Annotated in this window: 104 protein-coding genes and 4 pseudogenes; 51 read left to right on the plus strand and 57 right to left on the minus strand. The window is 60.9% G+C overall.

The genetic code is table 11. The annotated features are described in order from the left end of the window. The first annotated feature begins 368 nt into the window (after positions 1 to 368). Together NKI29_RS25645 and NKI29_RS25650 are read left to right on the plus strand one after the other, a co-directional pair. Positions 369 to 551, plus strand: coding sequence for a hypothetical protein (locus tag NKI29_RS25645; protein WP_352797593.1), 183 nt, complete (start codon positions 369 to 371; stop codon positions 549 to 551). Positions 552 to 681: 130 nt separating this feature from the next. Further along, positions 682 to 1,185 (plus strand): DUF1419 domain-containing protein, encoded by a 504-nt coding sequence (locus tag NKI29_RS25650; protein ID WP_352797595.1) that lies wholly within the window; start codon positions 682 to 684, stop codon positions 1,183 to 1,185. 547 nt (positions 1,186 to 1,732) lie between these two features. On the opposite strand, the gene NKI29_RS25655 is transcribed toward NKI29_RS25650, so the two are convergent. After that, positions 1,733 to 2,128, minus strand: coding sequence for a hypothetical protein (locus NKI29_RS25655; RefSeq protein WP_352797598.1), 396 nt, complete (start codon positions 2,126 to 2,128; stop codon positions 1,733 to 1,735). A 467-nt stretch (positions 2,129 to 2,595) separates the two neighbouring features. On the opposite strand from NKI29_RS25655, the gene NKI29_RS25660 reads away from it, so the two are divergent. Next, complete coding sequence (locus tag NKI29_RS25660) at positions 2,596 to 3,279, plus strand: transposase (RefSeq protein WP_352797599.1); 684 nt, start codon at positions 2,596 to 2,598, stop codon at positions 3,277 to 3,279. Between the two features lie 35 nt (positions 3,280 to 3,314). Here NKI29_RS25660 and NKI29_RS25665 read toward each other — a convergent pair whose 3' ends face one another. Further along, entirely contained in the window at positions 3,315 to 4,508 is a 1,194-nt protein-coding gene (locus NKI29_RS25665) for a DUF1173 domain-containing protein (RefSeq protein ID WP_352797760.1), read from the minus strand. 183 nt (positions 4,509 to 4,691) lie between these two features. Here NKI29_RS25665 and NKI29_RS25670 point away from each other — a divergent pair, with 183 nt between their 5' ends. The 8 genes from NKI29_RS25670 to NKI29_RS25705 all read left to right on the plus strand — a co-directional run bounded on the left by NKI29_RS25670 (position 4,692) and on the right by NKI29_RS25705 (position 14,647). Next, positions 4,692 to 9,230 (plus strand): strawberry notch-like NTP hydrolase domain-containing protein, encoded by a 4,539-nt coding sequence (locus NKI29_RS25670; RefSeq protein ID WP_352797601.1) that lies wholly within the window; start codon positions 4,692 to 4,694, stop codon positions 9,228 to 9,230. A 12-nt stretch (positions 9,231 to 9,242) separates the two neighbouring features. Further along, positions 9,243 to 10,292: a DUF7146 domain-containing protein gene (locus tag NKI29_RS25675; RefSeq protein ID WP_352797603.1), complete on the plus strand. Its 1,050-nt coding sequence runs from the start codon at positions 9,243 to 9,245 to the stop codon at positions 10,290 to 10,292. A 247-nt stretch (positions 10,293 to 10,539) separates the two neighbouring features. Then, a complete protein-coding gene (locus tag NKI29_RS25680; protein ID WP_352797606.1) occupies positions 10,540 to 11,481 on the plus strand; it encodes a DUF2493 domain-containing protein in 942 nt (313 codons plus the stop codon). A 182-nt stretch (positions 11,482 to 11,663) separates the two neighbouring features. Beyond that, positions 11,664 to 11,948 carry a type II toxin-antitoxin system TacA family antitoxin gene (locus NKI29_RS25685; protein ID WP_352797607.1) on the plus strand — a complete coding sequence of 95 codons (285 nt, stop codon included), beginning with the start codon at positions 11,664 to 11,666 and terminating at the stop codon, positions 11,946 to 11,948. Further along, positions 11,949 to 12,458 (plus strand): GNAT family N-acetyltransferase, encoded by a 510-nt coding sequence (locus NKI29_RS25690; RefSeq protein ID WP_502894642.1) that lies wholly within the window; start codon positions 11,949 to 11,951, stop codon positions 12,456 to 12,458. Positions 12,459 to 12,681: 223 nt separating this feature from the next. Beyond that, positions 12,682 to 13,215, plus strand: coding sequence for a hypothetical protein (locus tag NKI29_RS25695; RefSeq protein WP_352797609.1), 534 nt, complete (start codon positions 12,682 to 12,684; stop codon positions 13,213 to 13,215). A gap of 709 nt (positions 13,216 to 13,924) precedes the next feature. Next, entirely contained in the window at positions 13,925 to 14,248 is a 324-nt protein-coding gene (locus NKI29_RS25700) for a DUF736 domain-containing protein (protein ID WP_352778180.1), read from the plus strand. Between the two features lie 57 nt (positions 14,249 to 14,305). Further along, entirely contained in the window at positions 14,306 to 14,647 is a 342-nt protein-coding gene (locus NKI29_RS25705) for a hypothetical protein (RefSeq protein ID WP_352797612.1), read from the plus strand. 117 nt (positions 14,648 to 14,764) lie between these two features. On the opposite strand, the gene NKI29_RS25710 is transcribed toward NKI29_RS25705, so the two are convergent. Together NKI29_RS25710 and NKI29_RS25715 are read right to left on the minus strand one after the other, a co-directional pair. After that, positions 14,765 to 15,172 (minus strand): hypothetical protein, encoded by a 408-nt coding sequence (locus NKI29_RS25710; protein ID WP_352797614.1) that lies wholly within the window; start codon positions 15,170 to 15,172, stop codon positions 14,765 to 14,767. Beyond that, positions 15,169 to 15,849 carry a nucleotide-binding protein gene (locus NKI29_RS25715; RefSeq protein ID WP_352797616.1) on the minus strand — a complete coding sequence of 227 codons (681 nt, stop codon included), beginning with the start codon at positions 15,847 to 15,849 and terminating at the stop codon, positions 15,169 to 15,171. The genes NKI29_RS25710 and NKI29_RS25715 overlap by 4 nt, the downstream gene beginning before the upstream one ends. Before the next feature lie 497 nt (positions 15,850 to 16,346). Between NKI29_RS25715 and NKI29_RS25720 the strand changes: the two genes are divergently transcribed. From NKI29_RS25720 to NKI29_RS25765, 10 genes are all read left to right on the plus strand, one after another. Further along, the gene (locus tag NKI29_RS25720) at positions 16,347 to 16,754 is read left to right on the plus strand and encodes a plasmid mobilization protein (RefSeq protein ID WP_352778189.1); all 408 of its coding nucleotides are present in this window, start codon (positions 16,347 to 16,349) and stop codon (positions 16,752 to 16,754) included. Between the two features lie 641 nt (positions 16,755 to 17,395). After that, positions 17,396 to 18,994, plus strand: a complete 1,599-nt coding sequence (locus NKI29_RS25725) for a relaxase/mobilization nuclease domain-containing protein (protein WP_352797618.1) — start codon at positions 17,396 to 17,398, stop codon at positions 18,992 to 18,994. Between the two features lie 233 nt (positions 18,995 to 19,227). Further along, positions 19,228 to 20,235, plus strand: a complete 1,008-nt coding sequence (locus NKI29_RS25730; protein ID WP_352797764.1) for a LacI family DNA-binding transcriptional regulator — start codon at positions 19,228 to 19,230, stop codon at positions 20,233 to 20,235. Between the two features lie 260 nt (positions 20,236 to 20,495). Then, a complete protein-coding gene (locus NKI29_RS25735) occupies positions 20,496 to 21,287 on the plus strand; it encodes a 3-methyl-2-oxobutanoate hydroxymethyltransferase (RefSeq protein ID WP_352797620.1) in 792 nt (263 codons plus the stop codon). A gap of 7 nt (positions 21,288 to 21,294) precedes the next feature. Further along, positions 21,295 to 22,299: a sterol desaturase family protein gene (locus NKI29_RS25740; RefSeq protein WP_352797623.1), complete on the plus strand. Its 1,005-nt coding sequence runs from the start codon at positions 21,295 to 21,297 to the stop codon at positions 22,297 to 22,299. 105 nt (positions 22,300 to 22,404) lie between these two features. After that, a complete protein-coding gene (locus NKI29_RS25745) occupies positions 22,405 to 23,346 on the plus strand; it encodes a substrate-binding domain-containing protein (protein WP_352797626.1) in 942 nt (313 codons plus the stop codon). A 68-nt stretch (positions 23,347 to 23,414) separates the two neighbouring features. Then, complete coding sequence (locus NKI29_RS25750) at positions 23,415 to 23,741, plus strand: MocE family 2Fe-2S type ferredoxin (RefSeq protein ID WP_352797628.1); 327 nt, start codon at positions 23,415 to 23,417, stop codon at positions 23,739 to 23,741. Positions 23,742 to 24,042: 301 nt separating this feature from the next. After that, entirely contained in the window at positions 24,043 to 24,441 is a 399-nt protein-coding gene (locus NKI29_RS25755) for a cyclic nucleotide-binding domain-containing protein (protein ID WP_352797630.1), read from the plus strand. A 48-nt stretch (positions 24,442 to 24,489) separates the two neighbouring features. Further along, entirely contained in the window at positions 24,490 to 24,744 is a 255-nt protein-coding gene (locus tag NKI29_RS25760; RefSeq protein WP_352797632.1) for a helix-turn-helix domain-containing protein, read from the plus strand. Between the two features lie 83 nt (positions 24,745 to 24,827). Continuing rightward, positions 24,828 to 25,073 carry a hypothetical protein gene (locus NKI29_RS25765; protein ID WP_352797634.1) on the plus strand — a complete coding sequence of 82 codons (246 nt, stop codon included), beginning with the start codon at positions 24,828 to 24,830 and terminating at the stop codon, positions 25,071 to 25,073. Between the two features lie 321 nt (positions 25,074 to 25,394). Here NKI29_RS25765 and NKI29_RS25770 read toward each other — a convergent pair whose 3' ends face one another. From NKI29_RS25770 to NKI29_RS25825, 12 genes are all read right to left on the minus strand, one after another. Next, positions 25,395 to 27,542: a type IV secretory system conjugative DNA transfer family protein gene (locus tag NKI29_RS25770; RefSeq protein WP_352797635.1), complete on the minus strand. Its 2,148-nt coding sequence runs from the start codon at positions 27,540 to 27,542 to the stop codon at positions 25,395 to 25,397. 10 nt (positions 27,543 to 27,552) lie between these two features. Further along, a complete protein-coding gene (virB11, locus tag NKI29_RS25775; RefSeq protein WP_352797637.1) occupies positions 27,553 to 28,578 on the minus strand; it encodes a P-type DNA transfer ATPase VirB11 in 1,026 nt (341 codons plus the stop codon). Further along, the gene (virB10, locus tag NKI29_RS25780; RefSeq protein ID WP_352797639.1) at positions 28,575 to 30,038 is read right to left on the minus strand and encodes a type IV secretion system protein VirB10; all 1,464 of its coding nucleotides are present in this window, start codon (positions 30,036 to 30,038) and stop codon (positions 28,575 to 28,577) included. The genes virB11 and virB10 overlap by 4 nt, the downstream gene beginning before the upstream one ends. Next, the gene (locus NKI29_RS25785) at positions 30,038 to 30,835 is read right to left on the minus strand and encodes a TrbG/VirB9 family P-type conjugative transfer protein (RefSeq protein ID WP_352797641.1); all 798 of its coding nucleotides are present in this window, start codon (positions 30,833 to 30,835) and stop codon (positions 30,038 to 30,040) included. Before NKI29_RS25785 ends, virB10 begins: the two co-directional genes overlap by 1 nt. Continuing rightward, positions 30,832 to 31,539, minus strand: a complete 708-nt coding sequence (locus NKI29_RS25790) for a VirB8 family type IV secretion system protein (RefSeq protein ID WP_352797643.1) — start codon at positions 31,537 to 31,539, stop codon at positions 30,832 to 30,834. Before NKI29_RS25790 ends, NKI29_RS25785 begins: the two co-directional genes overlap by 4 nt. Positions 31,540 to 31,620: 81 nt before the next feature. Then, positions 31,621 to 32,664, minus strand: coding sequence for a TrbL/VirB6 family protein (locus NKI29_RS25795; RefSeq protein ID WP_352797645.1), 1,044 nt, complete (start codon positions 32,662 to 32,664; stop codon positions 31,621 to 31,623). Between the two features lie 183 nt (positions 32,665 to 32,847). Next, positions 32,848 to 33,582 (minus strand): type IV secretion system protein, encoded by a 735-nt coding sequence (locus tag NKI29_RS25800; RefSeq protein ID WP_352797647.1) that lies wholly within the window; start codon positions 33,580 to 33,582, stop codon positions 32,848 to 32,850. A gap of 65 nt (positions 33,583 to 33,647) precedes the next feature. Beyond that, on the minus strand, positions 33,648 to 34,748 hold the full coding sequence (locus tag NKI29_RS25805) for a transglycosylase SLT domain-containing protein (RefSeq protein ID WP_352797649.1): 1,101 nt from the start codon (positions 34,746 to 34,748) through the stop codon (positions 33,648 to 33,650). Further along, complete coding sequence (locus NKI29_RS25810) at positions 34,732 to 37,134, minus strand: VirB4 family type IV secretion/conjugal transfer ATPase (protein WP_352797652.1); 2,403 nt, start codon at positions 37,132 to 37,134, stop codon at positions 34,732 to 34,734. Before NKI29_RS25810 ends, NKI29_RS25805 begins: the two co-directional genes overlap by 17 nt. Beyond that, positions 37,131 to 37,424 carry a VirB3 family type IV secretion system protein gene (locus tag NKI29_RS25815; RefSeq protein WP_137935424.1) on the minus strand — a complete coding sequence of 98 codons (294 nt, stop codon included), beginning with the start codon at positions 37,422 to 37,424 and terminating at the stop codon, positions 37,131 to 37,133. Before NKI29_RS25815 ends, NKI29_RS25810 begins: the two co-directional genes overlap by 4 nt. A gap of 3 nt (positions 37,425 to 37,427) precedes the next feature. Further along, the gene (locus NKI29_RS25820) at positions 37,428 to 37,742 is read right to left on the minus strand and encodes a TrbC/VirB2 family type IV secretion system protein (protein ID WP_352797655.1); all 315 of its coding nucleotides are present in this window, start codon (positions 37,740 to 37,742) and stop codon (positions 37,428 to 37,430) included. Positions 37,743 to 37,754: 12 nt separating this feature from the next. Continuing rightward, the gene (locus NKI29_RS25825) at positions 37,755 to 38,429 is read right to left on the minus strand and encodes a lytic transglycosylase domain-containing protein (protein ID WP_352797658.1); all 675 of its coding nucleotides are present in this window, start codon (positions 38,427 to 38,429) and stop codon (positions 37,755 to 37,757) included. Positions 38,430 to 38,495: 66 nt separating this feature from the next. Here NKI29_RS25825 and NKI29_RS25830 point away from each other — a divergent pair, with 66 nt between their 5' ends. Genes NKI29_RS25830 through NKI29_RS25840 form a run of 3 tightly spaced genes read left to right on the plus strand, consistent with a single transcriptional unit; the run spans position 38,496 to position 39,804 of the window. Continuing rightward, positions 38,496 to 39,098, plus strand: coding sequence for a hypothetical protein (locus NKI29_RS25830; RefSeq protein WP_352797660.1), 603 nt, complete (start codon positions 38,496 to 38,498; stop codon positions 39,096 to 39,098). After that, a complete protein-coding gene (locus NKI29_RS25835; protein WP_352797662.1) occupies positions 39,095 to 39,643 on the plus strand; it encodes a thermonuclease family protein in 549 nt (182 codons plus the stop codon). The genes NKI29_RS25830 and NKI29_RS25835 overlap by 4 nt, the downstream gene beginning before the upstream one ends. Next, positions 39,640 to 39,804 carry a hypothetical protein gene (locus tag NKI29_RS25840; RefSeq protein ID WP_352797665.1) on the plus strand — a complete coding sequence of 55 codons (165 nt, stop codon included), beginning with the start codon at positions 39,640 to 39,642 and terminating at the stop codon, positions 39,802 to 39,804. The genes NKI29_RS25835 and NKI29_RS25840 overlap by 4 nt, the downstream gene beginning before the upstream one ends. Here the strand turns inward: NKI29_RS25840 and NKI29_RS25845 are convergent. Beyond that, positions 39,801 to 40,151 carry a hypothetical protein gene (locus NKI29_RS25845; RefSeq protein ID WP_352797668.1) on the minus strand — a complete coding sequence of 117 codons (351 nt, stop codon included), beginning with the start codon at positions 40,149 to 40,151 and terminating at the stop codon, positions 39,801 to 39,803. The genes NKI29_RS25840 and NKI29_RS25845 overlap by 4 nt on opposite strands. A gap of 136 nt (positions 40,152 to 40,287) precedes the next feature. Between NKI29_RS25845 and NKI29_RS25850 the strand changes: the two genes are divergently transcribed. Genes NKI29_RS25850 through NKI29_RS25865 form a run of 4 tightly spaced genes read left to right on the plus strand, consistent with a single transcriptional unit; the run spans position 40,288 to position 43,475 of the window. Further along, positions 40,288 to 40,917 (plus strand): response regulator, encoded by a 630-nt coding sequence (locus NKI29_RS25850; RefSeq protein ID WP_352797670.1) that lies wholly within the window; start codon positions 40,288 to 40,290, stop codon positions 40,915 to 40,917. 5 nt (positions 40,918 to 40,922) lie between these two features. Beyond that, positions 40,923 to 41,624 (plus strand): FkbM family methyltransferase, encoded by a 702-nt coding sequence (locus tag NKI29_RS25855; protein WP_352797767.1) that lies wholly within the window; start codon positions 40,923 to 40,925, stop codon positions 41,622 to 41,624. After that, a complete protein-coding gene (locus NKI29_RS25860) occupies positions 41,605 to 42,159 on the plus strand; it encodes a putative pterin-binding protein (protein ID WP_352797673.1) in 555 nt (184 codons plus the stop codon). The genes NKI29_RS25855 and NKI29_RS25860 overlap by 20 nt, the downstream gene beginning before the upstream one ends. After that, positions 42,156 to 43,475: a sensor histidine kinase gene (locus tag NKI29_RS25865; protein WP_352797675.1), complete on the plus strand. Its 1,320-nt coding sequence runs from the start codon at positions 42,156 to 42,158 to the stop codon at positions 43,473 to 43,475. Before NKI29_RS25860 ends, NKI29_RS25865 begins: the two co-directional genes overlap by 4 nt. A 123-nt stretch (positions 43,476 to 43,598) precedes the next feature. Here NKI29_RS25865 and NKI29_RS25870 read toward each other — a convergent pair whose 3' ends face one another. Then, positions 43,599 to 44,126, minus strand: coding sequence for a helix-turn-helix domain-containing protein (locus tag NKI29_RS25870; RefSeq protein WP_352797678.1), 528 nt, complete (start codon positions 44,124 to 44,126; stop codon positions 43,599 to 43,601). Positions 44,127 to 44,243: 117 nt separating this feature from the next. On the opposite strand from NKI29_RS25870, the gene NKI29_RS25875 reads away from it, so the two are divergent. Beyond that, complete coding sequence (locus tag NKI29_RS25875) at positions 44,244 to 44,843, plus strand: hypothetical protein (protein ID WP_352797681.1); 600 nt, start codon at positions 44,244 to 44,246, stop codon at positions 44,841 to 44,843. A 56-nt stretch (positions 44,844 to 44,899) separates the two neighbouring features. Further along, a complete protein-coding gene (locus tag NKI29_RS25880) occupies positions 44,900 to 45,358 on the plus strand; it encodes a hypothetical protein (protein WP_352442704.1) in 459 nt (152 codons plus the stop codon). Positions 45,359 to 46,132: 774 nt separating this feature from the next. Here the strand turns inward: NKI29_RS25880 and NKI29_RS25885 are convergent. Together NKI29_RS25885 and NKI29_RS25890 are read right to left on the minus strand one after the other, a co-directional pair. After that, the gene (locus NKI29_RS25885; protein ID WP_352797684.1) at positions 46,133 to 47,011 is read right to left on the minus strand and encodes an MBL fold metallo-hydrolase; all 879 of its coding nucleotides are present in this window, start codon (positions 47,009 to 47,011) and stop codon (positions 46,133 to 46,135) included. Further along, on the minus strand, positions 46,998 to 48,494 hold the full coding sequence (locus tag NKI29_RS25890) for an aminotransferase class V-fold PLP-dependent enzyme (RefSeq protein WP_502896726.1): 1,497 nt from the start codon (positions 48,492 to 48,494) through the stop codon (positions 46,998 to 47,000). The genes NKI29_RS25885 and NKI29_RS25890 overlap by 14 nt, the downstream gene beginning before the upstream one ends. Positions 48,495 to 48,592: 98 nt before the next feature. On the opposite strand from NKI29_RS25890, the gene NKI29_RS25895 reads away from it, so the two are divergent. Beyond that, a complete protein-coding gene (locus NKI29_RS25895) occupies positions 48,593 to 49,075 on the plus strand; it encodes an Lrp/AsnC family transcriptional regulator (protein WP_352797690.1) in 483 nt (160 codons plus the stop codon). Between the two features lie 191 nt (positions 49,076 to 49,266). On the opposite strand, the gene NKI29_RS25900 is transcribed toward NKI29_RS25895, so the two are convergent. Genes NKI29_RS25900 through NKI29_RS25935 form a run of 8 tightly spaced genes read right to left on the minus strand, consistent with a single transcriptional unit; the run spans position 49,267 to position 55,879 of the window. Then, positions 49,267 to 49,959, minus strand: a complete 693-nt coding sequence (locus NKI29_RS25900) for an amino acid ABC transporter permease (protein WP_352797692.1) — start codon at positions 49,957 to 49,959, stop codon at positions 49,267 to 49,269. A gap of 18 nt (positions 49,960 to 49,977) precedes the next feature. Further along, the gene (locus NKI29_RS25905; protein ID WP_031194726.1) at positions 49,978 to 50,694 is read right to left on the minus strand and encodes an amino acid ABC transporter permease; all 717 of its coding nucleotides are present in this window, start codon (positions 50,692 to 50,694) and stop codon (positions 49,978 to 49,980) included. Positions 50,695 to 50,753: 59 nt separating this feature from the next. Then, complete coding sequence (locus NKI29_RS25910; protein WP_352797694.1) at positions 50,754 to 51,581, minus strand: transporter substrate-binding domain-containing protein; 828 nt, start codon at positions 51,579 to 51,581, stop codon at positions 50,754 to 50,756. A gap of 24 nt (positions 51,582 to 51,605) precedes the next feature. Next, on the minus strand, positions 51,606 to 52,346 hold the full coding sequence (locus tag NKI29_RS25915) for an amino acid ABC transporter ATP-binding protein (protein WP_352508388.1): 741 nt from the start codon (positions 52,344 to 52,346) through the stop codon (positions 51,606 to 51,608). 56 nt (positions 52,347 to 52,402) lie between these two features. After that, entirely contained in the window at positions 52,403 to 52,966 is a 564-nt protein-coding gene (locus NKI29_RS25920) for a peroxidase-related enzyme (RefSeq protein WP_352797698.1), read from the minus strand. Beyond that, positions 52,963 to 53,445, minus strand: coding sequence for a CMD domain-containing protein (locus tag NKI29_RS25925; protein ID WP_352797701.1), 483 nt, complete (start codon positions 53,443 to 53,445; stop codon positions 52,963 to 52,965). The genes NKI29_RS25920 and NKI29_RS25925 overlap by 4 nt, the downstream gene beginning before the upstream one ends. Beyond that, positions 53,442 to 54,911, minus strand: coding sequence for an NAD(P)-binding domain-containing protein (locus tag NKI29_RS25930; protein WP_352797703.1), 1,470 nt, complete (start codon positions 54,909 to 54,911; stop codon positions 53,442 to 53,444). Before NKI29_RS25930 ends, NKI29_RS25925 begins: the two co-directional genes overlap by 4 nt. Beyond that, positions 54,908 to 55,879, minus strand: a complete 972-nt coding sequence (locus tag NKI29_RS25935) for a LysR family transcriptional regulator (protein WP_352797705.1) — start codon at positions 55,877 to 55,879, stop codon at positions 54,908 to 54,910. Before NKI29_RS25935 ends, NKI29_RS25930 begins: the two co-directional genes overlap by 4 nt. A gap of 213 nt (positions 55,880 to 56,092) precedes the next feature. Between NKI29_RS25935 and NKI29_RS25940 the strand changes: the two genes are divergently transcribed. Together NKI29_RS25940 and NKI29_RS25945 are read left to right on the plus strand one after the other, a co-directional pair. Further along, entirely contained in the window at positions 56,093 to 57,163 is a 1,071-nt protein-coding gene (locus NKI29_RS25940; protein WP_352797707.1) for an NAD/NADP octopine/nopaline dehydrogenase family protein, read from the plus strand. Between the two features lie 359 nt (positions 57,164 to 57,522). Next, positions 57,523 to 58,065, plus strand: a complete 543-nt coding sequence (locus NKI29_RS25945) for a hypothetical protein (protein ID WP_352452044.1) — start codon at positions 57,523 to 57,525, stop codon at positions 58,063 to 58,065. 21 nt (positions 58,066 to 58,086) lie between these two features. Here the strand turns inward: NKI29_RS25945 and NKI29_RS25950 are convergent. The 3 genes and pseudogenes from NKI29_RS25950 to NKI29_RS25960 form a co-directional block, all read right to left on the minus strand. Next, a pseudogene (locus NKI29_RS25950) lies at positions 58,087 to 59,293 on the minus strand (MFS transporter); the annotation flags it as partial. Between the two features lie 102 nt (positions 59,294 to 59,395). Further along, positions 59,396 to 60,805, minus strand: coding sequence for a chromate efflux transporter (chrA, locus tag NKI29_RS25955; RefSeq protein ID WP_352797709.1), 1,410 nt, complete (start codon positions 60,803 to 60,805; stop codon positions 59,396 to 59,398). A gap of 9 nt (positions 60,806 to 60,814) precedes the next feature. Continuing rightward, positions 60,815 to 61,795, minus strand: coding sequence for a chromate resistance protein ChrB domain-containing protein (locus tag NKI29_RS25960; protein ID WP_352797712.1), 981 nt, complete (start codon positions 61,793 to 61,795; stop codon positions 60,815 to 60,817). 439 nt (positions 61,796 to 62,234) lie between these two features. On the opposite strand from NKI29_RS25960, the gene NKI29_RS25965 reads away from it, so the two are divergent. The 8 genes from NKI29_RS25965 to NKI29_RS26000 all read left to right on the plus strand — a co-directional run bounded on the left by NKI29_RS25965 (position 62,235) and on the right by NKI29_RS26000 (position 69,364). Further along, positions 62,235 to 63,053, plus strand: a complete 819-nt coding sequence (locus NKI29_RS25965) for a DUF1259 domain-containing protein (protein WP_352797715.1) — start codon at positions 62,235 to 62,237, stop codon at positions 63,051 to 63,053. A gap of 593 nt (positions 63,054 to 63,646) precedes the next feature. Beyond that, positions 63,647 to 64,120, plus strand: a complete 474-nt coding sequence (locus tag NKI29_RS25970) for a chromate resistance protein ChrB domain-containing protein (RefSeq protein ID WP_352517436.1) — start codon at positions 63,647 to 63,649, stop codon at positions 64,118 to 64,120. Positions 64,121 to 64,177: 57 nt separating this feature from the next. Then, positions 64,178 to 64,531: a hypothetical protein gene (locus NKI29_RS25975; protein ID WP_023802351.1), complete on the plus strand. Its 354-nt coding sequence runs from the start codon at positions 64,178 to 64,180 to the stop codon at positions 64,529 to 64,531. 54 nt (positions 64,532 to 64,585) lie between these two features. Next, entirely contained in the window at positions 64,586 to 65,479 is an 894-nt protein-coding gene (locus NKI29_RS25980) for a DUF1259 domain-containing protein (protein ID WP_352797717.1), read from the plus strand. 45 nt (positions 65,480 to 65,524) lie between these two features. Next, positions 65,525 to 66,319 carry an ABC transporter ATP-binding protein gene (locus tag NKI29_RS25985; protein WP_352517438.1) on the plus strand — a complete coding sequence of 265 codons (795 nt, stop codon included), beginning with the start codon at positions 65,525 to 65,527 and terminating at the stop codon, positions 66,317 to 66,319. Continuing rightward, complete coding sequence (locus NKI29_RS25990; protein ID WP_352797718.1) at positions 66,306 to 67,703, plus strand: ABC transporter permease subunit; 1,398 nt, start codon at positions 66,306 to 66,308, stop codon at positions 67,701 to 67,703. Before NKI29_RS25985 ends, NKI29_RS25990 begins: the two co-directional genes overlap by 14 nt. Before the next feature lie 34 nt (positions 67,704 to 67,737). Then, positions 67,738 to 68,412: a LamG domain-containing protein gene (locus NKI29_RS25995; protein ID WP_352577924.1), complete on the plus strand. Its 675-nt coding sequence runs from the start codon at positions 67,738 to 67,740 to the stop codon at positions 68,410 to 68,412. Between the two features lie 178 nt (positions 68,413 to 68,590). Continuing rightward, positions 68,591 to 69,364, plus strand: coding sequence for a sulfite exporter TauE/SafE family protein (locus NKI29_RS26000; protein ID WP_352797770.1), 774 nt, complete (start codon positions 68,591 to 68,593; stop codon positions 69,362 to 69,364). A gap of 220 nt (positions 69,365 to 69,584) precedes the next feature. Here NKI29_RS26000 and NKI29_RS26005 read toward each other — a convergent pair. The 10 genes and pseudogenes from NKI29_RS26005 to NKI29_RS26050 form a co-directional block, all read right to left on the minus strand. Further along, a pseudogene (locus NKI29_RS26005) lies at positions 69,585 to 69,689 on the minus strand (YqaA family protein); the annotation flags it as partial. A gap of 36 nt (positions 69,690 to 69,725) precedes the next feature. Next, positions 69,726 to 70,709 (minus strand): oligopeptide/dipeptide ABC transporter ATP-binding protein, encoded by a 984-nt coding sequence (locus NKI29_RS26010; protein WP_352577925.1) that lies wholly within the window; start codon positions 70,707 to 70,709, stop codon positions 69,726 to 69,728. Next, positions 70,702 to 71,715: an ABC transporter ATP-binding protein gene (locus tag NKI29_RS26015; RefSeq protein ID WP_352663507.1), complete on the minus strand. Its 1,014-nt coding sequence runs from the start codon at positions 71,713 to 71,715 to the stop codon at positions 70,702 to 70,704. Before NKI29_RS26015 ends, NKI29_RS26010 begins: the two co-directional genes overlap by 8 nt. Then, positions 71,712 to 72,623: an ABC transporter permease gene (locus tag NKI29_RS26020; RefSeq protein ID WP_352797722.1), complete on the minus strand. Its 912-nt coding sequence runs from the start codon at positions 72,621 to 72,623 to the stop codon at positions 71,712 to 71,714. Before NKI29_RS26020 ends, NKI29_RS26015 begins: the two co-directional genes overlap by 4 nt. A 4-nt stretch (positions 72,624 to 72,627) precedes the next feature. After that, positions 72,628 to 73,569: an ABC transporter permease gene (locus NKI29_RS26025; RefSeq protein WP_352454977.1), complete on the minus strand. Its 942-nt coding sequence runs from the start codon at positions 73,567 to 73,569 to the stop codon at positions 72,628 to 72,630. A 28-nt stretch (positions 73,570 to 73,597) separates the two neighbouring features. After that, complete coding sequence (locus NKI29_RS26030; RefSeq protein ID WP_352797725.1) at positions 73,598 to 75,160, minus strand: ABC transporter substrate-binding protein; 1,563 nt, start codon at positions 75,158 to 75,160, stop codon at positions 73,598 to 73,600. A gap of 163 nt (positions 75,161 to 75,323) precedes the next feature. Next, the gene (locus NKI29_RS26035; protein ID WP_352623815.1) at positions 75,324 to 75,764 is read right to left on the minus strand and encodes a YqaA family protein; all 441 of its coding nucleotides are present in this window, start codon (positions 75,762 to 75,764) and stop codon (positions 75,324 to 75,326) included. Positions 75,765 to 75,773: 9 nt separating this feature from the next. Next, entirely contained in the window at positions 75,774 to 77,096 is a 1,323-nt protein-coding gene (locus NKI29_RS26040) for an MFS transporter (protein ID WP_352797727.1), read from the minus strand. Positions 77,097 to 77,156: 60 nt separating this feature from the next. Then, the gene (locus tag NKI29_RS26045; protein WP_352797773.1) at positions 77,157 to 78,500 is read right to left on the minus strand and encodes a cation diffusion facilitator family transporter; all 1,344 of its coding nucleotides are present in this window, start codon (positions 78,498 to 78,500) and stop codon (positions 77,157 to 77,159) included. A gap of 9 nt (positions 78,501 to 78,509) precedes the next feature. Next, a complete protein-coding gene (locus tag NKI29_RS26050; RefSeq protein WP_352693716.1) occupies positions 78,510 to 78,791 on the minus strand; it encodes a metal-sensing transcriptional repressor in 282 nt (93 codons plus the stop codon). 106 nt (positions 78,792 to 78,897) lie between these two features. On the opposite strand from NKI29_RS26050, the gene NKI29_RS26055 reads away from it, so the two are divergent. The 3 genes from NKI29_RS26055 to NKI29_RS26065 are packed head-to-tail and all read left to right on the plus strand — an operon-like array spanning position 78,898 to position 80,846. Then, complete coding sequence (locus NKI29_RS26055; RefSeq protein ID WP_352797729.1) at positions 78,898 to 79,281, plus strand: hypothetical protein; 384 nt, start codon at positions 78,898 to 78,900, stop codon at positions 79,279 to 79,281. A gap of 48 nt (positions 79,282 to 79,329) precedes the next feature. Continuing rightward, a complete protein-coding gene (locus NKI29_RS26060; protein WP_352797731.1) occupies positions 79,330 to 80,046 on the plus strand; it encodes a HupE/UreJ family protein in 717 nt (238 codons plus the stop codon). 11 nt (positions 80,047 to 80,057) lie between these two features. Continuing rightward, entirely contained in the window at positions 80,058 to 80,846 is a 789-nt protein-coding gene (locus tag NKI29_RS26065; RefSeq protein ID WP_352577931.1) for a hypothetical protein, read from the plus strand. Positions 80,847 to 81,010: 164 nt separating this feature from the next. Here NKI29_RS26065 and NKI29_RS26070 read toward each other — a convergent pair whose 3' ends face one another. Further along, positions 81,011 to 81,724, minus strand: coding sequence for a HoxN/HupN/NixA family nickel/cobalt transporter (locus tag NKI29_RS26070; protein ID WP_352452073.1), 714 nt, complete (start codon positions 81,722 to 81,724; stop codon positions 81,011 to 81,013). 21 nt (positions 81,725 to 81,745) lie between these two features. After that, positions 81,746 to 82,390 (minus strand): DUF1007 family protein, encoded by a 645-nt coding sequence (locus NKI29_RS26075; protein WP_502894645.1) that lies wholly within the window; start codon positions 82,388 to 82,390, stop codon positions 81,746 to 81,748. 395 nt (positions 82,391 to 82,785) lie between these two features. On the opposite strand from NKI29_RS26075, the gene NKI29_RS26080 reads away from it, so the two are divergent. Next, positions 82,786 to 82,926 (plus strand): hypothetical protein, encoded by a 141-nt coding sequence (locus tag NKI29_RS26080; RefSeq protein ID WP_352797733.1) that lies wholly within the window; start codon positions 82,786 to 82,788, stop codon positions 82,924 to 82,926. Between the two features lie 726 nt (positions 82,927 to 83,652). Here the strand turns inward: NKI29_RS26080 and copD are convergent. The 11 genes from copD to NKI29_RS26135 all read right to left on the minus strand — a co-directional run bounded on the left by copD (position 83,653) and on the right by NKI29_RS26135 (position 95,005). Then, positions 83,653 to 84,510, minus strand: coding sequence for a copper homeostasis membrane protein CopD (gene copD / locus NKI29_RS26085; RefSeq protein ID WP_352797736.1), 858 nt, complete (start codon positions 84,508 to 84,510; stop codon positions 83,653 to 83,655). A gap of 2 nt (positions 84,511 to 84,512) precedes the next feature. After that, positions 84,513 to 84,854: a copper homeostasis periplasmic binding protein CopC gene (gene copC, locus NKI29_RS26090; RefSeq protein ID WP_352797738.1), complete on the minus strand. Its 342-nt coding sequence runs from the start codon at positions 84,852 to 84,854 to the stop codon at positions 84,513 to 84,515. Positions 84,855 to 85,130: 276 nt separating this feature from the next. Next, the gene (locus NKI29_RS26095) at positions 85,131 to 85,673 is read right to left on the minus strand and encodes a hypothetical protein (RefSeq protein WP_352452020.1); all 543 of its coding nucleotides are present in this window, start codon (positions 85,671 to 85,673) and stop codon (positions 85,131 to 85,133) included. A gap of 288 nt (positions 85,674 to 85,961) precedes the next feature. Next, positions 85,962 to 86,969, minus strand: coding sequence for an AI-2E family transporter (locus NKI29_RS26100; RefSeq protein ID WP_352693726.1), 1,008 nt, complete (start codon positions 86,967 to 86,969; stop codon positions 85,962 to 85,964). A gap of 334 nt (positions 86,970 to 87,303) precedes the next feature. Next, a complete protein-coding gene (locus NKI29_RS26105) occupies positions 87,304 to 88,368 on the minus strand; it encodes an ABC transporter ATP-binding protein (protein ID WP_352508357.1) in 1,065 nt (354 codons plus the stop codon). Then, complete coding sequence (locus NKI29_RS26110) at positions 88,361 to 90,031, minus strand: ABC transporter permease (RefSeq protein ID WP_352508356.1); 1,671 nt, start codon at positions 90,029 to 90,031, stop codon at positions 88,361 to 88,363. Before NKI29_RS26110 ends, NKI29_RS26105 begins: the two co-directional genes overlap by 8 nt. Before the next feature lie 120 nt (positions 90,032 to 90,151). After that, positions 90,152 to 91,255 (minus strand): ABC transporter substrate-binding protein, encoded by a 1,104-nt coding sequence (locus tag NKI29_RS26115; RefSeq protein ID WP_352797741.1) that lies wholly within the window; start codon positions 91,253 to 91,255, stop codon positions 90,152 to 90,154. Between the two features lie 210 nt (positions 91,256 to 91,465). Next, positions 91,466 to 92,569, minus strand: a complete 1,104-nt coding sequence (locus tag NKI29_RS26120) for an ABC transporter substrate-binding protein (protein WP_352797743.1) — start codon at positions 92,567 to 92,569, stop codon at positions 91,466 to 91,468. Beyond that, positions 92,566 to 93,972, minus strand: coding sequence for a sensor histidine kinase (locus tag NKI29_RS26125; protein ID WP_352797746.1), 1,407 nt, complete (start codon positions 93,970 to 93,972; stop codon positions 92,566 to 92,568). Before NKI29_RS26125 ends, NKI29_RS26120 begins: the two co-directional genes overlap by 4 nt. Then, positions 93,959 to 94,633 (minus strand): response regulator transcription factor, encoded by a 675-nt coding sequence (locus tag NKI29_RS26130; protein ID WP_023722098.1) that lies wholly within the window; start codon positions 94,631 to 94,633, stop codon positions 93,959 to 93,961. The genes NKI29_RS26125 and NKI29_RS26130 overlap by 14 nt, the downstream gene beginning before the upstream one ends. A gap of 168 nt (positions 94,634 to 94,801) precedes the next feature. After that, a complete protein-coding gene (locus NKI29_RS26135) occupies positions 94,802 to 95,005 on the minus strand; it encodes a hypothetical protein (RefSeq protein WP_352797749.1) in 204 nt (67 codons plus the stop codon). A gap of 44 nt (positions 95,006 to 95,049) precedes the next feature. Between NKI29_RS26135 and NKI29_RS26140 the strand changes: the two genes are divergently transcribed. Beyond that, a complete protein-coding gene (locus NKI29_RS26140; protein WP_352797751.1) occupies positions 95,050 to 96,414 on the plus strand; it encodes a hemolysin family protein in 1,365 nt (454 codons plus the stop codon). A gap of 91 nt (positions 96,415 to 96,505) precedes the next feature. On the opposite strand, the pseudogene NKI29_RS33525 reads toward NKI29_RS26140, so the two are convergent. Next, positions 96,506 to 96,709: pseudogene (locus NKI29_RS33525) on the minus strand (IS110 family RNA-guided transposase); the annotation flags it as partial. A gap of 192 nt (positions 96,710 to 96,901) precedes the next feature. Here NKI29_RS33525 and NKI29_RS26145 point away from each other — a divergent pair. The 4 genes from NKI29_RS26145 to NKI29_RS33530 all read left to right on the plus strand — a co-directional run bounded on the left by NKI29_RS26145 (position 96,902) and on the right by NKI29_RS33530 (position 100,066). Next, positions 96,902 to 97,249, plus strand: coding sequence for a transposase (locus NKI29_RS26145; RefSeq protein WP_502894647.1), 348 nt, complete (start codon positions 96,902 to 96,904; stop codon positions 97,247 to 97,249). A 123-nt stretch (positions 97,250 to 97,372) separates the two neighbouring features. Then, a complete protein-coding gene (locus NKI29_RS26150; protein WP_352797753.1) occupies positions 97,373 to 99,199 on the plus strand; it encodes a heavy metal translocating P-type ATPase in 1,827 nt (608 codons plus the stop codon). A gap of 331 nt (positions 99,200 to 99,530) precedes the next feature. After that, positions 99,531 to 99,968, plus strand: coding sequence for a recombinase family protein (locus NKI29_RS26155; protein WP_502894646.1), 438 nt, complete (start codon positions 99,531 to 99,533; stop codon positions 99,966 to 99,968). Then, positions 99,962 to 100,066, plus strand: a complete 105-nt coding sequence (locus NKI29_RS33530) for a hypothetical protein (protein WP_352693738.1) — start codon at positions 99,962 to 99,964, stop codon at positions 100,064 to 100,066. Before NKI29_RS26155 ends, NKI29_RS33530 begins: the two co-directional genes overlap by 7 nt. A gap of 287 nt (positions 100,067 to 100,353) precedes the next feature. Here NKI29_RS33530 and NKI29_RS26160 read toward each other — a convergent pair whose 3' ends face one another. Beyond that, a complete protein-coding gene (locus tag NKI29_RS26160) occupies positions 100,354 to 100,947 on the minus strand; it encodes a sulfotransferase family protein (RefSeq protein WP_352797756.1) in 594 nt (197 codons plus the stop codon). A 360-nt stretch (positions 100,948 to 101,307) separates the two neighbouring features. Between NKI29_RS26160 and NKI29_RS26165 the strand changes: the two are divergent. Next, positions 101,308 to 101,560 (plus strand): annotated as a pseudogene (locus NKI29_RS26165) (GNAT family N-acetyltransferase); the annotation flags it as partial. An 11-nt stretch (positions 101,561 to 101,571) separates the two neighbouring features. Here the strand turns inward: NKI29_RS26165 and NKI29_RS26170 are convergent. Further along, positions 101,572 to 102,377, minus strand: an 806-nt coding sequence (locus NKI29_RS26170; protein ID WP_352797758.1) for a sulfate/molybdate ABC transporter ATP-binding protein, incomplete at its 5' end; no start/stop codon positions are given.

The raw sequence follows: 102,377 nt of genomic DNA on the forward strand, positions 1-102,377 counted from the left end.
AGTTCGCGTTCCATATCGGCAAATGCTCGCTGGCGTGACCAATTATTTGCTCGGACGAGGTAATCTCAAGAACGGGCTAGGTACCAGCGCCTAAGCCGCCCCCCCCCCCCGGGCCCCCCCCCCCCCCCCCCCGGGCTCCATTCCATGGAGATCGACATGTTCGACCGGAACAGAAGCTGCTCCTATGACGAGCAGCACAAGAGACGTTTCCACGCGACAGCCCGTTCACGGCTGAAGAAACTCGCCGCCGAACTTGCCCTGCCGCACGGAAGCTTTGACCCGCGCTCAAACAAGGCGGGCATAGCCGTTTCCGGTGAAATTATACTCTGCACCATGACTGCGCCTACATCCAGGTCAGCCAGTTCGGTTTGTCCTCAGGTCACGGCATCCTGATCCGCACCTGCAAGGGCCGCAAGGATTATGTCGGCGGGGCCAACCACTTCGTCGCGCTCGGCATGCTCGACGACATCCCGGCGCTCGCCGCCGCCGTGCGCGCCATCACTGGGGTTGGTCGAGACGATTCGCGTTCCTCCGAGCGACGTGCCGCCTGAACCCTGCAAACCCCATCATCGCCGGTGCACGCGCCGGCCGCGGGCTCGGCCAGTCGACAGCCACAACACCAAACAGTTGCGACGACGCGGTTCATGCCGCGCGTGGCCGACCCGCGTTCAGGAGAACCCCATGACCGCACATCCACCCTTCAGGAAGGTGCTCGACGGCGTCGCCACCCGCGAGCAGATGTTCCAACTGTTCAGCCGACACAAAGATACTCCCGGCATCGATCCGCTTTCCGGCACTCCCTATTCAGGCGAGTGGTTTCAGATCACCGCGTCAGAATATCACTTCATGCTCGATTTGCTGCCGCCGCTCTTCATGCGCACCGGCATGTTCGGCATCTCGGAGTTCAAGACCGGCAACGTGACCAGCGTATTCTTCGCGATCCGGATCCGGGGCCGCGAACGCTGTATTCATGGCTTTTGCGACCTCACGGATCGGCAATCCCCGGACAAGATGCGCGCCGCCATCATCGCCCACGAGACCGGCGCGAGCGACAGCATGACCCGCGCGGAGAAGCTCGAGGCGATCTGGAATATGACCCCCCGTCGAACTCAGGGGCATCGCCCGCAATGCAAATCCCGGGACCGGGTGGGCCGAACATCGCGGCAAATGCACGATTCTCATTAACGCCGGAAAGCATGATGCTGTCTTCAAGCTGCTTGATGATCTGTCGGATCTCGAGATTGACGAACTCCTGTCCTCCGCCCGATCAAGCCGGAACTCAAAGAAGGGAGGCGACGATAAAGGTTATCCCTGAGAGCTGCCGCTCGGAAGCGAAACGTCCCTATTAGCATGGTCCGCCTACTCCGCTGAAATGGGCGCGTCGGATAGGCTATGCGGCGCGATGTCTATCGAGGAGGCGTTCTATCGGACGCCGACGGGCGAGACGCTCTCGCACATTACGATCGCTTGCACGCAGCCCTATCGCTTTCCAAGATACCGTGACGGCGACCGACATTGCTCGATCAGTGCGTCGCCGCCGGCCGGCGCATTTTCACGGTATTTGAGGCCAGCACTGACCAGGTGCTCGTAGTCCAGCGAGCCACGTATCAGGGTCAGACTTCAACTCGGATGATCCTGGTCACCTGATCACCGTGGGTAATCGCCCACAGCGAGGCCGTGTGGCCGACTGGTTCGACGATATGATCGACCAGTCGCCGAACAAAACTTCGGATCAGGACCTGCCGCGCGGGATGTATCCGGCATTGCGTAGGGCGCCGATGAAGAGGCTGGCCGGGCCGGCGATACTCGTCCTGGCCTGCATAGGTAGCGGCAGAGTGTTCCAGTCTTCCAAGGGAGTGATAAAGCAGGAGAAAGTGCCATTGACCATCCAATGGCTGATCGCCGAGCCCTGCTTGTCCAGCGCCAGAATGCCTGTCTGGTTGCTTGGATATCGGACGGCGGCGATCCGCTGCATTTCCAAGTCGCCATCGATGCGCAAATCAAAAAGCAGTACGCCGTGGCTTCTGATGGCAATTTCTGCGACTTTTTCCGTGAATCCAAGAGGAAGCGCACGGACGCTTTCGACCGCCATCCCGAAAACAATCGCGTCCAGCTCATCCGCAGCCATGAGAAGATTTGCTCCCAAGAAAATCAGGATTGCAATCGATGCAGTCGGTTGTGCACAGTCATCGGATGCGGACGGCTGTGAGTCCCTTGTATGTTTGCCCGGCGGCAACGAATGACGGCGTAGGCGGCGCTCGATGCAGGGAGGGGTTCTTTACCGAACCTGGAGCATGCGAGCCTCGTCAGCATGTCGAAATTTGTCAGCTGCCGGTGGATCGAGCGAAGTGGCGCCTGTGGATGGCGGGCATGGATAGGCTCTGAAGATCTCGTTAAATTAGACCTCGGCTCGCAATAGACTGTTTGCATCCCGTTGATCGAGCCAGTCCCCGAGATCAGGGAAACCTCGCTTGCTCGTCGCTGGCCTTCTCCGATAAAGCTCGGCAAGAGCGATAAGATGCCTAGGCGCAGAATACTCGCTGACGCGAAACAGCGACTTGGCTTGCAAGTCGTCCTCACATCAAGGAAGGGACTATGAAGCGCCAGATCCGGCCATTTATCGTGGAAGTCAAACAGAAGCGCGGCAAGCAAAAGCCAAGCCATTCGATCTGGGGTGGTCTCGACCTGTCCAAAATTGTCACCGAGATGACGCAGCTGTCTGATGGTGCTCAGTTGCCAGGTTCTGAGCTCATTGACTCCAGTATAAGACCCATCGATGCTGAAATACGGGACAAACCACAAGCGGAGCATATCATGGCCGATTCTCAGGAAGCTCAAACTGTGCAGACAACAGTGGCACCAGCCAAAGTGGAAGCCTCTGAAGCGAAGAAGAAAGCTCCGCGAGCAAAGAAAGCGAAGGCAGAGCTCGCCAAGCCGACCCGCAAGAACGGGGCGAGACCAGGGGCCCAGGCGGCTGAACCTGCGATGGCAGTGCGGACCGCCCGGAAGACTTACTCTGAGAAGGAACGCGCCCAGAAGCTTGCCCAGATCGAAAAGTCGATCGCTGGAGGGGCGACCAGCAAGAGTGCGGTCGGCCAAGCCGGCATTTCGGAGCAGACCTACTATCAGTGGAAGAGGGCTGTGGCGCCTTCTTCAGATAGCGGCGATCTCCGTGATCTTGTCGCGCTCGAAGAAGAAAACAAGCGCCTTAAGAACCTGCTTGCTGACCGTCTGCGCAAGGAAAATGCCGAGCTCAAGAAGAAGCTGGGCCTTGCGTAAGACATACTGAGCCTCGTTGGAAATTCCGCCGACGCTCAGAGCGGTAACGGCGGCATATCGCCTTCGCCGGCCCGCCACACCCAGGAGCCGATCTCCGGACGCGCGGCGATCATTTCGTCGAGCGAAGCCTCGAACGCTTCGTCCGCACGGGGCGGGACGACAAAGAGCGCGACCGGCTCATCCCTGTTCTGAAGCAAAGCGTTGGCGATCGGCTGGGCGGTTTGCAGGTCGTAGCGCAATCCCTTTACGCTTTTCTCGCCAAGACGCGCAAGCGCGTCAACGAGCCTCTTCTCCTGGATCGTCTCGTAAGGAATCCAGTTCTCGGATACCACCATCAACGCGACCTCCTCGACAATGGCGAGGCCGGCCGGGTTCAGTCCGAAGATCGCGATGGCCATGAGATGTGAGCTGGAATCCGCTTCCCACAGCGACAATTCTTTCTCGAAACGTGCCTGCAAACGCCGATGCAATGCATCGTCGATGATAAAGGGAAAACCGGGCAGGTGCCTGATGACGAGTTTCTGACCCGATCGGGTGGGCATGATTTCCTTCACCTCGCCGACCAGGACCAGCAACTTTCGGGGGCCGGATTTTGGCGGGAGCGCAGGCGCGAGAACCGCGTTGCGACGCTGTTCGATCGCTTGCCTGTTCTCCGCGCGAAACGGCTCGGGCACAAACAGGATATCCGAGAGCGGTCCGCTCCTCACCGTCATTTGCGCGGCAGCTTCGAGCAGATGCCAGCGGACATTCCACCAATGTCGCTTGCCAGCCCATATGGAAGTCCAGACCGTCAGTTCCGCCTCGTGCCAGAGATAATGAAGGAGGCCACGCAGCGACATCCTCCTGGGGCCTCCGGTTACACTGGCGGAGCTCTCGCCAGCGGGCACCGACGCTGCCCGGCTCCCCGTCTTCGACAGGCTGAAATCGAGTTTCAAAGCCGCCATGCCGCTTTGCGGATCAAGCTGGATGGCGCTGCCCATCAAGGCGCCCAGACCGGAGAGTTCGTATGGGGACTCGTAGGAATCGCAGGACGGGTCATGCCCGCCGCCGCTCAGCGGCATGCGCTTGATCAGATGAAGGTCGCCGATGCGGGCGATGTACATCGGGCAGCCCGGCTCGCGGCACAGGCATAGCGGACGCTCGGTGCGAGCATAGGCGTTCGCCAGCGCTGTCTGCAGGTCAGGCGCCCCTTCCTCGTAAACCGCACTGCCAATTCTGAACCGTCGCATCACCTCGCAGCTCCAGGTCGCCGCCGCATCCCTGTCAGCGCATTGAGTCACGACTTTGCGCAGAGCGCAACCCGTTTGGTGCATCGGCGCCAGAGCCAGAGGGGAGCCGGGAGGAGTGCGGCCCGGCTGGTGCGGAGAGAGTGCCGGCGCGGGCGCCACTCCTCTCTCGCAAAGGACATTTCCATGAACATTGTTTCGACCACATCGGCCGTTGCCCGGACGGCCGCTCCCCTCGGCGCGCCGACGCCCGCTCCCATCAACAACGCCCAGGCGATCTATCAGGCGGCAATGCGGCTTCTGCCTTTCCTCGAGCAGGGCAAGCCTGTCAGCACCGCCGCACTGCGCACCGCCATGACGACAAGTTTTGGCGGCAGCGATGCGCAAGGGTTCTGGGTCTGGAAGGACGCCTATGAGGCGCTCGAAGTCGCCCAGGTGCTGTTTCTGCGCCAGTTCGGCCCTGCGATCCTGTCCCGGTCCACCACGCCGCAGGCAACGCTGGCGATGATGAAGCGCATCGCCGAACTTCTTCCCACCCATACGCGACGCTCCGACGAGAGCCAGGCCATGCAGCAGCTCTCCACGCCCTTGCCGCTGGCCTTCGTCACGGCGTACGCCGCGGCGATCGCATCTTGCGACCTCGTTCTCGAACCCTCGGCCGGCACCGGTCTGCTCGCCGTCCATGCCGAGATGGCGCGCGCCTCGATCGCCCTCAACGAGCTTGCCGCGACGCGGGCCGATCTCGTCGGCCTGCTGTTTCCAAGGTGCCCGGTCTCGCGGCACGACGGCGCCCATATCGACGATCATCTCGACGCGGCCATGGAGCCATCCGTCGTGCTGATGAACCCGCCTTTCACGGTCGGCGCCTATGTCGATGGACATGTCGCCGATGCGGCATGGCGACACCTCTCCTCCGCATTCGCGCGCCTGCGTTCGGGCGGTCGTCTTGTCGCCATCACCGGCGCCGGGCTGTCTCCGGAAAAACCCAAATGGCGGCCGGCCTTCGAACGCCTGCAGCAGCAGGGCACCGTCATCTTCACCGCAGCGATCGACGGCCGTGTCTACGCGCGCCATGGGACGACGGCCGAGATCCGCTTGACCATCATCGACAAAGTTGCTGCTAACGACCCAACCAGCTTCTCCGGCTCGCCGCGCAAGGCCATGGATGTCGGGACTCTGCTCTCCTGGATCTCCGCCCTGCCACCCCGGACACCGGGCGGCTTTCCGGACTCGATCGGTGCATTGTCCAGCGGCATGCTGCGCAATGCCGCCATGCATATGGGTGCCCGATCGAAGGCGAGAGCCGCACCCCTCGCTGTCTCAACGGCTGCTCCAAAGGCCATCCAATCGGTCCGTCCGATTGCGCGGGCGAAGCCCGCCCGCCAGGTCATGGCAAACAGCACGCCGGCTGTCCCTCTCGCCTATGAGCTGCGCGACTGGATGCCGGAGGAGAGCGGCCGGCTGACCGACACCATCTACGAACCCTACGCGCTCCAGTCGATCGACATTACCCGCGCCAAACCGCATCCGACGCCGCTCGTACAGTCGGCCGCAATGGCCGCCGTCGCGCCGCCCAAACCTTCCTATCGACCGCTTCTTCCTGATGCCATCATCGACGAGGGCCTGCTATCGGACGCCCAGCTCGAAAGCGTCATCTATGCCGGCGAAGCCCATTGCGGCCATCTCACCGGCGCCTGGACGGTTGACGAGACCTGCGATGTTGTGTCCGCCGCGCATGAAGGCGCCGAAAACGCGGTTCGCTTCCGCCGTGGATGGTTTCTGGGTGACGGGACCGGTTGCGGCAAGGGGCGGCAGGTCGCCGGTGTCATCCTGGATAACTGGCTGCAGGGTCGCCGACGCGCGATCTGGATTTCCAAGTCGGACAAATTGCTGGAAGACGCCCAGCGCGATTGGGCTGCACTTGGCCAGGAAAAACTTCTCGTCCAACCTTTGTCCCGCTATCGGCAGGGCACACCGATCCGCCTTGCCGAGGGCATCCTGTTCACGACCTACGCCACCCTGCGCTCGCAGGAACGGGAGGGCAAGAAATCCCGGATCGCCCAGATCCTCGACTGGGTTGGACAAGACGCGGGAAGGGCCGAAGGCCCGACGGGGATTAAAGAAAGCCAGACAGGGATTGGAGGAAACCCGTCGGGGGCGAAAAAATCTTTCGATGGCGTCATCGTCTTCGACGAGGCCCATGCCATGGCCAATGCCGCTGGCGGCAAAAGCGAGCGCGGCGACGTCGCGCCCTCGCAACAAGGCAAGGCAGGCCTGCGGCTCCAGCATGCACTGCCTGACGCCCGCGTCGTCTATGTCTCGGCCACCGGCGCGACCGCCGTCGAGAACCTCGCCTATGCGCAGCGCCTCGGCATCTGGGGCAGCGAGGATTTTCCATTCGCCAACCGCGCCGAGTTCGTCGCCGCGATCGAGGACGGCGGTGTCGCGGCGATGGAAGTGCTCGCCCGCGATCTCAAGTCGCTCGGTCTCTATGTGGCCCGTTCGCTCTCCTATGAAGGGGTCGAATACGACTTGCTCGAGCATGAGCTGAGCGACGAACAGACCCGCATCTACAATGCCTATGCGGATGCGTTCCAGGTCATCCACAACAACCTGACTGCCGCCCTTGAGGCAGCCAACATTACTAGCGAAACCAGTACGCTGAACCGCAACGCCAAGTCGGCGGCGCGCTCGGCCTTCGAGAGCACCAAGCAGCGCTTCTTTAGTCATCTCATCACCTCGATGATGACGCCGACGCTGATCGGCGCGATCGAGCAGGACCTCGCCGACGGTCATTCGGCGGTCGTGCAGATCGTCTCGACCGGCGAAGCGCTGATGGAACGGCGGCTTGCCGAGATCCCGACCGAGGAATGGTCGGACCTGCATGTCGATGTGACGCCGCGCGAGTATGTAGGCGGATACTTGATGCATTCCTTCCCCACCCAGTTGTTCGAGGAATATTCGGACGCGGAGGGCAACGTCCTTTCGCGGCCTGTCCACGACGAAGATGGCAACCCGGTTCAATGCCGCGAGGCCGTTCGCATGCGCGACGAGATGATCGAGAGGCTCGCGTCGCTTCCGCCGGTCGGCAGCGCGCTCGACCAGATCATCCATCACTTTGGGACCGACACCGTCGCCGAGGTGACCGGCCGCTCGCGGCGCATCGTGAAGAAGACCGGCCGCGACGGCATCGACCGGCTGGCCGTGGAAAACCGCCCTGGCTCGGCCAATCTCGCCGAGACCCAGAGCTTCATGGACGACGACAAGAGCGTGCTGATCTTTTCCGACGCGGGCGGCACCGGCCGGTCCTATCACGCCGATCTTGGGGTCAGGAACCAGAGGCTGCGCAAGCACTATCTGCTCGAGGCCGGCTGGCGCGCCGACAACGCCATCCAGGGTCTCGGACGGACCCATCGCACAAATCAGGCGCAACCGCCGCTGTTCCGGCCCATGGCCGCCAACGTGAAAGCCGGCAAGCGCTTCCTGTCGACGATCGCGCGACGGCTCGACACGCTGGGCGCGATCACGCGCGGTCAGCGCCAGACCGGCGGGGCAGGGTTGTTCCGTGCCGAAGACAATCTCGAAAGCGCCTATGCCCGCGTGGCGCTGCGGCAGTTCTATCATCTGCTGCACCAGGGCAAGATCGAGGGCTGCTCGCTCACGACCTTCGAGACGGTGACTGGGCTGTCGCTGACGACGGATGAAGGTGGTTTGCGGGACGAGCTGCCGCCAATCACGACCTGGCTCAATCGCCTGCTGGCGTTGCGCATCGAAACCCAGAACCTGCTGTTCGAGGTGTTCGAGCAGCTGATGGCGGGAAGAATAGAAGGCGCCATCGCCGCGGGAAACTATGACAAGGGACTGGAGACGATCACGGCGGAGAGCATCGTAGTCACCGATCGCCGCACCGTCTACGCGCACCCGGTCTCGGGCGTGCAGTCGCATGTGCTGACAGTCGCGCGCAAGGACCGTATCCGGCCGCTCGGCCTGGTCGATGCGCTGGCCATTGCCCGTGCGGAGCCGCAATCGGCTCTGCTGGTCAACGCCCGTTCGAGCCGCGCGGCGATCCGGCTGCCGACGGCGAGCCTGATGCTCGACGACGGCGCGATAGAGCACCGCGTGCGCTTGCTGCGGCCGACCGACGAGCTGCGCTTCGGTCTCGACGCCCTTGCCGAAACACACTGGCAGCCGGCCGACCGGAAATTGTTCTGCGAGCTGTGGGAGTCGGAAGTCGCCGCCGTCCCGGAGTTCATCACCAGCACCTTTCACATCGTGACGGGGCTGCTGTTGCCGATCTGGCGTCGGCTGCCGGACGACGACTGTCGAGTCTATCGAATCCAGACCGATGCCGGCGAACGCATCATCGGCCGCCACATCGCGCCCACCCTTGTCGCGACCATGTTGCGCAATCTGGGGCTCGATCATCCGCCGACGCTCGCGCCGGAAGATGCCTGGACCGGGCTCGTGGAAGGCAGGCTCGGACTGCAACTTGCCGACGGCCTGATTCTGCGCCGCAGCCGCGTCATGAACGACTACCGTGTCGAATTGATTGGCTTCACCGACGCGATGGTCCCCCGGCTGAAGGCGCTGCGGCTGATCTCCGAGATCATTTCCTGGAAGCTCCGGCTGTTCATCCCGACGGCCGCGCAAGGGTCTGCCATCCTCGCCGCGCTCCTCGACCGCCATACGCTCGTTGGCGTCACCGACCGTACGGCAGTGGTTTGAGGGGAGGCGATCATGACCGGCTCGGCCTCCGAGCTGGCACGCCGCCTTGGCGATCATGCCGAGGCGGTGTGCCGCGAATATCTCCCCAACGGCCATCGCTCCGGCAATCACTGGATCGTCGGTGATGTCCGCAACGCGCGCGGCCGCTCCATGCATGTGCGGCTGAAAGCCAATGCCAAAGGCCCTGCCGGCAAGTGGGTCGACGAGGCGACGGCCGAATATGGCGACCTGGTCGACGTCATCGAGGCGAGCTGCGGCCTGGTCGGATTCCGCGAGGTCGCCGATGAAGCGCGTCGCTTCCTCGCCATGCCACGGCCAGAACCCCAGTTCCGCCCATCCGATATCCAGCGCCAGCCTGCCGCGGCACGCGGCTCCCCTGACGCGGCCCGCCGCCTGTTCGCCATGTCGCAGCCGATCGCCGGCACGCTGGCCGAACGCTACCTCACCGGCCGCGGCATTCTGCTTGCCGCCCGCGAACGCGCCCTGCGCTTCCACCCCGGCTGCTACTATCGCGATCTCGTGACCGGCGAGACGCAGACCCTGCCCGCGCTGATCGCTTCGGTCACCGGCATCGACGGGCGCATTACCGGCCTCCAGCGCACCTGGCTCGCTCCGGACGGCAACGGCAAGGCGCAGATCGCCGATCCTCGACGCTCGCTCGGTCATCTCCTGGGAAATGGCATCTGGCTCGGCCTCGATCCCGACACGCCCGTTCCGGTCATGGCCGCCGGCGAGGGTTTCGAGACGATGGCCTCGCTCCGCACGGTGATGCCGGCGCTGCCGGTGGCTGCGGCGACCTCGGCCAATCACCTCGCCGGCCTGATCTTGCCCCCCGGCTGCCGCCGCCTCTACATCGCAGCCGATGCCGACGCCGCCGGCCGGCACGGCATCGAGCGTCTCAGCCAGCGCGCAGGCGAGGCCGGGATCCTCGCCCTGGTGTTTCGGCCGCAGCTCGGCGACTTCAACGACGATCTGCGCCATCTCGGCCCCGCCCATCTCGCGGCATGGCTCAGCGATCAGCTCGTCCCGGAAGATGCCCGTCGCTTCCTGCCGCCCGGATGAACGGCCCGAGCTGGCGGGCGGGCAGGGGTGGCGTCAGCGGAAGCCTTGCAGGCATGGCGGCGGTCCGCCGGAGAGGCCGCGCCCGCGGCCTGCCCGAGAGGCCACCCCTGCCACCCCCCGTACACGGCCGCAACGGCTGCGCCGTCCTCCGCTCGCGCTCCGGCCTTCGGTGCGGCCGCGTCCGGGGCGCGGCCGGGATGCGCTGTCAGGCCGCGATAGGCGCGGCCATAACCGACGGAGACACGCCATGACCTACGAGCCTGCTTTCGACGACGCCTACGAGCCCTACCACGCCTCCTCGCCGACCGACCGCGTCATCCTCGAACTGCAGATGTACGGCCATCGCCCGCATCAGGACGAACCTGATCCTCGGCCGCTTCCCGACGACGAAGTGATCCGGGCAGGACTCGCCGGCATCGTCGATACCTTTGCCGGTATGCTTGGCGACACCAGGCTCGAACCCGATCTCGACGACCTGCTCTGGTCGTTCGCAAACGTCTTCCACCGTGCCGCCGAGCGTGTCGCCCGCAGCCTCGACCGCAACGAGGAGGCGCAGCGCTCGAGTCAGCAGGAGCAGGACGGCTCGGAGGTGAAGTCGGTCGAGCTGGAGCGGCTGACCGCGGAAGGCATCACCTATATCGAGCGCCGCAACGTGCTCGAAATCATGCGCGATGAGGCCGCCGACCTCTACGAGGCGCAGACCGGATCGGCATGGCGGCCGCGCACTGGCTCCAAGGTCAGCCACCAGGCGATGACCGCGGCGGTGATCGACAGCCGCGACTTCCTCGCCGCCCGCCGCCACGCCGAAACCGAGGTGCTCATCCCGGCCGGCACCAAGATTGCCTTCGCCGGCGGCCTCGACTGCAACGATCACGACCGGATCTGGGACGCGCTCGACAAGGCCCGCGAGAAGCATCCCGACATGGTTCTGATCCATGGTGGCAGCCCGCGCGGCGCCGAGCGCATCGCCGCCTGCTGGGCCGAGAACCGGAAGGTCACCCAGATCGCCTTCAAGCCGGACTGGAACCGGCACGCCAAGGCGGCTCCGTTCCGCCGCAACGACCAGCTTCTCTCCGTGGTGCCCTACGGCCTGATCGTCTTTCCCGGCTCCGGCATCACCGACAACCTTGCCGACAAGGCCCGTCGGCTCGGCATCCCCGTGTGGCGGTTCGCGGAGGGCGGCGCGTGAGCGTCGGTTTCCTCGCATCCGCACCATCGAACCCGACCGCGCGAAGCGCACCGAAGCCAGCGCGCGAAGCACTGCACCCCCTCCACAGATCTTATCGTCGCCGTGGGGCGTGCCGCCACGCAACGTGGTATTGCGGTCCGCGTTACACTAACGTATATACGTCCGCAGCACAGGAGCGCGCCATGGCCACCACAGCCACGAGGAAGGAAACACCCGTCTCAATGCGGTTTCGCGACGATGATCTCACCATCATCGACCGCGGCGCGCAGTTGCTCGGCCTGTCGCGCACGGAGTTCATGCGGCGCGCAGCACTCCACGAGGCGCAGGCGGCCATCCTCAACGAAACCGTCATCCGCGTGTCCCCGCAAGCCTATGACGCCTTCATGCAGGCGATCTCAGCCCCGGCCGCCGCGCCCCCGCCGAAGGCGGCCGAGCGGCTGCGTCGGTCCCCCCCCTGGGACCGCTAGGTGGCGCTTTCAGGCATCGAACTCCTCGACGACATGCACCGCCTCGACAGCTTCGATTGCGGCAAGCCCGCGCTCAACGCCTGGCTGGCCGGCTTCGCGCGAACGAACCAGGCCCGCGGGTTTACCCGCGTCCTGGTCGTTCACGACGAGGGAACAGTCGTGGGCTATTACGGCCTCGCGCCGGGCGTGATCCAGCCAAACAGCGCACCGCGCGCCATACGCACCGGACGGCCGCCCGATCCGATCCCCTGTCTGCTGATTGGACAACTCGCCGTCGACCATCGCTACGCCGGACAAGGCATCGGCAGCGGCCTGGTCAAGGACGCGCTGCATCGCTGTGTCGCCGGCGCCGACATCGTCGGCGGCCGCGCGGTGGTGGTGCGGGCGATCGACGCCGAGGCCGAGCGCTACTGGCAGAGCTGGGGCTTCATTCCCGCGCGGGACAATCCGTCGGTGCTCATGCGCTCGATCCAGGACGTGAGCCTCTGGCTGGCCGACAAAGGCCACTAGCTCCAAGCGCGTAGCGCCAGTAGCCAGATCCGCGTAGCGCCTCCGGAAGCGGCAGGGTCCGGGCGCGCGGGCCTGCGGCCCGCCGGGCTCTCGTCGCGGCGTCCCGCCTCTCCCCGCTCCGGCTTCGCCGTCTCGGCCTTCGGGTGACGATCCCTCGCGCAGGGCCGGAGGGAGAGGGCGGCCGGCGCGGGGCGGGGGACGCTGGAGAGAAGGGAAAGTCACGATGTCGATGATATTCATAGGTGGATCACGCGAGATATTCGAGCTGCCGGAACCTGCCATCACTCGCATCGGCGCAATCGTTGCTGCCGAGCACGGCGTGCTGGTTGGCGACGCGCCCGGAGTCGATGCCGAGGCGCAGGGCCTGCTCGCGGGCTACGGCTACGACCATGTCGGGGTCTTCCATGCGGGCAAGGAACCCCGCAACAATTTGGGCGACTGGGCCGCCTACCATGTTCCTTCTCCTGAGGGCGCCGAAGGATACTGGTTCCACGCCGCCAAGGACCGGGAGATGGCGCGGCGCGCCGACTTTGGCATGATGGTCTGGGATGGCGCATCACCCGGCACGACCGTCAACGTGCTTCGGCTCGCCATCGCGAACAAGCCGTGCGTCATTTACGATCTGGCAAGGGGCAGCATGGCGACGACCTACAATGTGGAAGACTGGTGCGCCATGCTCCGCCATGCCGGTCCGGACATTCGCCGCCAAGCCGAAGCCCGCATGATGCCGGACGAGCGTCTGGCGTTGCCGGGATGATGTACGCGCGGTTCCGCGGATAGCCCGGTGGGTCCGATCTCCGATATGCTTGATCCGGCTCCGCGCCGCCTACTCACTTTTATGAACGGCCGGAGCCGGCCCTTTCGAAACCGGTCCACGCGCAGAGCCGCGGGGCGTGTGCGGATGATCATCTTGACCCGTCTCGCCTCTGAAGCGGGTGCAAGCGTGCCGAACACTGGCTTGCCGGGTCATCCAACCTGGCTGCGCGGTATCGTCCCCAGAGGGGCGTGAAGGCCGCTGCCAGCCGGCCCCGATCTCGAAACCGCTGTGCCGCCACACCGAACGCGGTAGGCGGTTCACGCGCCATTGCTGCTGTTCGATGTGTTGGCGATGCCGACGACACGACCCGAGAGGCTGCAGCCTGTTCCTGCGATCCGGCAGCGTTGCGTCGGCGGTCAAGCGATGGCGGCCTGAGTTCTTGTCCATCTGCCGCATCCGGGACCATTCCCGTTTCATGTCGCCTTTGTAGACGACCGCCTGCTTTGTGCGGTCAACCCCCGTTGGGGGTACACTCGGCGAATATTCAGGAAAATTCGATTTCTGTTTTTGTCTGCGGACAGGCGAAGGGCCTGCCCGCTTTTTCGGCAAATAGAATTTTCCAGAATTTTCGCCGAGATGACCGCAGCAGGACGGCCCTCTCCTTTGGCGCCATCGGGAATGGTCCCGATGCAACCGAAGGAGAACTAACATGGCCACCACGATCGCAAACCTCACCACCAAGGCCGACGGCTCGATGGAAGGGGTCTTCGCCACGCTCCGGGTCAATGCCCCGATCACCCTCATCCCGAACCCCAACAAATCGCGCGAGGACGCCCCCGACTACCGGATCGTCAACAAGCGCACGGGCTTCGAGATCGGAGCCGGCTGGCACCGCATCTCCCAGCGTTCGGGCGAGGAGTACCTCTCGGTCAAGTTGGAAGCCCCCGAGATCGGCGTCATCTTCGGCAATCTCGCTCCCGCCCCGGGTGGCGAGGAAAACAAGAAGGTCATCCTCTGGAACAACCCCCAGTGAGGCATCAGTGGCCGGCCCCGCAAGGGGCCGGCTCCCCACCGGCAATAGGAGGTTGCAATGAGCCGCTACACTATCACTGTCACTGGCACCGTCACCGGACAGGGCCGCTCGGACCCAGACGCTGTCATCGGCTACGATCCACCACTTCGAACCTACTTCCTGCAGGCGTTCCCACACGAAGAAACCGACGAGCCGGGTCTTTGGCTCGGCACCCACGATCGCGCGTTCGAAGCGCTTGAGGATCTTCACCGCGCAGCCATCTCACACGGCTACGACTTCATCCCGCTGTCGCCCAAACTGGCCGCAAAGCTGGTCGACGACAAAGCGGCAGCCAGCGGGCGTCCGGTGCGAGACACAATCCTCGGCCAGGTGCTGAAACACCTCAACCAACCCAAGTAGGCAAACACATCTCAGGGCCCGCGACGGAGTGTTCCGTCGCGGGCCCTTTTTTTGCGCGTCGCAAAGAGTCACAAACATCACCCGTCACAGCATGCGACAGCGACTCCATACCGCCGATTATTCCTTTGGCAGTTTGTGCTTATGAACGCGGATATAATCCTGCACGGCCTTTCGCAGCAGTTCGGTCATGCTGTGCCCGTTGCTGATCGCCAGCAACTTGAACTGGCGCTGCTCCACTGCCGTCAAATAGTACCCGCAGCGGATCATCTCCTCCTCGCGAATCTTCTTTCCGGCAATGGGGTCCTTTTTCTGACCCTGCCGCAGCAGCTTGCGGAAATCGGGCCTGACTGCCGGGGACGGCTTTGTCGGTTCCTTCATCTGTGGCGCAGCTTGCTCCTTGATCCCCGACGGCTCGGCCTTCGGTGGGATGAACATGCTCGGCAGTGCCGGCGGCTGCGTGAAAATCGCCTTCATCATGCGAGCTTTCTTGTCGTCACCCAGTTTCGGTGCGGTTTCGTCACTCATGCCGCGTTCCTTGTGGCTTCGATGAAGGTTTGCAGAAGGTCGTCGAAGACCCCTTCGCTCTCGGCAACCGCCTTCGCATCAGGCACCGCGGGGCTGTAAAGGGTCTGCCCGGTCTGAAGATCGCGGTACGCAACACGATTGTGCAGGACGTGTTCTGCAATGGGCGTGCCGTTGGCCTGGATGATGGCGCGCAGTTCGTTCAGGGCTCGCGCCCTGCCATCGATGATGGTCTGCTTGGTGAGCACGAATATCGCAGGCAGCGGTTTACCCCGGCTCTCGACCGCCAGCGGGATGTAGTGGTCGGTGACCTGGATGGCGGCGGTCACATCGTCGAGGGCAAAATAGACCGGCACGACGACAATATCGGCCGCGAAGATCCCGGCCATGAGGTTGTCATTTGTGGTGCCTTCCGTATCGATCAAGACGACAGAGCGCTCACCGTTGTGAATGGCTGCGGCGTCAAGGATTTCCTGCGGCGTCATCGCGCTCACAAGCTGGAGCCTGTCGGGACGATTGCCAGCCTCACCCAGCATCTGGAACCAGCGATTCATGTTCTGCCGCCGGTCCCCGTCGATAAGAGTGACCGAATAGCCCCGATGCAGCGCGACGGATGCGAGGGTGCGCAGCATCGTCGATTTGCCAGTGCCGCCCTTGGGGATCGCAGCGGAGATGATCATGGGGGCCTCCTTCCGGCGTGGGCTTCTTGTATCCATGTTAACATGGATACATGTCATCATGGACACATGGAATAATATCGCGGTCGAAACATGGTGACATTGTCGACGGGGAAGGCTGGTTTGGCAACCCAGGCGCGCATCCATAAGGGCTCGCTAAAGGTGCAGTTTTTGCGCAGCTGCTGTCTTCAGGAAAGAAGCGGTGGCCCATCGAGTGCGCATTTCCGACTAAGCTTTCCCGGCTGCGCATCAGAGGGGCCGATGTTCCTTGATAACATGGATACAAGTCGCCAATGCATCATAGACACATCGCATCAAATCACGATGGGAACATTTCGCCCGCGCTGCTGCCGCTGACAACTGCGCTGGAGAGAGAACCCCGCCCGTACCTACAATTCCACCTCTTTCCTATTGGATGGCTGGATAGCCTATTTTGTGATACACACAAAATAGGCGGCGCGGCCCTGACGGGCCTTAGCGCCCGCAAGCGGGCTTGAGAGATGGATGCAGACGTCCAGAAAGCAGCGGTAAAGAACGCGTCACGGCGCTACGGCGAGGTGACCCACATCCGGTTTTCGGCTGACGAGATGGCCAGCCTCAAAGCCATTGCGGAGCGCGATGGCGTAACGGTCAGCGAGGGGGTCCGACGTCTCGTGCGGGCAGAGACCGGGCATCTGCCGATCGCGTCAGAGGCGTTGCGGCCAACGATCGTGGAGATGACCGATCAGCTGCGGCGCGTCGGCATCAATTTCAATCAGGCGGTGCGCGCCATGAATGACGGCCGTGTTGCCCATGATGAGGATCTTGAGCAGGCGCTGATCGCCGTGGGTGACCTCGTGCGGCAGTTCCGCGAGGAACTAAAGGCGATGACCGTCGGACCCCGCAAGGCGAGGGAGGCCAGGCCATGAGCGATCGTCTTGCTGGCTACGCGGCCGAAATCGAACGCTATCTTCGAGGCGAGTCCGGCGTGAAGCGTGAGGAGCTGGACGACGACAAGTCCGTGACGGGCGCCCGACGCGCGGCCGGTGAATTCCAGGCGATGAAGAGTTATGAGGGGACCGGTGGCGGCGGACGCCTCGGGCAAGGACAAGCCGGCTCGACGGTAGGTGGAGGCAGGAATGCCCCTCGTTCGTCGGTGGGAGGGACAGGACTGGCGGGGAGCTCCATGTCCAACAGGGCACCGAAGTCCACTGCTGCTGTGAGCTCGCCCAAGGCCGCTAGCGCGCCGATCATGGTCTACGGCGCCACGCTCGCCGGTTTCCGGCCGGAAGAGGAGGAGGAAGACTGGAAGCGGCGCGGCGGCGGCGGCCGTGGCCGTGGAGCTGTTCGTCCGAGCGGTACAGGACGAGCGGTGCGGGCGGGCTATCAGGCGCGGGCCGTGGCGGCACGGGCAGGCTATGCGGCGGGCGCGCAACCTGGCGTGTTCAAGGTCATGCCCAATCCGCCGTCGACCAGGGAAGCCGCCGCTCGGCTGCTCAATTACATCGGAAAGCGCGAGGACGAAAAAGGCGAGAAACACGACATCGAGATTTTCGACGAGGACGGGCAGGTGCTTGCGACAGGCGGCGCACGAAAGGCGTTCCTGGAGACGTTTTGCGAGACGTTCGAACCGCCCTTGGAAAACACCAATTTTCTGGAGGTTCGTTTCGAGCTCGCCGGCGAGGTCACCGATGCCGCCTTGAGCGAGGCGCTGAACGAGGCCTTCGGTGCAAAACCGTTCGTCTATACGCAGGATGAAAAGACGGTGCAGGTTTACGCGCATACCGATGAGCGGGCAGGACCTATTGCGAGGGTCCTTGCCGGTGGTCGAGAAAATTCGCGCAGCAAGGCGCTCGACAAGATCGAGGCGCGTTTGTCTGAAGCTATGGGCGCGGCGGGGGTGGTCGCCAAGGCAGAGGTAACGGCGGCCGTGAGCCGTGAACCCAAAGCAAAATATTTCCTGCAGAAGTTCATCCGCACCCACAGCCAAGTCCGCCACGCAAATGGCGAGGTTGTGCCCGGGGTGAAGAATTCCACCAAGGCTGCGGCTTCGGTCTATGAGCAATGGAGCCCGCAGTTTTCGGGGCGTGAGCGGCGCAATGCCTATCACCTACTTTTCTCGGCAAGGGCCGGCACCGATGCCAACGCCGTCATGGCCGCGGCGCTCGCCGTGCTCGAGGAGCGCGCGCCAGGATACAAGTTCGTCCTGGCGCATCACAACGACACCAAGCACGTCCATATTCATGCAATGGTGCAGGCACGGTCAGCCGATGGCGAGCGTCTGAAATTCTACAAGCCAGATCTGGTCGCCTGGCGCGAGGCCTTTGCGGAAAAAGCACGCGAGAACGGCATTGCGATGGTGGCGACGCGGCGCATGGATCATGCGATGACGCGGCCATTCACCAAGGAGCATGCCGGAGCCTATAGCCGCGCCCAGAGCGATCCGCGCTACCAGGTCAGCGCCAGGACGATCGAGCGAGTGGAGGCCAAGCGGCAACGCCGTCTGGATGGGCAATCCCTTGTCGTGAACGGTGATGCAATCGCTGCCGCATGGCAAAAGACTGTGACGACGATGCGGACCGCGGGCATAGTCGGTCAGGCTCTCACGGCAGCGGAGTCGATCGGCAGCAATTTTCTGCGGTTCCGTCGCGATCGGACAGGTGAGGGGCAACCAGGTCCTGCCGCGGGTCGCGGAGCTGATCAATCGGGGCAGAAGTCTTTTCTGTCCCATCCCGGTATGAGAGAATTGAATGCACTGATAGGAGATTTGAACATGGCGCAAACCCCCTTGGAAATGCGGCGTCAGATGGCCCGCGTCAATCAGGCTCTGGACAACATGCGCGAGACGCTGCCGGCGGCGCATCAAGGACAGTTCGAACAGTATCGTGAAGAGGTCAACGACAAGATGCACGACCGTCTGGCGCGGCTGCAATTCGAGCGGCAGCAGCGTCGCCGTGGTGGCAGCGGCGACCCGATCCCCGAGCGCGAGGCGCGAGGGCGAGACCTTCCAACTCGGGACGATCCCCGCCAGCCGGAAGAGCCGCGCACCGGCACCGAGCAGGAGAAGGTGAGAGCCAAGCAGAAGGACGCGAACAAGCAGAAGGCGCGACAGTCGGAAGAGCAGGACCGGAAGACCCAGCGCTCAAACGATAACGACCACGAGCGTTGAGCAAGGGCCGACAGCGTCCTTGCGCGGTGGTTATCAAAACGAAGCATTCGTCGCGGGATGATCAGACCAGATGGCAGAAATGCGCCCTATCTCGGCGAGCGGCCTTGGACTGACGGTGTCCTCGTTCACCTCAATGTTCTCCTTCGACGATTGTCGCGCCCCGCAGAGTGGCCGGGCTTCAAAAGCGGACTCGGCTGACTAGGCCCTCGGCTTCGTGACTGGGAGGTGACCAGATTCCAAAGCCCACCTTTCTTGACATTGCCCGCCGCGCCGGGGTTGGCACGGCGACGGTTGAGCGCGTGCTGAACGGCAGGGGTGGCGTCACGCCTGCCACTGTCGAGAAGGTCGTCGCGGCCGCTCGCTCGCTCGACTATCCTCGGCGCTTGCCGGAAGCTCATCACGGGGTGATCAGGATCGAGGTCATCCTGGTGCGTCCGGACGCCACCTTCTTTGCCCGACTGTCTCGCGCTTTCGAGCGCATCGCCGCGACGCTCGATCGCTCCATCGCCGTCCACCGCACCTTTCTCGACGAGGCGGACCCGGCGGCGATCGCCAGGCGCATTCTTGATCCGGACATGCGCCGCGCCGGCCTCATCCTCGCAGTTCCCGACCACCCGCTGGTTGGCGCCGCCTTGAGGAAACTCGAGGCCGAAAACATCCCGACCGTGCAGATCGTCACTGAGATTTCCGGCACCAGCGGGGCCTATGTCGGTATCGACAATTATGCCGCCGGACGCATGGCAGGGCTGTTGTTGTCGCGCATGCAAAGGCGGCCAGGCAAGGTGGTGGCGGTCTGCCACAGCCAGATCTACCGCGTGCACCGCGACCGCGTGCGCGGCTTCTTCGACTACCTGATGCAGACGGCGACCGAACATTTCGAACCGATCGGGGCGCTGTTCGGTCATGACGATGGAGACCGCAACGCTGAGCAGCTTCTTGAAGCCTTGAAGCGCTGGCCCGACCTTGCCGGTCTCTATAATGCAGGCGGCGCCAATTCGGCGCTCAACGATGTCTTGCGCCGAGATCCGCTCGGACGCCAGGTCTTCTTCGTCGGCCACGAACTCACCGAGCGCAGCGCCGCTGCACTACGCGAGGGTACGATGGATGTCGTGCTCGACCAGGCCCCCGAGGCGCAGGCGAGGCGAGCCATGGACCTCGTGCTGGCGACATTGAACCTGCACGACCTGCAAGTCGAAAACCCGCCGATCCGCTTCGTCACCTTCACTGCCGAGAACCTTTGATCTGATTTGATCAAGGTAGAGCGAGCTTCGCCTCCGTCACGGTGCTACCTTCCTAACGGACGGCGATCGCAAATGAAGTTCGCCTCCTCATCCAGCCGCTTTGCGTCCGCCTTCCCCGTTGGGAGAAGAGGCTGGCGCCAAGCGCAGACGATCTCCCTTTCCCCTCGAGGAAAGGTCGGATTGCCAGAAATCGGTTGGCAACCCGGGTGAGAGGGCATTCTTCCACATGCAATGGCGCTCCGCGAAGGGGAGGACGACTAGTGACGAGACGGCTGACGGCCTACGATCTGAGGAGCGCCAAGGGCAGCCGCAAATGGCTGCAGCTTCACGTCGACACGCCGGCTGAGGCCGCCGCGGCTGTCGCCTGCGATATCGTAATCCTCTCGAGCGAGCCCGACCACAAGCTGGAATTGATCCGTGAGGCGGCGCCTTTCGCCTTCTTGTCGGTCGGCATGCCGCATGGCGCGGTCGCCTCGCCCGACGAGGCGGTACGGCTCGGCTTTGACATGATCAATCGCGGCGCCGACGCCGTCTATTGCTCGCATTCGCCGCGCTTCATCGAGGCGATGGCGGCGGAGGGCATTCCGGTTACCGGCCATGTCGGCCTGGTGCCGAACCGCGCCACCTGGACGAATTTTCGCGCCGTTGGAAAGACCGCAGAAGAAGCCTTCAAGGTGCTGCGCGCGGCCAAGGACCTTGAGAATGCCGGTGCCGCCTGCATCGAGGTCGAGGTCGTGCCGGTGCGGCTTGCCGATCACATCACGCGCTCGATCTCACTCATCACCATGGGCATGGGCTGCGGCAGCGCCTGCGACACGCAGTACCTATTTTCCAGGGACGTGCTCGGCACCCACACCGGTCACTATCCGCGCCACGCCAAACGCTATGCCGATTTCGTCACACTGGAGGCCGAACTGCAGGAGAAGCGCATCGCCGCCTTCCGCGCCTTCAGCCGCGATGTGACAGCTGGCGCCTATCCCGAAGCGAAGCACCAGGTCGACATGGACGATGCCGCCTATGACCGCTTCCTCACCCTTTCCCAATCCCTGTGAGAATGACATGGACGACCTGAAGTACGGCACGCGCAACAAAAGAGGCGACTGGGCTCCGAGCGAGCCGGCAGGCACCGCGCCGCTGTTCGCCTTTCCGCCGCGTCCGCTGGCGCTGCTGAAATGGCTGCCGCACTATTTCCTGCCCTACAATCTGCTGTTCGCGCTCTCGGCGGTCGCGTGGTGGCACTACGTGCTGCCCGACGTCGAGGTCATGAAAACGCTGAGCCTCGGATGGATCCTCAGGCTCTTCCTCGTCAACTGCGCGGCGCTGCTTGTCTTCTTCGGCGTCTTCGAGCTCCGGCTCTACATTTTGAGAGCCCAGGGCAATCGCTTCAAATACAACGGCAAATGGCCCTCCGAGCAGAAGAGCAAGGCTTTCTTCTTCGAGGACCAGAACCTTGACAACATGCTGCGTACCTTCGGCACCGGCATGCCGATCTGGACGGCGATCGAGGTCGCGATCCTCTACGCCTATGCCAACGGCTACGTGCCGTGGCTGACAGTCGCCGAGCATCCCGTCTACCTGGTTTGCCTGGCGCTGGTGGTGCCCATCATCCACGAGACGCATTTCTTCTTGCTGCACCGGGCAATCCACTGGCCGCCGCTCTACAAATGGGTGCATTCGGTGCACCACAACTCCGTCAACCCGTCGCCCTGGTCGTCGCTGTCGATGCACCCCGTCGAGCAGTTCGGCTATCTCGGCGTTGCACTCTGGCACCTGGTCATCCCGTCGAACCCGCTGCTTGCGCTCTACCAGCTCCACTATGCCGGCTTCGGCGCCATTCCCGGTCATGTCGGCTTCGACAAGGTCGAACTCGGCGAGGCCACCAGCATCGATAGCCACGCCTACATCCATTACCTCCATCACAAATATTTCGAGGTGAATTACGGCGACGGCCTCATCCCGTTCGACCGATGGTTGGGCACTTTCCACGACGGCAGCAAGGAAGGCGAGGCCCGCATGCAGGCCCGCTACGAGAAGAAGAAGGCGCGCGCCAACGCCGCCCATTGACAGCCCGACCAGACAGCCACGCGAGGCGTCCGCGCAAGCCATCCCGCAAGGGCCGGAAGTCAAAGGAGGGGTGAACCGGCACTCCATCCATAAGGGAGGAAAACCGTGAAGAAGCTTTTCATTTCGACCGCGTTGGCGGCCTTGATGTCGACCAATGCGATGGCTGCAAAAATTGGCGTCAGCATCGTCAACTTCGACAACAATTTTCAGACGTTGCTGAGGGACGGCATGCAGGCCCGCGCCAAGGAGAAGGGCGCCGGCATCCAGGTCGAGGACGCGCAGAATGACGTCGCCAAGCAACTCGACCAGGTGAAGAACTTCATCGCCACCGGCGTAGACGCCATCATCGTCACGCTGGTCGACACCAATGCGTCAAGGACGCTCAGCGAGGAAGCTGCCAAGGCCGGCATCCCACTGGTCTTCGTCAACCTCGAACCATCAGACATGGCGAGCCTGCCGGAGAAACAGGTCTATGTCGGCTCCAACGAGGTAGAGTCCGGCACGCTGGAAGCCTTCGAGGTGTGCAAGATGCTGCGCGCCAAGGGCAAGTCGGCAGGTGCCAAAGCCTACATCGTCATGGGCAGCCTCGTCCACCAGGCGGCCCTGCAGCGGACCAAGGATGTCGAGCAGATCTTCGGCACCGACATGTGCAACTTCATCAAGATCGTCGACAAGCAGTCGTCCGAATGGTCGCGCGACAATGCCCAGAACCTGATGACCAACTGGCTGACCGCCGGCGGCGCGCCGGATGCCGTCATCGCCAACAATGACGAATCCGCCATCGGTGCCATCCTGGCGCTCAAGGCCAACGGCGTCGACATGAAGAACGTCGTCGTCGGCGGCATCGACGCCACGCAGGACGGCTTGCAGGCGATGAAGGCCGGCGATCTCGCGGTCACCGTGTTCCAGAACGCCAAGGGCCAGGGTGGCGGCGGCGTCGACGCCGCACTCGCGCTGGCCAAGGGCGAGAAGGTCGACGGCGTCGTCTACGTGCCGTTCGAACTGGTGACCCTGGCCAACGCCGCCGACTACCTCAACAAGAACTGATCCCAGGACCGGGGCCTCCGGCCCGGCAACGCCGCCCGGCGGCCCGACCGCAACTCATAGAGGAAAAAATGTCCAGCTGGATCACCGTCTGCGGCCTCGACGATATCGAACAGGAAGGTGCCCGCCGTTTTGACCATGAAGGCCGTACCTACGCCATCTTCCGCTCGCCCGATGATGAAGTGTTCTGCACCGACGGCCTATGCACGCACGAAGCGGTACACATCGCCGACGGACTGGTCATGGATTACGAGGTCGAATGCCCCAAGCACGCGGGCGCCTTTGACTATCGCACCGGCGCGGCAAAGCGGCTGCCGCCTTGTGTCAATCTCAGGACCTATCCTGCAAGGGTCGAAGAGGGCTCCGTCCTGGTTGCGATGCCGGAGACAGGAGCCTGAGGCTTGGTGGGGCAGTCGACCTGCTCCCGTACCGCTTCGGTCAGTTAACTACTACGAAAGCGGCGTGCCTAAATGTCCGCTTCCGGCCCCGTTTCAGACATTCGTGACCGGCGTCATGATAAGAAGCGCCCATCACTGACCGGGGTCCACTGAGGGAAGCCGACCTTCCCCAGCCTTTCGCCAGGCACGGAGTCTTTGCCAACCACGCATTTGAAGCCTATGCTTCCCACATCGGCCGCCAGATCCTTCGGACGCAGCCGACAGTAAGAGGTACGTGCTCTTGCCCGTCAGGGAGAGAGCCATGCCGCAATCCCTTCTTCGCAATCGTGTATTGAAAACCCTCTCCCCAGGGGATTTCGCGCTACTGCAGCCGTCAATGCATCACGTCGAACTGGGCATCAAAGACCAGCTTGAGGTCTCGTATCAGCCGATAGAGCGCGTGTATTTTCCAGAGATGGGCATCGCTTCAGTGGTCGCCACGATGACCGGCGGGCGGCAAAGCGAAGTCGGCATCGTCGGCCACGACGGCATGACAGGAGTTGCCGTTATTCTCGGCCAGGACAGGTCTCCCAATGAAACTTATATCCAGGTCGCAGGCAATGGCTGGATCCTCCCGGTTGAAGCTCTTCGTTCTGCAATTGCGGCAAGCCAGTCCCTTCGCGAGTCACTGCTTCGCTATGCCCACGCGTTCCTCGTCTAGTCGTCCCGGACGGCACTGGTCAACGGCCATTCGAAAATCGAGGAGCGGTTGGCCCGCTGGTTGCTGATGGTCCAAGACCGCGCCGAAGGAAACAAGATTTACCTGACGCATGAATTTCTGGCGACCATGCTTGGCGCCCGGCGCCCTGGCGTTACCACCGCTCTCCAAATGCTTGAATATCGGGGGTTGGTTCACGCCAAGCGCGGCGAGATCACGATTGTCGACCGCGTTGGAATGATCCAGCTCACACATGGTGCTTACGGAGAGGAGGAGCAAAGTCACTTCGGCCTAACCTCCGCCTGATTGTCCTGAATCGGACAGAGCCTCACAGGCTGTCGAATTGGTGCCATAAATCGAGTTGGTCAGGGTTCAGGGAGGAATTTTCGATGACCAACACTTTTCACGCCGTCACGGTTGAAAGGGCTGCCGAAGCCTATGTTCTCTCCAGAGGCAAGGCCCACTTCCTCTCCATCGCCCAGGCGATCCGCGCCATCCGGACGCTCATGCCGACATGCAGGGCCACCGACCGTGAGTTGGAGGAGCTGTTGGCGGCGGCTTCTATCGTTCACGGCGTGCCCGTCGCTTTCGATGCAAAAACGGCCGATGGTGTAAAACCACGGCTCCATTCGTAGGCCACATATGTCTGCGCTCGCGCAGATGCCCACCCTGTCGGACGTTCGCCAAGCGATTGTCCGGCACCTGATCGACAATGTCGACAACCCATGCGTTTCGATATCCGAGGTTAGGCAGATCTTGAGGACAATGTTTCCGGTGTGCGAACTCACGGATTGGGAACTTGGCGATCTTGTTGCGCGAAGCGCAATCGAGGCGGGATTTGCGATTGAATTCGGCGCCGCGGATTTTTGAAACACCTGTTGAGGCATGTGTCGTCGAGGATTGCGGCGACTAGGTCACGATAGACAAGGACCTCTCCGCCGCATCGGAATGGTAGCCTACCCATCGACTACATCAGGCAAAGTATCTTCGACGACGCTCAAATTTCGATCGAAAGCCTCGGTGTCGGATGCGTGGGCTCGGAGAGATCGCACCTTGTTCAGCATCGCCGCAACCGCCGCTTCTTTTTGGGGGGCTATGCGTGTTGTTACCGCTTTGGCCGCCAACGCGGAAAAATCTATGGCGGCATAGACTGGTGCGACTGCAGCGTCGGTTGCTTTCGGCCGTTCTTTTGCGATTGCGCGCCGGCCCGGTGGCGGAGCTAAACGGCCAGCTTTTGCGGCAAATGTCGCGCCGCGTAGCAGGCGAGTCTGCAAAAGGCCTGATCGGTACGCGGGTGCTGTCGGCACAATCGTCGGGGGTGCCGGAGATCGAACCGCAGAAGAGTCCAACGCGGGGCTTTTCGTGCGCGAAGCGTCGATAGAGGCGGGCAGGGGCATGAACGCGCGTTTGGCCAGCTGGCCGTCGGCGAAATAGAAATTGCGCGTGCCGAGGATTGGCAGTTCGCCGCGCGGCAATATGATGACCTTGTTCTTGTCGAGCGTACGGATTTCATCCGGCCGCATCAAGGGCCGTCGCACTTCCTTGCGGTGGACCGAGCGCGTGTAATAGGTGTCGAACAACGTTGCCTTGGTGCGCGTCACGTCCTTTTGCACATCCGACGTTTCGCCGAGCTGCTCGGAAACGTAGCGCAGATCGTCGGCGTCCTGCGCACCGAAAAAGATCTGCACACGAGCGGCGTTGATGAGCGTCTTGCGCCCTTCCTGGCGATAAATCTCGTCGACAGCCTTCAGCGACTGCACGAAAAACCACATGGAAACGCCGTTGCCGCCGAGCACGCTCGCCATTTCGGTGACGTTTTCAAGCTTGCCGAGGTTCTGGAACTCGTCGAGCAGCACAAGTACCGGATGCTCGCCGGGCTGCGGCAGACTTTCCGACATGAAGTTCATCATCTGCGTGATCAGGACGTTGAACAAAGGTCCAAGCGACGTAATCTGCTCACGCCGCACGTCGAGATAGAGAGACATCCGATCACGCTTGAGCTTGCGAATATCGAACGTGCTGCGCGACGTAGCTCGCATCAGGCGCTCGTTGAGAAAAGGGGCCATGCCGGTGCGAACGCCAGCGTAGATTCCGGAAAATTGCCGCTCTGACATCTCAAAATACGGCAACAAGGTTTGCAGCGTGAAATGCGAGCATTCGCGGCGGCGTTCCTCGCGCAGCGAGCCGATGAACTCCAGGAGCGGCTGCTCCGCACCGTTCATGATCTCAAGGGTTGTGGCGAAGGTCTTCTTCTCGTTCGGGATTGCAGGCGATTCCATGACGAAGGACGCGATGCCGGTGAAAAGGAGGCGGGCATCGTTGACCCAATAGGGATCCGCGTTCGAAGGGGGGCGCGGAAACAGCGCCGCAGCGATATTGCGAAGGTCGATGTCGCGCTGCGCCGAATCCAGCGAGATGAAGTCCATCGGATTGTAGCATGCGGTATTGCCGTCCGGATCAGCCGGCGCAAAACGTACCACGCGGCTCATGGTTGAACGATAACCGGCAGTCGCCGCATAAGTCTCGCCCCGCAGATCAAGAACCACGAGCGAATGCGGCCAGGTCAGGGCGTTCGGTATGATGAGAGACGTGCCTTTACCAGAGCGCGGCGGCCCTATGACGAAGCCGCCGACATCATCGCCATCAATCCACAATTTCTTGCCGCCGATCAGCTTGCGCTGCGTCAAGCGAATCTTGCCGGAGCGCTGATCGCGGCCCGGCGACAGAATTTCGGCAAGCCTGCCGCCCACTCGACCGACGAAGACGCCGCCCATTTTTGTCAGCCCGGTTTTTGAAACGTCGCTCATCGTCATGAAGCGAGAGTCATTGCGCTTTCTCGGGCGCATCAGAAACAGGCCGACCAGTGGCAAGAGAAACCCAAAAACTCCCGCCGCAATGGCGTATTGCACCCGGTCAAAATTTCTCGCGGTCACGTCAGCCCAGGCTAGCCGAACAACCAGCAAGGGATTGGCGTTCAGCTGATCGAACAGGACGTGGGAGCCAGTCCGGTACCAATCCGTCGCGGCATAGGCGACCGTGAAGAGCAGGACGCCCAGGGCCAGCGCCATAAGCATCATGAAAATTGCTGTTGCGACTTTCTGCATGGGTGGCTCGCTAGATCGTCTCGGCTTTGGTGAACTTGATCTCGCTGATGCCGCGTCGTCCGCCTTCAGTGCGGACCATCTGGACGACCACCGGAATGACCTCGCGCAAGTAGTCGAGGATTTCGCTTCGTGAGAGGCCCGTACTGCCCTGCATGACCATGAGCGCCAGCCGCTCGTAGGCGGACCGGGCGGAATTGGCATGGACGGTGGTGAGCGAACCCGGGTGGCCGGTGTTGATCGCCTGGAGGAAGGCGAAGGTTTCAGCGCCGCGCAACTCGCCCAACAGCAGACGGTCGGGCCGCATGCGAAGCGAGGCTTCGAGCAGCTGCTGCGCGGAGACCTTGGCAAGGCCCTGGTCGCCCTTCGAGGCTATCAGGGTGACGTTGTTGGGAGCCGGCAGCCGCAGTTCGCGGGTGTCTTCGATCGTGATGATCCGTTCGTGGGCCGGGATCTCCTTCAGAAGTGCATTCAAAAACGTCGTCTTGCCGGTCGACGTACCGCCTGAAACGACGATCGAGACGCGGTTGCGCACCGCATATTGCAGGAACTCCATCGGCGACGTGTCGTGCAACGTCTCGACAAGTCGCTTTTCTTCGGTTGAAAGCGACAGGCCGCTGCCCATCGCCGTGTTCTCGAATGCGCCGAGATCGTTGTAGGCAGCAAGGCTCATATCCATGATGACCTGCTTGCGGATCGAAATCGCCCCGCCTTCCGGAGCCGCCGGCGGCAAGATGCATTGGATCCGCTCGCCCGAGGGCAAAGCAGCCGACAGCACCGGCTTTTCTTCGTTGATGACCTGATTTGTCGCCGAGGCAACGCCGGTCGAGATATGCCTAATCCAGCCGGGCGTGACCTCGCGCTTGACGACGCGCTCCATTTCCTTCGCGCCGAGGCGTTCGATGAACAATTCACCCGGCCTGTTGATCGCAATCTCGGAGACCGCATCTTCGTTCAAATAGAACCATATCGGCTCCAGATGAGCGCGCAGGACCGGGGCTCTCGCCCAAGGGTCGGGGAGGGGATGCACGGCGTTCATTTCACCGGGTTCCCATAGCCGGGATAGAAATGATCCTTCGGCGTGCCGTAGAGAGGCGTCGGATCGATCGCCGTCTTCGGCTGCCCGCCTGCCTTCAGGCGTGCAACTTCTTCCTGAACGGGATCGGCGTACAAATCTGAGAAATCGAGATCTCGCCGCACCAGCACGACGATCGATGTGCCCTGGTCGACGTAAACCGTCGGGCCAATGTTCTGCGTATCACGAAACGCCTCTTGCGCGAGTTGCTGCAGGGCGGTCGATGATTTGTCGAAGGCGATGCTACGCGCGTCGCGTTGCGAGCCATTGCCACCATAAGTTACGGTGGTGGTCTCGCCGGTTACGGGATCGATCGTCGACACCTGGCGCTGTTGTCCATCCTGGCTGCGATCTCCAAGCGAGGACAGATATTCAGAGACGCCGACGACGACGGAAAGCATGATGGCGTTGCCATAGCGTTCAAGCCAGTGCGTATCGACACGGCCGCCCATTCCACCGCGGCCAAGCGCATCTGCGCCAGGCGACTTGATATCGACGGAAATGCCGTCCGAGCGGATAACCCTGCTCCAGACGATGAAAACACGCTTCTGGCCGCGCGCGAGCCCTGAGCGGTATTCCCCGGTCAGCCGCGAGCCCTTCGGAATGAGGATCCGCCTGCCGTCGAGCGAGAAGACATTCTCACGCACGACTGCGCGCACGGCGCCGGGAAGGTCGGTGTTGATCGCGGTTTCCAAATAGCCGCGAATGATCGTTCCGTCGGGGATCAACGCATCGGTACGCCGGAAGACCCTGGCTTTGACGATGCCGGAAGAACTTGCCTCAGACTGCGCCAGGAATGCCTTGTTGGGATCACTGTCGGCACCGGGGACCGGGATGATCTGACCATCGGGCGCGATTTCGACCTGTGCCGCCTGGGCGCCGACATCCGTCGAGCCGGTTTGATCATTCGTCACCATCTGGTTCGACCGCAGGCGTTCCCACACCGCTTTTTCATGCTCAGCGGCCTCTGCCTTACGGCGAGCCTCGTCCTCAGCCGCGGCCTTGCGGCGAGCTTCGTCCGCCTCGGCCTTGCGGCGAGCCTCCTCGGCAGCCATTTGTGTCTCCAGCGCGCGCCGCTGCGCGTCAAGGTCCGAGCCCTCCTGCACCGTCTGATCGACATTGTCAGCCTGTTGCGTGCCACCCTGGTCGGCGGCCGGTGGCGGCACCACGATCTGGTCGATCGTGCTGTCGGCAGGTTGCGGCGGTTCGTTCAACGCCGGCGGGCGGAACTCGGGCGGGTTGAAGTTTTCCTCGCCATTGCTGCGAACATCGCGCGATACCGGCTCTCGAGGCCAGTTCAGCCATATCAGCGCGCCAACCAGCACCACGCCGAGGCCGACCAGGGCGATCCTGGTACCCACGCCCGCACCGCGGCGCGCGACCGTCGGGCTGCCGTCCAGCTGGTTATAGTCGATCTGGGTCATTACCGTCCTCCGCTGGATCCGAACAGGGTGGAACCGCCCGTCAGTTTCGTTGGACCGTAGACCTGCTCGACTGGATCGATAGCGTTGGGTTGCGCCCGGTTGTAGAGGCAGAGCGTCTTGCCATCGGCCCGCAAGGTGAATTGCCGTGCGACCTTGTCGATGACTGTGTATTTGCCCTGAGTACGAACGTTGACCAGCGACTCATGGCGCTTGTCGTCGACAACGAAAATCGCCGGAATGTCGCCCTTGAACTCCAGAAACAGCTTGGTGCCGTCGTCGAATACGGTGCGCGGCTTCAAGCTGTCGTCGCCCTTGTAGGCGTAGTCGTAATTGAGATCGGCATAGTTCAGGTCCTTCAAATCCGGATCGGCGGCGCTCTCCTTGGCCTGTGAGAGCAGGCGCGCGTTGACATCCTCATCCGGGTATTTGAACCGGACCTGGAAGGATGCCCGGTCCCGGTCATTGTCAGTCGCCTGCAGCAGTAGGGAATAGACGCGCCGGTTGGTGACCACGTTGACGTTGGTCCAAGCATCGCGCTCCAGCGGCTTGACGAACAGAAACCGCGATCCGCGTTTGGGGATGATCGACCAGCCTTTCGTGTCGCCAGCCGACACGGTTTCGATGACTTCGGTCGGACTGAGCTCGACCATCGTGGAAATCCCAAGAGCGGCGCGCACCGACGTCACGTCGTCGTTGTTGAAGGTGACATATCGGATGCGGCCGTCGCGTGCGGCCGCGCCGTGCATTGTGCCGAGCAGAATGGCGGCCGACAGGGCGAGGCTTACGCGCCATCTCATTGCAGGCTCCCAGCGGCCGGTGCCGATTCCTGGTCGCGGCGATAATCCGTGACCTGAAATCCCAGCGGGTTGTCGAAACGCCATTCGTTCTTGAGCGGCGTTGAGGTGTAGCGGAACTTTATCACCGCCACCCAATTGTCGGCGGTCGACGAATTGTCCCGCCGCGTCGTCGTGGCAAAGCGCACCGAGGCTGTGTTGCGATTGAGCAGGGAAACCGATTTGATCTCGACCGAGACAGTGACATTGCGGCCAAAAATCTTGTCCAGCGATTGCGGGTTTGCAGGCGTATAAAGCCACGTCAAATCCTTGGACGCGGCATCGGTGGAATAGAGCTGTGCCAGGTCGTAATTCTGTTTCAGTTCACGGGAGTCGTAGGTTTCGCGGGCCCTGATGTAGCGCACCAGATTGGCGGCCGTGACGGCCTCGTTCTGCGACAAATCTCCAGGCTTCAGCGCGCGCATGATCTCGAGGTAGCCCGTCGATTTGTCGACCTCGACAACATATGGTTCGAACTGCCGGAGCGGCAGTATCAGCACGAGCGCCAGCAGCGACAGCACCGCAACCAGTCCGGAAACGCCGCTGACGATCCAGGCCAATGTGCGCGATCGACGCATTGACCTGTGCGTGTCGTCTTCCCAAGTCGCGGCAGCTCTGTAATAGCGCTTGTCTACGACTTCACTGCTGTTGCTAGCAGCTGTTTCCATTGGAGTTGACACTTTACTATTGCCTCGTTTCCGCGACGCATCCTGATCCAGAGCCGCGATCGGTGATCGTTGTGCTCTCGTTTAGGCCAGAGGCCTGGAGTTATCGCGCGCACCTTGTTGGATGGCGGACCGGGTTGCGGCATCCGCCCTGGCTGCTCGCGAAGTTCGAAAACTGTTTGTCGCGAGCTGCCGGGCGCCCCGAGCGGCGCGGCCTACGGCCCATCGCGCGCCGGAGTAGCGCACGGCATTCCTGCCGAACGTCCCATATGAGTAGCGAGCGCCCACGGTGCTGAGATACCCGCCGCCATTCAGGATCGAAGCAATCGAGGGTATCTGCATGAGAACGTAGATGCCGATGATCGTCACCAGCACCAACGGCAGCACCAGCGACATTTTGCTGTCCATGGTCGCTCCGCCGGATGTGGCGGTGTTCAGCGCCGCGTTGACGAGCGAGAAATAGAAACCGAGAAAGCCGTAGATCAGGATTTGCTGGATCATCAGGAAGGTGGTCAGCGAAAGAAAGCCTTCGCTCATGCGCGAGGACCATCGGTAAAGCCAAAGGATGATCCATATCGGCGCCAAGGCCAGCGTGATGAACAACATCACCTTGGCGGCGATGATCGCGGCAATGGCAAGCGCTGCGAAGATGATGGCTGATAGCAGAACGAGCAGCGACAAGAGCGCGCCAAAAATGTCATAGAAGGATCCGCTGTAGACCTGATTGGCGACGTCCTGCGCCCCTTGGTAGAGATTGTCGATCAGCGCTGGAATTGCCGTCTGGTCGCTGAGCTGATTGCCGGTGGCCCGCGACACGGCGCCGACGATCACCTTACCGACCTCGTCTGGAATGCTTTGCACGAGCTGATAGATCGTCGCCGAAAATGTGCCCCATCCGGTCAGCAGCAGATAGATGATGACGGCGCGGCCGAGGCGATAAGCCGCTTCGATTGGCGAAATCGACTCTCGCCCGCTCAAGATCGAATAGCCCCACCACGCGATATAGACGGTCAGCATCAGGGTGAAGACGTTGCCCATCGCATTGCCCAACTGCATATAGACGGTGCGGACGAAGTCCTCGCCGATGTTGTCAATGCCACCGAGGATGCTTGCGGCGAGACCGTTCATGGATCCTCATCAATGATGCTGGCGAACGGCGTTGAATTGACCGGCTTCAGCGCGCCGCATTCGTCGGCGTGGGCATATGTCAAAGGCCCGCACGGCGCTTTCAGTTCGCGATTTGCGCAACCGAAAAGCCCCGCGCTGAGCCCAATCACAAGGCATGTGCGCAACACCCGCCTCAACAAATGGCTAACCCCCGCTCTTGCCAAAGTCCGCGAACGGATTGACGGTGCGCGGTGTCATCATCTTCTGCACCTGGCTCTGGCGAAGAAGATCTCCCTTCAGCTTCTCATTCAGGGCCGCGACCGCACCGTTCTGGACGCCGATCAATTCGTTGACCGCGCGCGCGTTTTCCAGCTGCATTCGTGTGTTCTGGTCCACCGAACCCTTGACGTCCTGCGACTGCCCGATCTGCCCACTTGCGGACTGCAAAGACTGTTGGCGCTGGGTAACGCCCTGCGAAGCCTGCGAGGTCAATGCGCTTAGCAGCGAAGCCACGTTGACGCTGCCGCCATAGGCGGTGTTGACGGCGCTGGTCTCCTTGCCGGCAATCTGCTGGAGCTGCTTCACCAGCTGCAGCCCGTTGATGACGTCGCCGGCGATTTTCTGAATTTCGGGCGACAGGCCACCAAACGAAAGCGCACCGCCGTTCAGGATCGATCCGAACGACGGAGCCTGGGCAATTGACATGTTGCCGCCCAGACCCATTTGTCCGATGCCGAGCGAACCGTCACGACTGCCACTGAGAGCCTGCAGGATCTCTTCGCTCTTTTTCAGGATATCCTTGTTCGAATCCATAATGGAGTTGGTGTTGTCCGCATTCTTGCGGGCGACATCGAGATTGGCGCCATCAATGACGGCAATCTGTGCGTGGGCCGTGCTTGCCCAAAGCGCCAGACTGGCAGCAATCGCGAATTTGTTCATGTCAGCCTCCTATCGCTGTAGAGAATTAATGACGCTGGCAGGGCCGGCAGGATCACTGGTGATGATCATCGAGCGACTGTCGCCGAGCTTGCCCTCGCGTTCTCAAGTGCGCATGGTAGCCACCGGCCGCGATCGATCCTCAACCGCTCCAATTCCGCGGGATCACAAGAGAACGGGTTTGGAGAGCCGCTCTTCGGCTGTTGCACCAGCTTGGACGACTGCGATGCCTGAACATTCTGCAACGATAGAAGTTGGGCCAGCAATGCCGTGAAGTCCCCCGCCTGGGCGAGGTACTGGTTGGTGACATCAGCGTTGATCCCACGAGCCGACGAGTTCAGCTCCCATGCGTCCTTGTATTCGGTCACCTGGCCAACGTTGCCCGCCAGCGCGTCGATCGCCGCATTGTTGGCGCCGACCTGCGATGAGCTTGCATCAAGGCCGCCAGCCGCCTTCCTCACTGTGCCGATGGCCGCGTCCTGAGCCGCGCCGCCTGCGCCGTCGGCCGTTACGATTGAGAACGGTGGCGGCGCGGCGGCCGGAGCCTTGCCGCTCGACACATAGTCGTTGAAGTAGCTGTTCCAGCGGCCGACACCGCCGGCCCATTGGTTTTGCTCGCCTGCGTTCGATCCGTTGTAGAAGGAGGCGAGACAGCTGTAATTCGTCGCCCCGCATTGCTTCACGCCAATTCCGAGGTATTTGACACCGCCTTCGACATTCTGCTCGTTCACGTCGCGGTCCAGTCCCATGGACTTGCCGGTGCCCTTGGTCAGCTGCATGACGCCTTTGACGCCGGTGTGGCTCCCGGCGCATGTGTCGAAGCGCGATTCCTGATAGGCAACGGAAAGCGCCAGGCCTTCGGGAACGCCGTACTTTTGCGCATAGTAGCGGATCATCTTCACGTTGCCCGCGTCGCGCTGCAACGCTTCGGCCGGCGATCTGCGAAACATCTGTGAGCGGTATTTGTTCGAATAGGTGCAGACGACGCTTTTCTTCTTGTCGGTTTCGTCCTTCTTCGCTTCTTCCGACTTCGTGCTGTGCTGCTCGTCCTCTTGCCGCTTGTCGAGGTTCGGCCCGTCGATTACCGCGATTTGAGCGATAGCCACGCTCATGCTTTCCGCCGTCGCGAGAGCCACGGCCAGACAAGCGCTGCTAAGCCGCTTCGTCATGCTCGTTCTCCCATCCGCAGAAGTATGGCAGCCACATTTCCGGCTCGTCGCCGAAGGTCTCCCGGAGCCGTGCGCATTCCTTGCTGTTGGCTTCGTTCGAGGACAAGACCTTGATAAGGTCGGGCATCGCCGACAAATCAAGCTTGGCTACGATCGAGTCGCTGTCGTGCTTGACGAGGAAGGTGCGTGTTTCCTTGGCAGTGCGGCGCACGAACTCGAATTCCTTCGCTGTCAGCGAGAAGCGCTCCATGTAGGACTCCTTGCCCGCCTTCGGGTTGGGGAAGAAAATGTTGGTCTTCGTTTGCTCGATCAGCGACGACGAGATGGAGGAATTGACGACGTCTTCCGCCGTCTGCGTGCCAAAGCCGACGACGCCGTTGCGGCGACGAATGGTCTTCAGCGTCTCATTGATGAAAGCGGCGAAAACCTCGTCGTCCAACAGCTTCCAGCCTTCATCGAGGAAGAGCATGATCGGCGAGCCGTCGATGACGTCCTCAAGCCGATGGAAAATGTAGAGCAACGCCGCCGAACGCAGCTTTCGATCGCCCAGGATCTTGGTCATATCGAACCCGACAACCGGCTTCGAAAAATCGACCAGATCGACGGGATTGTTGAAAAGCCAGCCCTTGTCCTTCGGGTCGAGCCAAGGCTGTATCCGCGCGGCCAGATCGTTCATGCCAGGCATGAACGACCCCCGCAGCACTTCCGGCAGCAGGTCGAAGGTACGCTGTTCGCGCGGGATCTTGTAGATCATGTCGACGGCGGCGTTGATGACGCGCATCTCCGCTACATCCAGCGCGCCGCCTTCCGGCGTCAGAATGTAGATGAGCAAATCTTCCAGGAAGGACCGGTTTTCTGCCGTGTCCTCAAGCTGCAATGGCGCGAACCCGGTCGGCTGGGAAGGCTCCATCACCTCATAGCGACCGCCGAGCGCCCGAACGAAAATTTCAGCGCCGCGCATATAATCGAAATAAACACATCGTGGCCGCGGCATGATGCGCATGGCCTGCGCCATCAGGAATGACAGCACCACGGTCTTGCCCGAGCCAGTCGGACCGAACACCGTGAAGTGCCCGACATCATGAACGTGGAAATTGAAATAGTATGCCGTCTGGCTGGTCGTTTCGAGCAAAGCGATGGGCCGTTTCCAGTGCAGCCGCTCACGTTGGCCGGAGGGGAAATTGTGTCCGGAGAAAAGGCCGGCGAAGTTAAGCGACGAGATCAACGCACGTCGCGCGATGTAGCTGAAATTTCCCGGCAACTGCGCCCAAAAGGCCAGTTCCGTGTTCAGTGTCTCGCGAACCGGCACGATCGACATACGCGAAAGCTCCGCCGTGATGTCGGATAGCGCACGGTTGAGACCCCCCATATCCGGTGCCAAGGCCATGACGCTCATGTGATGTTGTCCGAAGACCACTTCGCCGCCGGCCAGCTTGTCGGCGCCGTCGTGGACGGACTCCTCAACCGTCGTGCCCGCCTCGTCGGAGCCCTCAACCTGGTTCGCGATGGTGTTGATCCTGCGCATCGCCGTGACACGATCTTCGATCGCAAAACTCTGCGTCAGGACAAACTCATGCGGCAGGCGCAAGAGACCGTCCAATGAGCCCGGCGCGGTGAACGGTGGGTATTCCTTGATCGACACCATGGCGCCGAGCTTGCCAGCGTCCGATCCGCGAAGTTCCAGCGCGGATTTGCCGAAAAACAATTGTCGTGTCGCCAGCACATCGCCAAGGCTCATGCGCGGCAAAGGCATTTCCACGTCGCCGCCGCCGGCGAGGATCTTCGCCAAAAATTCCGCGGGCTCGGAAAAGAAGCTGTCGCGGCGCTTCACGACACCGAGAAGACGCGCCCCGTAAGCGGTAAAATCCTTGATGACGCCGTCGAGAACGTCATGCACTTCGGCCATCGCCTCTTCGCGGGTTTCTTCGCCTGCGGTGCTGATGCGGAACGCATTGAGCGCCTTGTCCACCCAGCCGACGCGGCCGACCATCGGGCGGCGTATGACCGTCAGATATGCCTCGTTGACGAAAAGGTTTTTTGCGCCAAGCTCATCCATGTAGCGGGCGTCGAGCTCCGCCACGAAAGGATTGTCAAAGTCGCCTTCGATCTCCGGCGTCACGTGGCGGCGGATGATCGTTGTGTAGACCGCAAAGCGAGAGGTTGAGAGATTGCGGAACGTCGTGTTGCGGTTGAACATTCGGCTGTTCAGCTCGGCCTGGTCCATCGTCTGGAACGGCAGGCCACTAAGCTGGATGACGCCCACCAGAAAGCCGCTCTTCGTCACGATCAGATTGTCATCGGCATGGCGAAGGTAAGGGATGTGCATCGCCGCGGGCTTTTCACGCCGCCGCTCACGGCCAAATTTCAGGTCGGCATCGAGGCTCATGGCGAATAGCTCCTTGCGCCCCAAAAAGTAAGGTTTGCCACCGCTCCGCGTTTGGAGATGCGCCGCTCGAAAATATGAAACATGTAGGGGTCGCGCTGGCACAGATATGCGCTGACCAGATGCACTACGCCGAACACGCCAAGGCCGAGCATGAAGCTGCTCGTGGCGATAAAGCCGATCACCGCCAGGATGCCGTTCAGGGCAAAAACCTCATAGCGCACACCCCATTTCATCGGGGGGCGCGTCAGTGGCAGGCTGACCGGCTCGACATAGACTTCCTCGTCATCCATGCCTCAGCTGCCTCCCGCGGTCGCGCGAACCGCATCCACCAGCTGGGCAGCGCCGAAGATCAGAGCGATGCCAATGATGATGGAAAAGGCCATCATCCACGCCAGTCGGCCCGTCATGGCGAGGAAGCCAAGAAAACAGACCGCGATGATGGCGAATGAGCGCGCTATGTTGCCCTGCAGAACTCCGACGAACCACTCCAGCACATTTTCGACTGGCGCCGCCGACTGGGCATACGCAGCGGCTGGCGCGAGAGCTATTCCGACCGCTGAGGCCAAGGCCAGTTTCAGGGCAAATTTGCCCGCTTTCCTGTATTCCACCCTTGGCTCCTTTCAGTTGCCGAAATCCATGACATGACCATCCTGCCAAGCGTCCTCGCTTGCTGGCGGAGCGGCCGCGAACATTTCGGATTTGGTCAGGGCGGACTTCTTCACGACACCGCCGAACTTCCAGCGGTTCAGTATTTTCGCGATGTATTCCGCCGTCTCCGGATTCACCGGAATGCCCTGCGCCTTGTAGACGCTGTTGGGCCCGGCGTTGTAAGCCGCCAGCATCAGCAGCGGATCTTGGAACTCGTCATAGAGTGACTTCAGATAGCGGAGGCCAGCCCGGACATTTGCCTCTGTATCGCAACGGTCGCTTACGCCGAGATCGGCCGCCGTGCCCGGCATCAGCTGCATGATCCCCAGGGCTCCGGCCTTCGAGGGACCCTGGCTGGCGCCGAGATCGCTTTCGGCCCATGCAATTGCCTCGGCCAGATCGGCGTCGAACCCTTCCTGTTGCGCGATTGAACGCACAAGTTGGGAGACCTCAGCACGATTTGCGGTCTTACACGCTCCCGGCCTTTGCGCCCCGACCGCGGCAAGGGCTTCCGCCGGCGTTGCAAAGGCGATTGCCACGCGGTCTGATGCCGGGTCCCGGCCATGCGCTTGCAACGGCCACGTGGCGCCAAAGAGGGTGAGCAGAAGAGCGAATCGAGTGTTCATAGTATCGCCAAAATTTAACACTTTACTATGGCTACACGCAGCCCTAGTAAAGTGTCAACACGATATCGATCGCCAGGACGGATTTCGATGAAACAGACTGCCCTTTGTACGGTCTTGCTACTCCAGGGCACCGTCGCTTATGCTGCCGGCGCCGACGCCCCGAGCGCCTTCGCGCAACCCTCGGAGCACTACCTGCTCCAGTTTGCCAAGCCGGGCGAGAAGGTGTTCGTCTATGAACGCTACGATGCAAAAGGCGCGCTCTTTAAGCGGGATGCGGCGACCCTCATCTCGCCGGTCAAGGTGCCGTCGGCGACCGAGCGCGTCATCAACGGCGTGACGTACCGGCTGCGCGGCCTTGCAGCCTGCCCCAAACCGAAGATTGCGTACAAGACGCAGCAATGGGACTGCACGAAGGCCGCGCAGGACTATGAAGAGGTAATCTACAACGATCGTGCGTCTGTCGTGCTTTGCAAAACACTTGTGCTGCAAAGCAGGAAGGGTGAACCCGACGCTGTGTCGTGCTTCTCGCTCGTGGGTGCGGGCAACGCAAACGACCCGTACAACGTCGCCTACGACGATGACGAAATGGTTTTTTTTGACATGGCGGCGATCGGACGTAACAAGGACGGCAAGTCGCTGCGCCCCGATCTCGAGCATTCCGCCGACCTCGGTGGACAGTTCCAGGAATGAAACAGGCGAGCTTTGCAGTACTGGCCGCATTTGGTTTGTGCGCATCGGCACAGGCCCAGGATGCATCCGAGTCTGCCGTGCCAACGCCCTTCGCGGTGTCGAAATCGGCTCAACTGCTGACCGGAGATACCTGGCGTGACGGAGATCACCTTTTCCGCCTCTATGGCGTCCAGTCATGCCTTCGAGGTACGTCAGCCGAAGAGCCAAATGGGAACAAAATCGATTGCGGGAACACCTCGCTGGCGCACCTTGCTGCGCTGTTCGATAGCGCGGCGGTTACATGCCAGCCAATCAGCTACGCCTTCGACAAGGCGGTTTTTGTCGTATGCGGTGCGCAGCTGAATGGCGAAACAATCGACGTCGGCACCGCGCTGATAGCGACCGGATATGCGTTTGCCGCAACGACAGCAAAGGGCAAAGCCGTCACTGAGAACTACCTCGTCGCGGAAATCAACGCTAAGATGAAACGTGCAGGATTGTGGGGCACGACGTTTCAGCATCCTGTGCAGTTGCTGCTAAATAAGCGCTCGGAGACACAACAATGAAGCACGACGATGAGGCGCACAAATATTACTATCCCGTGGAAGGACGCACTGAAGGCGCCATCGGCGATGCTGTCGCAATCATCGCGATCATCTTGGTGCCGGCGGGATTCTATGCGGCCTGGAATACCGTGGCCTCATGGATTTCAGCCCTCTTCTCCTAGGACTGCAGTTTCGCGAAAGAACCGAGCAACGCGCGAAAATCGTCGACATCAAGCTCGCACCAGTCATGACCCGTCAGCCGTTGAAAGTAAGCAGCCTTCATTTTGATCTCCGCGATAGTGGCTACTGGAGCAGTGGCAGCACGCCTTCGCACCGCGGCCTCCTCCGCCATCACCGCGTCCAGTCTCTCACCCAGCACGATCGCGTCCGGCCCTTCGGCCCCCATCCATCGCTTGCCGATACGTTCAAGCGTGGCGACGCTCTGACGATGTTCCGCAATCAGTTTGGCGACGCCTTCAGCCGCTTCCATCTTTCCATCGCTACAGACCTGTTGAAGAGGCATCGTCATCGCCCTGGCGTTCTTCGGTCACATACTGGTACCTCTCGATATGAGGAAAAAAAGGGGTGATAGCATCCCTTTTTTGAAGCGACCAATTCTGCGAGATAGGGGGCGGGGGGCGCCTGCGTAGAGGAACTGGCTTCCGATGTTTCGTGCCCTGGTGGTCGAAGACCAGACACTAATGCGTCTGGCACTGATGAACGAAGTGCAAGCGAGCTTCGAAAAATGCGTCGTCCTGGGTGCTGAGACGCTGACGATCGCCACTGCCGAGCTTCAAAACAATCATTTTGATCTGGTCGTCATCGATCCTGGCTTGCCCGGCTTTGATCCCACCTCACAGGAGGATCGCGTCGCAGTCGTCGACAAGATCATCGAGGCTTCACCCAGTGCAATTCATATTGTCATCACCGGTTCCGACAACCGTTCCGAGGCAGATGGCTTTCGGCAAATTGGCGCTGCCGCCTATCTCGGCAAGACCGGTCTTGCGCCCGGCGTTTTCAGCGACGTGCTGGACGATATTTCCACCAAGGGGTTCTCCTTGCGCCTTTCGCGGGTTGTCATGACCAAACCCGATTACCGATTTTCAGTTCTTACACCGCGCGAGCAGAAGGCCATCGACATGATGGCGCACCGCGCACCCGGCGTGAAACGCAAGGAGATATTTTCGCTCATGGCCGATCGGCTCGCCATTGATGCCAACTCGGCCGAGAAATACTACAAGCAGGCTCGCGCCAAGCTCATGAGGCAAGGTCACCCGCTACCACATGGGCTATGATCGCGATGGCCTCTCTAACTGTCCATGGAATCAAGGTTCCCGTCGAACCGCAGGATGTTTCGCCGGTAATCTGGCGAGCGCTTCAGAGCCAGAGCTATGAGGCGAAGGAAGCGAAGTGGATCTTCAGAGCGGTCAAGGCGCGCGATCGCGTACTGGAGCTCGGCTCTGGCTTAGGCATCATCACCGCACTGATCGCAAAAATCCCCGGCGTTCAGGTGTGGGCTTTTGAAGCAAATCCCGCAACAGCGGAACTAGCCAAGCGCGTGATAGCGGCCAACGATCTCGACAATGTCACATATTCCCAGGGTATACTCACAGCTGGCCCGCCGCGGTCCTTCACCTTCTACGTTCGCCGCGACCTTTGGATGTCTTCCACGGACAAAGACCAAGGACCCTACGAGCGTGAATTTTCGATCGTCTCGGCCGACGTCGATCGTTTTATCACCGATCATCGAATAAACGCCCTCGTCATGGACATTGAAGGGGCTGAGAAAGAACTATTGCGAGATGCCGAACTGCCCGGCATCGAGCGCATCTTTCTTGAGCTGCACGACCATCTCTATGGCCTTGACGGCATCCGCAACATCACGCTTGCCTTGGCGGAAAAGGGATTTGCCTACGATCCGCGTGGCTCCCGAGGACCTTGCGTGCTCTTCGCCAAGAACGATGGACCCCGCCAATACGAGGATGTGGAAGATGTTGCGTAGTGCTCTCGCCGTCATATTTGCCATGGCTCTTCCGCTCGCTAGTACGGCCGAGGAAATCCCGCTCGATCCCAACGAAGTGTCGGTTCAAGACGCCGGCGGCAAGACCATCGCCGTTTTTTCGGTGAAGCAGCTGCGGGCAGAGTTTCCGCAACAGACCTATGACACGCGTACACCCTGGACGAGCGACAGCGAGAAAATCGAATATCGTGGGCCGCTGCTTGCAAACGTGCTTGCCAAGGCTGGAATCACCGCCGCGCAGGAGGTGAAAGTTGTCGCCTACGACAACTTCGTTTCCGATATTCGTATGGACGAAATCCGGTCTTATAATCCGATCCTGGCGGTCGAGCGTCGTTGCAACGAGAACGACAAGGCCCGCTCGCTTTGCCCGCTGGGCCAGGATTTCCGCCCGATCAGCATGGTAGAGAAAGGCCCCATCTTCATTGTTTGGCCCTTCGACCAGTTGCCCACTTCATATGTTCCCGCAAGAAACTCGATCTGGGTGTTTTTCCCGGTCATCCTGCGCGCCACGCAATGAAGTTCTTCAACGGCCGTTTGCTCACTGTTCTGCCATATCTCGGTATGGCGGCAGCGCTTGGCCTGAGTGCGTGGACATTCATCCAATCGGATCGCTACCGTCAGGAGACGGATGCCATCCTCAATCAGACCTTCGAAATTCAGTGGCGCGCGGCACAGATTCGCGAGCGCCTTATACGGGTTTATGGCTATCTTCGCATTGCCGATGAGACGGGTAAGCTTGATGCCGACATCGACCGACAAATGGCTCTGGTGAGCGTCAACGTCGCGCAGTTGGAAAACCTGCCCTATCTGAACCGCTTTTTTCCGGATCATGACGCCGCACTCCTGGGCGGGATTCGCCAGACCCTCGAAGAGAAAATCGCCCCGCTTGTGTCGGCCCGCAAAAACTACACTCAAGCCATTGCCGACATGGCCAAGCTGGAACAGTCAATTTACGAAGTCTCAAGCTCCACCGTTGATCACAGCGCCACTTTACAGCAGACCGCCGGCATCGACATTGCTGCTTCGCGCAACTGGTTCATCTTCGCCATCGCGCTTGGCCTCGGTGCCACCTTCTATCTCGTTATCCATCAGCGCTATTCCTCGGCCAACCGCCGTGACCAGCACATGCGCTCGTTCGCGTCGCTCTTTGCGCATACGACTCGATCGCGTGTTACAGCCCTCAGACTGTTCCTTGAGCATTCACAGCCAGATACGCAGCCAAGCAGCGAGATGCTTGAGGCTGCGCGCAATGCCGCGAGCGAACTGGAATCGATCACCAACAGTGTGCTCCAGATCGCCTATGCGCCACAAGATTCCAGCACTGTGCCGCTCGGCCAACTGCTAGAAGATATAACGGCAGAGCGTAGCGGTTTGGTGCAAGTCCGTATCGACTCCAAAGCGCGCTTGCACCCCGTACCCTCGGCGCCATTCCGGTTGGTCGTGAACGAGCTGATCGAAAACGCTCTTGCCGCTTCGTCGGACGTCAATAACGCCCAAGTTCTTGTCTCCGCGACAGTCAAGCGACAGCCATTCCTCCCCCGCACCTATCTAGTGCTTGAGGTGGCCGACAAGGGTTCAGGCATGCCGCCTACGATCGCTGCAAAAGCGACTACCCCTTTCTTTTCAACGCGAGCCGGGAATCATACCGGGCTTGGCCTGACCGCATGTTCTCAGATGGTCTCGACGCTGAACGGAAAGCTCATCATCAAAAGCGCTCAAGGTATCGGCACAACCGTGCAGATCAGAATTCCGCCGCTGGCCTCCGCCGCAGCTAGTTTTTGGCAATCGTTTCGCAAATACGGGCGAACGAAGGAACACTCGCAGGGCGGCTAGGTGTCAGTTCTGCTCTATCTTGGCCTGAATTACACGGTCTGCGCGACCTCCGTCGGAGCTTGCCAGCTCATTCCGCTCTCCGCTGGCAGGATAATGATGCTGGATCGGCTCTCGAATGGAAGCCTACCTTTCCAGCCGATCGGAAACAGGTGGATCAGCTGTTGGCGGGATCTTTTCGGAAAAGAGGAAGGTCGCTGGATCAAGTTTCAACGCCTTGGCGATCGCCGCAATCGTGTCCACGCTGATGTTGCCGCTCGCGCGTTCCAGTTTCGTGAATGTCGCCTCCGCCACACCGATGAGTTCAGCCATCTCATAGCGGTGCAAAGTACGTCGTTGTCGCTCAAAATCGATGATGTGCGCCAGCCGCTTGCGGATCGCATTGTCGTCCAACCGATGCGCCCATTCCGGAACTTTCTTACCGCCGGCGAGCAGTCCTGCAAAAGACACTTGCAAGCCCTTTGCCATGATCTGCAGCGTCGTCAATGTGACATTATTTTTCTGACGCACAGTCTGAATGTAGGTTCGATAGGCCAGTTTTTCGCCCTCGGCGGTCCGAAACAGTTCGGCCATGTGCATATGGGATAGGCCGCGTCTGGCTCTCTCCCGCTCAAGCGTCAGGGCAATGTTGGCGCGCAACGGGTTGTTGACCACGCCTCCGTCGTCTCGTTTCATAAATCGATGTAGTCGCACAAACCTGCCTTTTCGACCTGTCCTTTTTCGCGCGGATCATCCATAGTAAACTGTCAAATCTGCAGCGAGGAAAAGGCTATGACCATACTCAAATTTCTACTGGGGGGTGCCGTCGCCATCGCGGGCGCCGCAGCTCTTCCATCCCAATCAAAAGCGTCGGAATGGGGCTGTCAGGTCCTCCTATGTCTTTCCGGCGACTGGCAAGGCACCCCCTCGTGCCACCCGCCAACTTACAAGTTGATTGCGGCGATGGAAGCCCCGGGTTTCAATTGGCCGACCTGTCCGCAAGCCAACTCGAGCGCGGCGAGATTTGAGAAGTATGAGGATTGTCCGTCTGGCTGGCAAGCAGTTGGCAGCTCCGAATCCGATCGGGCGGGCTTAGGTCAAGAACGGAACATCTGCCGCCTCGCGGCTGATAGGCTCTCCTTGCCCGTCGTTTTCAAAAACGCCCTCGGCGGGCATCATGGAGACGGATCACGTCAGGTCCAAATCGAAATCGACGGCAAGGCGGTTGCGGCAACAATCCAGACCGCGGGGAACGATCGAGGGCATTCCATTGGTAATGGCCCGACCTACTACACCATCCCTCGACCGATGCGCGGAAAGCCCTGGTTCATCGAGTATGATGACGCGAACGGCGTGCGCCAGAAAAGCTGGTTCAATCTCAACATGCCATAAGCCAGGCCATCACGTAGGACGAGGACTATGAGGGCCACAATTCAGGGAGGTTTGTAGTGTTCAAGGCGCTTCTGCTATCCACAATGATTATGAACACAGGCGCAGTGTTGACGGCGGCTGGTCAGAGCGACAAGCCGCGATCAAGTGTGGACAATCCTATGTGGCCCGCTTCACTGAAATGGGACTGCAGGACCGCTGCCAAAATCGTGTGTGAGCGTGGTGGCAGTTGCTCGGTGGCTGAGGACCACACGGGATTTGTGCTGAACTACGGCAGCAACGAGGCTGAGTTCCCGGCCAGCAATGTCAGGATCAAACGTCACTATCAACAGACCGTGCAGGCAAGCCCTTTGCAGCAGGAAGTCAAAGTCGAACTGGCCGACAACCGCGTTCTATGGCTGACGGCCGTGGATGCCAGCCGCACGTATTCGGAAGCGTGGGTCGGCGCACTAAGCGAGCTGAAGGGTGGCGCGGTACTGATGGAATCCGAGGGAGTCTATTGCATGCCGCACAAGTGAGTGCGCCGAGAGGACAGGCGAGCAAGGGCGATGTGGTCTGACCGGGGCGCCGACCCCGGCGCCGACCCCGGCGTTTAAGAAGTGTTCAGAGTCTTCCGTCCGATTTTATCGAGCGGTGAGGTGATGGTAAGTAATATCGATCTGTCGTATCGAGATGTAGAGCAGGAGTAACTGCAACGACACTTCATCTTGCTCCTCTATGTGACTGACAAAGATTTGAGGCGCGCACAATGCGTACTTTGCATAACTGGGAAATATTAATTATAACTGGTGAAAGTCGCATAATCTATCTTATGGAACTTCGATTTCGTTAAACTGAAGCACTACACAAATCTGAACGACGTGCCGTGAAGTGGTGCGTGATGGCCCGCGGCCGGGCGCAATCCCGAAGCTGTACGCGAAAATCTCGTGGTGCCAACGATGCTGTCTATGGAATCGCGTCAAATCACCAGTACATACATCGGCTATTTGAGGTCCGCCTCAAGCTTTTCATCCCCAAAAGAATTGCCTCCCAGGTGCGGCTCGATAACCGAAGCTTGGCGATCTTATTCCACATCCGAGATACCTCCTCAGAACATGATCGATAATAGTGTTGCAGGCGCGCCACCGCAATTGCTTACCGCGATCACCTCCGAGAGCGCTCCGAGGATTGCTCATCCCGACGACGTACGTGGCGAGGATCGACCCGCCTGCGCCAATTCGGACGAGCGTGTATCCGGCGCAATCCTGAACCGATCGTGAGCTGAAGCTGCTGGAGGGAGCCCTTCCAACTCGTCACTGACCCCAGACCGATCCTGGCAGCGCGTTGAGCGGGATTTTCAGATAACGCAGGCCATTTTCCTCGACCTGAGGCAGCTCTCCTCCGCGAATATTAACCTGGAGGGCATGCAACATGAGCCTTGGCATCGGCAATGCCCTGTCTCGCGCCTCTCGAAGCCTGATGAACGCACTCCGAGATTGACCGGCGGCGTGCTGGTTTTTCTCTTTCTGCTCCGCCACCGAACTCTCCCACAGAGCCTGGCGCCCTCCCGGCTTGTAGTCGTGACCGGTAAAGAGACGGGTCTCGCCGGGTAAGCTCAAAATGTCCTGGATGGACTGCCACAGATCAGCTGCGCTGCCACCTGGAAAATCGGCGCGGGCGGAGCCGCTATCGGGCATGAAAAGCGTGTCGTGAATGAACGCCGCGTCGCCGATGACATACGTGATCGACGCCAAGGTGTGCCCTGGCGAGTGCATGACGCGGGCTTCCAGCTCGCCAATCTTGAAGATCTCGCCGTCGCCAAACAGCCGATCCCATTGTGAGCCGTCGCATGCGAGATCCGGCCAATCATAGATCTCGTGCCAGATCTGCTGCACTTGCTTCACGCGCTCGCCGATCGCTATCGGCACGCCGGTTTTTGCCTTGAGATAACCCGCGGCCGAAAAGTGATCCGCATGCGGATGGGTGTCCAGGATCCACTCGAGCTTCAAATTGTGGCTGTTGATGTAGTCGAGGATCGCGTCCGCATTTGTCGTTGCCGTCGAGCCAGACTTTTCGTCGAAATCGAGTACGGGGTCGATGATGGCGCATCTTCGCGAATTCGGGCATGCAACGACATATTGGATGCTGCCCGTCCGTGCATCGTAGAAGCCGACGACTTCAGGCTGCTGCATGGGCGATGCCCTCGACTGCGGCTCGCGGGAAAAAGATCGCCCGGCCAGGATCGAGGTCGTAGTCACGCTCGAAGTCCGTTGCGTCGGACGCAATCTGCGCCACGGCATCGAGTATGAACTGCACCTTCACGTCCGGCAGCAGAACGCTGAAATTCAGGCGGGTGAACCCAGGCTTTTTCGTTTCGTCGCCGGAGAGAATGGCTTGCCTGATTTCCTCGGACTGTTCGTCGTCGATCGACAGCAGTCTGTGAACATACGGGCCGGCGCAGGCGCAGCCACCGCGCGCCTGGATCCCGAACCGGTCGCTTAGCATGCGCGTGATCAGCTGCTGGTGGACGTAGCCACCCTTTCCGTTTTTGATCCGGAAGGAAAAGATCGGAAGCCGCTCAGGATCCGATAGACCGAGGAGCTCCAGCCGCGGCAGGGCTTTCCATGCGCGAAAAGCACGACGCGCCAGCTCGCGATTGCGCGCTGTCATCGCGTCGAGTCCGATCGCATCTTTGACGGTGAAGGCCAGCGCGGCTCGTATGTCGCCGATCACGTTCGGCGTGCCGGCTTCCTCGCGGGATTCCAGGCTGTCGCTGTAATCGTGTGTCTTCGGGGAGACAAACTTCACCGTCCCGCCACCTGGCCACGACGGCGTTTTCGTCGAAGATACGTCGCGTCGAACGATCAAGATGCCGGAAGCGCCGGGGCCTCCGAGGAACTTGTGAGGCGAAACAACTATTGCGTCGATCTCGGCATCTGGGGCGGGCGACATGGAAATCGGCAGGTAAGGACCTGCGCCCGCATAGTCCCAGATCATCTTTGCGCCGGCGGCCTTCACGATCACGGTGATGGCCGCGACATCGCTGGTGATGCCCGTGACGTTCGAGGCCGCGGACATCGAGCATATCGTTAGATCTGACGACCCCCCGCCAACCGCGTCCTTGAGCTGAGACAGGTCCGGCCCGCCAGACGGATGCTCAGCGATTTCCACGATTTCTGCCCCGCTCTCGCGCCAGGGCAGAATGTTGGAGTGATGCTCATAGGGACCGATAATGATCCGAGCGCGCTTGCCCGCTGCCACGGCTTCAGCGACGCCGAATAGCTTGACGAGGCGGTTGATCCCCGACGTAGCGCCGGAGCCGGTGAAGATCACAGCATGCCGTTCGGTGACCCCGCAGAATTGACCGATCAGGGCGCGCGCTTCCCGACGCATGCGGGTCATGAAGCCTCCGCAATACGAGGCTTCCGTGTGGCTGTTGGCGTAGTACGGCAGGACCTCGTCAAGCACAAAGCGCTCGATCTGACGGAGTGCGCGGCCTGACGCGACATAGTCGGCGTACACCAGGTCCTTTGGCCCGTAGGGACCCTCGATTTTCGCCGTCGATCCCACAAGCCCATCCCGGAGGTCGGCGGTCACGTCAGCCTTTTTCAACCCCTGGCGGAACTTTGACAGAGGGGTCTCGGTCTGCCTCGTCGTTGGGCGAACTGCTTGCACGGTCAGTCTCCCGGCTCGGATATTGACTCGGATTGTAGCCTGCTCCAGGCTCGAAAAATTCACCTATTTTCTGCAATTTCTTGCAAAGAGCGTGTCATATGATCGAAAATCTGGCGAAAATCGATGCATTTGATATGAAGATTTTGACGGCCATGCAGATCGATGCAAGCCTTTCGCAGCGAGATTTGGCGGAGAGGGTCGGCCTGTCTCAGAACGCGTGCTGGCGGCGGATCCAGCGCCTGCAGTCGCTAGGTCTTATCCGCGGGTCGCACAGCAATATCGATCTGCGAGCGCTGGGGCTCGACCTGACGGTTTTCGTAATGGTCCGCACTCGCCACCATTCCAAGGAGTGGAGTGAGGCGTTCCGTGCCCATGTTGAACGGTTGCCGGAGGTGATCGATTTCTATCGGATCGGAGGGGACTGGGACTATCTGATCAAGGTCGTGACACAAGGCATGTCCGGCTACGATGCGTTCTACCAGAAACTGATCACGAACTTCGATCTGGCTACGGTGACAGGCTTCTTTTCCATGGAAGCGATCATCAACAATCGTCCAGTGGATCTGACCAATCTGCGATGAGGCGGCGCCCGCTGTAGGGCGCTTCGCCTTCATCGTCGCCAAGCCTTCGGCCGTGGCTCACCAGGGTGAGGTGTCGGTTTTTTACAAGAGCCCGCAGGTCTGGCAGAGCGTTCGCCCATCAGCTGTTTGCAGGCCTCAACTGAGCCTTGAGCTCCTCCGGCCTTGATGCGCGGGTCCTGGCGACGCTTCGCTCAGGTCCGCACCCTAAGGGCTTGCTCCAGCCTGTCGGCAATCTGGGTGACGATATAGGCAATCACCATGTAGATCACGACGGCAATCACGAAGGCTTCGAGGTAGTAGTAGTTCAGCGCGGCGGTCAGCTGGGACTGGGCGAAGATATCGACAACCTCGATGGCGAATCCGAGAGAAAGCGCCTTCATGATGACCATCATCGAGGTTGTCAGGTCGGGAATTGCCGTGAGGGCCACCTGGGGGAACAGAATCCGTCGGAACAATTGGCCGTTCGTATAGCCAAGCGAATGGGCGGCGTCTGACTGACCGGTGTCGAAGGCGTTCAAGGCTCCCTTGATAATCTCGGATTGGAACGCAGCGATACAGCCTGTCACCGCAATAACAAGGATGACCGAGTTGGGTGTTTCATGGGCGTTGAAGTTGACCCCGAGCAACGAGAGCAGGAACTGGAACGCCGGGGGCAGACCGAAATAGGCGAGGAAAATCACGATCACCATCGGAACGCCCTTGAAGACGATCTTGTAAGCCATGATGAGCTCTCGCAGCACCGGGACTCGTCTATATTCGACGAGTGCAAAAATGCTGCCGACTAGCGTCGACAAGACGAAAATCGTCAGCGCCATTCCAAGCGTTACAGGTACGGCGCCCAGAATTTCCTGGGTGTCCTGGAGCAAAATTTCGGTATCGAACATGGTTTAATACCCTTTAGGTCAGACGCTGGCGATGGCCGCGTTCTTGATCTGAGCTGTTGTCGTGGCCTCAGGTGCCTGCATCGGCGAGCGAAGCTCGAACAAGTGCACGATGAACCAGGCAATCAGGCACATAAGCGCATAGATGACCGCCAGGACGAGGTATGTTTCGAACTGGTACTGGTTATAGTCGCGCTCCATGATCAAATGCGCGGTCGCCATCACGTCCGCCGCCCCGATGTACATGACGAGCGCAACGTTGTGGATCAGGTAAATGATGGAGTTTCCATAGCCCGGCAATGCGAAGTGCACCGCTTGCGGGCCCACGATGCGGGTGATCTTCTGGCGAAAGGTATATCCGAGACTGTCGGCTGCATCATGCTGGCCGCGATCGACGGCCAGGTATGCGGGCCGAAGGACTTCCGACAGATAGCCGCCATGGTAAAAGCTCAGTCCGACCATCGCAGCGATCGTCGGCGAGAAGAAATCTGCGGAGCCGAACAGGGCCACCAATAGGGGGAGCCCGTAGAACGCGACGAACAACTGGAGGACGACGGGAACGCTGCGGGCATAGGACACGTAGAGGTCGGTGAGGTGGCTGACCACTGGTATCCTGCGAATCCGCAATGTTGTCGCAACGAGCGCCAAGCAAAAGCCGACCAACATGGCGGTAAACGTGATAGCGAGCGTCAGCGGCAATGCCGAGAGCAACTCGGGAATCATAGCAGAAACATCCACTTTGAAACGCTCCTTCTTGCAATTCAGCCTTGCCGCTGACGATATCTACTCAGATCACATCATTTCATATACTTGACGATGCCTTCGCCAAACCACTTCTGCGATAGCTTTTCGATCGTGCCGTCGTCTTTCAACTCCTTGAGAACTTTGTTCACTTCATCGACCAGAACCTTGTTTTCATCTGACCTGTGAATAAGCATATAGGTGTTGTTGCTGAAGACTGGTTCGGACGCCACGATGTCGAGCTTCTTTTCATCGATGACGGTCTGCTCACCAAGATTTGAAGGCAGGACCAGCGCGTCGAACTTGCCGTTCTGAACCTCATCCAAACGGTTTGGATACGGGATTCCGGCGCTCGACGCCGTCACGTCAAGCTTGTATTGCGGATTTTCTTTTTGCCAGTTCATGATGAACTTATAGGTTCCGCCGCCAGCCGTGGTCGGAACGATCCTCTTGCCGACCAGATCTTTCATTTCTTTGATGCCGCTGCCCTTTTTGCTGTAGATCTTCATCAGGCTGGCGCCCATGGGGTTTTCCGGAATGAAGAACTGCTTGGCGCGCTCGGGTGACTTGTAGTAACCGCCGACCGCGATGTCGTATTTGCCTGTGGCCAGGCCGGTTTCCTGCGCGATGTCGGAGACACCTTCCATTTCGAACTTGTATTGCGGCAGCTTTGCGTTGATCGCCCTCAGCAGATCGGGTTCATACCCTTGCGGCTCGACGCCGAGCGCGCCCCAAGCCAATGGCTTGGATTCGGCAGAGGTCGCGATCTTGATTGTCCGAACGGTCTGACCGTAACTGATCCCTGCTGTCGCAAGGGCAATTGCGATGCCGCCGGCGACGGCCAGGGCATAACGACGCGAAAAACTGGATTTGATTGCAGACATTTCTTGGGTTCCCTTCTTGTTGGATTATTGAAAAGCGAGTTCAGACTGCAGGAATTGAGCAAGTCGTGGGCTGGAAGGCGCATCGAAGATCTCAGCCGGACTGCCGTCGGCGGCAACCACGCCACGATCCATGAAGACGATCCGGTTCGAGATGTTCTTTGCGAATTGCATCTCGTGGGTCACAAGCAGCGAGGTGATGCCGGACGACGTGACGTCCTTGATCACCTTCAGGACTTCACCGACCAGTTCGGGGTCCAGCGATGATGTCGGTTCGTCGAAGAGCATCACATCCGGCCGAACCGCCAGCGCACGTGCGATGCCTGTACGCTGGAGTTGGCCACCTGAGAGCTGGGACGGATAGCTGTCCCGCTTCGCTGAGAGGCCGACCCTTTCGAGCTCTCGCAGCGCGATTTCGCGCGCCTCGTCCGTGGACTTGCGCTGCACTACGACCAGCGGATCCATCACGTTCTGGAGGACGGTCATGTTCTTGAAGACGTTGAATTGCTGAAAGACCATCGCTGTCCGGAGCCGGATCGCTTGGATGGCTGCCTTGTCGGCGCGCTGGTAATCCATCAGAATCTGGTCGAACGCGATGGTTCCAGATGCAGGCTTAACCAGGTAGTTGATGCATTTCAGCAGGGTGGTCTTGCCCGTGCCGCTTGGGCCGATGATTGACACAACGTCACCTCGCTTTACCGAGAGATTGACGCCGTTCAGGACCTGCGTGCTTCCGTAGGACAGCTTTATGTCTTTGAGTTCAAGCATTCTGGTTGGTGCCCTTCAGAGTGTGGGAAGGAGTGCCTTGACCGCATGCGATATCATCACCCGCTCTCCGCATGGCCGAGAACGTGCATCAGCCGGTTTGCCCAGCCGAAGATAGATATGGCGTGGATCAGGTCGATGATCTCGCGGTCATCCATGCCGACTGATCGAAGCGCGGCGATATCGTCTGTCGTCGCTTCCGACGGTGCCCCCGACAGGCGGCGGGCAAAGCTGTAGATTGCAGCATCGCGTGGGCCGAGCGCTTCAGGTTTGTCGAGATACAGCGCGGAGACCACTTGGTCGCTCTTGGTCAGCTCCGCATGCCTGCGGGCGTGAACAACGGCACAGAATTTGCAGCCATTGACGATCGAGGCGCCCAAGGCGCCAAGTTCGCGATCGGGACGGGCGAGCCCGCCCTCGACATACATGATCGCGTTGAACAAGATGGTGCGGGCAAGATAGCTTTCCGGATCATGCACAAGGGTCCGTACATATTCCGAAACTTTCTTGGCTGATGGCGTAACCTTCATCGCATCGAGCTGTTCCGGCGTGGCCCCGGACAGCTCGACCGGCGCGATATATGGATGCCAGTTCAATGGCTTCAGACGAACCGAGGAGATCATGTCGACCTCATCAGGCGCAAGCCGGTCGCCACCCGTGTCTGGAAGTTGACAAAAGCGATTAGCTCGGAGAGCGCGACGATCTGAGGATTGTTCAATCCAGCCTTCTCCAGGAGAGCGATATGGCTCGCTTCCGCCTTTTTCGGCGTCAGGGTGACCAGGTCAACATGACGAACGATGGTCGCCAGGGGTTCATTCAAATCCGTTTCCCCCTGGGCCAAGGCCAGAAGCTGCTCGGTCGGACCAAGCTGAGCCAGCTGCACATCATATTCGGCCACCAGGACCGGATCGGCGTTCAGGGCGGCCATGCGACGGGCAAGAGCAACACGCAAATTCGGCGCCAGCCCCTGATCGGTTGCCGGGTGCAGCACCGAGAGGCGACATTCTTCTGCCCCTCGCACGAATTCGGGCCGAAACCGCCTTGCGGCGAAAAGGGTATCATCCGGTGAAAGGCCGGCAGCCTTGTCCATCGCGTCGATCACAACGCGGCCTCCTTCTGCAGCAAGGGAGTTGAATCGACCCATTCGTCGCCCAGAAGTTCCGGCGTGTCGTAAGCCATCAGATTTGCGAAGTGGGTTTCGACATCTTCGGCAAAAAGTGAAGATGCGATGCCGCGCACAAGACGGTCGGCACCGGCGCTGACGGCCGGGATATCGCCAGAGACCTTGCCGTGCGTCAGCATGGCGGCGTCGTTGAAGCAGTGGATATGTCCCAGCATCGGGCAGGAACCGGGAATGCGTTCACGAAACTCGAAGGCAGGACCGAGATCCGGTGCATCGGACATGCCTGCACGCGGCGGTCCCATTTCCGGTGAATATCGACCATCCGACCAGGTGCGGATATGCGGGGCGAGCGCGGCAAATTCCGGGCGGTCGCTGAAGTCGTTTGAAAAGCCGGTTGCAGCGATCAGGAAGTCGTAGTGAATCGGCCCCTGCGTTGTTTCGATCAGCAGGCCCCCGGCATCTTCCTTTACCGCAAGTATGCCGCAGTCGAGAAGGAACCGAGCATTCGAGTGGCGAGACACGCGGAGTGTCGATGAACGCGGCGGCGGTGTCTGGGTCGAGGCGGTATAATCGAAGAATTTCCACTTCCAGGCGTCGGGCAAGTGATGCATGCCGAGTACAACACCCGGGCTGCCAATGCCGGTCAGCTTGTTGATGCGCGGCATTTCCTTGCGCCGGATCAACATGTCAACAGAGCCGGCGCCCGCCTCGAGTGCCGTTGCGGCATTATCCATGGAAGAGGCGCCAGCACCGATGACAGCGACACGCTTGCCTTTCAGCGTGTCGAAGTCGATGTCGTCGGCAGAATGGGCCCAATAGGCCCGATCAATGCCGCTGAGGAAATCGGGCACGGCAAAACCGCCCAACCCGGACCGACCAGTGGCCAGAACGAGACGACGGGTGAGAACCCGGCCGGTTTCCGCGCCTTCGATATCGATCGCAATCAGATCTCCAACGGCTGCCAGTCCGGTCATGCGCACGCTGTTGCGCACCGGCAGGCCAAGAACCTTGCGGTACCAGACCAGGTAGTCCATCCACTGGCCCTTGGGGATTTTGTCCAGCGACCGCCAGGCCTCAACGCCCCATTGCGCCGTGAACCAGGCGCGGAACGTCAATTGCGGCAGGCCGAGCGACGGACCGTGCAGGGTTTTTGGCGACCGAAGCGTTTGCATGCGGGCAAACGTGACCCATGGTCCCTCGAGCCCGGCCGGAGCCGCATCATAGGCCACGACATTGGTTATCCCGGTCAGCACCAGCTTTGCCGTGGCAGCAAGTCCGCACATACCGGCGCCGATCACCACGACATCACGGACCGGCACGCCATCGTGCGAACGCGCGGGAACCCATGGCTTGGCGGGCAGTTCGAGAAAGTCGAGATCCTGTGCAAGCTGTGCTTCGAGCGCAGCAAGACCTGTCGGCGTTGGCGCGGCGGGGGTATGCTTCATATTCCCGTTCCGTGATTTGTGCCGGATGCAGGATCGTTCACCAATTGGCCAGCGAGGGCCGGATCTAGTTTCTTGAAGCCGACGATCGACCGTTCAGCCACCGCCTCGACCGCATCCATCAACGCCTGCGCAACTGGACGAAGGGGGCGTTTCTCGGCAGCCACAACGCCCCAATAAAAGAGAACGGTCACGTCGATCGGGCGAATGACGACACCAGGCAGGGCCACGCCATAGGCGGTGAGGGGATCAATGACAGCGGCAACGCCAGTCCGCCGGACGATCTGCAACGCGCCATATGCAGTATTGGTCCGGATCACTGGCCCGGTGTCGATGCCCCTGGCCGCCAAGGCCTTGGAGACATGCAACTGGAAACGTAGGGGGTTGAGCAATGTGGCGACGCGGCGACCGGCAAAAGCGGAAAGCGGTATGACGTCAAGTTCAGCCAGCGGATCGTCCTCCCGCACGGCAGCAACATCAGGTGCCGAATAGAGCCGCAGGACATCCAGCCCAGGCGTATCGAGCGGCAGGCTTGAAAACCCGATCTCGGCACGTCCGCTCCGCACCTCCTGGGCGACGATCGAGGGCAGAAACTGCCCCAGATGCGTCTCGTGCGGAAGTTCGACACCTTTGAGCTCGGCCATGGCCGTCGGGATCAAGCCAGTTCCGATCGCCGAGGTCGTAACAATCTGCAGAATCCGACCTCGGCCGGCGGCAATCATCTTGGCCCGCGCCGCTAGCTCGGTGAAGGACATCAGCAAGCGCCGCGCCTCCTCCTCGAAGGCCACACCCTCCTCGGATAACTGCACCCGGCGACCGACACGGTGCAGCAATTCGAAGCCGAGCTCCGCCTCGAGGTCCTGAATGGTGCGTGTCACCGAAGGCTGGGAACACCCGAGCATCTCGGCAGCCTTGGTGATGCTGCCGCTGGCAGCAACCGCAAGGAAGCTCTGAAGGTCGCGGGTTTCCATGTTCTCTCTACATGCGCAATCCGTATGATTGACATCGTCTCATTCATTTTTGATATATGTCAAGCGGAAACGAATATTCGCTGAGGCATGTTGCAATCGCGGGCTCAGGCCGGAATCCCATCGCCAGAAGCCGACGATGGCAGATGCGGCTCCGATTTGTGGAACCTCCTAGTGAGAAATGGAGGCTGCAATGCCCGCAACAGGAGGGAATTTATGCGCGTAAGCATTCTTGGCGCCGGAGCGATTGCTTACGGCCTTGCCGCCTATCTGGCCGAAGCGGGACATGACCCTATGCTTTGGTCGCCTTCCGGAGAACGCACCAAGGCGCTGGCCGCCGGTGGATTGCTGAAGGCTACCGGAGCTATCAAGGCAACGACTAAGGTGCGCATCGCCAAGGATTGCGAAGACGCCATTGCCGATGCCGACGTCGTCATAATCGCGTTGCCGGCTTACGGGCACAAGATGGTGATGGACGCTGCCACTCCTTATCTAAGGGACGGAACGCCGGTTATCATCAGCTCGCACAGTTCCTTTGGGGCACTGTATCTCTCCAAGCGGCTTGCGGACCGGAAGGTTAGCCTGCCGATCGTCGTCTGGGGTACCACGCTCGTGACCGGGCAACAGCGCGGGCCAGCCGAAATCGATGTTGCAACCGTTCGCCAGAAACTGGATGTCGCGACGCTGCCTTTCAGTGCTCAGGACCAAGGGTTCGAGCTTTGCACGAGCTTGTTCGGCGATCGTTTCGTCAAGCGCGACGGCATGCTTGCTATCGCGCTCAGCAACCTCAATCCGCAGAACCATCTCGGGATCGCTCTTCTTAATCTCACACGCATGGAGAAGGGAGAACAGTGGAGCCAGGCCGGAAGCGTCACCCCGGCTGTCGGCCGTTTTATCGAGGCTCTGGACGCGGAACGATTGGCGATCGCCGCCCGTTTTGGAATTGCCGTGCGCACAGTTGAAGAGCATTTTTCATTGTCGTTTCACGTCCCCATGGCCACCGTTTCGGAAATGAACCAGGAGATGGATCGCCAAGGCCGCGGCGGCTTCGGCCCGTCAACCATCGAAAGCCGCTATATTCTCGAGGACGTTCCGTTCGGGCTGCTGCCGACCGTTTTGTTGGGGAAGATCAGCGGAAATTCAGCGATTCTCCATGAATCTGGAATTGCCATATTCTCGGCGGCTTACGGTCGCGATCTTAAGGGAGATAATGATATTCTTCCCGCGTTGGGCTTCGAGGGAATGGCAAAAGCGGAGCTCGAAAACCTTTGCCGTAAGGGATTTTAACAAGTTTCCACAGTGGACTGGGACATAGGCCAAGTGCCCGAAAAACCGCCGGGGCTGGTTGCCGGCGAGCACGACATGCAGGTTCCTCGGCGAGCGCCGGGAGATCTCTCCAGGAACTCAGCACGAGATCGAATGGTCCCGCCCGGCGGTGTGAGTGGGTCTGTAGCAGGGTCCGTCATCGAAACCCAGTGCGGCATGGTTCCATCAGTTGCCAGATGCCTGAACATTGCATCAACTGCGCAGGCGCTTCGCGCCTCCATCAAGATACCGGCCATGCAGGCGCCGACAGTCCGGAACAACGAGTGTCGTAGCCCGTTCAGGATAAGTGGTTCGTCCACAATCAGCTACGCGAGATAGACATGTTCCGATTTCTAACGTTGGCAGGGACCATCTTGGGTCTGACGATGTCGCCGGCGCAGGCCGCCAGTGATGCGGATCAGGCCGTCGAACAATTTCACCGTACCTGTCTGGCCGAGGGTCCCAATTTCGAGCGCATGATAGAGACCGCGCACGAACGCAGGTGGACACTTATTGCCGAAGCAGGCTTCGCCGAACTCGCGCCAATCGCTAATCCAACCTCAGTGGAGGCATGGCTCGTGGCCGAAGCGGAGGAAGGATTGCCAGCAGGAACCATCATCGGCACCACCAAGGCAACGATGAGCGGCAAACCGGTGCAGACGTGTACGCTGGCATTTCCCGATGTCGATCAAGAGGCATTTCGGAAGAGTTTCTTCACCCGTACGGATGCCGAGAAGATTGCCGAAGATCGCGATACGGAGGAGTTCTCGCGTCTCTACATCCTCGTTGCCGGCGGACGTAAGCAATTTGTCCGGCTGGTGGTCCTGCCTTCAACGCCACCAGGAAACCCGCGCGTCGTTGCCAGTTCGATCATGGCCGACTGACATGTCATTCCTCCCGCCCCCGTGCTCCTCTGGAGGGCGAACACTGCGAAATGTCGCGAGCAGCAGAAGGTCGTAGATAATTTTCAGCCCACCGGCGATGATCAGGGGCCAGCCGAAGCTGGAGACGGCAAGGAGAGCCCCTGCGAGGACTGGACTGGCGGCCGCCGCGAGGCTGCGGGGGACGGCGGTGATGCTCGCCGCGGCAGCCCGCTCTTCGGGCGTCACCACGGCCATGACGTACGATGTGCGGGTCGGCACGTCCATCTGCGACAGCGCGCTTCTAATCAGCAGAAGAGCGATAGCCGGAGCGACGCTCGGCATGAACGGGATGAGCACCAGACAGAGGCTCGACGGAAGGTGCGTAAACACCATCGTGTTTTATGAGTCCGATCTGCTGGGAAATTCGCACAGCGACCAAATAGGACGCAGCCGAAAGGACACCCGTCCAGAAGAAGATTGCGCCGGTCGCGGCGAGCGACAGGCCGAACCGTTGAAAGAGCCAGAGGGCCAACAACGATTGGACGACGAAGCCGCCTGCGAAAGCGTCGAGGCTGAAGAGCGCTGCGAGTGACAGAACGATGGAGCGAGACCTGCGCAATGGCTGTGCCGACACTTTGCCTGCATCAGGCGCGTCACTCGGCAGCCGCCGATAGAGGAGCAGTGCCGCCAACCCAAGTGAGGCATAAAATAGAAAAGCTGCCTGGAGGGCCTGCTTCATTTCCAGGCCGATGGCGTCGCGGAGAAAGTCGGGCGCTCCTGCGGCCAGCGCTCCGACGGCGCCGGCGAGAGAGCCGATGAGGCTGTAGCGCGCAAAGAGCGCCGTGCGGTCGCGGTCGGTGACGCTCTGCGCAAGCTGCGCATGTTCGAGCGGTAGAAACACGCTGACGTCCCCTGAAGATGGGTTCAGCGTGCCGACGAACGCGATGAGAAGCAGCGGCCAGAAGTCGTGAACCACAGCGAAGACGATCCCCGTGGCTATCATGAGGACAGCCGCTGCGGTCAGCAGCGCTCGACGGGAGAAGCGATGCGCGACGATCCCAACAGCCAGGGTGAGGACGGCTGAGCCCGCGAGCGTCGCCGTCGACAGGGTTCCGATCTCGAAGGCGTCGAAGCCGAGCGTGGCCAGATAGGCGGGAAGCAGGATGCTGACCAGACCGTCACCGAACGCCCGCAGTCCCCTTGATATCAGCAGGTTCGCAGCAGTCGGCTCAGCACCGGCAGGAAGCAGCCTGAAGCGCCGCTTCGAAATAGCTTTGCGCAAACCGTGCGCGAGCCACTGTAACGTCAACGATGCCTCCTCACCACTGGTAAGCGGCGCTGGCTGCACGGGTTAGATCGCTCCCGTTGCCATCCCGTAGAGCAGCCCGAGGATCGAACAGCCGAGGAGCACCGGGAGCATGCCGATCTTGAAGCGAAACACCGCTAGCAGCGCACCCAATGTCAGGACGAGGGACGGGACGTTGACGGAGCTGAATGCGGGCACATCGACCGTCATGCCGAACCCTTTGACCTCGCGCAGTGCTCCAAACAGAACGTGAAGCGCGAACCACACCGCCAGGTTCAGGATCACGCCCACCACGGCTGCCGTTATGGTCGCCAGCGCGGCGGACAAGGCCTTGTTGCTGCGCAACGTTTCCACGAACGGCGCACCGACAAATATCCAGAGGAAGCAAGGTGTGAAGGTGACCCAGGTGGTGAGCAGGCCGCCCAACGTTCCAGCGAGCAGCGGATTAAGCGATCCCGGCGCTCGATACGCGCCCATGAACCCGACGAACTGGGTCACCATGATCAAGGGGCCAGGCGTCGTCTCCGCCATGCCGAGGCCGTCCAGCATCTCGCCTGGCTTCAGCCAGCAATATGTATCGACAGCCTGCTGCGCCACGTAAGCGAGGACGGCGTAGGCGCCTCCGAAGGTCACGACCGCCATCTTCGAGAAAAAGACCGCGATATCGGCGAAGACATTGCCGGACCCGAACAGCACGAAAAGGCCGAGGACAGGTGCCAGCCATAGCACCAGAAACACGCCTCCGATCTTCAACGACCAGCTGACCGGCGGGCGAGCATGGGCAGGAATGCCTTCGCCGAGCGCCGATTCCGCGTCGGCGACCTGCTTGCCGCCGACCTTGCCATGGCCGTTGCCCGCCATGAACGCTGCCAGCCCGGCCCGCCCGCCGACGTACCCGATCACTCCGGCCGTCAGGACAATGAGCGGGAATGGGACATGGAACAGGAAGAGCCCGATGAAGGCGGCGGCGGCGAGGCCTATCATGACTTTGTTCTTGAGCGCCCGCTTGCCGACCCGGATAACCGCCTCGAGCACGATGGCGAGGACGGCGGCCTTCAGACCGAAGAAAAGCGCCTGCACCGCGCCGACATTGCCAAAGATTGCATAGATCCAGCTCAGCGCCATGATGGCGATCACGCCCGGCAATACGAACAGCGTGCCGGCCACGAGCCCGCCTCGGGTTTTATGCAGGAGCCACCCGATGTAGACGGCGAGCTGCTGGGCCTCCGGTCCTGGCAACAGCATGCAGTAGTTCAGCGCATGCAGGAACCGCGTCTCGCCGATCCAGCGCTTCTCCTCAACGAGGATGCGATGCATTACCGCGATCTGGCCGGCCGGGCCACCAAAACTCAACGCCGCCACACGCGCCCAGACCCGCACTGCTTCGCCGAAGGGGATGCCATGCGAAGGGTTATCACCGAGCGCATTCGGATGGACGGCACGAACGCTGGTCATTGGTTCCCCTCACCCGCGCTTCTGGCGGAAATATCGATAGAGGTTGTCGAACACCGAAGCACCCTCGGCGATCCGTTGCTCGTCTCCCGCATTGGCCATGGCGATCCCAGCGATCAGGCTGGCGATGCCGGTGGTTTCCTCGCGACTGAACTTGCCGTCCTTGAGGTCGATGTCGTGGACAATCTCGGCGATGGCCTGCAGCGCCGGGTCGACTATGCCACTACGATTGAGCAGTACCTCGAAGCTGCAGCAGTCCCCTTCATGGGTGATTTCGCCTTCGAACATGTCGAAGCGCAATTCGCCCTCCTTTGGCACGTGTCCCTTGCCCGCCACGAAGCGGATCGTTGCATCGGCATCGATGAAGCGATGGATCAGCCAGCTGCAGGCGATGCGGTCGACATGCACGTCCCGCCGCGTGACCCAGGTCCGGCCCTTGACCTCACCCAGCTCGGCCGTCTTCTTCGGTTCCTTGGTCATGGCCTTGTCCTCTATAAGCTGAGCCTCGAGCTCGGCGATCAGTCCCTCGGCGGCGAGCCGCCCGCTGGCGCCGAAGAAGTCGATCGCCACGACTTCGGCAAGCCGCTTGCGCATTCGACCGAGTTGCGCGCGGGCATCCGCGCGCCGATCCTCGGTCTTGTCGGAGTCGATAGCCGCCGTTAGATCGCGCGCTGCCTTGGCGACCTCTGCATAGTCGATGTCCCGCGCGGCATCGAACAGCGCCCGAACCTGTGCGTCCGTCAGGCCGTCGATCAGACGCGCCTCACACACCATCGCCTCACCGCCACCGTCGATAATTTCCTTCAGGAGCCATTCGAAATCCTCCTGCGTTTCTGCATCGGCGGGCAGCGCATAGACTGTGCTTTTGACCGCAACTGCGCCGATACCCTGCAGCCGCCGCCAGATCTTTACCCGGAAATAGGCTGGTTTGGTCGGCAGCTGATGGATCAAGAGCAGCCAGCGCTGCTCGGTCCCAAGTTCCCCTTCGCTCATCAGCACACCGTATCACCGAGAAAGGCAAATGCAACACTTGTATCATATTATATTCAGGCGTAGCGTTGACGTCTCGCAGACTGTCTCGCTGATGCCTGACAGGAGGTGCCGAAATGACAGCCTCGGGTGGGGCTAGCCAGTCAGGATCATCCGCGACTCGGGCCGTCGGACGCACCGCAGCTACGCTCATGACTGCCGGCATGATCATCGGAACGGGTATTTTCGGTGCCCTTGGTGCGACCGCCGAGCGGGCCGGTCCCGCCCTTCTGCTGGCAATGATCCCAGGTGGGCTGGCTGCTTCGTACTGCTCTTTTTCATACCACCCCTGCACCTATAATTGGAATGGTGACGCTGGCGTTGGCGTTCGGCACTCGATTCATTGTGTGGCGCCAACGGAAATCTGGTTCGGTTAGTGCTCGATGAAACGAGGAGGTCTAAGATGCTCGATACCCAAGCTATTGAATCCCTTACCGGACTGAAGGGACAGACCACGGGTGACGTGCTCAAGTTATCGGTCCCGCGCAGTGAAGTGAGAATGACCCTGGACGGCTTTGAGATCATTCCGTTTATGGGCCTCACCTCCTGGGTTAGTTTTAAACAGGGGGCGCATCATGCCACGCTGATGGGTGACATCGTCGTGCTCGAAGATGAAATCCAGGACGCGATGGCCGCAGCGATCCAGGCGAACCTTTACGTAACAGCCCTACACAATCATTTCGTCCGCGAGCAGCCGCGCGTGATGTTTATGCATGTCGAGGGTACGGCTGATGAAACTGCGTTGGCGACAGGAGCGCATAGGATTTTTGAAGCAATAAAGATCGTGCGCCAGAAGCATCCTGTCGAACCCGCCATCAAGAAAGTGAATAGTAGCTTGGACGCGCCGCCGCTTGAGGCGATTGTCGAGCACAAGGGCGAGAGCAAGGACGGCGTGCTCAAGTTTGTCCTGGCGCGCCCATCCGTGCCCGTCGTCTGCACACGCTGTGGTGAGCTCAATATTGATGCCGCAATGGGCTACAACACATGGGCAGCCTTTCAGGGCACGGACGAGCGCGCCGCGGTCTGCGGCGACTTTGCGATGCTGGAAAATGAAGTCCGTTCGGTCATCCGTGAACTGCAAGCTGGAGCGATTGGAGTAATGGCGGTGCACAATCACATGTTCTTTGAAGACCCGCGGATCATCTTCTTGCACTACTGGGGCATCGGCAATGCTCAGGCGTTGGCGCAGAGCTTGAGGCGGGCGCTCAACACGCAGCAATAGTCTGTCGCTGTCGCCACAGGAGTCATGCGACCGCCGCGCGCTCGCGATATAATGGCAGCGGAAATGTATCGAAAGCCAAGAACTTCGGCGCAGCGCGCTCGGGTTGGCGGCGCGACGGCGGTGGGAAGGTCGGCCTGGGTGGCGGTTCCGTCGAAGTTGCCATATTCGTCGATGCTGGCAGGGCCGAACGGCACATCTCTTCGGGACAGCCGTTGGCATCGATCCAGGTCGATGTCACGGCGGACCCCAAACATGGATGTGCGGCGGGGTGGGCCAAGATCGAAAACCTATCTCCGGATCAGCGGCCAAACGCCGAGCAGGATAACCGCCAGCGCTGCGCCGATGTCCAGAACGTGTCCCGTCTTGGCCCGCAAGATTTCGGTGCGCGCCATCAGATCTTCACCCGGAGAGGCCGGCTTGCTCGGCAGCTGATGGATAAGGAGCAGCCAAGGCTGTTCCATTCACTCATAAGTGAACCGTATCACGGGTAAGATAAATGTAACACTTGTATCATTCTTTAACCAGGCGTAGCGTTGGCGGTCTCGCAGCAGTAGGCCGCGCTGAGTGGCGCCAACCAAAAGGGAGACAAGGCCATGAAATGGGTTACCCGCGAACGTCCGGTGATCGACCGTATTGCTTGTCCCTGGCTGATCGCCCGCTTCATCGACACGGAGCCAGAATTCCTGTTCGTGCCGCCGGATCGGGTGATCCCAGTTGCCCAGGAGACGGGCGCTACACCCTATGACGTGCCCGGTGTCGAGTTCACGCATGTGGGTGACGGCTGCAGCTTCGATACCTTCGTCTCGAAATACGGCCTCGAGCGCGATCCGGCGATCGTGACGATCGCCTCGATCGTGCGCGGCGCCGACACCGATCGGCACGATCTCATGCCACAGTCGGCGGGACTGCTTGCGATCTCCATGGGGCTCCGGGACGTCACGCCGGACGACCATGAGGTGCTGAGGCACGGCTTCGTCATCTACGATGCCCTTTATGCCTGGGCCTCGCGCCGCAAAGCGGAGACGCACAGCTGGCCGCCGGCCATGAAGCCTACGGCGGCGGCCTGAAAGATGATTACCCTCGAAAGAAACAGCCCGGGAACTGCTACGGTTGGTCGGCGGCTGATGGCCGCCATCGCCTTTGGCTTCAGCCTGATTGCTGTGAATGCCGCGGACGCGGCGGACACGTTCCGGCACCTCAAGGGCAAGGAGATCAAGGCCAAGTTCGCCGGCATGGATTTCACGGACGACGTTCATTGGGCGGATGCGTTCGGCCGCGACGGACGGATCGTGCGCTACGACATGGGCAAGAAGAACGCCGGCAAGTGGCGCGTCGAGAAGGGGCAGCTCTGCATTTCCGTTGAAGGCGAAGAGACCTGCTATCAGGTATGGATCTCAGATACCGCAGTACAGCTTCGTGACCCGGATGGGACGTTCTTCCTGGAGGGCGTGCTGCAGAAGCCCTCTGCACGCGACTAGCGTCTCGGATTGAAAGTCATTGGGCATATTGGGGCAGACCACAAGGAGAAATCCATGCGTGCAAAACTCATCACCGGCGCAATGCTGATAGCGATGTCGGCGCTTCTCCAACCGGCGTCAGCGGCACCCGATTGGCAAACTGTCGCGCAGACACTTGGCAAATCCGGATCGGAAATGCCTGGCGGCGTTTATAGAGTTGGCTTGCCACGAACCGACCTGAAGGTATCGCTCGACGGCATATCCCTGAAGCCAGGCTTTGCGCTCGGAGGCTGGATCGCCTTCGATCCCATGGGAAATCAGGCAATGGTCATGGGCGACATCGTTCTGACGCAGGACGAGGTGAACCCGGTCATGAAGAAGCTTGAAGAAGGCGGCATCGAGATCACCGCGGTGCACAACCACCTGCTGCGCGCGCAGCCGATGACGCTCTACATGCACCTCTTCGGCCAAGGTGATCCCGTAGCACTCGCCACAGCGCTTCATGCCGGCTTGGCTCTGACGAAGACGCCGATGGCTGCATCCGCCGGTTCGCAGGCGGCGGCCGCTTCGAAGATCGAGTTCGACACGGCGGGTGTCGACCAAGCTATTGGCTACAAAGGCAAGGCCAACGGCGCGGTCTACCAGTTCACTATACCGCGCGCAGAACCGGTCGAAGAAAATGGCATGGATGTGCCGGCCGCCCTGGGCTCCGCCATAGCGATCAACTTCCAGTCGACTGGCGGCGGCAAAACGGCGATCACAGGTGACTTTGTGCTGACTGCCAAGGAGGTCAATCCGGTTATCAGGGCGTTGCAAGGCAACGGCATCGATATCACGGCATTGCATAGCCACATGCTCGATGAGCAGCCGCGGCTCTTCTTCATGCATTTCTGGGCGAACGACGATGTGCAGAAGCTGGCGAAAGGCCTGCGCGCAGCCCTCGACAAGGTCGCCGTCAAAAAGAGCTAGATTGGGCGTCCGCGCGCGCGTCCAACGGCGGAGTTCGGCCGGGCAATGCCCAATCGCACGCCGGGAGGGAATCAGCCGATGTTGATGCGAAGCCGGATGCCTGACAAGGCGCAAATCGCAACACCGCCAGCGAGCGGAGTCGCCCTTCGGGTCGACGCCTTGACAAAGCGCTACGGCCCGCAAACAGCGTTGGCGGACGTTGCCTTCACGGTCGAAGCCGGCGAAGTTCTCGGTCTCATCGGACCGAACGGAGCCGGCAAAACCACGTTGCTCGAAGCAGTTGCCGGCGTTCTTCCCGCCGACTCGGGGACGATTTTCTGGCACGGCGCCCCTCTGCCACCCGCATTGCGCCGGAGATCGATCTTCTACCTCCCCGACGGCCTCCGGCCGTGGCGCGACCAGTATGTCGAACGGGTGCTCGCGTTCTTCGCCGGTGTTTACCGGACATCGGACCTCGACGTCGCGGACACAGTTAGGGCGGTCGGACTTGCACCGGTGCTGAACAAGCGGGTGCTTGCATTGTCCAAAGGGTATGCCCGTCGACTGATGTTGGCGCTTGCCCTGATTACGCCGCATCCACTGCTGCTGATGGACGAGCCCTTCGACGGCTTCGACTTGCGACAGACCCGCGAGATCATGGACGTGCTGCGCAAGGTTGCGGCGCAGGGGCGCAGCCTCGTCCTCGCCATACACCAGCTGCTCGATGCCGACCGCATATGCGACCGTTTCGTCTTGCTCGCAGAAGGCCACGTGCGCGGCGTCGGGACCTTGGGCGACTTGCGGGAGCGTGCGGGGATCCTCTCCGGTGGGTTGGAGGAGGTTTTCCTTGCGCTCACCTGAGGCAGCGGTACCGCTCGACGCTCCCTTCGGCCCCTTGCTGGCCAAGGAGCTGCGGGAAATGGCGAGCGGCCGGCCGCTCTGGACAATGCTGCTGATGCTCTGCCCTCTCGTCGGCTTCAGCTTCTTTCAGGCCGTGTCGCTCTACGGCGAAACGAGCGCTACTGCCCTCACCTCGCCTGGGCTCGCGAGCGCACTATCCCCGCTGGACGGCGTACTGGTTCCGACGTTCGGCGGCTTCTACGTCGCCGTTACGCTGCTGTTTCCCTTTGTTGCCATACGCGTGCTCGGCAACGAAAAGGAGTCCGGCGCCTTGCGGCTCCTGATCCAGCTGCCCTATCGACCGCCGACTTTGATTGGCGCCAAGCTGGTCGCCGTCTTCGCAGCTTGGCTCATTGCCAGTATCCCTGCGCTCTCTGCGCTCGAGATTTGGGAGTTCATGGGCGGACATCTGTTCGTCGCCGAGACCCTGAATCTTGTTCTCGGACATCTCCTCTACGGCCTGTTGGTCGGCGCCATCGCGTTATTCGCGGCTGCGCTTACCGAGAGCGCGGCAACCGCGGCGATTGTCACACTCGGCTTCACACTCGGATCGTGGGTCATCGACTTCGCGGCGGCCAGCCAACCCGACCTCCTTGGCTGGTCGTCGCGGCTGTCGCTCACGCAAACGCTGCACACCTTTGAGCTCGGATTGTTGTCGCTCAGTCTGGTCGTCGGGGTGCTTGCGGCGATTCTTGGATTTGCCGCACTCGCTGCCATCTGGCTTCCCATGGGTGCTACCGTGCGCATCAAGCTTGTCCGTTCGCTCATCTGCCTCGTGGCGACCTGTCTTGTGATGGTCGCGGCTACCCAGATCAGATGGTCGGCCGATGCGACCGAGGACCGACGGAACTCTTTCTCGCTTGCCGACCAACAGGCCCTGGCGCAACTCAGCGATCAGTTGACCGTCACCGTTCACCTGGCGCCCGAAGACCCCCGGTACGCCGATTTGCGAACAAGCGTCCTATCGAAGCTCGAGCGGGTCATTCCACGGATTGTCATCCGTTTTGCAGGCGACCAGCAGAGTGTTGTCGGCAGCGCAAGCGATGAGTCGTATGGCGAAGTCGAGTACAGCTATGGCGGCCGGTCGGCCGTCAGTCGATCGACCGGCACCGAGGAGGTACTGCCGCTCCTTTATGGGCTCGCAAATGTACCCCTGCCCGTGCCGGCGACCGGGGCCGGCGATTATCCCGGCTATCCGCTCGTCGCGGCTCCGTGGATCGCGCTTCCCTGGTTCGTCGGCGGCCTGCCGCTGCTCGTCTGGGTTGCTTGGTGGCGGAGCCGCCGCGCACCGGCCATCAAATACACTTCAAGCCAGAAGGAGATCAGCCGTGAACATCTTACATAGCCTCAAGACAATTGCCGCGGCAGGTGTCGGCTTGGTGGCCTTGCTGCTGCCCGCTTCGGCGGGCTCGCCGGACATCGTCAATTTTTCGGACGAGGAAGTTGGCACAGATTCGAAGGCGATGCCCGGCGTGGTAGGCATTTGGCGGATCGAAACGGAAGGCGACAACAAGGTGTTGGCCGTCGACGGGCGCCAATGGAAGGAGGGACAGACTTCCGCTGGTCTCGCAGACAAGGCGCGGGCCCTCTATGGGGAGCGGTACGCCGAGTTCCTCGACCGCGTCCAGGCCTATGCATACTTCCCCTATGCTGTTCTTGAGGGCGTGCCGGATTTCCGCGATGGAGAGATCGCCGTCCGTTTCGAGGGCATCAGCGGCCGCATCGACCAGGGTGCAGGGATATTGTTCAACCTTAAGCCCAATGGCGACTATCTCACGATTCGCGCCAACCCTCTGGAGAACAACCTTGTGTTGTGGAAGTTCGAAAAGGGGAAACGCTCGTCGGTGACCTGGGTCAAGAACACCCCAACCTCAACCCATGAATGGCACGACCTGAAGGTGCGCATCGCCGGCACCAAGGTCGAAGGCTATGTCGACGGCAAGCTCTACCTGCAGGACACGCTGCCTGAGCCGGTGACCGGGCGTGTTGGCTTGTGGTCGAAGGCCGACAGTCACGTGTATTTTGATGACTTCACCGTAACTCCGGCTGGTTAGGCGGTACGCTTTCAACCAGCTTTCAAAGCTAGTACGGTGCGCCGGAGTCCGGTCTTCCGGGCGCCCGCGTTTGGCCCGGTAACGGGTGATTATTTCCATCGCACACGAGAAGGGGCGGGCCGGGCTTTTGCGAACCGACGCGTTCGGAACGATCAAAGGTCCGCTTCGTTCTAATCGGATGGACTGGATTAGACTAGGCCTCCTGGCGTTGGCGGGGTTCCTCACCTGGACACTGAACACCCTCTCGGCCGGAGGCGGAGGTCTATTGCTGATCCCCGCCGTGACTTTCATCACAGCGAGCGCGGCGGTTGCGCCGGTCATCACCTTGACCGAGCTCATCGGCAATCCCATCCGCGCCCTGGCCTTCCGGCGCGACATCGATTGGAGCCTGGTCCGTTGGTACCTGCCCGGCGCCATCGCCGGTGCCGCTGCGGGCTCCTGGCTCTTCGCCAACAGTCGGGCGGAATGGCTCCAGATATTCATAGGGATCTATCTGATCAGTGCAGTCTGGGAATTTCGCGGCGGCGCGCGCGAGCGGAGCTACCGAGCCCGCCGCTGGTGGTTCCTCCCGGCCGGCCTGATCGTCGCGCTGTTGTCGGCGCTGATGGGCACGGTGGGACCCGTCCTGAATTCGCTCTATCTGAACTACGGTTCGGAGAAGGAGACGTTGGTCGCCACGAAATCCGTGAACTCGTTTGTGACCGATGTCGTCAAGGTCGCGGTATTCACCGGACTCGGGACGCTCGGTGGTCAGGCGGCCATATACGGCGCAGCCGCGGGTTTGGGCGCCGCGCTTGCCAATCTGCTGGCCAAGCCCTGGCTCGAACGCCTGAGTGGAAGACAGTTCCGCGGCCTTGTGGTCGCGCTCATGGCTGTCAGTGGAGCGCTGATGATCTGGAACCAGCACAGCTTGGTTGTGCAGGCCTGGCGCGCGGCCACAGGAATGTCTTAACAATGTCGATGTTGGCTGGAGCCCTTCGCGCGCTGTACCGTAGCTTGGTTGGCCGGTCCCGCGACGCGCAGAGGCTGGCAAAAGGCCTGCGCGCAGCCCTCGACAAGGTCGCCGTCAAAAAGAGCTAGGCTTCCCAAACGTCTATATCGGACGGGCCTCTTCGGCTGGTTCCTTCGAACCAGCCGATCTAACCAGCTCAGCTTCGAAAAGGTTCGCGAGGTCAGATCACGCTCAGCGTCACAGCGGCAAGAACAAGATAACGGCCGACCTTGGCGGCAGTGACCAGCAAAAAAAGCTCGCGCAGGACACCGGCAATGACAGTCAGCCTCGCGAAACGCGTTGGGGGCAGAAACGCCATCTTTCAGATAACCGGGCGGCGGCCGCTATCGGCCAGATGACAGGCTGCCACGCCGCCATGCGGCACCGATCGCAGCATCGGTTCCTCGACCCGGCAGACATCGATCGCCACCGGACAGCGCGTGTTGAACCGGCACCCCGGAGGCGGCGCGCTGGGACTTGGCGGATCGCCGGCGAGAATGATCCGGCGGCGCCCGGCTTCGATGCGAGGATCGGGAGAAGGAACAGCCGACAGCAGCGCTTGGCTGTAGGGATGGGCCGGCTCGCGAAACAGCGGGCGGGTCAGGCCGGCTTCCGAGATGCGGCCGAGATACATCACCGTCACGTTCGAGCAGACCTCGCGCACGATCGCCAGATCATGCGCGACAATGACAATGGTCAGGCCAAGCTGTTTCTGCAACGACGTGAACAGGTTGACGATCTGCGCCCGGATCGAAACGTCGAGCGCGCTAAGTGGCTCATCGCAGACCAGTATGGACGGCTTCAGCGCGAGCGCGCGCGCAATCGAAACGCGCTGGCGCTGGCCGCCGGAAAGCGAGCGTGGAAGCCGATCGAGCACCGTCTCAGGCAGCGCAACCAGGTCCAGAAGCTCGGCGATGCGGCGCCGGCGCTCGACTGATGAACCGAAGCGATGAATCTGCAGCGGCTCCTCCAGTGTCTGGTAGACGGACTGGCGGCGGCTCATCGACCCCAACGGATCCTGGAAGACGAACTGGACTTCGCGGCTGAACGACTTCCTGTCCGATTTCAGCCATTCGGTGCGATCCCTTCCCCCAATCAGGACGGTGCCTTCGCTCTCCTTCTGCAAACCGACGATGGTGCGCGCCAGCGTAGTCTTGCCGCAGCCGGACTCGCCGACGATGCCGTGGAACGCGCCGCGCGCGACCGTCAGGTTTATGCCATCGACCGCCCGCACCGCGCCGACACCCGAACGGTTGGCGAAATGGACCTTTAGTCCCCTGACCTCGATCGCCGCGACATCAGACATGGACGGCGATCCCCTCTCGTTTCAGCACGACCGGGCAAGCCACACGGTGCGGGCTCGTCGACGCGGATATCGTCTGCAACGGCGGCCGGTGCTGCCGGCAACCGGCTTCGACCAGTTCGCAGCGCTCGGCAAACCGGCAACCCGGTTCCAGCCGGATCTGGTTTGGCGGCAGGCCCGGTATCTCGCGGGTCGCCGCGCGTTCGTCGGCGCGAAAATCCGGCACCGATGCGAGCAGCCCGCGCGTATAGGGATGGACCGGCCGGGTCAGCACATCCATCGCCGTCCCCTCCTCCGCCACTTGGCCGGCGTAAAGCACGATGACGCGGTCGGCGACGGAAGCGACCACGCCGATATCGTGCGTGATCAGCACGACCGCGATGCCATCCTCGCGCTGGATCTGACGGATGAGCTCCAGGATTTGCGCCTGGACGGTGGCGTCCAGCGCCGTGGTCGGCTCGTCTGCGATCAGCACGCGCGGCCGGGCCGCCAGCGCCAGCGCGATCATCGCCCGCTGCAGCATGCCGCCCGACATTTCGTGCGGATAGCGGTTGTAGCGATCCTCAGGGTCCGGAATGCCGGAGCGTGCCAGAAGCGAGACCGCTTCCTTGCGCGCGGCCTCATGCGACAGGCCGGCGAAGCGGCGCGCCTGGCGGGCCAGCTGCGGGCCGATTTTCAGCATCGGGTTCAACGCGCTCATCGGGTCCTGGAAAATCACGCCGAAATAGCGCCCGCGCAGGTCCGACAATTGCCGGGAACCGATGCTGAGCAGTTCGCTTCCGTCGGCTCGCGCCGATCCCTTCATGTCCACGGTCACGCCCTCGGGCAGCAGGCCGAGCGGACCGAGCGTCATTACGGTCTTTCCCGAACCGCTTTCGCCGACGACCGCGACCGTTTCTCCGGGACGGACGTTGAACGACACCCCGTCCACCGCCCGCACCGAAACGGTGGTGGCGTAGAGGTCGATGACCAAATCTTCGATCGAATAGATCGGCTGACCGTCGCTCATGCTGAAGTCGTTCCCGTTTCGACGGCGTTGCGCTCCGCTTCTTCGCGAGCACGCGCGTTACGGCGCTTGCGCAATGTCGCGCCGCGAACCGGCCGCGGCACCTTTTGCAATGCGAAGGCTTCGCCCAGAAGGTTGAAGCTGACCACGACCAGCGTCAGTGCCAGGCCGGGCAGCACGACGAGGCGCGGCACCTCCTCGATGTAGCTCATGCCGTCGACCAGCATCTGGCCCCATTCCGGTGTCGGCGGCGCGACGCCAAGTCCGAGAAAGCTGAGCGTCGCGATGGCCAGCACAAGCGCGCCGGCGTCGGCGCTTGCGTAGACGACGACGAGAGCAAGCACATGCGGCAGGATATGGCGGGCAAAAATCCAGAGATGACCGGCGCCCATCACGCGGGCCGCCTCGATATAGGGCTGCTGCAGCTCGGCGGTGACGACGGCGCGGCTCATGCGGGCATAGTTCGCCCACCACGCCAGGGTGAGCGCCGTGATCATCGACCAGTAGCCGGTGCCCAGAATGCCGATCAGCGCCAGCGCGATCACCAGGCTCGGAAGCGCCAGCGCGATGTCGATGATGCTGATCAGCACGAGTTCGACACGGCCGCCGACATAGCCGGCGAAGGAGCCGATCGTCACGCCGATCGCCAGAGCGGCGACAAGCACGATGACCATCGCCACCAGGGAAATGCGGGCGCCACCAACGATGCGGCTGAAGACGTCTCGGCCGAGATAGTCGGTGCCGAGCCAGTGGCTCCAGCTCATGCCCTCCAGTGTCGCCGAATAGTCCTGCGCACTCGGATCGTAAGGCATGACCGCAGGAGCGAAGATGCCGATCAGCACAAAGCCGATTACGGGGAGCAGCACCAGCCACGGCCAGTCCTTGATGTCCCTGATAGCAGAAATGTTCATTGCCTCATGCTCCCCGCGCCCGGCGCATTCGCGGATCCGCGACGATGCAGATCATGTCGACGATGAAATTGACCATGACGAAGAAGACGACAAACAGCAGCAGCACCGACTGCATGCCGATGAAGTCGCGAAAGCGTATCGCCTCGATGAAAAAGGCACCGACGCCGCGCAATGCAAATACCGTCTCGACCACGATCGATCCGATGATCATCAGCGTGAATTGCGCCCCGAATGTCGTCAGGAACGGAACGGCGATGTTGGGCAGCGCCTCGCGCAGCAGCACCTGCGTTCTGGTATAGCCTTTTGCGAAGCCAGTGGTCGCAAACGGCCGCGACATCGCTTCCTGGAGGTTGACCCGAACGACACGGCTGAGAACGGAGGCTGGGAACAGCGCGATCGTCACCCATGGCAGAAGCCATGAGGTGAAGCCGCTCGTGCCGAAGGTGGGCACCCAGCCGAGCATGACCGAAAACACGATCACCAGCAGCGCCGCCACGAAGAAGTTGGGGGTCGATGCGCCGATCAGCGAAAATGCGTGCAGAAACCTGTCCATGAAGCCGCCATTGCTGACGGCCCCGGCAATGCCAAGCGTGATCGACAAAATGAAGGCGAGAACGCCGCCGCCGGCAAGCAGAGCCGCCGTCATCGGGATGCGGGCGGCAAACTCCGACGAGATCGGCTTTCCCGTTCGTAGTGAGATGCCGAAATCGCCGGCCAACGCGCCGGAAAGCCAGCGTCCGTAGCGGATCGGCAACGGGTCGTAGAGCCCGAGCTCGTTGCCGATCTTGGCGATCATTTGGGCGTCCGCGCCGGGACCTGCCGCGCGCTCGGCAATCAGCGCCGCAACATTGCCCGGAGCCGCCGCAACCAGGGCGAATGTCAGCGCGGATGCCGCCAGGATCAAAAGGCAGGCAAGCAGCATCCGTCGCAGGATCGTGCGTTTCATCGTCAGGCCTCACTCGGACTCGAAGTCTTCAAGCCTTTAGGGTGATCGCCTTGAACGGCAAGTCGTAGTCGGTCGCCGGAAGCGAGAAGTTCTCTGCGCGCGGATTGTGAGCCCACAGCCGCTGGCTGACGACAAGCGGACAGATGGCGGTGTTGTCGTGCAGCCAATCGTAGAGGGCCTGCATCTTCAGGTCGCGTTCGGCGCCACTCGCGTCAAGCGCAGCCTTGACCACGCCATCGAGCGCGTCCGAGACATAAATCTTGCCGTCAGGCCCGCTGTCTGCCGTCGAGACGAAGGCATTGCCAAGGGTCCCGTGAGGGTCATAGGGAGCGCCATAGGTGGTGAAGAAAGCGAGATCATAGTCGAAGGCGGGGCGCCGTTCATGCATGGTGGCATTGTCGACCGAGGAGACTTGGACCTGGAAACCGACCTCGGACAATTGACCCTGGATCATTTCGGCGATGCGCCGCGATCCCGGCAGGGACTCTTCGGAAACCAGAAAGTCGATGGTCAGAGGAGAGCCAGCCTTGGTCCAGGCGCCGCCGCTCTCTGCCCAGCCCCCGTCGGCAAGTATCTTCTTGGCCGCCGCCACGTCATGCACCGGCACGTCATGCCGCTTGCCCGACGACGGCACGTTCGCCGGGAACAGATCGGCGGCCGGGTCGGCAAAGCCCTCGAACAGGACCTTGGCGATCGCCGCCCGGTCGACCGATGCATAGACGGCATCGCGAACGGCCTTGTCGGCGATGATCTTCGACTTCGGCGAATAGCCGAGCAGCATTGTCGCGGTGCCCGGCTCGGCAACAACCTTCATGCCGTCGCTTTCCAGCGCACGGGCGCGGCGCGGCGATAGCGTCGCCACCCAGTCGCCACCGATGACATCGAGGTCGCCTGAGCGGAGGCCGTTGGCACGAGCGAGTTCATCGGGAACCACCTTCAATTCCATGCGGCTGAAAAGCGGCTTTTCGCCCCAGTATTTGTCGTTGCGAACGAGGCTGGTGCCGCTCGAATCGTATTTTTCGACGATCCATGGACCGGTTCCGATCGGCGCCGTCTGCTTGCCATCCTTGTCGACTGCCTTGGGCGACAGGAAACGAACTGGGCGGACGATGGTGAGTTCGAGGAGTGCGGCCGGCACCGGTCGCTTCAGCTTGACCGTCAGCTTGTTCGGCCCATCGGTGACGATGCTGTCGTACGCATCGGAGACGCCAATCCAGGAGAAGTCGCTCACCCCCATCCATCGCTTGAGGTTCCATTCGGCTGCGGTGGAATCGAACGGCGTGCCGTCGCTGAAGGTCACGCCTTCACGCAGATCGAAAGCGATCGAAAGCTGATCGTCGGCAATGGTCCATTTGGTGGCAAGTCCCGGCTCAAGCGCGCCGTTCTGGCCGTAGTGGATCAGCGCATCGAAGACGATGGTGTAGGTGCTCAGCGTTGAAACATTCTGCAGCAGGTCGAGATCGCCGGTCTCCGCGGCGATGGCAATCTTCAGCGTGTCGTTGGTTTCGGAAAAGGCGGTGCGTGGCAGCGCAGCGGCGAAGGCAAGGCCGGCGGTGGAAACAAGGAAATTGCGGCGGTCGAGAGTGATCATTTCAGTTCCCCATTTTTGATTGATTGGTAGCGATTGTACACATGCATTCCCATTTGTATAGACATATTCGGCGCCAATCCAAGTTGGCGCACAGCGCTGCGCTTGGCAAAGGAAAGCGCCATCCTGCGTAATGTCGCGGTGCCGGCGCGGGTCTCGACAAGCGCTAAGTCCAGCTCAGCGTCATCGCCGTCAGCGCGAGGTAGCGGCCGACCTTCGCGATCGTGACGATCGCAAGGAAGCTCCAGAATGGCTCCCGCAGCGCCCCCGCCACGACCGTCAGCGGATCGCCGACGAGAGGCAGCCAGCTCAACAGCAGCGACCATCGTCCATAGCGCTGATACCATCGCGTCGCGCGTGTCAACGCGGAGGGCTTTACCGGGAACCATTTGCGGTTGCGAAAGCGATCGATCCCCCGGCCGAGCCACCAGTTGACGATCGAGCCGAGCACATTGCCTGCGCCTGCGAAAGCGATGAGCAGAGCCGGAGCATGGCTTCCTGTCAGGAGCAGTCCCGCAAGGGCTGCTTCCGATTGCATCGGCAGAATGGTCGCCGCGGCAAACGCGGTCAGGAAAAGACCGCCATAGATGGCGAGCTCGCCAGGCATTTCGAGCTCTCAGCTTGCCTTGGGCCATTTCGGGTGCCGATCGTCGACGACGTAGCCATGCGAATGCTCATAGCCCGCTTCCGACCATACTGCGTCGCCGATGTGCCGGTCGTCCTCAGGCAGATCGACATGCGTATGTACAAGCACGTCGGGATCGTGTTTCGGCCATAGCCAGATCGCGGCAAGCAGGGCCGCGGCGCCTATGACGCCGAGCAGAATGAAGGTGAAGGGCAATCCCATCGCGGCACCGACGCGGCCGGCAATGGGATAGGTGATCAGCCAGCAGGCATGCGAAAGCGCGAATTGGGCCGCAAACAGAGCGGGCCGGTCGACGGCATCGGCAGAACGCCTGATCAATCGGCCCGAAGGCGTCTGCGCCAGCGAATAGCCGAGCCCGAGCACGAACCAGAGCGGCAGCAGCAGATAGTAGCTGCCGGCGAGCGGTCCCACCAGCACGCCCGCGACCAGGATCGCGGCGCCCGAGAGCATCGCAACCCGGTCCGGGACGTTCTCCAGCAGCCGCGGCAGGGCAAGCGCTGCAATCATCGATCCGCCGCCGAACGCTGCGAGCGCCAGCGCCGTGTCGCTTTGTGAGAGGCCGAACTGCGCCTGCACCAGGACGACCGTGTTGACGATCACCATCGCGCTTGCCGCCGCGACGGCAACGTTAAGGGCCAGCAGCCCGCGCAATCGCGGCGTCGCCAGATAGATGCGGATTCCGCGCGTCGTGCGTTTATAGATGCCGCGCGGCTCCGAGGCTTGCGGGCTGGGCAGCACCACGGAGACGACCAGCGCCGCGGACGCCAGGAAGCCGACAACCGTACCGGCGAACAGGCTGTGGAAGCTGATGACGGAAAGCAGCGCCGCCGCCAGCATGGGACTGACGACGCTTTCCAGGTCGTAGGCCAGTCGCGACAGCGACAGGGCTCGCGTGTAGTCCTTCTCCTCGGGCAGCACGTCAGGAATAGAGGCCTGGAAGGCCGGAGTGAAGCCTGCCGACGCCGACTGCAGGACGAAGATGAGAAGATATACCTGCCAGACTTCGGTGACGAAGGGCAGGAACACCGCGACTGCTGCCCGGATGAGGTCGAGCGAAACCAACATGGTGCGGCGTGGCAGGCGCTCTGCGAACGCAGCGGCGACAGGCGCCACGCCGACATAGGCGATCATCTTGATAGCGAGCGCCGTGCCGAGCACCGCGCCTGCATCGGCGCCGGCAAGATCATAGGCCAGCAGCCCGAGTGCTACGGTGGCAAGGCCAGTGCCGATCAGGGCGATGACCTGGGCCAGGAAGAGATGACGGTAAGTGCGATTGGCCAGGACCTGAAGCATATTTGTCTTCTTGCAGCGGATGACGGTTCGTCGAGAACTGGCGCGAACGGCCTGCCTGTCTCAGTGATGGTGACCTTCCGGCTCGACCATCTTGAACGGCAGCACCTGCTCGCGACCCTTCGCGGCCAGGATCAACCTCGCCTGGAACTCATGCGGCTCGGCAGGGGCGACGGTGCTCTCAAGGCGGTGATGGTTGTCGCCGACAGGTTCGAGGCGAAGCGTCTCCGGCCCGCCGGGGCGGTCTATGATCACCGTCGCTGCCAGATCGTCGGCATGCCGATCGATGGTCAGCCGCATCCGCTCGCCGGCCGGTGTGTCGACGATTTCCAATGTCCCTGCAGCCAGCTCGCATACGACCTTGAACGGCTCCGGTGCATGATGATGAGCATGAGAGGTTTCCCCCCGCTTGGCGGTCGAACCGGCTGAGCTTTCGAGGCGGACATTCGCCTCCGCCAACGCCGGCAAGTGGGCGAACAGTTCCTCCTTAAGGGCTTCGCTGACGCCCAGTACGTCTTTGGCCGTCGCCGCATCCGGAACACTGATGGCGACGTCGGCATGTAGGCGATGGCCGATCCAGCGCGCCTGCACACTTCCAAGGCGCTCGATGCCGGACACATGTTCGGCGGCATGATGGATTTCGTCGATGATGCCGGGCTCCACACCATCGAGCATGCGCGTCAACACGGCTTTCGACGACTGCCAGACGATGGCGAAGATCGCCGCGGTGATCAGCAGTCCGATGATCGGATCGGCAAGCGGAAAGCCCAGCCAGACGCCGATAGCGCCCAGCACGACCGCCAGGCTGGTAAAGCCGTCGGTGCGGGCATGGTAGCCGTCCGCGATCAGCGCCGCGCTGTTGATCTCTCGTCCGACGCGGATGCGAAATACGGCGACCGCTTCATTGCCGATGAAGCCTATGAGGCCGGCGATGGCGACCCAGCCAAGAAATGCGATGGGACGCGGATTGATCAGCCTGTCGATCGCCTCATAGCCTGCGACGATGGCGCTGAAAAGAATGATGAGAACGATGACGATCCCGGCCAGATCCTCGACGCGGCCCAGGCCGTAGGTGAACGCCTTGCTCGGTTTGCGGCGGACCAGCATGAAGGCGATCCACAGCGGGACGGCGGTGACCGCGTCGCCGATATTGTGGATGGTGTCGGCCAGCAGCGCCACGCTGCCGGAGAGGAACACGACCACAAGCTGGAGCGCTGCCGTGACGGCCAGAACGACGAATGACCATTTGATTGCCCAGATGCCGCGCGTCGTCGTGGCGATCGTCGGATCGATGACGCCGTGGGTGTGGCCATGGCCGCCATCACCATCACCATGATCATGTCCATGGCCGCCGAAGCCCTGCGTCATCGGACCGAAGCCGAACCAGTCGCGTATCTTATCCATTATGGTGTTCTCTCACAGGTACTTGGTGATATCCTTGAACTCGTCGATCGAGCGGCGCTGCTCGCGCGCCAGCGGCCCGACGACGTCTTCAAGGCAATGGTTGAGATGATCCTGGATCAGGGTCTTCTTGGCTTGCGCGATGGCCCTCTCGACAGCATGGAGCTGCTGGGCAAGATCGAGGCAGGGCCGGCCCGCTTCGATCATTTCGATGACGCCCTTGAGATGTCCGCCAGCCCGCTTCAGGCGCTTGACGATATCGGGATGGGTTTCGTGGGTATGAGGCTGCTTGCTCATCTCTTGATACTATCCTCTTGGAGGGGATACAACAAGCCTCAAAGAGGCCTCGATTCCGGTGCAGTCAACAACCATTCGTTAGGATTTTGGAGAATAATCGCCGTTCATGCCGAATCGGATCCACAGCACAGTTTTTTGTCTGGTCATCGCTTTAGCGATGATGTTCGGCGTGCTGCGTCCTTTCGGCTATTCGACCTCACACGATCCGATCGCGATTGCCACCGCGGTTGAACGTCACGGCGGAGCCGCCGCGCAGATCGAAGATCATGACCACGCACACGATGACGGCGTTGCCGACGAGCAGAGCGCTGGCCATTTTCACGGGCACAATGCGGCCGACCACTCGCACGAGACGGCGAGCACGCCAGCCGACTTCGCACCGACCGTTCCACAGGTCGAACGGGGCTGGCTGAATTACCCGCCGACTTCCGTCGATCCGGGCACGACATTCCGGCTCGAGCGACCGCCGAGACCATTCCTCGCCGCATGATCGCGGCCGCTCGCGCGGCCACCCTCAACGACGAAGATTGGAAATTTTATGCAAGAACCCTTCGACCGGGGCCACTGGCGACCCGCCCTGCCCCTGCTTATCGCTCTGCTGACCCTGCCGCTGCTCGCCGGGGCAGCCTTTGCCCATGCCGTCGCCGCCGGCGACAAGGGCTACATCCAGGAAATCTCGGGCATCAACGTGTTGCCCTTCATCTATCTCGGCGCCAAGCACATGGTGACCGGATACGACCACATCCTGTTCCTGTTCGGGGTAATCTTCTTCCTCTACCGGATGAAGCATATCGGCATCTATGTCAGCCTGTTTGCGCTCGGCCACTCCACGACCATGCTGCTTGGCGTCTACTTCAACGTCGGCATCAACAGCTACATCATCGACGCGATCATCGGCCTTTCCGTGGTCTACAAGGCGCTCGACAATATGGGCTCTTTCCAGCGATGGCTCGGCTTCCAGCCGAACACCAAGATCGCGACGCTGGTCTTCGGCTTCTTCCATGGTTTCGGCCTGTCGACGAAGATCATCGAATACAACATCTCGCCGGACGGCCTGGTGCCCAACCTTTTGGCCTTCAATGTCGGCGTCGAGATCGGGCAGCTCTTGGCTCTTGGCGCCATCCTGATCGTGATGGGCTACTGGCGCCGGACACGAAGCTTCTGGCGCCACGCCTATACCGCAAACGTCATCATGATGACGGCTGGTTTCCTGCTGATCGGATATCAGCTCACCGGCCTGTTCGTCGCCGCATAAGGAACCGAATCATGTACAACACCGACCTTCCCAGCCGCGCCGATTTGCCGACGTCAGCGCAGCTCAAGCGCTCCACCTTCATTGCCGCGCTGACGGCGTTCGCCTTGCTCATCACGGTCGTCATGCCGTCCGAGTATGCGATCGACCCGACTGGAGCAGGCAGATTGCTCGGCCTCACCAGAATGGGCGAAATCAAGACACAGCTGGCAGCCGAGGCGGCAGCCGACGAAATGGCCAGCGCGAAGGCACCAACCGAGCGGATGACGCAAATGGTCCCTCCGGCCGAATTGATGGCGCGCATGGACCGAATTGAAAACCTCCTCGTCGCTCTGACCGCCGAACGGCCTGCTTTGCAGCCGTCGCCAACTGGGGAGGCGGTATCCCAAGACAATGTGACAGTTGGAGAGATCGCTCCTGCCGAGGCTCCGGCCATTGCTACAACGCCTGCCACCGAAGCAACCTCGGAAGCCCCGATCCAGCCAGATGGAAGGCAAGACGAGCTATCCTTCACGTTGGCGCCAGGCCAGGGTGCCGAAGTCAAGCTCGTGATGCGGCAGGGCGCCAAGGCAAACTTTTCCTGGACAGCTGACGGTGGCGTGGTGAACTTCGAGACGCACGGCGATGGCGGCGGTCAGTCCGTCAGCTATGAAAAGGGTCGCAGCGTTCCAGCTGACGAAGGTGCCATTGAAGCCGCCTTCGATGGAAATCACGGTTGGTTCTGGCGCAACCGCGGTGGCAGCGACGTGACCCTGACGATCCAGACTGAAGGCGACTACATCGACATCAAGCGTATGATCTAGCGCATACAGGGTCGCCCGGCGCCACTTCGAGCGTCGGGCGTCACCTATCCGTCTGTTCCACCGACGAGCGCAGATGCACGTCGAAGCTTTGCGCCGCGAGGAAGACACGGCTGACCTTCAGGTAAACGGGTCTTGATCCACCGCTCGATCTGGTTCACGGCATTTCAGCCCGACGTGATCTGCCAAACGGCTACGCCGGCAAGCGCCAAGCCGGCAGCGCCCTCAATGGCTCGGGAAATGGCATCGAACAGGCGTGGCCGGCTATCGAAAAAATGCACCAGACGTTCACGAAACAGGATCGACAGCACCGCAACGCAAGACAGCGTCAGCGCCACGCCGGCCATCATGGTGATTGCGAAAAGAATGCCGGCGACCGGAACGCCTCTGGATATCGCAAAGGTCATCACGAAAAGCGTCAGCGGGCATGGGATCAGGCCGGCCATGACGCCGACGGCCTCGCCCTCATGCTTGTGGTGATGGCCGTGGCTCAATGCGCGCCAGAGCATCCAAATGCCGATCAGGCCAAGCAGGCCCCGACTGACGTCTTCCAGCAGCGGGGCGCGGCCAACACTGCCCAGGGCAATCGATACCAACGGCAACGAGAGCGCCGCGATCAGCACGGCAATCGTTACATGCGTGAAGGAGAGTGTCAGCGACACCAGAAGCCCACGCCGGACGCTGGCGTCCGATCCTGCCAGATAGGTGGCCAGGACAGCCTTGCTATGGCCCGGCGTCAGCGCATGCGCCGCACCGAACAGAATGCCCATGGGCAGAAAGGCCGTGAACGCCAGCCAACCGCCGCCGGCCGCAAGCAGTTTGATCTGCTCGGCCAGCGCCAGGTAGATCGTGCGTTGGAACTCGACCAGCGTCTGGAACATGGCCATCGAACCGGCTCCGGGTCAGCCGCACGTCAATTCGAGGCGCGTCGCGAAAATCTTGCCGAGATCGGTCCCCGTCGGATCACTGAAGAACGCGTCTGTCAGGCTCTTCTGGTTCTGCGCGATGGCCGTGTCCGGATCTGGACGGACGACGGAACGTGAGCAGCCTTGCGGCAGACCGGCCACCGCAATCTTGTCGTCGTCGGTAAAATCGATTGCCGTGTAGAAGGTCGGATCGTAGACACCGATACTGACTTTTCCAGCAAGGGCCAACGGGTCCTTCGGCTGCGTTTCGAACTGGACGACGAGTTGATCGTTTTCATAGCTGACGCTGAACTTCGGCGGTGGCGCCATCGTCACGTCCTTGCCGTTCAAGGTCACCATCTGAAAGTAGTTGTACTCGGCCAACGACGCATGGACGGTGAGAGCGACTTCATCGAGTTCCTTGGCATCAAGGACAAGGTCGGAATTCTTGTCGAATTCCATCAGCACAGTGCTGGAAAAGAGGTCGTCGAAACGCCAGAGATGCCGAAGCGACTTGAGCGTTCTGTCTGGACCGACGGTCAGGTCCAGCGTCGCTTCGGCAAACACATGCGGATGGGCGTTCGCTGCCGCGGCGGAAGCGAGCAACAGCGCCGCGCCTGATACCATGCCTGTCAGTTGCATTTTTCGCTCACATTTCGCTCGTCGATTCCGCATCAGACAGGACACCTGCCATTGCAAGCAGGCCGAAATGGGACGGGCCAAAGCCCAACCTTGATCGATCAGGGCTGTGTTGCTTCATTTAAGGAGGCAGCTACCCAAGGTCGCCCTTCAGCCAATGTTTGAGCATGATCACCGCGATACCAGCAAGGATTGCCACCACTATCATCCAGATGATCTTTTGCCGATCGCTCAATTTGCTGCTCCAGATCGATTCAGAGCATTCCTATCGCGAGTTCCTTGCAAACGCAAAAAGCCCCGCGTCCCGTGCAGATAACACCAGCTGATCCGCCCTAGTCGTCGGCGATCGAGCTTGCAATGACCGTGTTCGATGTGATCCGGGACCTCGGGAACGTCAAATGGACAAGCTGCTTGCGATTGCCGGCTGTCAATATGTAGAGTTTGGAAACTTGCATTCCGTTTCTGTCCTCGCCGATTGTTTCGGCATCCGTCCGGGCGAAGAAACGCTCCTTGAATGGGGCGCGGTCGACATCGAATAGCTTTATGGAGCAAGTTTGTACGTCGTCACCGGTCGCCTCGCAGCCCTGGAAGGCGTCTACGTCATCGACGGGGGCAAGTGCTGCGTCGCCGGACAACGGAGTCCATCCGCGTCTCCTGGCCGCAGCGACGGTTCGTTCGAAGTCAGGTCCATGGGCAAGACAAATACCGTGAAAAGCTTCCAACGCCAGATCGACATTATCGGCACGCACCAGCGGCGATCTCAGGCATATAGCAGCGAGCGCCGGGATAAAGAGGGGCTTCGATATCAGCACACCGCAGGGTCAAAAAATGGACCCTCTGGCACGTTAGTCAAGAGTGCCATTTAGCGGGCCCAGCGGCTGCGACGAGATCGACCTCCATCCGACTGTCGGCGGCTGCGCCGTCGCCCCGTAGTATCATTCGCCAGTTATTCTCCGACGCGGTCCGCATTGAAGACCCGCGGTAGCCGTCGAACTTGTGCGTCCATCCCTCGGCCCTCGGGAGGCTTCTCCACCAGGGTGGGGATCAAAGGAGCGATGAACGCTGGCCGGCTGGTGCTGGCAGTTACTCGTTTACGCATGGAATCGTGTCTAGGTGGCAGGCATATATCCGCGCTCCACACGTCCCGACGTTGGTTGAGATCGGCAGCCAGACCGGCCAGCCACTCTGTGCGCCAGGCGGATAGAGGTGAGTGTCGATCGCGAATTGCAGAAACGTTGCCAGCGGATAATTGCAAAGTCAGCGCGTCACGCGTACGGATCCATAAGCCCCAGCGCGCTTACATCCATAAGCACCCCAAACCCGATGATCTGCTCCAGCGCAACGTTGCGAGATAATGTGCCCAAGCTTTTGGCCGGTTCGGACTTCATGCGGCTGACCAGGGCGTATCGGTTGTAGACCGCCAAACTGACCATCGCGACGAATAGGCTGATCTTGAACAGGAGAATTCGACCGTAGCTGTTGCGCGGATCGGGGAACGAGCCAAGCACGAGCCAAGTGTTCATGGCGCCCGTCAAAAAAATGAGCGCAACCGCCACCATACCAAAGCGGGAGAAGCGCCACAGGACGGTTTCCACGCCTGCGACTTCGGATGGATGCCGCTGTGCTGCCGCGACAAGCAGGCCGAGGGGCAGGAGGCCACCTATCCACGCCCCGGCACTTGCAACATGGAGAGCTTGAGTCAGTGAGCCTAGAAGGCCCAACGCCGCCGCGTGGCCCTGCCAACCCTCGCAGGTCAGTAGCAAGAAAGCCGGCCCGACGATCAATTCGGGCCGCCCCGAGAAACTGATCACCAGGAGCAGGAGAACGAGCGAAAGGCGAACAAACCAAACAGTTCCGAAGTCGCTTTCCATGAGGACGCCGCGCAAGGTGTCAACCATACCCTCGCGTCCGGAGAGCCCGGCCGTAAAGCACAGCAGCCAAATTGCCGCGAAGATTGCGGCCGCAAGTGCGAGGGCAGGATTGATGTTACGGGGTAGAGGCGCAAGCGCGGGAGCCGCGGTTCTGCCTAGCGCATAGAAAGGGAAGAGTGCCGACCCGAATAGAATCATCACTGAGAGGAAGTAGACCCACCGGGCGAAGGCCAGAGTGCCATCAACGTCCATTTCTACGGTCTGACTTCAAATTTGAAATTGCCCTTCACCTTGTGCCCGTCTGCTGACAGCGCGTGCCAATCAACTTGATAAACACCCGGCGCAAGGGACCTTGATACAGGTGCCACCATGTCCTTATCGCGCACCGCGATCTCCGTGGTGATCTTCGCACCATCCGGCCCCGAAAGATCGATGCCCGAGAATCGAGCCTCAATGGGTTCGCTAAAGCGCAGTCGAATCTCAGTGGGCGGAGCGGCAATGGTGCTATTGATCTCTGGAGTAGCCTCGACCAATCGAGCATGCGCAAGCGCCTGGCCGGATAATGGCACGCTCCACAGCGCAAGTGTGGCGATCATTCGGATAGTCCGGTTCAACGCGAACTCCTCCCGCGACGACGGTCATCAAAGACTATGCACTTCCTGACGAATATACGAATATTTGGTATTGCAGGGCCGCCACTGTTCGAGCTGTCACGAAACTTTCCATTTGCCGGAAAAGTGATGAGAGATCAGGCCAACCCGCTACCGACCGCCGAGACTCTCGATTGAAGGTCACGGACGCCGCAAGCGTTTGTAATTATCAGGACAAGCGCGGGCGAAACAAGCGTTGGCGCCCGCGTGACTCCATTTCAGCTACTTAACCGGGATCATGAGATGTGCGTATGGAGTGCCCGGCCACATCACATAGGGCTTGGATGTGTCAGGCTTGGGGTCCGTCGGATAGCCCTGCATCATGTCCATTGCGTTGACGATCATCACATGCGGGCCGGTCTCTATCCAATTGTTGCCTTCCTCGGGCTTCGTCGCATAGGGATCGGTGTTGCTGCCATCGGTACCGCCGGACAGCATGTACATGAAGCCGACCTTGCCCTTGGGCGGTTCCTTCTTTTCCATCCATGCCATCGCCCATTCCATCGCGTTGGCATCGCCGCACATTGGGTCCGGGCCGGGCGTGGACGGGCTGTCCGGCATGCACCAGAAGCCGTTCTTGCCCTCGCGCAGGGTGCGCATGGCGCCCTTTTCATCCGCGGCGTAGACCGCAGCGCCGCTTGCCACGGCAGGGGGTGCAGCAGATTCAGCGCTCTTGATCATCGCAGCGTCGTCGGCGGCTGCGCCTTGCATCGTAACCAAACTGCCTGCCGCCAAAAGGGCAGCGACCGTCAGAAGCCGTTTCATGGCCGTTCTCCGGTTTGAGTTGATCTTGTGCATGATGTCCGACGCACGGCTTTCCAGAGCCGTTTGTCGGTGATCAAACAGTAGCAGATTACATGCCTCCGGACAATTTATGTTTTAGCGCGCCTTCTAATGTCTTTGCAGTGGGCGTGCTATTAAACGGGGGCCTTCAAATCGGTCACGAAACTCTTGAGGGTTCACTAACCAGATGGTGCTGTTCAGCGAGTGGCCAAATTTGCGCGGTTTCCCAGCAACCTTGCTTGCGTCGTCAAATCGCCACCTGCCCTAACGCTAGATTAGCCCGCGCATCGTCAGTTCAGCCTTCAGATAGGCATAATAGATCGGCGCGGCGACAAGACCCGGCATACCGAACCAAGCTTCCATGAAAACCATCGCCAGAAGAAGCTCCCAGGCACGCGCATTGATCCGCGAACCGATGATCTTGGCGTTTACGAAGTATTCGAGCTTGTGAATGATGATGAGAAAAGCAAGCGAGCCGAGCGCTGCAAGGAAGGAGATGCTGAGGCTGACAACCACGATCACCGTGTTGGAGATCAGATTGCCGATGACCGGCAGAAGGCCAGCGACGAAAGTCAGCGCTATCATTGTCCTGATGAATGGCAGATCGATGCCGAAGGACGGCAGAACAGCGACGAGATAGATCGCCGTCAGAAACGTATTCAACGCCGAAATCCGGATTTGCGAGAACACGATGTTGCGAAAGGCCTTGCTCAGAATGTTGACACGATCCGCGAGCGCGACCGCCAGTGGGCCGGGCTCGCGCGATGGCGCCGCCGAGCTCACCGCGATCAAGCCGCCGATCACCATGCCGACGACAATGTGGACCACCAGGACGCCAACATCCCGCCCAACGAGTTGAAGCTGGCCGGCATGTTCGCGGAGCCACCGGGCCGCGAAGACTTCCAGTTCCTCGATGTTTGATGGAAAATAGGCCATCGCCCAGGATGGGAGATGGACGCGCGCGGTATCGATGATCTCGGCCATCTTCTTGAGGAGCGTCACGACGTTCTCCGAACCGCCAGTCAATTGCGACATGCCGCTAAAGATAGCGGCGGCTACCAGGAGCGTGAAGATCAATGCCACCAAGGTCAGCGCAAGGCTTTTCGTCAGGCTGTTGGAGACGCCGATTCGATGGAGCATCGGTGCGGCGAAATGAACGATGTTGAACACGAGAAGGCCCGAAAGCAGTGCCGGAAGCAGTCCGAGTTCGAGAACGGCGACGAGCGCTATAAGCGCAAGCAGGCACGACGCGAGATAGAACCATGAGAAAGTCAGCACTTTTCACCTGCAGAAGCAGCCAAGTCCTCTCCGGGTTTCATTAGCTTTGATACCCGGTGATGCGCAAGCGAACACGCCTTCGACACGTGTGTAAGGCTAACCGCCTCGCAGATCCCATGCTTGCGCGCCAGGTCGCCCGCTTTTGCCCCGCCTCATGCTCACGCAGGACCGCGATGATCAGCTCTTGCGTAAACCGCATTCTCTTCATCAGTCCGCCCTTAAATCGAGGCCGGACTTTAATCTCAGATGGAGGAAATTACCGATGGCAGGTCAGCCGCTCGAGGATGTTTATGCCGGTTGGCAAGAATGATCCTCTTCGTAGTGAAGCCGAAGTTCATTCCGCCGCGAAGACCATCAGATCCTCGAAGGGGAACTCGACATAGTATTGGCCGGACGGAAGGGCGTCCCGGGAATAGGTCCGGATTGTCAGGTCATTGCTTTCGAAAATGACTTCATGCCGATCGCCAAGGAAAAGGCTCTCGACGCAGGTCATGGCGATACGTCCAGGCCCGTCCTCCCCGGACCACGTCACCCGCTCAAGCCGGACGAGTGCGGTGACTTTGGCGCCGACGGTCAGCTCCTGCTGGGCGCTGCCCACAAGATGGATGCCGTTGGCGACAATTTCCGCACGGTTGCCGTTGATGGCGGTGACCACGCCGTCAAGGCGATTGCTGGCACCCATGAACTCTGCTGCAAACAGGCTCTTCGGCTTGTTGTAGATTTGCTTGGGCGTTCCGTCCTGTTCGATCTGGCCGCCGTTGAGCAGCAGGATGCGGTCGGCGAGCGCCATCGCTTCCACCTGATCATGGGTGACGCACAGCGCCGATAGCCCGAGATTGGTGATAAGGCGGCGCAGCCAGATCCGCGCTTCTTCGCGTAGCTTGGCGTCCAGATTTGACAGCGGCTCATCGAGCAGAATCACGTTCGGCTCATAGACCAGCGCACGGGCCAGCGCCACGCGCTGCTGCTGTCCGCCGGAGAGCTGATGCGGATAGCGCTCGCCCAGTTTGCCGAGGCCGATGCTGTCCAAAGCCTTCTGGACGCGGCTCGCAACATCTGCCTGGGACACTTTGCGCAGCTTCAGGGGATAACCCACATTCTCGGACACCGTCCGATGCGGCCACAGCGCATAGGACTGGAATACCAGCCCGAGACCGCGCGTTTCCGGCGCCAGATTGATGTTCTGCCCGGCATCGAAAAGCGGCTTGTCACCGAGCAGTATCTTGCCGCTGTTGGGTGTCTCCAGACCGGCGACCGCTCGCAAGAGCGTCGTCTTGCCGGACCCGGACGCGCCGAGCAAGGCGACGATCTGACCCGGTTCGACCGAAAAGGACACACCTTTCAGGATCTCGAGGGTGCCGTAACTGAGGCGCAGGCCGTCTATGATGATATCAGTCATTGAGGCGGACTCCAAAGCGCATTGCGAGGGCAAGACCGGTCACGATGATGACGGTGTTGATGACGGCGAGAGCGGAAACCAGATCGATCGCGCCGGTGCCCCAAAGGGAAACCATGAGCGAGCCGATCACTTCGGTTCCCGGTCCGAGCAGATAGACGCCCGTCGAATATTCACGGGCGAAGATCAGGAAGATCAACAGCCAGGCTGAGAACATGCCGCCGCGGATGAGCGGCAGCGTGATGTCCCTGGCGACCCGGCCCTCGCTGGCGCCAACTGACCGGCCGGCTTCCTCGAGCTCCTTGCCGATCTGCAGGAGCGTTCCGGAAATCAGCCGCATGCCATAGGCGAACCACACAATGGTATAGGCGAGCCATACCGAGATCATCGTGGCACGCAGGGGTGCGATCGGCTTGAAGAAGAGAAATATCCACAGCATGGCAAGGCCAGCCACAATGCCCGGCATCGCCCGCGGTATCATGGCCACGTAATCGACGACTTTGGTCAGGGGTGCGTTCGAGCGGTGACCGGCGAGTGCCACGGCAGTATAGGCCGCGATCGAAGCCGCGCCGCCGACCACCGCGACGCCGACCGTGTTGAGAATGGCGCTGATGACATTCGGATAGTCAGCGAGATCGCGATAGTGATCCAACGTCAGCACCTGGAAGATATTCACCCCGACGCCCCAGCTTGTCACCAGTGAACGAATTGCGACGCCGCCCACCGGTATGATCACGGTGGCCGCGAACCAGGCCACCACAAGCGCGAAGGCCGGCCAGCGAAGAGCGCCCAGCCGGATGGGGTTGTGCCGACTGCCCTTGCCTTTGACAGACACATAGCGGCTGGCGTTGCGCAGCATGTAGCGCTGCAGCACCACCAGCGGCAGCGCGATCATGATGATCGCCACCACCACTACGGCCATCAACTGGTAGGAAGGAACACCGAGCTTGTTGGTGAGCTTGTAGAGATAGGTGGCGAGAACCAGCACGCCTTCCGGATCGCCAAGCACCAGCGGCAGGCCGAAAAGTTCGAAACCGAGGAAGAACACCAGAACCGCCGCATAGAGCACCACCGGCATCACCATGGGCAGCGACACACTGGCGGCGACGCGCCAAGGGCCAGCGCCGGCGGTGCGTGCCGCCTCTTCGAGGTCGGCGCCAACGTTGCGGAGCGCCGCCGATGCATAGAGATAGACATGTGGGACATGGGTGAGCCCGGCAATGATCGCGATCGATGTCACCGAATAGACATTCCAGGGCACGTAGCCGATCATCGACTTGACCGCCAGCGAGACGAAGCCGACTGGTCCCAGTGTCATCACATAGCCGAAGGCCAGCACCACCGCCGACATGAAAACCGGGATCAGGATGATCGGCTCCAGCCAGCGCTTGCCCGGCACGTCGGTGCGCACGATGATGAACGCCAGCAGGATTCCCACCGGAACTGCGATCACCGTCATGCCCACCGCGAGCTTGAGCGAAGTCGTCAGCGCTAGCCAGAAATCCGCGTCCGCGAGGATGAAGCTGTAGGCGTTCAGCGACAGATGCGCGGTTTTCTGGAAGAAAGGCGCGGACAGAAAACTCTGATAAATGATCAGGGTGACCGGTGCCAGCACCACCAGGATGGCGAGGAGGTTGGTGCTGACACGAAAGACACGGAAGGGCATGATCGCCTCGAACAAAGCCGGGGGCCGTCCGCTAGCAAGAGCGCAAGCGCGCCGTTCCGATGATTCTTAATAGCAAGAAGGGTGAGAGAGCCGACTGTGCAGGCACTCCCGATCAAGCGATTACTCGCCCTTCATGGCTTTCTGCCACTCGTTGAGGAACGCCAGCCGTGTCGTCTCGTCGAGACCTTCGAGCAGCTTGTCGTCGAGCGCGATCGGGTGAACGTTTTCACCGGCGGCGGCCTTTATGGACGCCAGCGTGGTTGCCCCTTCAACGTCATCACGAACGGCATAGAGCTTGATGTCGTCGGCGATCAGCTTCTGCGCGCGCGCCGACAGCAGATAGTCTACGAATAGCTTCGCAGCATTGGGATCCTGGGCTTCCGCCGGAATGACGGTGGCGCGGGTGGTCACCAGGACATAGTCCTTCGGGATTATCACACCGAGGTTCTCGTCCTTGGCCTGCTTGGCGAGGCCATATGAGCCGAAGATGCCATAGGCGATGGAATGTTCGCCAGACGTGACCTTCTCGATCATCGAGCCGGCGGAGCTGTAGAGCTTGATATGGGCCTTGCCAAAAGCCTTGTTAAGCGCCCAGGAATCGGTCCAGTTCTTGGCGTCCTGGTTGTAGAAATAGAAGCCGACACCGGATTTTTCCGGATCGTAGGACGCGATCTTGCCATCATATTCTGCGGTCTTCCCGGTCATCAGCTTGAGAAGATCGGCGTGGGTTGCGGGAACATCGCCTTCAGGCACGAGACGCTTGTTGTAGACGAAAGTCACCGGGTCGGCGGTGGTACCATAGACCATGTCCTTGTAGGACGCCCAGGCCGGAAGGTGGGCCGCCTCCACGGATTTGTATTCCTGCGCATAGCCGTCTGAGGCAAGTTTGATCTGCAGATCCGGAGCCGAAGACCATGCGACATCTGCCGTGCCTTGGCCCGAAGCGGTTTCGGCAATGACGCGATTGTAGAGTTCGGTGGAATTGAGGTCGGAATATTCGACGGCGATGCCGGGGAATGCTGCTTCGAAGTCCTTGAGCAAGGGCTGGACCAGCGCCGCGTCGGTCGTCGAATAGATGCTGAGGTGTCCTTCCGCGGTGGCGGCGGCCACCAGATCCTTGTAGTTGTCCGGATACCCGGCGGGGATCTCGGCAGCGGCGGCAAGCGTCGCGAAAGCGGCTGACAGCGAAAACGCGGCCATCATCGTCGCAAGACGATTTTTCATTAGGGTCTCCTCCAAGTTCGCCTAAATCGTACCTCCTCCAGGCACAAAAGGCGAGTATCATCCTGACCTGTCACCAACCTGTCACGGCGATGTCGAGGTTTGCTCAGCCGACTAGGCCCGATGGGTCGTGATCAGATTGTCGATGACAGCGGGATCGGCCACATCGACGTATTGCGGGATTGCTGAAATCTTGGGGCGGCATCCTACGCGTCACGGTCGCTGGCCCTGCGCATCGATCATGGACTTGCTCCAATCCTCGATGAAGCGGCGGCGCAACGCCTCGTCTTGTACGGCAAGTAACGCAGGGCCGATGCGTATGGCGCGCGCGATACCAGACTCCCCAAGTTTTTCCGGGCCGTCCGCTCCCTCAGGCAATTGCCCGTTCTCGGCAAAGAAGAAGGCGCTATCCCTGGCAACCTTCTGTCCCCGGGCCGACAGAAGGTAGTCGAGAAATCGTTTGGCAACGTCCATATTCGGCGCCGTCTTCGGAATGAGCGCGCCACGACTGAGTATCAGCGCATAGTCCCGCGGGACAACGACCCTCAAGTCGGAATTGCCCCTGGCCGCCGCGTAGGCGTATGACCCGATCATATTGTAGCCTATATATAGGCTCCCGTTTGCAACGTCCTGAAGGGTCTCCGCGGTGCAACAACGCACCACAGTTTCCGCTCGGCTCATGCTTTCCAGAAGCCGACCGTAGACCGCCGTCGTCTGCCGCGCATCACTGAACGCCAATAAGTAGCCGATGCCCGAAAGTCGGATGTCGAACGTTCCGACCCGTCCGCGATAAAAATCGATCCGCCGCCTGAGAAGATCGGCGAGTTCGATGTGGGTGCGCGGTACGTCGCCGGACGGCACGAGGCGGGCGTTATAGACGAAGACGGCCGGTTCGTAGGTAAAGCCGAATACCTCGTCGCGCCAGTTTGCCCAATTGGCGACATGCGCGGTTTCGGCCGACACGTGCGGCGCCGCGCAGCCGTCATTGGCGAGCTTCACAAGTTGGTCGACCGACGGAGACAACAAGATGTCGCCCAGCACCGCGTCCGTCCGACAGGCTTCACTGGCACTCCTTTGCAAGTCGTTGGTGACATATTCAACATAGTCGACTGCCACGTTGGGGAAAACGGACTGAAAATCCCGGATCAGTGGTTCCATTGCCGCCAGATCGGTCGCGGCGTGGATCGACAGTCGGTCCTTCTCCGGCTGAGACGAAGGGAAAAATGCGCTGCTTCCTTCAGCAGCTCTTGCCGCGTGACCGATGCATAAGACGACGGCAGCCATCAAACCGAATGTCGGCAATGTTCCCGTTATCATCCGGTCTTCTCCGTCGCGATGGGCAACGTCAAGGTGACGGTGAACCCTTGCGTGCCCTTCCCGCCATCCTTGCTTGTCTCGCGAAAGGTCAGCGCGCCACCGTGAGCCGCCGCAACCTCCGACGCGATGGCGAAACCAAGACCTGCGCTGCCGTCATGAGATTTGGACGTTTCGAAGCGCTGCGTAACCCGCTCCCACTCGCCCCGCGGAATGCCCGGTCCGTCATCTTCGACCTCGAGATGGGCACGTGTACCGTCGCTGCGTACTCTGACCTCAAGGCGCGACACCACTCCATGGCGCAAGGCATTGTCGATGATATTGACGATCGCTTCGCGAAGGCTGACGGCGTCCGCAAGCACGACCGGCTCGTCGTCAGGCGCCTCGAAGGAGACGATGATGTCCGGATCGATAGTTATCGGAACCGCCGCACGGAAAGCGCGCCGTGCGACATCTGCCAGATCATGCCGCTGAAGCTGCACGGAATCGGCACGATGGATGACCATGGCGTGGCTGAGCAACTGGTTGGTCAGGCGCGCAAGTTCGCTGGCGCGCTGCTGTACGCGATCGAGATGCTGGCGGCTCGACTTGTCCAGCTTGGCTTGACTCAACAGATCGAGCTGCGCCGTTAGCGCCGTCAGCGGCGTTCTGATCTGGTGCGCCGCGTCGGCGATGAAGCGCTGCAGGAGTTTCACGCGCTCGTCGAGCCGACTCATGAAATAATTGATGGAAGTAACGAAGGGCCGCAATTCTCTCGGTACGACGACCGTTACCGGCGTCAGGTCTTGTGGATCGCGACGGCGGAGCGTCGCTCCGAGATGCTTGACCGGTTGCAGAGAATAGCGAATAGCAATCATCGCTCCAGCTAAAGCCAATATGCTCATGACCGCCAGGAGGACGGTCGCCCTGAGAGTCAATTCACCCGCGAGCGCGCGGCGGGCTTCCGTGGTCTGCCCAACGATGACATGCGCCCAACCGGATACGGCTGGATCGGACAGTGCGCGCGCCACCACCGCAATCCGAACCGGTTCGCCGCGATAATGCGCCGATTCCAATACCGGGACATCGTGTATTGCGGCCAGATCAACTTCTGTTTGCAGATCGGCATAACCTGTCAGCGTCGCGCCGGAAGGGCCGATCACGCGATAGAAGATGCGATCGCGGCTGGCGAGGCCCAGAAGTTCAAAAGCTGATACCGGCAGGTTGATGATGAGCGAACCGGATTCAACCGTAAGGCTGTCTGCCATCTGGATGGCCGCACCAAGCAGAAGCCGGTCATAGGCGTCATCGGCGGCGGTACGTGCGTAGTACGACGCCGCACTCACCAGAAGAGCCGCACCCAGGCCCAGCACCAGCGAGATGCGGACCGCCAGGCGCGTGAAAAGGGAAGGCTCAGCCGGTATCATCGGAAGCCAGCTGATATCCCACGCCCCGCACGGTAACGATCTGCGCCTTGGCGCCTTCCAGCTTCTTGCGCAGCCGCCCGACATAAAGTTCGATCGCGTTCTGATTGGCCGGCTCGTCAAACCCGAAAAGCTGATCGATAAGTTCATCTTTGCTGAAGACGCGGCCTGGCCGCGACGCCAGTATCTCAAGCAACGTCATCTCGCGTCGTTTCAATTGCACCTCGCGCCTGCCTACTCGCACTGAGCGGCTGCCGCGGTCGAGCACGACATCGCCACACTGTACGATGTTGGTCGCCTCGCCGCTTTTCCGCCGGAGCAGAACACGGGCGCGCGCTTCCAATTCCCGGAAATCGAACGGTTTGACCAGATAGTCGTCGGCGCCGAGATCAAGCGCGCCAACGCGGTCCTCTATCTCGGAACGGGCCGTCAACATCAGAACCGGGGTCGTATTCCTTGCCTGCCGGAGCCGTCGAACGATTTCAAACCCGTCGAGGCTGGGCAGCATGACGTCGAGGATGACGAGATCGTAGCAGGTGAAATCGAGGATCTCTGCGGCAGCACGGCCGTCCGTCTCCCAATCGACTGCGTGGCCGATCGTTTCGAAGCGGCGGCTGATAGCCTCGCCAACGTCGCGCGTGTCTTCGACGAGGAGAATTCGCATGCCGGAGCATTTGCACGGAAGCAGCCGCCTATCAAGCGTCACCTCTTTGCGGAGAGGCGCTTGACATCATCTGCAGATCACGCGTTGGCTTCAGCCCTGTTACCGTCAGCAGTTCAAGCTATCCAATCATTTGAGCTTTGTCGACGGGCTGCGTGATGGCGTCTGCCTTCATGTGATCTGCGCATCCACGCCAAGAACGGGGCGCGTCGGTACATGACCCGCGCTGCAAGCCACGGCTGGACCACGCACTTTGCCGCATTCAACGTATTCGACCGCACCGTGATCAGTCGCTAGTAGATGCACCACCATCGCCATCAGGAGATTATGCTTCTGGCGATCGTGATGCTGATAGCGATTGCGCAATGCCATCATTTGCGCTTCAGAGACGTATCCAATTGCGTCATTAAGAGGATATCATGCCGACAGGCGATGGCAGTTTGAGCGACATTCTTGGAATCTTATCGGTTCTCCTACTCGTGGCCGCAAACGGCTTCTTTGTCGCCGCCGAGTTTTCCCTGGTCGCCGTGCGCCGAAGCCGAGTTGCCGAACTCGCTGCGGCTGGGCGGCTGAACGCGGCAGCGCTCCAGCGGGCCGTCGACAATCTCGATGCCAATCTGGCGGCGACCCAGCTCGGCATCACCATTTCATCGCTGGCGCTCGGCTGGATCGGCGAACCTGCTCTCGCGCATCTCGTCGAGCCTCTCTTGATCGGGCTGCTGGGGTCGTTGGCGACTGCGGGCTCACACACTGTCGCCGTCGCGATCGCTTTCATCATCATCACCGCGCTTCACATCGTGCTTGGCGAGCTCGCACCAAAGAGTCTGGCGCTCCAGCGCAGCGAAGACACTGCGCTCTGGGTCGTGCGTCCGCTCGGTCTGTTCCTCTTTCTGCTCAGGCCGGCGATTCTAATGCTGAATGGTCTCGGCAACCTCGTTCTGCGACTCTGCGGCCTGCGCCCGGGAACCGGTGAGGATTCATTGCACTCGCCAGACGAGCTGAAGCTTCTGATCTCGGCCAGTCAGGAAGGCGGGCTGTTGCAGCAGGCGCAGCGGGAGATGGTCGAGCGGGTCTTCAATATCGGCGAGCGCCGCATCAGTGACATCATGACGCCTCGGCCGGATATCGACTGGATCGACGTGAATGATGACCGAACCGAGATTCTTCGTACGATCCGCGATTGCCGCCATGAGCAGCTCCTTGTCGGCAAGGGCGGTATCGATGAACTGCTCGGCATGGTTCTGAAGAAGGACATGCTCGACCAGGTTCTTGACGGGCAGGTTCTCGATCCGATGGCGATCATCCGTGAGCCGCTCGTCGTTCATGAATCAACGCCGATTTTCAAAGTGCTGGAGCAGTTCAGGAAGGCGCCCGTCCGCATAGCAATGGTCCTCGACGAGTACGGAAGTCTGGAAGGAATTGTTACCCAGACCGATTTGCTCGAAGCCATCGCCGGCGACCTGCCCAACATCGAAGGCGAAGAGCCGGATATCGTCGAGCGTGAAGACGGCTCCCTTCTCGTGGATGGTATGATGTCGGCCCAGGACGCCTTCGATCGCCTTGGTTTTCGAGCACGGCCAACTGAAGGCGACTTCCATACGATCGCAGGATTTGCCCTGTTTCGACTAGGGCATCTGCCTGAGGTCGGGGAACATTTTGATTATGGCGGCTGGCACTTCGAGATCGTGGACATGGATGGCCGGCGGATCGACAAACTGCTCGCACGAAGGAACTCTCCCACGGGGCGGCAAGAAACATCGGAGGTAGATGGGCTCAGAACATAGGCCAATGAATGGGCCGCCATGGCCTCGTCGAGGTCGCCGGTGCCCGCGAACCAACTGTATCCTGCGTGATCCAACCTGACTGATGCTGATGCACCATCACCCGGTCGACGAAAGGCGAAAGCACCCGCACCACCCCCATGGCGTTGCCGGTCGCCTCGACAACGACCTCGTCCGTCCTGTTCAAGCTGCGGCCAAATCCCTCCAGTCCGGAGCGGGTCATGTCGACCCGTCCGTGATGGCGCAGCCGGCCATCTTCGCAGAAAACCACTTCCGCAAAGGTGCGGTGGATGTCCATTCCAATTACACGTCATTGGCCCCCTCTCTCCTTGAACAATCGGGAGCCGGCGGGCGACGCGACACCTACGGATCCGCGCTCTCGGCGCAACCGGGCAGGTCGCAGGGGCGGCCAGCTACTAACGCGAGCTCGCAGCTTATCGAATACATCGGCCTGCCCGCACTTGGCGTGCTCCCGGCGCCGCTGTCCCGGATGGTCACACATACGCTGAAAATCTCGCATCTCCAGCGGGGATCAGATGGCACCATCATGATCATACCGGTTACCGAGCGCCTCAACGGCGAGATCAAGCGGCGCACCGAGGTCATCGGCATCTTCCCAAATGATGACGCCATCGTCCGTCTGGTTGGCGCGATCCTGCTCGAGCAGAACGATGAATGGGCCGTGCAGCGGGCGAGATACATTACGCTGGAAACCATCAGCCAAATGAGCGATGATCCACTCATCAGCCTGCTGTGGCGCGCTGATCATTCCCGGCCCATGCCGGAAGCTGCGGCGACCAAGCCGTCAACTACACCACTCCCTGGGACACGATCCTGATGCGCTCACGCTTCAAGCCAAGACCGCAATCCAGATAGCGAGCCAATCATGAAATCCGAGACAGCAGCCACCGAAAGCGTTGAGCCGGCGCCTAAGGCTGTTCCATCGGGTTGGCGAGTGTTGATGACACGCGAACGTTGGACCGAAGTCGCTCGCATTATATTTACCGGCCTGATGGCCTTTCTGTACTGGCAAAAGCTGATTCCCATTCAAGCTTTGTGGGGGGCGGTTGCCATCGGTTTGTATCCGCTTGTCAAGACCGGCGCCGTTGACCTCGTAAAAGAGCGCAAGATCGGTACCGAGATATTCGTCACCATCGCTACGGTGGTAGCGCTGATCGGAGGCGAGACCGTCGCCGGCGCGGTCCTCATGGTGATCATTCTGATCGCAGAGTTCATTGCCGATTTGAATATGGATCGTGCGCGAGCCTCAATCAAAGACCTGATCGGCTCGGTGCCCCAAGTTGCGCTTGTGCGGGACGCAGGTGGCGAACGCATGGTCACGATCGAGAATTTGCGCGCGGGCGACGTTGTCTTGGTGCGGGCCGGCGAGAAGATCCCGGTCGATGGCACCGTCGTCGGTGGAGCGGCTTCGGTCAACGAAGCATCGATCACTGGAGAGAGCATTCCCAAGGACAAGAGCGATGGCGCCGATGTCTTTGCCGGAACCATCGTCGAATCCGGCGCCCTCGACATCGAGACCGAGAAGGTTGGTGCGGACACCACCTTTGCCCGCATCATCAGTCTGGTCGAGAATGCCGAAGCGGAACAGGCACCCGTCCAGAAACTGGCGGATAAGGTCGCGTCATGGCTGATCCCGGTCGTGCTGATCTTCCTCGTTGCGGTTTATCTTTATACCCGCGACGTTCGGATGATCGTCACTCTGCTGATTTTCACATCGCCTGCCGAACTCGGATTGGCGACTCCTCTGGTGATTATCGCAGCCATTGCGCGAGCCGCACGCAGTGGAATTCTAGTCAAGGGGGGCGTCTATCTGGAGTCTTTGGCCAAGGTCGACGTCCTGGTGTTCGACAAGACAGGCACCCTGACGGCGAACAAGCCCGAGGTTGTCGGCGTGGAGATGCAGGACGGCACGCTTTCGGAAGCTGATCTGCTCAGCCTTGCCGCCGCCGCCGATCGGCGCTCCGCTCACCCCTTGGCGAAAGCGGTCGTCAACTATGCCGCCCGGATGAAAATCGATGTCCCGGAACCGGAGCAGTACGAGCAGTTGCAGGCGCGCGGTGTGAAGGCGACGGTCTCCGGAGGCACCGTGCTGGTCGGGAATGCATCGTTGCTGCGCGAGGCCGGCGTGCCGCTTTCCGATGCGATCGAAAAGGGCGGACAGACGCCGGTTCACGTCGCGGTCGATGGGAAATTCGCGGGCGTGATTCTGATTGCCGACACATTGCGACCAGGTGCGCGCGAAGCGCTGGCAAAGCTCCGTGCGACCGGGGTCAAGCGCATGGTGATGGTGACGGGTGACAATGAGGCCACAGCGCGGACCATCGCCAAGGAACTCGGCGTGGATGAAGTGCGTGCCAATCTGATGCCGCAGGACAAGGTCGCCGCCATCGCCGAACTGCAAAAGCAGGGCCATCGCGTGGCGATGGTCGGCGACGGGATCAACGACGCGCCGGCGCTGGCACGCGCCGATGTCGGCATTGCGATGGGCGGCGGCGGCACGCAGGCGGCACTGGAAGCCGCCGACATTGCATTGATGAAGGATGATCTGGCAAAAATTGTCAGCGCGCGCGCAATTGCTCGACGTGCTTACCGGACAATTCAGGAAAATATTTTTGTCGGTGTCGGTGTTGTGCACGTTTTGGGCATTACCGCAGCGCTGATGGGCTGGATCGGTCCTATCCAGGCAGCGATTTTGCACTTGGGGCCAGATGTCCTGGTGTTCCTGAATTCGGCAAAACTGCTGCGCGTTCGAATCCAAGATGTTTAGCGCATCTCTTTGGAGCCTAAGGCGCTTGCAGTTCTTTGGACGACAAACGCGTCCAATTCGCATCGTCCACGAAACCGGGCAACCGCAACCAGAGTACGCTTACTGCTGTGGCGCTGGTGGCGGTGTGCCCCCAAACCACCCAGCCGCATACCCGATCACAAACAGCACCACGATCACGGCTGCCACACCGTACCAGAGGCGCCTGTCCGTGAAATTCATCGTTACCTCCAAATATCGCGCTGCGCCTGACGACCCAGCGATTTCTTCGATCCTTTGGTCGTCGTTTTCGTGACGAGCGACTCATCTGATCCCCTGACAGAGTAGGCCAAGTATGGCTTCCAGAGAAGCGCGTAGGCCTGTCTGCGGTGCCAAAGCCGCCGGCTGCAAGCGGCTCGCGGAGGAGCGAGCATCAGGAGGACGCTGGGATCGACCCGAGCTCCATCGGCTTCTTGGCGAGCTCGAAGAAGGCGATATCGTGGTTGTCCGGAAACTAGACCGACTGATGCGGTCACTCAAGGACCTGCTCCTTATCCTTGAGAAGATCGAGGCCGCCGGCGCCGGGTTCTGCTCACTGACCGAGGCAATCGGCACGACCACGACGGCAGGCCGCATGATGATGCGGATGCTCGGTTCCTTCGCCGAATTCGAGCGAGCCATCGTACGGGAACGCACCATGGCGGGGCTTCAAGCGGCCAGGAGCGCGGGCGAAAAGGTGGTCGTCGCCCAAAACTCACGTCCGATCAGCGCTCCGAAATCATCGGCATGCTGAATGATGGTCCACCCGCCGCCGAGATTGCTCGCATCTTCCGAGTTCATAGGGCCACTGTGAGACGTATCGGCGCTCAGACGAAAATGAATGTTCGCTGATTGTGGGTCCAATTGGCCGCTTTCGCAGCGACGTACGCACCGGCCCTCCTCGGACGCGTACCCCCGGCCTGCAGTTATTGGTATTGTACCAGATGCCTACGTGGTTGGTTCGGCGGAACACATCCTGGAGCAAAAGAATTCGAACCGAACTAGCCAAAGCGGTCATTCGATTCGTCCGATCGGATGACTGCTACTGGCGCACGTGGTCGGTTGGTGCGTTCAGACATCAGATTGCCTGATGAGGCTCGGGAAGGTCCGGCCGGGGTGGAAAACCGCCGTTCAGCGCCCTATGCGAGCACGAAATTCGGCAGTCGAATTGGTGCGTGGAAACGGTGCGGAAGGCAACTGTACACCGAGAAGGCACAAAGCGGCTCCCACCCTTCGGAGGCCTGATAAGTAAGAAGGCGTTCAGGTGGCAGCGTTGATTTCACGGAAGCGTTATGTGCTTCATAGACAGCGATTGCGTGATCACGGTTATCAAATCGACCGCCAAAGACAGTGTTTCCAACCACCGCCACACCACAGGACTGTGGATCATTGGTAGTAGCATCCATCGTGAGCCCTATTGTTTGCGCCATGCTGTCATACCAGGCTTCCGGGTCACGAACTGTCAGGATAACCTTTGCATCAGAGTAGCGGTCACTCACTTCGCGCCAAAAATGCGCCGTTGGCCAATCGACCGCGGAAAGATAGCCGGCATATGCCGCATCCCAGGTCGGGAGTTGTCCCTGTCCGGCGGCGCGCCACAGCGCCTTCTGCTCGGGATTGGCGTGGACATCTGCCATGTGATGACACGGCCCGAACCCAAGATGCTCCAACGCGAGCTTCAGCGAATATGTGCCAGTGCGACCCATGCCTGCGCCAATGACATATAGAGCCATGAGCACCCCCCGACGATTTCAATTGGTCAAAATACCGCTGTTTCCTTTACTTCGCTATTATCTTTGAAGGTTCAGCTCCGAATCGCCTCAAGCCGTAGCGCGCGAAGGTCAGTATTGGAGAAGCGCCGGGAATGGTGGCTCCTGGCGCCGCTGTGGCGAAAGACGCGTGCATCGACACCACTATCCGCTGACGCAGCGCTTGCTCCGGTCGATGACGTGGACGCCTTTCAGGGATGGGAGACAACCGACGGCGAGTTTCCGCCGGGAACGTGATCGCGGTGACCAAAGCCATCTTGAACGGCAAGGCCGTGCAGACCTGCTCCATCAGGCTGCTCGACGTCGACCGCGCGACATTCGAGCAGCGTGGACACAAGCTGGCAAGGCAAGGGGTTAGGCGCCGCGCTGTTGCAAGACGCCGTTCTGCGCACCGCGTTACGCCGCGACGATCCTCGGGATTCGCGGCCTTCTTGTTCATGCCATATCGGACGAAGCGAAAGCCTTCTACGAGCACTACGGCTTTGCGGCTTTCCCGAAAAATCCGATGACCCTTGTGCTCTCGCTAAGGCGCGTTGAAAGAGCGGGCCGAAACGTCTTGTTGTGCACAAGTTGGTAATCGCCTCGTAATCAAGCAGCCGGAAACAGCTTCCAGCGCCGCGGCCTGAATGCCACCCGGCTTTTCTGCGCCGCCGGATGGTCGACGGGCAGCTCGATCTCGACCCGCTGGCGCTCGCCGCCGATTTCGAGTTCCACCCGCCTGGTATCGGCAACGCGGCGGCTGGCGGCGACCGTGCCGGCGATGCAGCCATTGCATTCTTCCACCAGTTCGACATCGTGCGGACGGAAGAAAAGCGTCGCTTCGCCTTGCGGCGCCTGCGGCGCGGACAGCCCGATCGGGCGGTCGGCGATCCAGACCTGGCCGTCCTCGACCTTGACCGGGATCGAGCTCGATTCGCCGATAAAGCCATAGACGAAGGGCGAATTCGGTGTGTCGTAGATCTCGTCGGCGGTGCCGACCTGCTCGATGCGGCCCTGGCTCATCACCACGACGCGGTCGGCAAGCTCCAGCGCCTCTTCCTGGTCATGGGTGACGAAAACGGTGGTGTGGCCGGTCGTATCGTGGATGTCGCGCAGCCAGCGGCGCAGTTCGCGGCGCACCTGCGCATCGAGCGCGCCGAACGGTTCGTCGAGCAAAAGCACGGCCGGTTCGATCGCCATGGCGCGGGCTAGCGCCACGCGCTGGCGCTGGCCGCCCGAAAGCTGTGCCGGATAGCGTTTTTCCAGACCGGAAAGCTGAACGAGGTTGAGGAGTTCCGAGGCGCGGCGGCGGATTTCCTTCGCCGACGGGCGTGACGGCCCGTGCCGGACCTTGAGTCCGAAGCCGATATTGTCGGCGACCGTCATATGGCGAAACAGCGCGTAGTGCTGGAAGA

The sequence above is a fragment of the Mesorhizobium sp. M0678 genome, assembly GCF_040320505.1.
GTDB lineage: Bacteria > Pseudomonadota > Alphaproteobacteria > Rhizobiales > Rhizobiaceae > Mesorhizobium.

Bases quoted from the DNA above. Each gene is read 5' to 3' on its own strand.
- NKI29_RS25660 (WP_352797599.1), top strand. From the start codon at position 2,596: ATGAAGCGCCAGATCCGGCCATTTATCGTGGAAGTCAAACAGAAGCGC.
- NKI29_RS25865 (WP_352797675.1), top strand. From the start codon at position 42,156: ATGAAGTTCTTCAACGGCCGTTTGCTCACTGTTCTGCCATATCTCGGT.
- NKI29_RS25770 (WP_352797635.1), bottom strand. From the start codon at position 27,542: ATGCAGAAAGTCGCAACAGCAATTTTCATGATGCTTATGGCGCTGGCC.
- NKI29_RS25710 (WP_352797614.1), bottom strand. From the start codon at position 15,172: ATGAGTGACGAAACCGCACCGAAACTGGGTGACGACAAGAAAGCTCGC.
- NKI29_RS25940 (WP_352797707.1), top strand. From the start codon at position 56,093: ATGCGCGTAAGCATTCTTGGCGCCGGAGCGATTGCTTACGGCCTTGCC.
- NKI29_RS25810 (WP_352797652.1), bottom strand. From the start codon at position 37,134: ATGAGCCTCGATGCCGACCTGAAATTTGGCCGTGAGCGGCGGCGTGAA.
- NKI29_RS25655 (WP_352797598.1), bottom strand. From the start codon at position 2,128: ATGGCTGCGGATGAGCTGGACGCGATTGTTTTCGGGATGGCGGTCGAA.
- NKI29_RS25695 (WP_352797609.1), top strand. From the start codon at position 12,682: ATGTCGATGATATTCATAGGTGGATCACGCGAGATATTCGAGCTGCCG.
- NKI29_RS33530 (WP_352693738.1), top strand. From the start codon at position 99,962: ATGCTGAATGATGGTCCACCCGCCGCCGAGATTGCTCGCATCTTCCGA.
- NKI29_RS25965 (WP_352797715.1), top strand. From the start codon at position 62,235: ATGCTCGATACCCAAGCTATTGAATCCCTTACCGGACTGAAGGGACAG.
- NKI29_RS26105 (WP_352508357.1), bottom strand. From the start codon at position 88,368: ATGACTGATATCATCATAGACGGCCTGCGCCTCAGTTACGGCACCCTC.
- NKI29_RS26155 (WP_502894646.1), top strand. From the start codon at position 99,531: ATGGCTTCCAGAGAAGCGCGTAGGCCTGTCTGCGGTGCCAAAGCCGCC.
- NKI29_RS26015 (WP_352663507.1), bottom strand. From the start codon at position 71,715: ATGAGCGACGGTCAGCCGATCTATTCGATCGAAGATTTGGTCATCGAC.
- NKI29_RS26055 (WP_352797729.1), top strand. From the start codon at position 78,898: ATGCCGAATCGGATCCACAGCACAGTTTTTTGTCTGGTCATCGCTTTA.
- NKI29_RS25935 (WP_352797705.1), bottom strand. From the start codon at position 55,879: ATGGAAACCCGCGACCTTCAGAGCTTCCTTGCGGTTGCTGCCAGCGGC.
- NKI29_RS25945 (WP_352452044.1), top strand. From the start codon at position 57,523: ATGTTCCGATTTCTAACGTTGGCAGGGACCATCTTGGGTCTGACGATG.
- NKI29_RS25705 (WP_352797612.1), top strand. From the start codon at position 14,306: ATGAGCCGCTACACTATCACTGTCACTGGCACCGTCACCGGACAGGGC.
- NKI29_RS25650 (WP_352797595.1), top strand. From the start codon at position 682: ATGACCGCACATCCACCCTTCAGGAAGGTGCTCGACGGCGTCGCCACC.
- NKI29_RS25850 (WP_352797670.1), top strand. From the start codon at position 40,288: ATGTTTCGTGCCCTGGTGGTCGAAGACCAGACACTAATGCGTCTGGCA.
- NKI29_RS25790 (WP_352797643.1), bottom strand. From the start codon at position 31,539: ATGGAAACAGCTGCTAGCAACAGCAGTGAAGTCGTAGACAAGCGCTAT.
- NKI29_RS26070 (WP_352452073.1), bottom strand. From the start codon at position 81,724: ATGTTCCAGACGCTGGTCGAGTTCCAACGCACGATCTACCTGGCGCTG.
- NKI29_RS25835 (WP_352797662.1), top strand. From the start codon at position 39,095: ATGAAACAGGCGAGCTTTGCAGTACTGGCCGCATTTGGTTTGTGCGCA.
- NKI29_RS25895 (WP_352797690.1), top strand. From the start codon at position 48,593: ATGATCGAAAATCTGGCGAAAATCGATGCATTTGATATGAAGATTTTG.
- copD (WP_352797736.1), bottom strand. From the start codon at position 84,510: ATGGACGTTGATGGCACTCTGGCCTTCGCCCGGTGGGTCTACTTCCTC.
- NKI29_RS26095 (WP_352452020.1), bottom strand. From the start codon at position 85,673: ATGAAACGGCTTCTGACGGTCGCTGCCCTTTTGGCGGCAGGCAGTTTG.
- NKI29_RS25960 (WP_352797712.1), bottom strand. From the start codon at position 61,795: ATGAGCGAAGGGGAACTTGGGACCGAGCAGCGCTGGCTGCTCTTGATC.
- NKI29_RS25675 (WP_352797603.1), top strand. From the start codon at position 9,243: ATGACCGGCTCGGCCTCCGAGCTGGCACGCCGCCTTGGCGATCATGCC.
- NKI29_RS25970 (WP_352517436.1), top strand. From the start codon at position 63,647: ATGAAATGGGTTACCCGCGAACGTCCGGTGATCGACCGTATTGCTTGT.
- NKI29_RS26020 (WP_352797722.1), bottom strand. From the start codon at position 72,623: ATGAACATTTCTGCTATCAGGGACATCAAGGACTGGCCGTGGCTGGTG.
- NKI29_RS25715 (WP_352797616.1), bottom strand. From the start codon at position 15,849: ATGATCATCTCCGCTGCGATCCCCAAGGGCGGCACTGGCAAATCGACG.
- virB11 (WP_352797637.1), bottom strand. From the start codon at position 28,578: ATGAACGCCGTGCATCCCCTCCCCGACCCTTGGGCGAGAGCCCCGGTC.
- NKI29_RS26110 (WP_352508356.1), bottom strand. From the start codon at position 90,031: ATGCCCTTCCGTGTCTTTCGTGTCAGCACCAACCTCCTCGCCATCCTG.
- NKI29_RS25930 (WP_352797703.1), bottom strand. From the start codon at position 54,911: ATGAAGCATACCCCCGCCGCGCCAACGCCGACAGGTCTTGCTGCGCTC.
- NKI29_RS25795 (WP_352797645.1), bottom strand. From the start codon at position 32,664: ATGAACGGTCTCGCCGCAAGCATCCTCGGTGGCATTGACAACATCGGC.
- NKI29_RS25840 (WP_352797665.1), top strand. From the start codon at position 39,640: ATGAAGCACGACGATGAGGCGCACAAATATTACTATCCCGTGGAAGGA.
- NKI29_RS26140 (WP_352797751.1), top strand. From the start codon at position 95,050: ATGCCGACAGGCGATGGCAGTTTGAGCGACATTCTTGGAATCTTATCG.
- NKI29_RS25920 (WP_352797698.1), bottom strand. From the start codon at position 52,966: ATGATCTCCTCGGTTCGTCTGAAGCCATTGAACTGGCATCCATATATC.
- NKI29_RS25910 (WP_352797694.1), bottom strand. From the start codon at position 51,581: ATGTCTGCAATCAAATCCAGTTTTTCGCGTCGTTATGCCCTGGCCGTC.
- NKI29_RS25885 (WP_352797684.1), bottom strand. From the start codon at position 47,011: ATGCAGCAGCCTGAAGTCGTCGGCTTCTACGATGCACGGACGGGCAGC.
- virB10 (WP_352797639.1), bottom strand. From the start codon at position 30,038: ATGACCCAGATCGACTATAACCAGCTGGACGGCAGCCCGACGGTCGCG.
- NKI29_RS25980 (WP_352797717.1), top strand. From the start codon at position 64,586: ATGCGTGCAAAACTCATCACCGGCGCAATGCTGATAGCGATGTCGGCG.
- NKI29_RS25975 (WP_023802351.1), top strand. From the start codon at position 64,178: ATGGCCGCCATCGCCTTTGGCTTCAGCCTGATTGCTGTGAATGCCGCG.
- NKI29_RS26050 (WP_352693716.1), bottom strand. From the start codon at position 78,791: ATGAGCAAGCAGCCTCATACCCACGAAACCCATCCCGATATCGTCAAG.
- NKI29_RS25815 (WP_137935424.1), bottom strand. From the start codon at position 37,424: ATGGATGACGAGGAAGTCTATGTCGAGCCGGTCAGCCTGCCACTGACG.
- NKI29_RS25700 (WP_352778180.1), top strand. From the start codon at position 13,925: ATGGCCACCACGATCGCAAACCTCACCACCAAGGCCGACGGCTCGATG.
- NKI29_RS26115 (WP_352797741.1), bottom strand. From the start codon at position 91,255: ATGAAAAATCGTCTTGCGACGATGATGGCCGCGTTTTCGCTGTCAGCC.
- NKI29_RS25860 (WP_352797673.1), top strand. From the start codon at position 41,605: ATGTGGAAGATGTTGCGTAGTGCTCTCGCCGTCATATTTGCCATGGCT.
- NKI29_RS25875 (WP_352797681.1), top strand. From the start codon at position 44,244: ATGACCATACTCAAATTTCTACTGGGGGGTGCCGTCGCCATCGCGGGC.
- NKI29_RS26040 (WP_352797727.1), bottom strand. From the start codon at position 77,096: ATGCTTCAGGTCCTGGCCAATCGCACTTACCGTCATCTCTTCCTGGCC.
- NKI29_RS26150 (WP_352797753.1), top strand. From the start codon at position 97,373: ATGACACGCGAACGTTGGACCGAAGTCGCTCGCATTATATTTACCGGC.
- NKI29_RS26080 (WP_352797733.1), top strand. From the start codon at position 82,786: ATGGACAAGCTGCTTGCGATTGCCGGCTGTCAATATGTAGAGTTTGGA.
- NKI29_RS26035 (WP_352623815.1), bottom strand. From the start codon at position 75,764: ATGCCTGGCGAGCTCGCCATCTATGGCGGTCTTTTCCTGACCGCGTTT.
- NKI29_RS25665 (WP_352797760.1), bottom strand. From the start codon at position 4,508: ATGCGACGGTTCAGAATTGGCAGTGCGGTTTACGAGGAAGGGGCGCCT.
- NKI29_RS26065 (WP_352577931.1), top strand. From the start codon at position 80,058: ATGTACAACACCGACCTTCCCAGCCGCGCCGATTTGCCGACGTCAGCG.
- NKI29_RS25830 (WP_352797660.1), top strand. From the start codon at position 38,496: ATGAAACAGACTGCCCTTTGTACGGTCTTGCTACTCCAGGGCACCGTC.
- NKI29_RS25765 (WP_352797634.1), top strand. From the start codon at position 24,828: ATGACCAACACTTTTCACGCCGTCACGGTTGAAAGGGCTGCCGAAGCC.
- NKI29_RS26000 (WP_352797770.1), top strand. From the start codon at position 68,591: ATGGACTGGATTAGACTAGGCCTCCTGGCGTTGGCGGGGTTCCTCACC.
- NKI29_RS25845 (WP_352797668.1), bottom strand. From the start codon at position 40,151: ATGACGATGCCTCTTCAACAGGTCTGTAGCGATGGAAAGATGGAAGCG.
- NKI29_RS25720 (WP_352778189.1), top strand. From the start codon at position 16,347: ATGGATGCAGACGTCCAGAAAGCAGCGGTAAAGAACGCGTCACGGCGC.
- NKI29_RS25900 (WP_352797692.1), bottom strand. From the start codon at position 49,959: ATGTTCGATACCGAAATTTTGCTCCAGGACACCCAGGAAATTCTGGGC.
- NKI29_RS25785 (WP_352797641.1), bottom strand. From the start codon at position 30,835: ATGAGATGGCGCGTAAGCCTCGCCCTGTCGGCCGCCATTCTGCTCGGC.
- NKI29_RS26060 (WP_352797731.1), top strand. From the start codon at position 79,330: ATGCAAGAACCCTTCGACCGGGGCCACTGGCGACCCGCCCTGCCCCTG.
- NKI29_RS26120 (WP_352797743.1), bottom strand. From the start codon at position 92,569: ATGATAACGGGAACATTGCCGACATTCGGTTTGATGGCTGCCGTCGTC.
- NKI29_RS25750 (WP_352797628.1), top strand. From the start codon at position 23,415: ATGTCCAGCTGGATCACCGTCTGCGGCCTCGACGATATCGAACAGGAA.
- NKI29_RS25740 (WP_352797623.1), top strand. From the start codon at position 21,295: ATGGACGACCTGAAGTACGGCACGCGCAACAAAAGAGGCGACTGGGCT.
- NKI29_RS26030 (WP_352797725.1), bottom strand. From the start codon at position 75,160: ATGATCACTCTCGACCGCCGCAATTTCCTTGTTTCCACCGCCGGCCTT.
- NKI29_RS26010 (WP_352577925.1), bottom strand. From the start codon at position 70,709: ATGTCTGATGTCGCGGCGATCGAGGTCAGGGGACTAAAGGTCCATTTC.
- NKI29_RS25800 (WP_352797647.1), bottom strand. From the start codon at position 33,582: ATGAACAAATTCGCGATTGCTGCCAGTCTGGCGCTTTGGGCAAGCACG.
- NKI29_RS25755 (WP_352797630.1), top strand. From the start codon at position 24,043: ATGCCGCAATCCCTTCTTCGCAATCGTGTATTGAAAACCCTCTCCCCA.
- NKI29_RS26160 (WP_352797756.1), bottom strand. From the start codon at position 100,947: ATGGCTCTATATGTCATTGGCGCAGGCATGGGTCGCACTGGCACATAT.
- NKI29_RS25985 (WP_352517438.1), top strand. From the start codon at position 65,525: ATGCCCAATCGCACGCCGGGAGGGAATCAGCCGATGTTGATGCGAAGC.
- NKI29_RS25685 (WP_352797607.1), top strand. From the start codon at position 11,664: ATGGCCACCACAGCCACGAGGAAGGAAACACCCGTCTCAATGCGGTTT.
- copC (WP_352797738.1), bottom strand. From the start codon at position 84,854: ATGATCGCCACACTTGCGCTGTGGAGCGTGCCATTATCCGGCCAGGCG.
- NKI29_RS26125 (WP_352797746.1), bottom strand. From the start codon at position 93,972: ATGATACCGGCTGAGCCTTCCCTTTTCACGCGCCTGGCGGTCCGCATC.
- NKI29_RS25855 (WP_352797767.1), top strand. From the start codon at position 40,923: ATGGCCTCTCTAACTGTCCATGGAATCAAGGTTCCCGTCGAACCGCAG.
- NKI29_RS26130 (WP_023722098.1), bottom strand. From the start codon at position 94,633: ATGCGAATTCTCCTCGTCGAAGACACGCGCGACGTTGGCGAGGCTATC.
- NKI29_RS25805 (WP_352797649.1), bottom strand. From the start codon at position 34,748: ATGACGAAGCGGCTTAGCAGCGCTTGTCTGGCCGTGGCTCTCGCGACG.
- NKI29_RS25670 (WP_352797601.1), top strand. From the start codon at position 4,692: ATGAACATTGTTTCGACCACATCGGCCGTTGCCCGGACGGCCGCTCCC.
- NKI29_RS26145 (WP_502894647.1), top strand. From the start codon at position 96,902: ATGGTCACACATACGCTGAAAATCTCGCATCTCCAGCGGGGATCAGAT.
- NKI29_RS25680 (WP_352797606.1), top strand. From the start codon at position 10,540: ATGACCTACGAGCCTGCTTTCGACGACGCCTACGAGCCCTACCACGCC.
- NKI29_RS26075 (WP_502894645.1), bottom strand. From the start codon at position 82,390: ATGCAACTGACAGGCATGGTATCAGGCGCGGCGCTGTTGCTCGCTTCC.
- chrA (WP_352797709.1), bottom strand. From the start codon at position 60,805: ATGACCAGCGTTCGTGCCGTCCATCCGAATGCGCTCGGTGATAACCCT.
- NKI29_RS26135 (WP_352797749.1), bottom strand. From the start codon at position 95,005: ATGATGGCATTGCGCAATCGCTATCAGCATCACGATCGCCAGAAGCAT.
- NKI29_RS25915 (WP_352508388.1), bottom strand. From the start codon at position 52,346: ATGCTTGAACTCAAAGACATAAAGCTGTCCTACGGAAGCACGCAGGTC.
- NKI29_RS26025 (WP_352454977.1), bottom strand. From the start codon at position 73,569: ATGAAACGCACGATCCTGCGACGGATGCTGCTTGCCTGCCTTTTGATC.